Origin of the sequence: Actinoplanes sp. NPDC026670 (assembly GCF_040638175.1) — a bacterium.
GTDB lineage: Bacteria > Actinomycetota > Actinomycetes > Mycobacteriales > Micromonosporaceae > Actinoplanes.
This window is the reverse complement of the sequence record NZ_JBEZXU010000038.1, coordinates 1-103,594: the sequence shown is the minus strand read 5'-3', so window position 1 is coordinate 103,594 and position 103,594 is coordinate 1. Positions and strand designations below refer to the sequence as shown.

Sequence of the window (103,594 nt, the reverse complement as noted above, 5' to 3'; positions counted from 1 at the left end):
CGCCGCCCGTCGCCGCCCGTCGCCGTCACCCGCCGCCGCCGCACGCCCGCCGCCGCCCGCCCCTCGGCGATCTTGTTGACTTCGGGTACACCTGGACGCTTCTTCAAGGCTTTCGCCGCTTCTGGGGTCACCCTCTGCTGTGCGATGTTTCCCGCCAGGCCTTCGGGCTATTGCACCGGTCACGCAGGCGACTGGGACACCGGCCCGAGGCAGGAATGCCGCATTCGCAGACGATTCGCCCCGGCCGACCTTGAGATCTTGCACGGTTCTCCTTGTTGGCGGCGATCTTGCACGGTTCTCCACGTTGGCAGCGATCTTGCATGGTTCTTCGTGTCTGGGTGTGGTTTGTCGTGCAAGATCCACTGCGCCGGGGAGACCTTGCAGCTTTCTTCCTGTTGGGAGATGGAAAGGGCTGCAAGATCGGCGCAAGCATGGAAAGTCGTGCAAGATCCGCAGCCGGCCGAGGCGCAACCGGCCGAGGCGCAGCCGGCCGAGGCGCAGCCAGCCGGCCGAGGAGACGTCATCCGCCTTGGGGCTGCCCTTCCGAAGGTGAGGTGGCTGCGCAGAAGACTGCCTGTCTCGCCGAACTCCACAAGATCGACGGGGGCGGCCGGGGATTGCGGTCAGTACCTGGCCGCATTCGGCGGGAGGATGGGGGCATGACCGCAACGTGGAAGATTGAGCTCATCCCGGTTCCGGTGACCGACGTCGACCGGGCCAAGGCGTTCTACGAGAAGATCGGCTTCAACGCCGACCATGATCACCGGGTGTCCGAGGGGCTGCGGTTCGTGCAGCTCACGCCGCCCGGTTCGGCTTGCTCGATCGTGATCGGCGAGGGCATCACCGAGAAGACGCCCGGCACGCAGGAGATCCAGGTGGTGGTGGCGGACGCGGACGCCGCGCGCGAGCAGGTGCTGGCTGCCGGCGTCGAGACGGGCGCCGTGGACGAGCAGCCGTGGGGCCGGTTCGTGTACTTTCGGGACCCGGACGGCAACAGCTGGTCTCTGCAAGCGATCGAGTACCGGCCCCAGGGGTAGCCGTTGACGCAGCGACTCGCGCGGCATCGCAACCGCCACCGGACCGAAGGGCAACCGTTGACGCAACAACTCGCCCTCGGCATCGCAACCGCCGCCCGGACCGAAGGGCAACCGTTGACGCGGCGCCTCGCCCTCGGCATCACAGCCTCCACCCGGATCGGAAGGCAATCGTTGACGCCGCAACTCTCCCGCGACAACGCAACCGGCACCGGACCGGAAGGTAACCGTTGACGCGGCGGCTCGCCTGGGAGATCGCGACGAAGGTGCTCGGGCGTGACCCGGGGCCGATGGCTGGGGCCGACAGTCTCTCTCATCAGGTGTTCGTCGGTGCGGACGTGGTCGTGAAGGTGATCGAGGCGGGTCGGCATCCGCGTCTGGAACGGGAGATCGCGCTGGCCCCGCACCTGCCGGCCGGGGTGGCGGCGCCACTGCTCGCCAGCGGCGTCCACCCGGCCGGTGCGGGTGAGGTGCGGTTCGCCTGCTATGCCCGGATGCCCGGCGAGACACCCGGCATGGGGCTGCCACGAGCCGGCCCGGCGACCGCGCGGGCGCTGGCCGAGCAGGCGGTGCGGCGTCTCCGGGCCCTGCATGAGTGGACTCCGCCTGCGGACGCCCGCCCGATCCTCCGGCAACCGCTGGACCACGGCGGCTTCACCGGCCGTACCGCATTGATCGAAGAAATCGACGCGATCGCCGGCGCCGCGCCGACCGCCTTGATCGACGGGCTCCTCGCGCTCGCCGAAGGCGCGCCGGAAAACGTCGCCGCGACGGTTCCGGTGCACGCCGATTGTCACTGGGGCAACTGGCTCGCCGACGGCAGCACGATCACCGCGTTGCTGGATTTCGAGTGGGCCCGGTTCGGCGACCCGATGGACGACTGGTTCTTCGTGATCGCGGACAGCGGACCGCACCGGCTGATCACCCTGGACGTGGTCGCCGAGGTGACCGGATCGACGCCTGGCGAACTGCGCGCCGCCTGCGAGATCAGGCACGCGAACCACCTCGCGGCCGATGTGCGCCTGGCGGTGACCGACCCGGCGGCGTACGGCCATCTGCTGGCGGACCGGCTGGCCGGGCTGGACGAGGTAATCGGGCAACGGACCTGGTGGAAGTCCTCTGTCGACTGACCGGCGCCGGGCGGAATGTCGGGAATAAACCTGTTGAGCCGTGCTCTATGGGCCGAGCAGGATGGGTGCACCGCCTTCCCCTTCGCGCCCTGAGGATTCTTCATGCGTTTGCTTCGCGACCTGTGGGCCACGAGCCGAAGTCGCACCGCGCTCGTCGCGTTCCTGATAGTCATCGGCGCGTCCGGTTCAGCCGGATCCTTAGCACTGGCCGGACCGGTGCTGGTCGATCGGTCGGCCTCACTGTTCACCCTGCTCGCCGTGGGCCTGGTCGCCTCGGTGATCAGCGACGTGGTGGTCGGCCTGGTGGTGGCGAAACTGACCGCCGACTGGGCGGCCCGCACCCGCCGCGACCTCAACCGGACGGCCTTCGGACAGGACATCCCGACCCTGGAGAACACCCCGGTCGGCGAGCTGCTCGACCGGATCGACTCCGACGTCTACCAGGTCGGCGCCGAGGTGCGCGGCAGCGGTGTACGCCTGGCCCAGTCGCTGGCGGTGGCCACCCTGTCGGTGGTCACCACGTTCTTCGTCTGGTGGCCGGCCGCGCTCGCGATGATCGCGGTGGCGGTGCTGCTGTTCGTGGTGATGAACAAACCGGTCCAGCGGATCGGCCCGGTCCGCATCGCCGAGGAGGAGGCCTGGTCCGACCTGGCCGCGGTGATGGAGGAGGCGATCCACGGGCAGGACGACGTGCGTACGAGCCTGGCCGCGCCGTACGTCCGCCGGCTCTATGCCCTTCGCTCCTCGGAGGTCCTGCGCCGTGGCCGCCGGGTGTGGCGGATGTCGGCGAAGGTCACCATGACCGCCGGCGGCATCACCCGCGCGCTGATCGCGTCGCTCGTGGTCGCCGGCGCCTGGGCGCTGACGACCGGCCACATCGACGCGGCCCGGCTGACCGCGGTGTGGCTGCTGGCGCTCGGTTTCGGCGGCACCCTGGAGCACCTGACCCGGATGGTCCCGGAGATGCAGAACGCGCTGGGCGCCTGGGGCCGGGTGCGGATGCTGGCCGAGGTGCCGCAGGAGCCCGTCGACGGGGTCGACCCGGTCAACGGCGACCTGGTGGTCCGCGACCTGACGTTCCGCTACGGCGAGTCGGACAGCACCCGCCCACCGGCCCTGCGCAACGTCAGTGTGACCTTCGCGCGCGGCCGGTCGTACGCCCTGATCGGCCGGACCGGATCCGGCAAGTCCACTCTGGCGAAGATCCTGACCCGGGCCGTGGACGTGCCGCGCGGCACGGTCTTCCTGGGTGGCATCGACATCAACGACATCGGTGTCGAAGCGCTCCGCCGGCGCACCGCGATCGTCCCGCAGCGGACCGAGATCCTGGCCGGCACGCTCGCCGAGAACATCGCGCTGTTCGACCGTGACCTGCAACCGCGGGCCGGGCAGGCGCTCGACGAGCTGGGCCTGACCGCCTGGGTCGCCGGCCTGCCGGACGGCCTGGAGACGAAGCTCGGCGAGGGCGGCTACAAGCTGTCGGCCGGGCAGGAGCAGCTGGTGGCGTTCGCCCGCATCCTGGTCCGGGACCCGCAGGTGGTGATCCTCGACGAGGCGACCGCCCGGATGGACCCGGTCACCGAGTCGTGGGTGCAGCGGGCCACCGACCGGCTCCTGGAGGGCCGGATCGGTGTGATCGTGGCGCACCGGCTGTCGTCGGTGCAGCGCTGCGACGAGGTTGTGGTGATGGCCGACGGCGAGGTCCTGGAGCAGGGGCCGCTGCGCGAGTCACGGCGGTTCGCCGAGCTGATGGCGAGCAGCAACCTGGCTGTTCCGGCGGCGCCCGCCTCCGGCGGCGGGGTGCTGGTGGCCGAACACGACTGGGACGCCGGGATGCAGGAGGAACTCGGCCCGGACGCCCTGTCCAACCCGCTGCCCACGGTGGAGCCGCCGGCCCTGCCGCAGGCGCCGCGGGCCCGCACGATGCGCGAGATCCTGCGACTGGCCACGAACGACAAGCGGTACGGCCTGGCCGCCTGTGCCTGGTTCCTGCTGCTCGTGCTGCTCGGTTTCGACGGCGCGATCCTGCCGCTGCTGTGGGCGAACGTGGTCGACGGCCTTGGCGACCCGATGCTGCCCGCGCTCGGTATCGCGGTCGCGCTGCTGGCGCTGGTGCCGTCGCTCTACTTCACCGGAGCCTGGTTCCCGGAGTGGTGGGTCCGGCAGATGCTGCGGATCAGCCTGCGCCTGCTGCACGGCCAGATCGGCCCGCGCCGGGTCAGCAAGCACACCCCGGCCGAGGTGGTGGCGCACGGCGGCGACACCGAACGGGTGGTGCAGCTGGCCGACAACGTCATCGACAACACGGTGGCGATCTTCGCGCTGGCGTCGATGACGCTGTTCGCCCAGTCGATCGTGCCGGGCCTGTTCTTCGCCGGGACGATGCTGCTGTCCGGGCTGGCTGCGACCCTGTTCGGGCCGCGGCTGGAGAGAGCGGCCCGCCGGACCGTGGCGGCGCGGGCGGCGTTCGCGACGTCGCTGGTGTCGTCGCTGTCGGCGGTGCGCACGGTGAAACTGGCCGGCGCGACCGATCCGGTGCTGCAGCACCTGGGCGACCTCGACGCGACCCGCAGCGAGCTGCAACGACGGGAGATCGCGATCCAGGTGTGGGCGCGGTCGACACCGTCGATCGCCAGCGGTCTGCTGCCGATCGCGGTGTGGGCGCTCTACCTGGGCGGTCAGCTGTCGGCGGCGGCGACCCTGATCGCGGTGTCGGTGCTCGGCGCGGCCCGCTGGTTCGCGTGGACGACGGCGTCGCTGGTGTCGCACTTCCCGTCGGCGAAGGTGTGGACCAACCGGACGGCCGCGATGACCGGCACGTCGGAGTACTCGGCGGACATCACGGGCGTGGACATCTCGGCCGGGACCGCGCCGGCGCCGCCTACGGCGCCGCGCGAGCCGCTGCGCACGCTGCAGCTGTCCGGCTTCAGCGCGGTGCACGAGAACGGAGCATTGGGGGTACGCGACGTCGACCTCACCGTCGAACGCGGCGAACTGGTGCTGGTCCTCGGCCCGGTCGGCTCCGGCAAGTCGTCGCTGCTGCGGGCGCTGGCCGGGATCGTCCACCACACCGGCGAGCTGCGCTGGAACGGCGACCCGGTCAACGAGCCGGAGGTGTTCCTGCGCCCGAACCAGGTGGGCTACGTGGCCCAGCTGCCGCGGGTGCTGTCCGGGACGGTGGCCGACAACATCCAGCTCGGGCACGAGCTGGACGCGGCCGACGCGGTGTCGGTGGCGCAGCTGGAACACGACCTGGCCGCCGCCGGCGGTGGTCTCCAGCTGCTGATCGGGCACAAGGGCACCCGGCTCTCCGGCGGGCAGTTGCAGCGGCTGGCGCTGGCCCGGGCGCTGGCGCCGCGTACCGAGCTGCTGATCGCCGACGACGTCTCGTCCGCGCTGGACGTGACGACGGAGCTCTCGCTCTGGCAGGCGCTCCGTTCGCACGGGGTGACGGTGGTCGGTTCGACCTCGAAACGGGCCGCCCTGGCCCAGGCCGACCGGGTGGTAGTGCTGATCGGCGGCCGCGCCGAGGACCAGGGCACCTGGGCCGAGCTGGCCGACCGCTGGGGCCACCTGGCCGGCTGACCCGCCCCAGTTCGCGTGGTGATGTGTGGTGCGGATCGCGCCACACGTCACCACGCTACGGTTGGCGGCGTGCTTGCGTTCGTCCTCCTCAAACCGGACTGCCTGCGGCGCGGGCTGGGCGGTGAGGTGGAACGGGCCGTCAAGACGGCCGGGCTGACCATCGACGGACGGCGGCCGGTCGCTCTCTCCCCCGCCGACGTCCGCTATCTGTGGTCGGAGTACTCGGAGGCCGGGAACGGCCTGACGCTCGGCTTCCTGGACCGCTATCTCACCACCGGGCCGTCCGAGATCCTGCTGGTCAGCGGCCCGGACGCGTTCGAGGCCGCCCGCCGGGTCAAGCGGGAGATCCGGTCACGGCACGCGGACGGGCCGTTCGCCAACGTCGTGCACGCCGCCGAACGGCCCGGTGAACTGGCCCGGCAGCGTGACCACCTGCTCGGGCTGGAGAACTCTGACCCGCCGGTCAGCCCGCCACGCCCGCCGGGCCTCGACTTCCACCAGCTGTTCGACGTGCCCGCCCTGGTCAGCGAGTTGTGGCCGCGGATCCAGGGCACGCCCGACTTTCCGGGGCCGCACCGGCTCGACGACGGCGCCGGGGCGGTCGTACTGGGGCCGGACCGCGACCACACCCTCGATTCGACGGTCACCGCGCTGTGGCATGCGCTGCCCGGTGTCGAACCGGCCCGTGCAGTCCTGCTGGCCCTGCACAGCGGCTGGTCGGGCGGCACACCGGTCGCCGCCGGCAGCCGGGCCGCCCGTCAGCGCTGTCTGCGGACCCTGCGGGAACACGGCATCCGCAACTGCTCCGATCAGCGCTGAAGCCGCTTGGCCAGCCACTCGACGGCCAGTGGGTAACGCCAGTCGATGCCGCCGTGCTTGGCCGGGAACAACTCGAACGCGATCTTCTCCTCCGGCACCCCGATCCGCAGCAGCCCGGCCCGGAACGCCTCCGCCCCCAGGTCGAGGAACCACTCGTCCCGGGTGCCGGCGTCGATCCACACCGCCCGCAGCGAGCGCAGCTCGTCGGCGTACCGGTCGATCATCCGGATCGGATCCCAGTGCAGCCACCGCTGCCACACCTCGGGCAGCAACTCGCCGGTGCGCGCGTCGAACGGCAGCCGCGGCGTGCCGTCCGGGTCGGCCGAGAACGCCGCCGTGCAGCCCAGGACGAGGACCAGCAGCATGTCCTCCTCCTTGGTGAACGCCACCCGGGACTGGAAGTCCTTCCAGTACGCCTGGATGTCGTGGTCGTAGTCGCGCAGCGCCCGGGTGGCCTTCGCGAACTCGTTGAGGTAGCAGTACTCGTAGAGCGCGTCCCCGGCGTGCGTGGCGAGCGCCCCGAACAGGTCCGGCCGCAGCATCGGGGTGATCATCGCCCCGAACCCGCCCGACGACTTGCCGGTGATCGCCCGCGACTCCCGGTCGGCGATCGTGCGGTAGTTGGCGTCGACGTACGGCACCACCTCGTCACAGAGGTAGGTGTGATAGTTGCCGGTGCCCGGCGAGTCGACGAACTGCGAGCCGCCGTAGGCCGTCCACGCGTCCACGTACACGAGGATGCAGCCGGGCGCCCGGCCCTGCGCGAACACCTGGTCGGCGGTCTCCACGAACGGCTGCCGGAACGGGGTCCGGTTGGCCCACATGGTGACCTGGCCGGAGTAGCCCTGGATGACGTAGACGGCCGGGTAGCGATCGGTGCCGCCGGCCTCGTAGCCGGGCGGTGTGTACACCCACAGCGGCCGCTCGTGCGGGTCACCGAGAACGTTGCCGCGGAGCGCCTGCGAATCGATCGTGTCGTGATGCAGGGTCCCCGCGAGCTCACTGGTCCATATCGACATGCCTTCGAGTCAACTATGTTTCACCGATGACCGCACCCAGGTTGGCGTGGCTCGACGGGCTCCGCGCCGTAGCCGTCCTGCTGGTGGTCTATGCGCATCTGACCCGGTTCGTCTTCACCGATCTGCGGGCTTTCACAGGTGAATGGCTGCACGCGGGCACCGCCGGAGTGATGCTGTTCTTCCTGGTCAGCGGCTACATCATCCCGGCCTCGCTGGAACGGCACGGCGATCTGCGGGCCTTCTGGCGCAGCCGGATCCGGCGGCTCTTCCCGCTCTACCTCGCGGTGATCGCGGTCCTCGTCGTGGCCCACCCACCGGCGGATCCGCTCGCCACGGCGGTGGGACACGCCACCATGCTGCCGTTCCTCGCCGGTGTGCCGCTGATCACTGCGGTGTTCTGGACGCTCTCCTTCGAGATGGCCTTCTACCTTCTCGTCACGACCCTTTTCACGGTACGGGCCACCCGATCCGTTCTCCCCCCGGTCATCCTGGCGCTGGCCGGCGCGGCCACCACCCCGCTGGTCCCGCTCCGGTTCGGCCAGGTGCCGATGATCACCGCCGCGGTTCTCGTGCTCGGGCTGTCCGCGGTCATGTCCGGGCGGCGCTGGGCGCAGGTGTCGGGCGGCCTGCTGCTCGGCGGCCTCGCCCTCACCCTGCTGGTGTTCAACATGGACCCGGCCCACGCCCACGACGGCCTGCCGATCCTCGCCGTGATGTTCACCGGCACCGTCATCCACCGGGCCGACCACGGCCGGACCAGCTGGCGGCGGGCCGGGGCGGTGATCGCCGTGGTCGCGGTATCGCTGCTGGCCACATGGATCGGCGAGCTGGTCGCCCTGGACGCGCTCACCCCGCGTTACGTCACCCGCTCGGTGCTGACCCTGCTGGTCTTCGGCGGCTCCTTCGCCGCCGGCATGCTGCTGCGCCACCGGCACACCCCGGCCTGGCTGGCCCGGATCGGCGTGATCAGCTATTCGATCTACCTGATCCACTACGTGCTGATCGAGCTGGGCCACTCCCTGCTCTCGTCCGGCATCCCGGATCCCCTGCTGGCGGCCGGCTACCTGACCGCGGTGCTGGCCCTGTCCTGGCTCACCCACCGTTACATCGAGCTCCCCGGCCAGCGCCTGGGCACCCGCCGCCCCCGGGAGCGCCCAGCCCTGGCCACCACCCGAACCTGACCGCCAGCCGTCGCTCACCGCGGTTCCGCGGCCGGAATTCCCGCGGTCAGCGACGGCTGACGGTCCGCACCACCGGAACCCACCCGCCAGCCGTCGCTCACCGCGGTTCTGCGGCCGGAATTCCCACGGTCAGCGACGGCTGACGGTCCGCACCACCGCCAGCCGTACGCCAGCGCGGTCACGCGGCCGAAATTCCCACGGTCAGCGACGGCTGACGGTCCGCACCACCGGAACCCACCCGCCAGCCGTCGCTCACGGCGGTCACGCGGCCGGAATTCCCGCGGCCAGCGACGGCTGACGGTCCGCACCACCGCCAGCCGTACGCCAGCGCGGTCACGTGGGCGGGATTCCCACGGTCAGCGACGGCCGGCGGTCATAGGTTCTGGGCCAGCCAGGTGAAGGACTCGTCCTGCATCTCGGCGGTGAAGGTGTGGCCCAGGCCCGGCCAGGTCTTCGTGCGCAGGCGGTGGGCGGCGCGCTGGGAGGACCAGGCGTGGCTGAGTTTGGCGTAGGCGACCGCGGTGCCCTCGGGGGTGAAGAGGGGGTCGAGTTCGCCGCCCATCACGAACATCGGGCGTGGGGCGGCGATGGTGGCCACGTCCGGGATGTCCAGGTGCTGGTACAGGCCCGGGTGCAGCATGTAGAAGGCGGACTGGCCGCGCAGTGTGTTGTTGCCGGGCACCATCATCTCCGTCAAGCCGGTCATCCAGCAGGCCGAGACGGTGGCGGCGATGTGGTCGGAGAGGGCGGCCACCTGCCACGCACGGTATCCGCCCATGGAGAAGCCGACGGCGGCGATCCGGTGCGGGTCGACCTCGGGCACGGTGGCCAGGAACGCGGCGGCCCGGGCGTCCTCACGGGCCATCAGGCCGGCCGGTGACGAACCCAGGTTGAACAGGTTGCTCGCCAGGGCCTGCTGGTTCTCGTAGGTCAGGCCGCCCCGGTCGCCCCAGCCGAGCGCGTCCACGGCCAGGACCGCGTACCCCCGGGCGGCCAGCTGGTCACCGAGGAATCGGCCGCTGAAGTAACGGTCCGCCCAGGCCTGCGCGGAGGCTAGACGCGTTTCGTCGTACCAGGGCTGGATGAGTTTTTCTTTGCCGATGTCGAATTTGGCGCCGTGATCGTGGAGCAGAAGCGCGGCCGGGAACGGTCCGGGGCCGTCGGGCAGGAGCATGGTGGCGCGGACGCGGCTGTGCCGGGTCACGTTGAAGACGATCTGGCGGCGGCGGTAACCGGCGGCGGCCTGCTCGTCGATGGTCTCCGGCTCGAACGGGGTGCGGTCGGCGGGCTGGCAGAGCAGGCTCTCGAACTGGTGCCGGGCGCGGCGCCGCCAGCTGCGGAAGTCGCGTTCCCGGGAGTTCGGCCAGGCCAGCGGGAAGGTCAGTTCGGCTTTGAGGCGCTCGTAGAAGACCGGGAGGTTGCCGGTGAGCACGGACGGGCCCTCGAAACCGGCGGCGGCCAGGGCGTCGGTGAGGTGGGGTGCGGCGAGGGCGGCGGCGGGCAGGGAGATGACCGAGCGGCGCTTCATGGGGATTCCTTGTCATCGATGGAATCCCGACGCTAGAAAGCCCTTTCCTGCATGTCAACAGATTGCCGCTCACCCGGGGGACGGTCCGGGCGAGCGGCAATCCGGTCTGCGGATCAGCGGCCCTGGAGAGCCTTGACGTTGTCGCCGAAGGTCCAGTTCTTCGAACCGTCCCAGTTGATCGACCAGGTCATCAGGCCCTTGATGCCGGGGACGCTGTTGACCGCCTGGCTGACCAGGGCCGGCGTCATGTAGCCGCCGCCGGCACCGACCTGCGCAGGCAGACCGGGGACCTGCTTGTCGTACGGGATCCGGATGGTCACACCCTGGATGGTCAGGCCGTTGTTCAGGCACTGGGTCTGCACGGTGAAGCCCTGGACGGTGCCGGCGCCGTAGGAGTCGCCGGAGCAGCCGTACATGCTGCCGTTGTAGTACTGCATGTTGAGCCACCAGAGGCGGCCGTTGTCCAGGTACTTCTTGATGATCGGCAGGTAGGAGCCCCAGATCGAGCCGTAGGTGACCGAGCCGCCGGTGACGTAGGCGGTCTCCGGCGCCATGGTGAGCCCGAAGTTGGACGGCATGGCGGCGAGGACGCCGTCGATGATGCGGATCAGGTTGGCCTGCGAGGTCGACAGGGTGTTGATGTTGCCGCTGCCGGTCAGGCCGGTCTCGATGTCGATGTCGATGCCGTCGAAGTTGTACGCCTTCAGGATCGGCACGATCGTCGCCACGAACTTGTCGGCGACCGCGCTGGAGCTGAGGTCGACGCCGGCGGTCGCGCCACCGATGGACATCAGGATGGTCGCGCCCTGGGCCTTGGCGGCGCAGATCTCGGCGGCGGTGGGCACCTTGACGCCCGCGTCCATGCCGTTCTCCCAGAGCACCGTGCCGTCCGAGCGGATCACCGGGAAGGCGGCCATCAGCACGTTGTAGCCGTGCTGGGTGATCCGGCTGTCGTTGATCGGGATCCAGCCCATGCCCGGGTGCACGCCGTTGGACGCGCCGTCCCAGTTCTCCCAGTAGCCCTGGAGCACCTTGCCGGCCGGGCGGCCCTTGACCCCGCAGCCGGTCGGGTTGCTGGGACTCGGGCTCGTCGACGGGCTGGTCGAGGGACTGGGGCTGGCCGACGGGGAGGACGAGGGCGAGGACGGCGAGGGCGACGGGTTGGTCCCGCCGGTGCAGGCGCCGAGGCTCTTCCACAGGGTCGGGGTGGCGGCCGGGTTCCAGCCGGTGCCGGCCCAGGCGGTGTGCGTGACCAGGGCCTGGTAGAGGGTGGACTGGTAGGTGACCTGCTGGCCGGCGGTGTAGGTGACGCCCTCCGCCCAGACCGTCGAGGAGCAGGCCACGGCCGCGTTACCGGTCGTGGCGAAGGCGACGGCCGAACCCAGCACCACCCCCACTCCGGCGATCAGGGCCAGCATCTTGTGGCGAACCCTCATGACGAACTCCTCGACGAAGATGTGACGCGTGTGACCACATCCTGAAGTTCACATACGTAAATATCAAGGCTTCTTAACAGTTATTTTCGGTACGGCGGTGGCTGCTCCCGACGTACGCGCTGTGGCTCGTCGACGTCACGCTCTACGCGGTCATGCCCGGTCAGCGCTTCCCCAGCCTGCCCGAGGTCGGCCAGTTGCTGATCCCGCCGGTGACGCTGGCCGGGATCCTGGCCTTCACCCGCCTGCCGGAGTCCCGCGCCGAGCGGATGAAACTCTGGCTGGACGCCGGCGTGGTGGCCGTCGGGTCGGCGATGGTCCTGTGGTTCCTGGTGCTCAGCCCGGCGCTGGCCGGCGCGGCCGCCGCCACCTGGCAGGAGCTCACCCCGAGCATCGCGCGCCCACTGCTGGACGCGGCGCTGCTCTTCGGGGTCGGTGTGGTGCTGCTCCAGGGCGCCGAGGCCGCCGTGGCCAGGCTGCCACTGATGACCGTGGTGGCCGCGATCCTGCTGATCCTGATCGGTGACACCAGACGCGCCTACGTGGTCAACCACGGCGGGTCACTGTGGCCGTCACCCGACCAGACCACGTTCTGGGCGGCCGGGCTGTTCATGCTGATGCTCGCGCCCTACCTCCAGGTGTGGCGGTCCCGGCTTCCGGCGCCGCCGGACGCGGCACGGCCCTCCGGCCCGCCGCGGTGGCCCTATCTCACCGCCATTCCGGGGTACGTGCTACTCATGATCACGGTCGGGCGGGAGCATCCGTACCCCGCCAGCGGCCTGATCGCCGGCGCCTTCCTGGTCTCCACTCTCGTGTTCGGCAGGCAGATGGTGGCCGCCCGGGAGAGTCGCCGGATGGCCGTCACTGATCAGTTGACCGGACTGGCCAACCGGGTGCAGATGTACGAGGTGTTGCCCCGGACGCTGGCTCGCGCGCATCGCAACCAAACGCTCGTCGCCGTCCTGGTCATCGACATGAACGGGTTCAAGCAGATCAACGACGAGTTCGGGCACCGGGCCGGCGACGAGTTGCTCGTCGGCTTCGCCAGGCTCCTGCGCAGCTGTGTGCTCGGCTCCGATCTCGTGGTCCGGCTCGGCGGCGACGAGTTCGCTGTCGTCCTGTCGAATCTGACCGAAATCGATCACGCGCAGGCGGTCGTGCAGCGGATCCGGGCGGCGATGGCCGAGCCGATCCGGGTCGGCGCCACCGTGGTCCAGCCGAGCGCCAGCATCGGCGTGGCCTTCGCCCACCCCGGCGAAGGCCACCCCGGCGACGTCTCGATCGACGACCTGCTGCATCGCGCCGACGTCGCGATGTACGACGTCAAGAAGAAGGCGAAGGCCACCGATTAGGGCAAACGGCGACAGAACAAGGCATCCGGGGTACGCGACGAGAAGATCCGCCCGGTCCAGGCGACCCCGGCCACGTACTCGTCGTCGGCGCACTGCCCCTTGTAATGGCCACTGGCGAACTCGCCGCCCGGGCCGCCGGACGGACGGTTGTCGCCACGGTCGAACCACACGGTCCGGCCCGAGTCGGTCGCCGCCGGGATCGCGGCGCCGCACAGCACGCTCGACACCGCCGCGCCCCGCACCGCGTAGCCGACCACCACCGACGTGGCCGGGCACTGGAACTTGGTGTAGCCCGACGCCCAGTCCCGGGACACGTACCGTTCGTCCTTCACCACCTGGTAGGCACTCCAGCTGACGGCCCGGGTGAAGTCGGTGCACAGGCCCCGGTTACCGGTGTGGCTCAGGCCGATCAGCCGCTGGCCGTCCGGGCAGGCGGCCTTACGGGCGCCGCTGTCCCAGTCGGGCTGGGCGCGCATCGTGGCGGACGCGATGAAGTCGCCGTTGTCCGGGCTCAGCATGTTCCGGGACGGGACCGGGGCCACGTACCCCAGCCTCGAAGTCGCGGTGACCAGCCGCTGCCAGACGGCGGACCGCCAATCCGGGCCGTCGAGGACGCCTGATCGCCGCCCTGCGGCGTCGAAGAACAGCAGCCCCCACTCGTTGCCGCTCTCCGCCCAGCCGACCGTCGGCCAGTAGGCGAAATCGGCGTCCGCGCTGATCAGGAGGTTCACGAAGTTCTCGAACCAGGACCGCTGCTTACTGCCGTCGGCCGCGTTGGCGTCGACGCCGAACTCGCTGATCCAGACCGGCGCGGTGAAATGGCTGCCCGGCTCGGCGGCGACGAACAGCGCGTCCCGGTTGACCACGGCGACCAGATCGGCCGGGCTCAGATCGCGGTAGCGGGGGTCGGTGGTCTCACCGGTACCGGTGGCGCCGCTGTGGTTGGGGCCGGTGTAGTCGTAGAAATGTGCCGAATACACCAGCTTGCCGGAGCGGATCAACGTGTGCGAAAGGGTACGGGCCGGGCGCAGCGTGGGCCGCTCGTGCGCGAAACCGTCGACCGGGATGCCCGTCCAGTTGATGCCCTCGACGATGATCAGCAGGTTCGGGTTCGCCTCGGCCAGAATCCGGTCACCGGTGCGCTGCGAGGCGGTGAACCAGTCATGGTCGTTGCCCCAGCCCCAGTTCGGGTCGTCCAGGATGGTGCGGCGCACCTCGTTGTACAGGTCGGCGCCGACGACCCGCGGATTGTCCCGATAGCGGCGGGCCATGAACAGCCAGTCGGCCTCCCACTGCTGGACGCTCTGTGAGGTGTTCCAGCGCTCGTTGCCGTCGACGGCACAGCACCAGCGGGTGGTGTTGGTGTGGTTGTTGAGGATCACGGCGAGGCCGGCGCCGGTGAGTTCGGCGACCACCTTGTCGTACACCTGAAGGGGCGTCGATCCCCTCAGCTGCGGATTGGCCGCGACCGCGGAATCGGCGACCGGAACGGTGTCGCGGACCATCTCGTTGGAGAACGGCAGGCGCACACTGTTGAGCCCCAGATCCCGGAACCCGGCGACGATCGTGGCCAGCGGCGCCCGGTCGAGGCCGAGCGGTGTCCGGCCGGAGTTCTCGCCGGCGTGGTGGTTGGCGTTGTCGGAGGTGTCGCCGGAGCCGTTCCAGGTGCCGCTGGCGCCATGCCAGTTCCCGGACTTCAGCTTGAACCGCGCCCCTGAGGCGTCGACGATCCACCGGCCCCGGGTCGACAGCGGCCCCGTCCAGCCGGGCTCCGCCACCAGGACGCCGGCGGCGGTCGCCGCGGTTCCGGTTGCGGTCGCCGGCGCGCCCGGCAGCAGGCCTGCGAGGAGCAGAGGAGCCAGGAGCAGGCGTATACCCAGCCGCACGGTGACCACCAACCTTCGTCGACGAGTCCGGTGGATCACATTGAAGAGCATCAGCCCCCTTTAGGGAACACGCCTAACAAAGAAATGCGAATGACTTTCAGAAAAGACTGCGAGACCTCTCGTCTAGGCTCCGCTACATGCCGATCACCAACGCCCGGTTCGTCTGGAGCATCGGGGACGACATCGTCCTGATTCCGCGGACGGTGGCAATCGCTACGGCGTACCACGAGCTGTTCGTCGCCAACCATGCTCGTCTGGCGGTCTGGTCGCCGACCCGGATGGATCCCTCGCCGGAGGCGACGCTCGCGGGTCTGGAGAGTTCCGGACGGGATTGGCTTGCCGGCAGCCGCCTTCCGCTGGCCATCGGCATCGCCGCAGATGACGGATATCGCCTGGTCGGGGCGATGAACCTGGCCATCGACGGCGCCGCGGGAAACGCCGAAGTGGGGTTCTGGATCGATGCCGCCGCCGAAGGGCGAGGGGTGGTCCGGCGGGCGCTCGGCGCGGTGCTCGATCACGCTTTCGACGAGCTCGGCCTGTATCGGGTCGAGATGCGGACCCTGACGACCAACGACCGCAGCCGGCGGTTGGCGGAACGGCTCGGTTTCGCCCTCGAAGGCGTCCTGCGCGGCGGGATCCGGTTCCCCGACGGTTACCGCGACGTGGCGGTGTACGCCCTGCTCGCCGGGGATGGCGCCCGGCCGGAGGCGTGACCGGGTGGCGCACGAGCCGGAGACCCGTGCGCCACCCGGACAGGCTGAACCCTCAGCCGATGGCGAAGCTGGGGTGGGGCGGCTGGTTGTAGGCGGTGTTCTGCCAGGCGACCGCCTCGCGGTACATCCGGTCCTGCATCAGCGACGGCCGGGAGATGCTCGTGGCGTCCGTCGTGGAGTAGATCCGTAGCGCGTTGTTGCTGGTCGTCGGCCAGATCACCTCCTCGCGCCAGTCTCCGAGGATGTCGGCCTGCAACGACGGCGTGGCCTTCGTGCCGTTGTTGGAGTGCACTCCGTCCGCGGTCAGCAGGCGGGTGTCGGCGCTGGTGCCGTACTTGTCGATGTGGGTGCCGTCGAGGAGTTCCCGCTGGGCGTCACCGTCCCACCAGATGACGAAGTTGGCGCTCGACGGTTTGCGGCCGATGTTCTGCCCCGAGGTGTTGTAGATGCCGGAGACCGCGGACGACCACGATTCGGCGCCGGGGCTGCCCGCGTAGACGTCGGCGGAGACCCCACGGCCGTTGTCGCAGCCGCAGGACGCGTTCGACCAGATGATCGATCCGGTACGGGCGTCGGCCATCCAGGCGGCGAGCTTGGTGGTGCTCTCGTCGACCTTGAAGACCTCCAGCCCGGCACGGCTCGGGATGAGATCACCGACGTGGTACGCGTCCCCGTGCCCCTGCCCGTTGGTCCACAGTCCGTAGCCGTTGTCGTCGACGGCCATCGCCCCGTACATGATCTCGTCCTTGCCGTCGCTGTCGACGTCGGCGATGGAGAGCTGATGGTTGCCCTGCCCGGCCCAGGCCGAACCGTTGGTCGACGAGTTGCTGTCGAAGGTCCAGCGGCGGGTCAGCGCGCCGTTGCGGAAGTCCCAGGCCACGATCACCGAGCGGGTGTAGTAGCCGCGGGCCATGATGATGCTCGGGTAGGACCCGGTCACGTAGGCGGTGCCGGCGAGGAACCGGTCGACGCGGTTGCCGTAGCTGTCGCCCCACGAGGAGACGGTGCCGCGGGCCGGCACGTAGTCGGCGGTGGCCATGGCCCGGCCGGTCTGCCCGTTGAAGACGGTCAGGAACTCGGGACCGGTCAGGATGTAGCCGGACGAGTTGCGGTAGTCGGCACTGGAGCTGCCGATCGTCGTGCCGCCGCCGTCGACCGTACCGTCGGCGGTCTTCATGGCGACTTCGGCCTTGCCGTCGCCGTCGTAGTCGAAGACCTGGAACTGGGTGTAGTGGGCGCCGGCCCGGATGTTGCGGCCCAGGTTGATCCGCCAGAGCCGGGTGCCGTTCAGTTTGTACGCGTCGATGTAGACCGGCCCGGTGTAGCCGGACTGCGAGTTGTCCTTGGCGTTGGACGGGTCCCATTTCAGGACGATCTCGTAGGCGCCGTCACCGTCGAGGTCGCCGACCGAGGCGTCGTTGGCGCTGTAGGTGTAGGCGACACCGTCCGGGGTGGTGCCGCCGGCCGGGATCTGGATGGGAACGTCCTGGTAGGCGGCGGCGAGCGCGGCGACCGGGGTGGCCGCGGCCAGGGTCGAGACGCCGGCGGGCCGGACCGTGTAGGTGGCGCCGACCGGGGCGCCGGCGTCGGTGAAGTTGGTGTCGGCGGCGGTCGCGATCCGGGCGCCGTCGCGGTAGACGTCGAAGGTGACGCCGGCCGGGTCGGAGTCGAGGAGGCGCCACGAGAGGAAGTTGCCGCTGCCGGCGCGGAGGCTGATCAGGGCGCGGTTCTCGGTGGGGGCGGCGGCCTGGGCACTGACAGGCACGCCGGGGACGGCCAGTGTCACGGCGGTTACCACCGCGGCGACACCGGTGAGCAGTTTGAACATGGGGGATCCAAACCTTTTTCCGGGGGTACGGGGATGTCCGGCGCCGTTTTCCGGGCAGCCGGTGACGCGTGGCCCGCCTTTCTCCGAGGCGACCGGCGCATGCGGGGATCATGGCAGGTCAACCGTTGTTGAAAGCTTTCACTAAGCCTGCATGCTATAGACGCTGACCAATGCCTGCAAGGGTTCGCCGGGAGAGCGCCAACAGGACCACCGTCCACCCCAGCGCATAGACGATCGCGATCGGCGGGGCATTTCCGGCCGTCCACAGCAGCGCCATGACCACCAGGTAGACCGCACCGGCGACGGGCGCGTAGAGATCCGGTCGCAGCGCAGCGCCGCTCTTGTCCTGGCGCAACGCCGTGACCGCCACGGCCACCAGGGCCGCCAGTTCGAGCCACAGCACCACGGTCCGCCCGGCCGGGCCGAACGGCAGCGTCGGAATCGAGAACACCATCATCGCGAGCGGAGTGAGCACCCCCACGGCGGCGACCCGCCACGCCCGCAGCGGATGGCCGGCCAGCAGCAGCCGGGTCAGCAGCGCGGTCCCGAACGGGGCGGCCGCCGCGAAGATGACGGCGCTGGTCAGCGGGGCGTCACCGAGCATCGGCGTGTTCGACGGCGCGGCCGGGTTCCACACCCACCAGCGCAGGTCCGGCCCCAGCTGGTCGAAGATCTCGTAGCCGACGTGGAAGACCACCGCGACGCAGGCCGCGCCGGCCAGGGGGCTGCGGCGGTCCAGCATGCCGGCCCGCTGGACCAGGGCATAGGCGAGGTACGTCATCGCGGGGTAGAACGCCACGATGTACAACGGCAGCCGGTCGTAGAGGAACTGCACCGTGAAGACGTTGTGCACGAAGATCAGGCCGACCTGCTCGTCCAGCCCGAAGCGGTCCGGGAAGTACAGGGGCGGCTCCAGGATCAGCACGTAGACGACCGTCGCGAGCCACAATCCCAGGTTGGACGGGTCGTTACGCTGTCGCCACCAGCGGATCGCGTGGACGAGGGCGGCGATCGCGCCGGCCAGCACCAGCAGTTCCAGCACCGGTTGCGTCCAGCTCTCCAGGGCGCTCGGGTTCCGTACCGTGACCAGGGGGTTTGCGGTTTTGCAATTGATCTGGCCGAGAGTGTCGGCAAGCGTCGCGAAATCCGGATGACAGGGGCCCATGACGGCTATTTCGCGGTCGCGGAGTAGTAGAGGCTCAGGTCGAGGCCGCGGTCGTAGGCCTCGAACCAGCCGGCGGCGAAGCCGGGGAGCGGCTCGTTCGCCGGGCGGTGGTGTGGCACCTGCGACAGCAGCAGGCGGTAGACCAGGACCATCATCTCGGCGTTGCCGGCCGGCGCGAACGGTGACGGCGGCGCGATGCCGAACCGTTTACGCAGGCCACCGGCGAGCGGAAGCCGGGTCAGGGCCTCCTCGCGGCGGACGCCGTCGGGTGAGATGTTGTCGTATCCGGCGCGGCGGTCGGCCTCCGGCACGTGCCTGTCGAAGCCGCGCAGGATGTTGCGGTAGACGGTCATCACGTGGCTGAAGGTCGCCTTGGTGACCCGGCTGCGGTACCAGCGGTTGTGCACGACCGCGTCGAAGACGACGAGCGCCGAGCTGCGGTGCTCGACCTCCTCGCAGAAGTGCCACAGGAACAGCGACGCCACCCGCTCGTCACCGGGCCGGAACAGGACGTCCTCGTGATCCAGCATGATCTTGAAGAGCGGCGTGAAGGTCGCCTCCAGATCGGCGGTGTACGCCAGCTGCCACTCCAGCGGCCGGGTCCGCAGCAGCTCGTCGTAGCTGGCCACCGCCTCGTCGACGACCTCTTGCAGGCCCGGGTACTTCGCGACGAGCACCGCCACGTGCCGGCGGTGGTTCTTGGCGTGCTGCGCCTCCTGCCGCAGGAACGACTCGGCCTCCTCGGCCGCCGCCGGATCGGTGATCAGCGGAATGGCTTTCCTGGTCGACGCGACGATGAACTTCTCGAACGCGACGGCGATGATGCTGATCGCGTTGCACATGAGCCCGAACTTCGGATGGCTGGGCAGCCACTGAAACGGAATGCTCTCGTCCAGCCTGAAATCGATCCGGCGGATAGGCAGATCCGTCATCGCACACCTCGCAGACACCGGGCCCTCAAACTAGAACACGTTCTAGGTACATGTCCAGGTGTCTTGTAGCATGGGGACATGCTCTATGCGGTGCCCCCGCTGGACACCGCAGACCTCCGGGTCCTGGACGAGCTCACCGCGATGCGCACTGAACTCCAGACCCTGATGCGATCCAAGCCGCGGTGGGAAAGGCCATTGCGCCGGTGCCTGTTCGCTGCGGCGATCCAAGGCTCCAACACGATCGAACACATCACGATCAGCAACCGGGACGCGCGGGCACTCGTGGAGAACGCACCCATGTCGGGCGCGGTCGCCGACGGCATTAAGCAGGCGGTCATCGGATATCGCGACGCCATGACCTACGTCCAGCAGACGCCGCTCATGGAGTTCTTCGACTATTCCGAGACAGCGTTGTCCCTCCTCCACTTCATGATCACTCGTTATCAGCCGACGAAACGGCCCGGTCGCTACCGTGCGGGTGGGATCTTCGTTTCGAGCGCCGACCCTCTGGATCCGATGTACACGGGGCCCGATGCCGACTCTGTTCCCGGACTCATGGGCGAACTCGTCGACTGGCTGCGCGACGGAGACATCGACGCGCCGTCGTACGCCCGCGCGGCGATGGCCCATTTGAACCTGGTCGCCATTCATCCCTGGCGTGATGGCAACGGCCGGACCGCCCGCGCGCTGCACGCTCTGGTGCTGGCTCGAACGGGGGAACTGGCCCCGGAATTCTCCTCGATCGAGGAGTGGCTGGGCGAGCAGATCAACACACTCCACTACTACGACGCGCTGCGATCCGTGCAGGGTGGAAGCTTTCAACCGGAACGCGACACCCGCTCCTGGCTCAAGTTCGTGTTCGCGGCACATCACCGGCAGGCCCAGCGGGTCCAGCGCCGATACGAGTGGACGGTCCGCCTGTGGAACGACCTCGCCCACCTCGCCGACGAACGTGGCCTTCCCGAACGCGCCGTGTCCGCTCTCTATGCGGCCGCAATCGGCGAACTGCGGCGAACCACCTACCAGCATGACGAGAACCTCAGCCGCGACCAGGCCATTCGCGACATCCAGGCGATGGGACGCGCCGAGCTCCTGGCCGCCCACGGCCACGCCACCAGCCGAATCTATGTCCTGGCGGGAACAGCCGCCGAAATCGCCGAAGCGGCCTCCGCCGCAGTGCGCGGCTCTGGCCGCGATCCCTACGCATAGCGGCCGCCCACCGGCCCTCGCCGATGCCCGATCCCAGGTCGATCAGAGGGATTTCACGGCCAGGGGCAAGCCGACGAAGGCGGCGAACGGCTCCAGGGCCGGGATGGCGTCGGCCAGGTCGAAGTCGGCCAGCGGCTGGACGGTGACGGTCACCGCCTTCTTGCCCAGGGTCCGTTTCCAGGTGGCCATCACCCGGCCGTCGCGGACCAGGGTGGACTGGAAGATGCCGTTGCCACCGGGGATGATCTTGGCGACCTGCTCCTTCGTCGCCATCATTGAGCGGTCCTTGTAGCCCAGCATGTACTCGTCGAAACCGGGTAGCGCCCGCCAGCCGGTCACCGGGCCGGCGTCGAGGACCTCCGGGTCGGCCCACATCTCGACGCCGTCGACGTCGACCGCGGTCAGGCCGGCGGCGGCCACTCCCTTACGGCAGTCGGTGACGGTCAGGCCGGTCCAGCCGGAGAGATCCTTCACCGTCGTCGGGCCGTGCGAGCGGAAGTAACGCTTCGCGAAGAGGGCCAGGCCCTCCTCGCGGGACGGGCTGTTGCGCACCGTCGCCCACTCGTCGAGCAGGACGAACGTCTGCTCACTGCCCCGGTTGGGCGCGATCGCCGTCACGCCGCGCTGGCTCACATACCAGAGAAGGTGGTAACCACGCTGGCCCTCGACCGAGATGCCGCCGTCGGTCAGCGCGGCCAGGCACTCGGATCGGGTGAGACGGCCGCCGCCGGCCGCGACCGCCGCGCCGAGGACATCCATCGCCTGGTGTGCGGTCTTCTCGTCGAGCCCGAGGAACTCCCAGCGCTTCGCCACACCGCTGAGGCTGCGGACGCCGGCCAGCTCCAGCATCCAGTGCGCGTCGGCGGACGGAATCAGATGAACGGTGCCGCGCATCGGCCACGTGCGAACCACATCGCCGCGCTCGGTGGCGGCGACCACCTCCGGCAGGGTCGCCCCGGGCAGCCGGGCGCCGAGCGACCAGAGCACGCTGTTGAGGTCTTGAGCCTGCATGGCGCCGAACCACTCAACGATCCCGGCAACGCCGTCACCCACCACACGGCTGCCGCCCGCGCCGTCACCCTGCGCACCGCCGCCCCCGACGCCGACGGCCGGCGTGCCGCTGCGAGCAGCGCCGTCACCCTGCGCACCGCTACCCCCGGCACCGGTGGCCGGCATGCCGCTGCGAGCAGCGCCGTCGCCCGCCGCATCGCTGCCGCCTGCTGCACCCGGGCCGGCCGCGGATGGGTGAGGCCGCGCGCCGAGGAGCAGGCTGGTCATCCGGAGGCTCAGGGCCGTGTTGGTGTCCACGGCCCTGAGCCTAGAGAACGGGTACGACAGAATCAGCGGCCGCGCTGCGACCGGTATCGCTTGATCAGCGCGTTGGTCGACGAGTCGCCGTCGTCGGCCGGGGTCTCGCGGGACGTCAGTTTCGGCGCGAGCTGGTTGGCCATCACCTTGCCGAGCTCCACGCCCCACTGGTCGAACGAGTTGATCTCCCAGATCACGCCCTGGGTGAACGTGATGTGCTCGTAGAGGGCCACCAGCTGCCCGAACGTGGCGGGGGTGAGCCGCTCGGCGAGGATCGTGGTGGTCGGGTGGTTGCCCTGCATGACCCGGTGCGGCGCGATCTTCGGGTCGGTGCCCTCGGCCTCGACCTGCTCCAGCGTGCGGCCGAAGGCGAGCGCGCCGGTCTGGGCCAGGAAGTTGGACATGAACAGGTCGTGCATCTCGCCGATGTCGTGGTTAGGCACGCTGAAGCCGATGAAGTCGGCCGGGATCAGCTTGGTGCCCTGGTGGATCAGCTGGTAGAAGGCGTGCTGGCCGTTGGTGCCGGGCTCGCCCCAGAAGACCTCACCGGTCTGGAAGGTGGCCGGCTCGCCGGACAGGCGCACCGACTTGCCGTTGCTCTCCATGGTGAGCTGCTGGAGGTAGGCGGCGAACCGGTGCAGATACTGCGCGTAGGGCAGGACGGCGTGCGACTGGGCGCCGAGGAACGTGTCATACCAGACGTTGACCAGGCCGAGCAGGGCCGGCACGTTGCGCTCGATCGGGGTGCTGCGGAAGTGCTCGTCGACGGCGTGGTAGCCGGAGAGCATCTCGGCGAACCGCTCCTTGCCGATCGCGATCATGACGGAGAGGCCGACCGCGGACGGCAGCGAGTAGCGGCCGCCGACCCAGTCCCAGAAGCCGAACATGTTGGCCGTGTCGATGCCGAAGTCGGCGACCTTGGACGCGTTGGTGCTGACCGCGACGAAGTGCTTGGCGACCGCGGCCGCGTCACCGCCGAGGCCCTCGAGCAGCCAGGACCGCGCCTCCTTGGCGTTGGTCAGCGTCTCCTGGGTGGTGAACGTCTTGGACACCACGATGAACAGGGTGGTGGCCGGGTCGAGGTCGTGTGTCTTCTCGAACAGGTCGGTGGGGTCGATGTTCGAGATGAAGCGGCACTCGATGTCGCGCTGAGTGAAGTCCTTCAGCGCCTCGTAGGCCATCACCGGGCCCAGGTCGGAGCCGCCGATGCCGATGTTGACGACCGTCTTGATGTGCTCGCCGGTGTGGCCTTTCCACTCCCCCGAGCGCACCTTGTCGGCGAAGGCGCCCATCTTGTCGAGGACCTCGTGCACGTCGGCGACCACGTCCTGCCCGTCGACGACGAGCGACGCGTCGCGCGGCAGGCGCAGCGCGGTGTGCAGGACGGCCCGGTCCTCGGTGATGTTGATGTGCTCACCGGAGAACATGCCAGTGATCTTCTCGCTCAGTCTCGCCCGCTGCGCCAGCGCGAACAGGGCGGTCAGCACCTCGTCGGTGATCAGGTTCTTGCTGTAGTCCACATAGAGGCCGGCGACCTCGGCGGCGTAGCGCTCGCCCCGCTGCGGGTCGCTGCCGAACAGGTCACGAAGGTGCACCGCGGCGAATTTCTCGGCCAGCCCCTGGAGGGTCTGCCACTCGGTGCTGTCGGAAACGTGTTCGCTCATCTCTCCCACTCCGAACCTGGACGACGCCCAAATCGTGGCACGATCCACGGCCCGGCACCCGCGAACCGGCCGCACTGTCGTGTCCTGTCCGCGAGGTTAGTCCTCCCGACCACCCGATGCGGCCTCGGTGTCCTTCTTCTCACTTCCGTGAACCGGATACCCGTGGCCGGTTGATTTACACTCCGCCGATGATCTTCAGGTGGTCGATGGCGATCGGCCGTCAGCGCCGGAAACTGCTGGTGACGACGGCAGTCCTGGTCGGGATGGTGCTGCTGGCCCGGCTGTTCGGCGCGAACCCCGACGACCTGGCGCCCTATCTGGCGATTCCGGCGTTCGGGGTGCTCGTCACGGCCCTGGTGATCATGTTCGCGCCGTCGTCGCGCCGCCCGCCCGCCTCTTTCGTGATCACCGAGGGCGAGTTCCGTACACCATTGATGGGAATAATCCCGCTGGCCGGAATCGCCCACCTGGCGTGCCTCGGGGTTTTCGTCCTTTATCCGGTTGAATCACCGACCGCGGCGGTGGCCGTCCTGCTGTATGTCTGCTACCTGCGTGCCCAATGGCACGGGGTTGGCCTGACACTGACGCCGGAGGGGCTGCGTGCGGACAAGTACGCGGGCTCGATGACCGTGCCCTGGACCGCGCTGGAGCCCGGGCAGCCCGGCTACGAGGAGGGTGGTGTCCGGCTCGTTCTCGCCCATCCTGAGCTGGCCGGATACACGGGTGTGGTGCTCCGCAGGACGGTGCCGGCGGACGCGGTGGGCGTGCCGGCGGCGTTCCTCGCGGCGGCGATCCGCCACTATGCCGCCCATCCCGGCGAGCGGGCCGGCATCGGCACCCCGGAGGGCCACGAGCGTCTGCTCGCCGCGATCGCCCGCCGAGGCGCCGCATGATCCAGCCCTGCGCTGGTCGGACGGTTGTCGGCGGCTTGGATCCGGACGGCCGGTCGAAAATGTCGTACCCCGGCTCTAGGTTCTGCGCATGGTTTCCGCGGCGTACTCGTACCTCGGCTCGTCGGCCCTCGACGACGGCCTCACCCTCCAGACCTCAGGCGGTCCGGCGGCGCACCCCCGCTTCTACACCGGTTTCCTCACCGACCCCGGCGCCGCGGCCACCGGCCTCTTAGCCGTGGCCGAGGTGGCCCGGACCCGATATTTCCGGCCCCTGCCACCCGCCAGCCTCGATCCGGTGGTCACCGCGGGCTCCGACCGGCTGCGCTTCGAGTCGTTCTCCGGCTGCTGCGGCGTCTACGCCCGGATGGACGTGTTGCCCGCCGGGCTGGACGGCGACATCATCGCGCACGGCACCACCAACGTCGACGTCAACGTGCCATTGCAGCGGGCGCTGACCCGCGTCGGCCGGGCTGATCCGATGCACGTCGCGGTCGGCCCCGACGACCTGACCGTCACCACCTTCGACGGCAAGCTGGTGGAGCGAAAGGTGCCGTTGCCGTCGCGCTGGCTGCGCGGCTTCGCCGAGGCGCAGGTGCTCACCGCCCGTTTCGACGCGCGCGCCGAGATCGGCGTCGCCGAGGCCCGCATCCTGCTCAATCGGCTTCCCGCCACCGACAAGTCGATTCTCTGGGCGGTTCCGGCCGGGCGTTCGCTTCGCTTCACGTCCCGGCCGGTGCCGGGCGCGGTCTGCCTGCCGGGCGCCGGCCGGCTGGCGGCTCTAAAACCCTTCCTTCGGTACGCGAGTTCGCTGCGCGTCTACGGCCCGGCTGTCGTCGCGGGCAGTGGCCCGGTGGCCTCGACGTGGGAGCTGGTCATGCCGTCGCTCCGGCTCTCGCTGACCCTCTCCCCGGAGCCGTACCGCGGGTTCTCCGGTGAGGGCGCCGTCCTCGGCGCCCTGGCCAGCGACGAGGCCGCCGACGACGCCGACCTGGTCAGCGCCCTGCTCTCGTGGGATCCGACGATCGACGTGGACGCGCTGGCCACCGCCTCCGGGCTGGACGCGGGCCGGGTGCGCGACGCGCTGACCCAGCTCGGCACGGCCGGGCGGGTCGGCTACGACGTGGCCGAGGCCGGCTACTTCCATCGCACCCTGCCCTACTCGGCCGACGTGGTGGAGCGGATGAACCCACGGCTGGCCGGCGCCCGCGCCCTGGTCACGGCCGGTGCGGTGACCGCCGGGCCGGAGGTGTCGGTGGTGCGCAGCGGCGAGGAGACCTACCACGTCCGTGACGCGACCTCCTGCACCTGCCCGTGGTGGGCCAGGCACCGTGGTGAGCGCGGGCCGTGCAAGCACGCCCTCGCCGTGCGCATGGTCCAGGCCGGTGTGGTCGCTGAGGACGCCGAGGAGGTCCTGGCGTGAGTCTCGACTGGGAGATCGTCGACAGGCGGGCCCGCAGCGGCGACCAGCCAGGTGTGGCCCGGCTGATCCTGGAGGCGACCGAGGCCGAGCGGCTGGCGTTCGCCAAGGCGGTCGAGGCAGGTGTCAAGGGCGCCGACCCGGACCTGCGCTGGAGCGCCCCCGTCGACCCGGGGCCCGGCTACGCGCTGGCCGTCCTCGGCACGGCGCCGAGTGCGGCCCGCGCAGCGACGATGTTCCTGCGCCGGCAGTTGCGTGACTCGTGGCCGCAGATCCAGTTCGCCCGGTTCCAGCAGATCGCCGACGCCCGGCAACTGGACTGGCTCGGTGAGCTGGGCGAGCGGCTGTGCGCCCGGCTGCCGGTCCGTGACGTGTGGTTCGGTGCGGAGTGGGCGTTCACCGCCCAGGTGCTCCAGGCCGCCGGGGCGCAGCCGCCGGTCACCGAGGGTGTGGTGCGGGGCTGGCTGACCCGGCTGATCCGGCCGCAGGGCGAGCGGAGGCCGCCGTTGAGCATGCGGCTGCGCGACGATCCCTATCTTGATCTGCTCCTGCCCGGGGTGTTCGAGATCGACGGCATGGGCGCCGACATCTACAACGCCACCTGGGGTGAGGGCTCGGCGCTGCCCAAGTCCGGGATCCGGTTCCACGACGCGGTCGCCGCGCTGGTCGCGGAGGGCCGGCTGGAGCGCAAGACGATCCTGGCCGCGATCGTGGACCGGCTGGCCCGCGGCGACAAGCCGAACGCGTTGCGCCCGTTCGTGCTGCTGCACGACGAGCTGGCGCCGACGGTCGACGAGATCGCCGCGCACGCTCTCGACTACGCGCGGCTCCTCGCCGAGGGGCCGGGCCCGGTCGCCACCGTGGCGCAGCGCTGCCTGCGCACCCTCGACGACACCGGCCGCCTCGATCTGGACACGCTGCTGGAGACCAGCGTGCCGGCCCTGCTCCGCAAGGAGAAGACCCTGGTCAAGGCCCAGATCTCCGCACTGGAGAAAGCGGCCAGGCGGGAGCCGGAACGGGCCGGTGAGGTGTTCGAGACGATCGCGGCCGCGTTCGGGCACCCGGCGCTCGACATCCAGGAGCGCGCCCTCGGCCTGATCACCAGGCACCTGGCCGCCCTGCCGGCGGACAGTGTCGCCCGGATCGCCGACGCCTCCACGGTCCTCGCCGGTGATCTGCCGGCCCGCGCGGCCGCCGTGTTCGGCACGACGGTCGTCGCCGAGGTCGCGCCGGAGCTGCCGCCGTATCTGGGGCCGGCCCCGATGCCGGCGCCGATCACCAGCGCGGCCGAGCTCGCCGAGGAGATCTCGGTGCTCGTGCACGAGGAGACCGGGGTCCGGTGGGAGCAGGTCCTGGCCGGGCTCGTCGCGCTGCACGCCGACGGCCGGCGCGACGAGCTGGCCGCCGCGCTGCCGCCGGTGCTCGACAGGTATTCGGGCGACCTGTCCGAGCACCTGTGGAACCAGGGGACGGCTCTGGGCTGCCTCGGCGCCGCGATCACCGCGGCGACCGGTCTGCCCCGTGACCACGGCACCCACCAGCGGCTGTACGGCGCGGTGCGGATCGCCTGGCAGGAGGGCCGGCGGGGTGGCAGCGGCTCAGACCTGTCCGGCGGCCCCGACGGAGTGCTGGCGCTGCGTGTCGCCGAGATCGCGGTGCACCTCAACGGCTCGATGATGCCGATGCTGGTGGCCACACCCACCCAGGTGAACGGCAACCTCGACCCGGAGGTCCTGCTGGACCGGCTGGCCCGGGCCGAGGCCGAGGGCTGGCAGCCGTGGTCGTTCGACCTGGAGCAGGCGCTGCTGCGGCTGCCCCGGGGGCCGGTGCCCGCCGAGGTGACGGCACGGGCCGCGGCGCTCACCTCGCCGGCCGGGCGGCAGTTCGCCCAGTGGCTGGCCGGTGGTGGCCTGCCCGACCCGGTCAGCGAGCTGTTCGTGCAGAAACCGGTGATCAACGAGGGCGGTTTCGTGTGGGGCCTCGACGTGCCCCGGCGGATGGCGGCGACGCTGCGGCCGTCTCGTGACGGCGGGCTCCGGCTGGAGCGGCAGTTGCTCACTCTCGACCCGCCGGAGCACCCGCAGTGGGCGCCGGACGAGTTCGAGGATCTGCCGGGTGTGCTGGCCATGGTGCTGCCACACCATCGGGAGGTGGCCGCGGCGTGGGCGATCGGCGAACTGGCCGCCCTGGCCGACCAGGACCAGCGCGGCAGCGGCCGGCTGTTGCCGCTGCTCGCCGAGTGCACCGGCCCGGCCGGCCCGGCACTGGTCTACGGCATGGCGTACACGTTCGGCGCCAAACAGGAGGCCGACCGCGCCGCCGCGGTCGACGCGTTCCTGGTCATGGCGGCAGGCGCCGAGCCGTTCGCCGGGGCGGTGGGCGCGGCGCTGGCCGACATGGCGTCGGACGGTTCGGTGAAACTCAACCGGGCGCTGCCCGCGCTGACCGACGTCCACCGTTCCGGGGCGTCCGCCGCGATCTGGGAGTTGCTGACGGCGGCCCTGCCACCGCTGCTGGCGGCCGGCCATCGGGCCACACCCGACCTGCTGGAACTCGCCACCCAGGTCGCCGTGGCCCTCGGCGTCCGGGCCGAGATCCCCGGCCTGGCCGAGGTGGCGGCCCGACCAGGCTCGTCCCGCCTGGTCCAGGAGGCGAAGCGCCTGCACTCGGCTCTCACCAGCTGATTTCTGTGCGGTTCATGGGCGCCGCTCCCCCGGCGCCATGGCCGGGACGGCCGGTAGGCGGGACGGCCGGGAGATGGGACGGCCGGGAGATGGGACGGCCGGGAGATGGGGAGGCCGCGGGCCCAGGGTGGGCTCGCGGCCGTCCGGGAACGGGTCGGTCAGGTGGCCAGGAAGGATCTGATCTGGGTGAGGACGCCGGTGTCGGTCAGGAAGCCGAGGTGCGTCTGGCAGGCCACGTAGTTGTTGGTGGCGCCGCTCAGCGTGGTGCTGGTGTAGGGGATGATGATGCCGTCGCACGGCGAGTACCAGGTCCCGTAACGGGTGCTGCCGGGAGTCTCGTCACCCGCGCTGATCGTGTTGATGAACGATGAACCCGGGTACATCTGCTGGCAGGTCACGAAGATCAAGCAGGCGCTCGCGTAGGTGGTGCCGTGATTGGCGCCCGCGATCGACGCGAGGTGGCGGACGTACTGGGCGCCGCCGAGCTGCTTCAGGTACCACTGGCTGACCAGGCCGCCCATCGAGTGGTTCACGATGTCGACCTGGGCGGCGCCGGTGCGCGACCGTACCTGGCTGACGTAGCTGGCCAGGCCCTGCGCGTTGGTGATGTTGTTGCCGTAGGAGTTGTATTCGTAGGCGAAGAGCTGGCTGCTCGGATAGCCGCCGGACCGGAACACCGACATCGCGGTGGTCCAGTTCGAGGCGCTGCCGGTGTAACCGTGCACGAAGATCACCGGAGTGCCGGGGGCGGCGGCCGCCGGCAGGGCCGGGCTCAAGGCGAGCGCGGCCAGCACGGCGGTGAGGAGTACGACGAGACGGCGCATGAGACCTCCAGGGGAAATCGGGGGTTTCTGCATCGTCAGTGCAATAGATGTGACAAGGCATCGGCGAAATTGCCAGCGATCAATGTTTCGGCAGGTGGGTGCGACCCGGCCGGCGCGAGGCCAGGCCGCCCCAGCGGCCGGGTGCGAGCCGAGCAGCGAAGGGCTATGCCTGTCCGGCGGCCGACTGCGAGCCAAGCGACGATGGGCTATGCCGTTCCAACGGCCGGGCGCGAGCCGAGCGGCGAAGGGTTATGCCGTTCCAGCGGCCGGGTGGGATCCGAGCGGCGAAGGGCTATGCCTTTCCGGCGGCCGGGGCGAGGATCCACTCGACGGTGACGGTGATCGACAGGCGCTGGCGGCCCGGTTCGATCGGGACGGAGGCGTCCATGGCGGCCATCGCGGTGCTCATCTTGTCCCGGTGGACGGGCTCCCCGTAACCGTAGGTCGGCTCACTGATCTTGACGACGCGGCCCAGTGGGCGGCCGGCTTCGCGGGCGTACAGTTCGGCCTTCGCCTTGGCGTCGGCGAACGCCTTCCTCCGGGCCTCGGCGATCAGGTCGGTGTTCTTCTCGATCGCGAAGGACACCCCGTTCAGCCGGGCCGCGTCGCCGCCGGCCTTGATGGCCGCGGTCATCAGCGATCCGGCCTTCGACAGGTTCCGGATCGTCACGGTGAGGCCCTGGTTCACGGTGTAGCCGGTGATCTTGCCGTTCTCGTCCTGGGTCGAGCTGATGCTGACGTTCGTCGTCTGGAGATCGACTCGGGCGACCCCGGCGCGGATCAGCGCGTCGCGGGTCCGGGTCGCCGCCGTGACCGCCTGGTCCAGGGCCGCACCGACGGTGGGCGCGGTGGTCTCGACCGCAAGATCGGCGGTGAGCGTGTCGGGCTCGCCGAACACCTCGCCCGTCCCGGTGACCAGCACGCTCTCCCAGGCCGGGTCAGCAGAGCCCGGCCGGACGAGGACGGACGGCCGGACAAGAGCAGACGGCCGAGCGAAAGCAGACGGCCGAGCGGCGGACGAGACGCCGGAGGTGAACGAATTGCCGACAGCATACGTAGGACGTGAAGCGGCGAAGGCTTGTGAAGGGGCGGCCAGCGCGGATGACAGCACGCCGGAGGCGGTCAGGGCGACGAGTGCGGGAACAGTGGCACGTGAACGGATCATTTTTCCACCTTTTCAGCCGGAATGCCGAGACCACCGGCTATTCGCTGCATCTCGACACGTCAGGGCGAAGAGGCCGAAGCACATTCCGGCACGCCGGACCGAGGGACCGAGGCGCGATCCGGCACGCCGGACCAAGAGGCCGAGGCGCATTCCCGCACACCCGACCGAGAGGCCGAGGCACATTCCGGCACGCCGGGCCGAGGGGCCGAGGCACGACACGGGACCCGTGGCTGCGTACTGTATGTCGGTCCTTGTCCAAAGACGTCGATGGGCCTGATCGATGAAGAGTCCGCTGCGCCCCGGCGACCCGCACTCCCTGGGCGGGTATGAGCTGCTGGCCCGGCTCGGCGAAGGCGGCATGGGGTCGGTCTTCCTGGGACGGCGCGACAACGGGCCGCTGGTCGCGATCAAGATCATCAAGGCTGAGTACGCGCACGAGGAGGAGTTCCGGGGCCGGTTCCGCAGTGAGGTGAAACGGGCCCGGCAGGTGCCGCCGTTCTGCACCGCCGCCGTGCTCGACGCCGACCCGGAGCACCGGACGCCGTACCTCGTGGTCGAGTATGTCGACGGCCCGAGCCTGGACGAGGTGGTGACCCGGGAGGGTCCGCTGGCCGACAGCCGCCTGCACGGTGTCGCGGTCGGCGTGGCCACGGCGCTGACCGCGATCCACGGCGCGGGCGTGATCCACCGTGACCTGAAACCGCGCAACGTGCTGTTCGCGCTCGGCTCGCCCAAGGTGATCGACTTCGGGATCGCCCGGGCGCTGGAGGTGACCAGCCAGCACACCCATCCGGACCAGATGGTCGGCACCGTCGCCTACATGGCGCCGGAACGGTTCGACGGCATCCACCGCGACATCACCCCGGCCGCCGACGTGTTCGCGTGGGGCGCCGTCATCGCCTACGCCGGCACCGGCCGCACCCCGTTCCGGGCCGACTCGCCGGTCGCCACGGCCGCCCGCATCCTGACCCAGCCGCCCGAGCTGACCGGTTTGTCCGGGTCGCTCGCCGACCTGGTGGCGCTGGCCCTGTCGAAGGATCCGGAGGACCGGCCGACCGCGCACGAGCTGCTCAACCTGCTGCTGGCGCAGAACACCGACCCGCGCGCGATCAGCCGTCCGCCGACGCTCGACCCGCGGCTGCGGGAGGCCGCCGAGGCGGCCCAGCTTTCCGGGCGGCACGAATCCGGCGGCCGGAAACGGTTCGGCCTTCCGGTGGCCGAGGTCAAGGCCAGACCCAGACGACGCAGGCGTACGGTCATCGCCGTCACCGCCGCCGCGACCGTGCTGATGGCCGGTGTCGGCCTGTTCAGCCGCGGGTTCGACGCGGACCCCGCACCGTCCGACACCTACGACGCCCTCGCCGACCAGGCGTCGATGCCGGTGCCCGGCGCGGTCCGCGGCCCGTGGGTGGTCGACGCCCTCGACCGGCGCGGGCAGTGGAAGGCCGGCACCGACGGCTACGACGGCCGCTGCTCGTTCAAGGACGGCCTGGTCATGAGCACCCCGGCGTCCTCGATGCTGTGCCCGGGCACCACCGAGACGTTCGCCGGCAACCAGTCGATCTCGGCCACGATCACCCTGACCACTCCCGAGTCCTGCGCCGAGATCCAGTTCCGGGCCACCGGCGACGGCTCGTACTGGCTGGACCTGTGCCCGCAGATCGTCCGGATCCGGCACCAGGGCGCGGTCCAGACCACCACCCTGGGTTCCACCGAGTCCGAGGTGTTCACGCCGGGCCGGCGGCACGCCGTGGTGCTCCTGCTCAGCGACGAGGAGGCGTCGGTGCGGATCGACGACGAGATCCTGCTCGACACGTCACTGACCGATCCGAGCCTGGTGGCCGGCAAGGTGGCCTTCGGGGTCGCCGCGACCGACGCGACACGCGACGACGAGGTGGTGGTCAGCGCGGTCGTCGCGCGCGCCGAGATCCGGCCGATCGGCGACGCCTACGCCGAGACCGACCCGTCGGCCCCGGTCTTCACCGACGTCCGCAAAGGCAAGACCAAATCCATCGTGAAGGTACGGGGATACTTCCCGAAGACACGCTCGATCGTCGTGGAGCCGGTGCTGTTCATGACCGGTGACGAGTACTGCAGGACGTTCGCGCTCGAACCGTCCCCGGACGCGCCCTGTGAGCAGGCCTGGGTCACCGAGGACAGCCGGATGCTGGTCACCCTGCCGACGACCGCCGCCCCGAAGCTGACCAGCACGTTCGACGATCCGGAGAAATGCGCCGGCGACCCGGTGACCGTGGGGACCTGCACGATCACCGCGGACAGGTTCGCCACCCGGCTCGGCACCGACGGGCTGGCGCAGGTGACCACCGTGGACGGGGTGCTCACCGGGCTGGCCGAGGTCTACACGCCCTGACAGTCTCCGGCCCACACATGGGGGACGGGGCGGAACGGGGTGGATAACACTTTCCCGTTCGGGGCCGGCTGATTGCGTACCAAAGGACGGTCTTTTCTTTTCTTTGTTTTAAGAGCCTGTCCGGTGTGCGCGGCGCCTGCCTAGCATTTCGGCGGCCGATCGGTCCGGCCGTTCCGTCGCGCACCTCATGTCAGGGAGTCACCTGTGCCGTCTTCCACGTTCCCCGAACCGGCGCCGTCGGGGTCCGGCCGTCACACCCGCCGCCCGCGAGGCGCGGCGGTCGCCGCGGTCGCGGTGGCCGTCGCCCTGGTCGCCGGAGCGGCCGTGTGGGTGAGCCGGCCCGGGGCCGCTGCGGAACAGCCGGCCCGGAACGCGGCCGCTGTCCTGCCTCCCGCATCGACACCGGCGACCGCCTCCACGGGGACCTCCCCGGCCGTCGCGGCATCGTCCGGCGCCGCATCGGCGACCGCCCCGGCCAGCCGTAAACCCGCTGCTCAGGTCGTTGCCAAGGGTGGCTGGATCCCGGTCGACCAGGCCGTCTGGGGCGAGCAGCTGGCCGCCTACAAACGCACCAAGGCCGACCCGCCGGTCAACGCCGGGAACCTGCCGGAGTTCCGGGCCGATTGCAAGTACAGCCACCGCAAGCCCGACGATCCGATCGTCGCGCCGGGGCTGCCGGGGGCCTCACACATGCACTCGTTCGTCGGCAACAAGGCCGTCGACGCCGGCACCACGGCCGCTGATCTGATGAAATTCACGGCCACCACCTGTAAACCGACCGTCGACCATTCCGCCTACTGGGTGCCGACGCTTTACGAAGCGGCCACCAAGAAACCGGTCGAGACCTCCGGGTTCCGGGTCTACTACCGGTCGCTGCGCAACAATTCGACGGGAATCGTGCCCATTCCCAACGGGCTGCGGATGATCGCCGGGGACGCCAAGAAGAAGGTGCCGACACCGCGCGGCGCGCAGGGGCAGTTCTACTGCGCCTTCTACGGGCCCGGCGACATCGACGGGTACGCGCGCAGCGAGAACGGCAACTGGCCGATCTGCGGTGAACCGGCCAGTCTGCATTTCATGCTCCAGTTCCCGGACTGCTGGGACGGCAAGCACCTGGACAGCCCCAACCACAAGGACCACGTCGCCTTCGGTGACGACAAGGGCTGCCCGGCCGCTCATCCGGTCCGCATTCCGGCGCTCACGTTCGACATCGCGTACGCCGCCAAAGGTTCCAAAGCCGGCTACTACCTGTCGTCCGACCCGACCGGGCGGAGCGCCTCGTCCATGCACGGCGACGCGTTCCTGATGTGGGACGCCAAAGCCATGAACCAGCGGGTACGCAACTGCATCGCCCAGCGCCGGACCTGCAACAACGACGGGTACGACCCGTTCTCGTACTGAATCGCTCTGCCCTGGGCCGGCGGGTGCCCGCACCCGCCGGTCAGCGGCGCACCGGATAACGCAGGTGCAGCACCCGCTCGCCCTGGATCACCACGTCCGGGTCGTCCAGCAGGTGCTGCGCGTCGACCGACCCGAAGTACCTCTTACCCGACCCGAACACCACGGGCACGACGTCCATGCGCACCTCGTCGACCAGTCCCGCGGCGAGAACCTGGCCACCGACGTCACCGGCGGCGACCTCGACCAACCGGTCACCGGCCAGCTTCTGCGCCAGGGCCACGGCCGTCTCGACACCGTCGACGAAATGGAACGGCGCCTCCGGGTCCCAGCCCTCGGGCGCCGGCCGGTGCGTCACGACGACCACGTGGTCGACCCCGCTCGGCGGCGTGCCGTCCCAGCCGTCGGTCATGTCGAAGACGTGCCGGCCACAGATCGTCACCGCGACCTGGTCCCAGTACGGCCGGATGTAGTCGTACGACGTCTGCGACACCTTCACCATGCCGCTGTCGTCCAGCGGAACGTCACCGCTGGTCAGCCAGTCGAACAGCGGGCCGGGCTGGTCGTTCTCGTCGGCGAGGAAGCCGTCGACCGACACCGAGCTGTACATGACCACCTTGCCCACGGGGCACTCCTCTGCTCTGGGATGCCCCCAAGCTAACGGGTCCTGGGCTGCGATTCTTGTAAGAAATCAATCGGCCGGCAGCGGCCAGTTGTCCAGCACGTGGCCCGGATGTTCACGCAGGAAACGCCGCCGGACCTCGAGATACCGGGTCGGGGTGAGCCCGGTGAACGCCCGGAACTCGTGACCGAAATGGGCCTGATCGAAATAGCCCGCCGCACCGGCGACGTCACCCCAGTCGATCGGCCTGGACGGGTCGAGCGCGAGCACCGTGGTGGCGAACCGGTGAGTGCGGGCCAGCCGCTTCGGCGTGACCCCGACGAGCTCCTTGAAACGCTGGGCCAGATGGGTGCTGCTGACACCGGCCGCCACGCTCAGGTCGCCGATCGCGACCGCACCACCGGTCGCCGCGATGACGCTGCTCAGGTGGCGGACCAGGCCCAGGCCGGGAGTCTCGCACAGGCGGCGGATCAGCTCCGCTTCGAGCAGCGTCAGCATCTCCCGCGGTCCGGGCGCGGTGGCCAGCCGGTCGCGCAGCGCCTCGGTGGCGGGCCGGCCCCAGATCTGCTCCACCGTCACCGGGCGGTCGGACAACTCGGCCGCCGGCATCGGCAGGAACGGCGCCAGGCCCCACGGCTTGAAATGCACGCCGACGGACCTGGTCCAGGCCGGATAGCCGAACTCCCACACGCGGGTGGGCATGGTGACCACGCAGCCGTCGGCGAACTCGGCCATCCCGGTGTCGGCGCCGCCGCGGACCCGGAACGGCGCGCCGAGGTTGACTATCAGCAACACGCCGGGTGGCGGCAGCATCAGACGGGCGTACGGCGGCGCGCCCTCGAGGTAGTAGAGGTCGTCGATCAGTCCGTCCAGCGGCGGTCGCGGCACCCGGGACACATACTCCACGCCCACAGCATCGCCGACGCCCAACCGCCACCGCCACCGCGATGGTCCAGCCTCACCTCACCTGTGCCCCGCCCCGACTGCCAGCGCCATCGTTTGGCCGCACCGCCGCCATCATTGAATTCGGGTAATTCTTGCAAGGCAACGGTTGCGGTTTCACCCGAGATCGGCGAGCCTGGCCGGAATTATGGCGACCGGCGGCCCTTGGCCACGGTCAAGGCGGACGAAAATGCTGCCATCCGCCGCGTTTCCTGCCGGACGATTGTCGGAGTTGGCCGGGGCGTCTTCCTAACCGGCTGCCGTTGCCCCTTTGTTTGCGGCCAGCATGGCGCAGAAGAGGTTTCCCTGTTCGATGGCGTCGTCCAGGGCCACGTGGGTGTGGGGAGACTTCTCGAACCAGGATCGGGGCATCGTGCGCTTCACCGTCGCGCGGTACTCGGTTCCCAGGAGGGCCATCGCGTAGGACTTCATGTCCAGGGCCGAATGGGAGAACGGGCTGGCGCCGGTGAAACGGATCAGATACCAGTAGACGAACATGAAGTCGAAAGCCGCGGGATAGCCGACGAAGACCGGGCGGCCGGGCAGGTTCTCCAGCCAGGTCCGGTAGGCGGCCATAGCGGTCGCCGGGTCCTGCTGGTCCATCCGGGAGGCCGCCCAGGCCTGCGGCTGGGTCGCCCACCAGGCCATCGTCTCGGGGTGCCCCTGCGCTTCGGGGAGCGTGGTCAGGTTCGCGGTGAACGTGCCCAGCAGGGTCTTGTCGGCGGTGAACGCCGCGGAGGCGAAACTGAGCATCGAATGCGGGCCGGGGATCGGGCCGTCGGATTCGATGTCGGTGCTCACATAGATCTCAGGTCGTGCCACCTCGGCACCATAGGGGCGCGGAACACACGACGTCGACCGTATTCCGCAGCCGGACCACCCCGCGGACGGCCGAATGCCGAGGTGGGAACCCTGCGGAGCGGTGACGCGTCACAGGGTCATGTGTGTGCGAGTGACTACTGCGGCCGCAGCCCTGTTCCTTCTGCTCGTGGGTGGGTGCGCCCGCCCTGACGCCGGATCTCCCGCGCCGGGCCGCAGTGGTCCGCCCGCACCGGGCCGCAGTGGTCCGCCGGCGCCGGAGGTGCATCAGCGGTGGGAGTCCTGCGAGGTCGCGGCACCGGCTTCGGCGGACGACTGGTTCGGCGCCGGGCGGGATGCGCTCGGGCTGCCGCTTCTCGATGACCGGTTCCAGGCGGTCGCCGCGGTCGTCTGCCGGGTCGAACCACGGGAGAAACCGGGCGTGGGCACCGAGATCACCGCTGAGGAACTTCGCGCCGACGATGTCACCGCGCTGCTGACCACGCTGCGGCTGCCCGACGAGGCGGCCACCGCGGAGGCCTGCACCGAGGAGTTGCCGCTGGTGCCGTGGCTCGCGCTGATCGACCGGGACGGGCGGTGGATCCGGCCCGGCATCCCGGTCGACTCCTGCCACAAGCCGCGCACCGAATTCCGGCAGGCGTTCGGAAACCTGACGACGACACTCGTGACCAGCCGTGTGCTGCCGGGCTCCTGATTCCGAAAGCTCGCCGGAGCCGGCGTGACCGAACGCGCGCACCCCGCCCAGCACCGGCCGTCGCCCAGCACGGCCAAACCGGCCGCATTCCCGCACTCAGCGACGGCCCACGGTCCCAGCCGTCGCCCAGCACGGCCAAACCGCCCGCAATCCCGCGCCCAGCGACGGCCCACGGTCCCAGCCGTCGCCCAGCACGGCCAAACCGCCCGCAATCCCGCGCCCAGCGACGGCCCACGGTCCCAGCCGTCGCCCACCACGGCCAAACCGCCCGCAATCCCGCGCCCAGCGACGGCCCACGGTCCCAGCCGTCGCCCAGCACGGCCAAACCGCCCACATTCCCGCACTCAGCGACGGCTCACCGTCCCGGCCGTCGCTCAGCACGGTCAAACCGGCCGCATTCCCGCGCTGAGCGACGGCTCACGGTCTTGACGCTGCCGGCCAGCCCGGCGGGCGCGTTTCGGCCTGGGCGGGCCGCCTAGCTTGCGTGGTGGGCCGGGACTGGGGTGGTGCGGTTGGGGTGCTCTGTTCCGTACCGCTGAGGGTCAATGGTTTTGTGATTCTGACCAGCCATCGGCGGGCCGGCTCTTCGATGTACTGGTGGGCGCCTTCGGCGATCAGCAGCAGCAACGCGACCGTGAGGAACAGGGCCGCGTAGGGGATCAGGCCCTGGCCGGTCTTGATGTATTCGCTGGTGGGCATGGGGTGGATCAGCCAGCGATGGGTGATGTAGAGGGCGTAGCTGGCCACCCCGAGACGGACCATCGGGGTGGTGGACAGCCAGCCCGCCATCCAGCCGCGGCCGGAGGCGAGGCTGATCAGTGCCAGGGTGAACGGCACCACGAAGAGCAAGCCGAACGACGCCGTGCCCCAGCCGGGGCCGGTGCCGCGGAAGGCCGCCAGGCCGAAGACGTAGCAGAAGACGAACGTCTGGATCGCGTGGTGGCGACGGGTGGACCAACCGGTGGTGTGCGGGATCAGGAACGCGATCGCCATGCCGCAGACGAACAGTGGCAGGTAGCACAGCGGGTTGCGGTAGAGCCAGCGGTGCGCGGAACCCGGATCGGCAGCGGGCAGGTCGGCCCGGCCGGTCAGGTAGAACGCCAGCCACAGCGCGAAGACGATCACCGTCATGGCGCCGATCAGGAGGATCAGGCCGCGCGGGCCGTGCCGGCGGGCCAGCCGGGCGACGGCCGGAATCAGGAACGGGAACAGCAGGTAGAAGAACATCTCGACGCCGATGGACCAGCCGGGGCCGTTGTAGTGGCCCTGCGCCACCGCGAGGTCGCCGCTCCACGTCTGGACGGCGAAGATGTTCTGCAGAAGAGCCCATTCGTGCTGCTCACGGCCGAGGATCCAGTAGTAGGCGGCGCAGTAGGCGATCATCACCCAGTACAGGGGCATGACCCGGGCTATCCGGGCGAGGTAGAACCGGACGGTGCGGCGGCCCTCCCAGCCGTCCAGCGCCGGATAGTTGTAGGCGAGCACGACGCCGGAGAGCATGAAGAACATCGGGACGCCGATGTAACCCCATTTGGCGATCTTGGTGAGGTGTTCCGGCAGGCTGGCCGGCACCCCGCTGTGCGAGATGACCACACCGATCGCGGCGACCGCCCGCAACCCCGTCAACGCCCTGATCTGTTCTGCCACTTACCCGGTCCCTCGTGCGCGTGGAGCTGACTCGGCATTGCAGCAGCACCGCGCGAACGCAACGTGTCCGGATCGGAAATGGACAGCGAAAAGCGCCGCCCGGCGGGGGACCGGGCGGCGCTTCTCGTTCGGGGTGAGTCGATGGGGGAGGTCAGCCGAGCTTCACCTTGAAGATCGGGTTGGCGGCCAGCTTCTTGAACGAGGCGAGGCCGGCCTTGGTGCTGTCGATGCTGATGTCGCGGTCGCCCTGGTCGTCCTTCTTGGTGTCGAAGTGCACGATCGCCTTGATGGCGGGGCGCTTCTGGAGCTCCGGGACGACACTGTTGTAGACGGCGGACTTGTCGGTGTTGCGGCCGACGCGGTGGTAGGCGCCCCACTCGGCGACCATCATCGGCTTGCCCTTGTGCTTGGTGACGGCCCAGTCGTAGAAGCCGAGGCCGCCGCCCTTGGGCTTGCGGTCCAGCAGGTCGCCGAAGTCACCGAAGTGGTAGTAGCCCTTCTCGACCGAGACGTACGAGTCCAGGCCGATCCAGTCCACCACGTCGTCGCCGGGGTAGAGGTCGGCCCACCAGCTCTGGGCCATCCACTTCTCGTTGCCCATGTAGGCGACCACGTTGACCACATTGGTCACGCCCTGCGAGCGCAGGCGCTTGATGGTGTGCCGGTACATGGCCGCGAAGTCCTTGGCCTCGTAGCCGGAACCCTTCTTCGCGACGACGTCGTTCTCCGGCTCGTGGTTGAGGACCAGGAAGAACTTCTTGCCGTACGCCTTGGCGCGCGCCGCGAAGGCGTCGATCCGCTTGTTCTGCTCGCCCTTGGCGACCTTGGCCCACGACGAGCCGTAGGCGATCTTCCAGTTGAGCAGCAGGACACGCGGGTTGGCCGGGTCGTTGGTCATGGCGATCTCGGCCTTGGTCGGGAAGACCTCGTCACCCTTGTGGTACTGGTGGAACAGGCTGGCGGTCCGGCCGCTGGCCGCCTCCCAGGACTTGAGCGCCTGGTCACGCGGGGTGCTGGTGAATCCGCCGGCCGCGCCGCCCCAGAGGACGCCGCAGGACGGGACGAGCTTGGCGTCGGTGACGCAGTTCGCCGCGGGGGCGGCGGTGGCGGCGGTGGTCGGAGCCAGGGCGGCTCCGGCGCCGGCGAGAACGGCGGTCAGAGCTGTCAGGAACTTCGGCAGCTTGGCCAGGCGCATTCAGTTACTCCCCCAGTTTGTCCGGCGCGTTGTCGGCCGGGCATGTGAAAGAGATTCCAGGTCGTGAGGTGCGGGCCGAGTGCCCGTGCCGGTGCCGGCCGGTTGCGGTGAAACCAGCCCCCGAACGGGCGGATCCGCTTGCACGGGCGGACCGCGGGCGGTAGCCAGAGGGGATGAACTTGATCATCGACGGCCACAACGACCTGCCGATGCGCCTGCGGGAGTGGCACGGGTCGGCGATTCCCTCTCTGGATTCCCTCGCTGGACTGCACACTGATCTGCCGCGGCTGCGCAAGGGCGGCGTGGGCGGGCAGTTCTGGTCGGTCTACGTGCCGTCGGACCTGCCCGAGCCGGTCGCGGTGACCAGCACCCTCGAACAGATCGACCTGGTGCACCGGCTGGTCGCCGCCTACCCGGACGACCTGGCGATGGCCTACACCTCGGCCGACGTGGAACGGGCGATGGCCGGCGGCCGGATCGCGTCGCTGATCGGCGTCGAGGGCGGGCACTGCCTCGCGAGCTCACCGGCGGTGCTGCGCTGCCTGGCGCGTCTCGGCATCCGTTATGTCACCCTCACCCACAATCATCACACCGGGTGGGCGGATTCGGCGACGCAGGACCCGGCGCACGGTGGCCTGACGGCCGAGGGGCGGGCGATGGTACGGGAGATGCAGCGCCTGGGAGTGCTGGCCGACCTGTCCCACGTGTCCGCCGCGACGATGCACCATGCCCTGGACGAGGCCGCCGCGCCGGTGATCTTCAGCCACTCGGGCGCCCGGGCGGTGACCGACCATCCGCGTAACGTGCCCGACGACGTGCTGTCCCGGCTGCCCGGCAACGGCGGGGTGATCCAGTTGACGTTCGTGTCGTTCTTCGTGTCGCCGCAGGTCCGCGACTGGATGCAGGCAGCCGACGACGAGTGGGAGCGGCTCGGGTTGCCGGCGTACGGCGAGGACTGGCCGCGTGCCCCGCGCCCGGGTGAGGATTCCGCGCATGTCCCGGCCGGGGTGCCGCACGACTGGGCGGCGGAGCCGGCGTTCGGCCCGTGGCTGGCGGCGAACCCGAAACCGTCGGCCACCGTGGCGCAGGTGGCCGACCACGTGGAGCACGCCCGTGCGGTGGCCGGCGTCGACCACGTCGGCATCGGCGGTGACTTCGACGGCACACCCGAGGTGCCGGACGGGCTGGCCGACGTGTCCGCCTACCCGCGGCTGTTCGCGGAACTGACCGACCGCAACTGGTCCGGGGCTGACCTGGAGAAACTCGCGAACCGGAACATTCTTCGCGTTCTTCGGGACGCCGAGGAACACGCGGAGGAGCCGCTCTGGCCCCGTTGATCCGGGTCACCATCACCCCGGCCAGGGGAATCGACTGAGATGTATCGACAGTCGTCACTTTCTTGTAACTTCGGCCGCGGGCACCAGCCCGTTCCCCCGAAGGCACGAAGGGACGTACACATGCGCATCCCAGCCCGGATCCTCCTGGCCGCCGCCGTGGCGGTGGTCGGCATGTTCGCGCCGGCCGCCGCCCAGGCCGCACCGGTCGACCCCGGCCCGGCCACCCAGGTCGTCGGCGGCGTCACGGCGAGCGAGAACTACTCGTTCATGGTCTACGTGTCAGGCTGCACCGGCTCGCTGATCAAGGCGAACTGGGCGGTCACCGCCGCACACTGCCCGACCCCCAGCACCGTCCGGGTCGGCAGCGTCAACCGGTCCAGCGGCGGCGTCGTGGTCTCGGTGCGCCGCGCCGTCACCCACTCCCGGATCGACGTCAAGCTGCTGGAACTGGCCAGCTCGGTGACCTACGCCCCGGCGCCGATCCCGACCTCGTCGGGCGCGGTCGGCACCGCCACCCGGATCATCGGATGGGGCCAGACCTGCCCGACCCGGGGCTGCGGCTCCACCCCGGTGGTGGCCAACCAGCTCGACACCTCGATCGTCGCGGACAGCCGCTGCCTGGGCATCGACTCGGCGTACGAGATCTGCACCAACAACACCAACGGCAACGCCGGCGCCTGCTACGGCGACTCCGGCGGGCCGCAGGTCCGGCTGGTCAGCGGCCGGTGGGCGCTGATCGGCGTCACCAGCCGGGCCGGCAACAACAGCTCGGTCTGCGCCACCGCCCCGTCGATCTACGGCGACCTGCCGTCGATCCGCGCGTGGGTGAACACCCAGGTCGGCGGCCTCCCCGCCTGATCCGGTGAGCCGGGCGGGCGGTCAGGCCGCCGCCCGCCCGTGCACCACCGCGAGCACGCCGGGCATCGGCGACACCTCGTCCTCCAGCGCCGGGAACACCCCCGGACTGCTCAGGCCGACCTCCCAGAAGTACGGCACCCGCATCCCGGAGTCACCGGTGAGCGGCCCGCCGTCGCAGTAGGCGTGCCGGTACTCCTCGTCGGTCGGGTCGTAGTGGAACGAGAACGACCTGGTCCCCCACACCCGGGCGATCGCCGCCTGCGCGTAGTTGCGCTGCTCGTCGGTGGAGTCCTGGGCGATGTAGACCCGGGCCACCCGGCTGAGCGTGACCTGGTCGGGCGGCGAGTCGTCGGGCGGGCCGGACGGGGTGCACGCCGCGGCCGCCGCCGACTGCCAGCCGGAGATCACCACCACCCCGGTCAGCAGGACCGCGGCCGGAATCGCCGTGCGCAACCGGACCACCGCGAAGGCGACCACCGCCATGGCCAGGATCAGCGCGCCCGCCCCGCCGGTCAGCGATCGCAGGCTCAGCCAGACGAACTCGTCGGCGGGCCGGTCGAGGTCCAGGTTCCACAGGCCGCCGAGCAGCGCCGATCCGAGCGTCCAGACGGCAGCGGTCCAGCCGAGCCCGGCGGCGATCGTGGTCCGCGCCGCGTCGCCCTCGCTGCGGCGGCTGGCCCAGCCGAACAGCAGCCAGCCGGCGAACGCGCCCAGCGCTCCCCCGGTCACCGCGACCCCGGTCAGCCAGACCGGCGCCGACCGGCTGAGCTCGAAACTGGCCGCGCCGTCGGAGTCCCACGGCGCCCGGTCGCCCCACAGGACACCCGTGTAACTGAGCACCAGGCCGTCGCGGGACGCCCAGAACGTGGCGGTGCCGATCGGGGTCTCGGACGCGACCTCCTCCTCGAACGTGACGTCGCCGTGCACGTCCCAGCCGGCCGCGGCCAGCCGGTCCCGGGCGCCTTCGGCGTAGGCGCGGACGTCGCGGGTCGTGTCGTTGTGCTTCACCCAGTAGTCGGCGAACCCGTAGATGGTCTGCTCGCCGTCGCCGCTGCGCACGAACGGCTCGGCGTCGCCGCCGCCCCACACCTTCTGGCCGGGGAAGACCGTCGTGGCCAGGTCCTGCGACTCGGCCGTGGACGCCAGCGACGGCGCGAACTCCCAGCCGAGACGGGCGGCGGCCGCGGCGCCGAGCAGGCCCGAGGCGAGCGCGGCCAGGGTGGCCAGGACCACCACCGCGGTGCTCGCGGGGCGGCCCAGGCGGGCGCGTAGTCCGTACCCGATGAGGTTGAGAATCTCCCGGCCGGTCGGCCGGGTGCGCTCCGGCGGAGCGCATTCGAGGAGGGTGGCGAGCATTTCGGCGCGGCGTTCGCCGGGGGGATAGAACCTCAGCCAGTATGCGTAACGCCGCGCGAGCCGATCGCTCATGACGACACCGGTCCCAGGCCGAAGCGGCGGCGGGCGGCCAACTGGGCGGTGGCCGCCTCGACGCTGGCGCGCAAACGCTCGGTCTCGGCGTCGAGCGCGGTCGCGCCGTCGCTGGTCAGCCGGTAGTAGCGGCGGGGCCGGCCGTCGACCGTCTCCGCCCGGTCCGGCTCGACCAGCCCGAGCGCGACCAGGCGGTCCAGGGCGGCGTAGAGGGTGCCGGCCTGGAGTGTGATCCGGCCCTCGGAGAGGCGGGTGACCTCCTGGATCACCCCATACCCGTAGCGGGGCTCGGGAGCGAGCGCGGTGAGGATCCAGAAGGTGGGTTCACGCATCGGCCCAATATAAAGATGATCTGACTATGGGGTCAACGATGTTCGTCTGTGGGTGTTTGTGAACGAGTTGGCTCGAACGATCGCGTGAGCGTTCACATCATTACCAAGGTGTTGCCTAGCACGTTCCCCGCATGCGTTCCCGGCGTGCGTTCCCCGCGTGGAAGGACGAGACCTTGCGAACCACCCTCCTGCGAGCCCTCACCGCGCTGGCGCTGATCCCCGTCGGCGTCGTCACCGGGGCTTCACCGGCCGCCGCCGTCACCAACCAGTTCCGCGGCATGAACTGGGCCGTCCTCGGCGACAACTTCAGCACCGGCCCACTCGTCGTGCAGGGCCTGAGCCAGTCCGACAGCAACGCCACCGTACGGGCCAAGGCCAACGCCCTCTACGACGACATGGCGGCCGTCGGCGTCAACACGGTCCGGCTGCCGATCAACACGCACACCGTCGGCACCACCTGGTGGAGCGCCTACCGGGGCGCGATCGACGCCGCCACCGCCCGCGGGTTCAAGGTCATCCTCGCCTACTGGGAGGACGGCGCCGCATCGGGCGGCCGGATCACCAACATCGCCGCCTGGAACACCATGTGGTCCAACGTCACGTACCTGTACGGGGCGAACACCAACGTCTACTTCGAGCCGATGAACGAGCCGCACGGCTACACCTCGGCCGAGTGGCGCAACGTGGCCGCGAACTGGATGAGCTACCACTACTCGGCGGTGCCCGCCCGGACCCTCATCGGCGGCACCGGCTACAGCCAGGACCTGCGCGACGTCTGCAACGACAGCCGGTTCAACGGCACCCTGCTCTCCTTCCACCACTACGCGTTCTTCTACAGCGCGATGACGTACGACGCGTTCCGCACCCACGTGCAGACCCGCCTCGGCAACTGCGCGTCCCGGGCGGTCGTCACCGAGTACGGCGCGCCGATGTCGACCGGCCTCAACTACGCCGACGCGAACAGCACCGACAACTTCGTCCGGCACATCCGGGCCGTCACCCAGGTGATGCGGGACAACCAGATGGGCGGCGTCTACTGGCCGGCCCTCGGCGGCAAACCCACCGGGACCTCCGGCTTCGACTACTACTCGATGTTCGCCTTCAGCGGCAGCGGCACGAACCTCAACCTCGCCGTCCGCAACACCTCAGGACGGGACCGCATCCGGTACGGCTGGGGCCTCTGAACCCAGCCGGCCGCTCTCTAACCTGGGAGCATGGTCCGGGACGAGTTGCTGCGGCTGAAGGCGGAATTCACCGCCTCGGCCGCCGCGCTCGCCTCGGACCTCTCGTCGTTGTTCGAGGCGTCGCGGGATGCCAACGGCGACGACGAACACGATCCGGAAGGCGCCACCGTCGGGTTCGAGCGGGCCCAGCTGACCGCCCTCCTCGCCACCACCCGGCAGCGGATCGCCGAGGTCGACGACGCGCTGTCACGGATGGATGCCGGGACCTATGGCGTCTGCGAGGGGTGCGGGCAGTCGATCGATGCGGCGCGGCTGCTCGCCCGGCCGTTCGCCCGCACCTGCCTGACCTGCGCCTGAGGCGTTTCTGTCGTACCCCTGTGGGAAGGTCCCGGGTGTGTACCAGGAATGGACGTCACCGCTGCCGCACGTCGTCGCGTGGCGAAGTGTCACGCCAACCGGCGAGCGCCGGGGGAAACGGATCCTGCCCGACGGCTGCCTCGACCTCATCTGGCACGACGGCCATGTCTTCGTCGCCGGGCCGGACACCACCGCCCAGATCGGGCCGCCCACACCCGGCAGCCACTATGCGGCGCTGCGCTTCGGCGCCGGCACCGGGCCCGGGGTGCTCGGGGTGCCCGCCTGCGAGCTGGTCGACCGGCAGGTGCCGCTGGACGCTCTGTGGCCGGCGGCCGAGGTGCGGGCCATCGCCTCGTCGGAGGATCCGGTCGCCGCGCTCACCGCCGCCGCCCGCCGGCGCTGGCAGGGGGCCGATCCGGTGATGGTCGCCCTGGCCGGGGCCGTGCCGGCCGGCGCGGTCGCCGAGCGTTGCGGCCTCAGCCCACGGCAGTTGCAGAGGCGGAGCAACACCGCATTCGGGTATGGGCCGAAGACCCTCCACCGGATCCTGCGGATGCAGCGGGCGGTCGCGATGGCCCGGGCGGGCCGGCCGTTCGCCGCGGTGTCGGCCGACGCGGGTTACGCCGACCAGGCCCACCTCGCGCGTGAGGTGCGGGCGATGGCCGGCGTGCCGTTGAGCGAGCTGCTCCGTTGACGTCTCCCACGCCGCTCGTGCTGCCCCCGCCGCCCGCGCCGCCGCTCCGCTCGCCCCCATCCGCAATCTTGTGGAGTTCGGGCACACCTGGCCCGCCGAACTCCACGAGATCGACTTGGGCTGCGTCTACTTTGTCCAGGCGAACAGGTCAACGACGTTGCCGTCCGGGTCCTGGATCTGTGCGTAGCGCTGGCCCCACGGCGCGTCCCAGGGGGCGTTCACCGACGGGTGTCCGGCGGCAGTCAGGTCCGCGTGGACGCTGTCCACCTCGGCCGGGTCGGCGCAGAGGAACGCCCAGCCGCCCGACGGCGGGGCGGGCTGGTATTCCGGGTCGAAGGTGCGCAGGGAGGCGTGCGTGTCCCACATGAGGCGGATACCACCGGCGACCACCGCCTCGGTGTGCGGCTCCCGCTCGGCGCCGTCCGGGAACTCCAGGCCAAGCCGCCGGTAGAAGGACAGGGACGCTGCCATGTCGGCCACAGCCAGGCCGATCGCGTTGAAAGTGGGTGCCATGGGTTCGACGCTACGAGACGTCGTGCCGCCGGGTCTTGAACGAATCAGACATCGGCGTCATAGGTCCGGCGGGCCGCGAGCACCGACTCCTGGTGCCGGACCGACCAGTGCAGCAGCTCGGTCAGCGGGCCGGCCAGGGCACGGCCGGAGCCGGTCAGCTCGTACTCGACCTTCGGCGGGACGCACGCGTGCACCGTGCGGGTGAGGAGGCCGTCGCGTTCCAGGCCACGCAGGGTGTGCGTCAGCATCCGCTGGCTGACGCCCTCGGCGGCGCGCATCAACTCGGTGAACCGGCGTGGGCCGGGCAGCAGCAGCACCACGACGATCACGGTCCAGCGGTCGCCGATCCGGTCCAGGGTGTCGCGCAGTGGGCACTGCTCCTTCATCGCCGGCGTCACCGTCATGCCCGGTGGCAGCAGTAGTGCGAGTTCCATCGGTTACTCCCGTGCCTGTCGTTCGGTGCCGGGCGGCTTCCACACCTGGTTACTCCCGTGTGCCTGGGGCAGGTTGAAGTGCGTTCTTCCGGGTGGGCGGATGCTCGCCGACGATGGGCGGCGTGAGCAAACGAATTGTGGTCACCGGTGGGGCCGGGGCACTCGGGTCGGCTGTCGTGCGGCGGCTGATCGGCCGGGCCGACGTCATCGTCGTCACGCGACGGCCGGAGGGCGTACCGGATGGGGTCCTTGTTCGTCGTGCCGATTTCGACGACATCGGCCCGGCGGCGTTCCAGGGCGCGGACGCCGCGCTCGTGGTGAGCACCGATCACCGGGACAACGACCGGCGGGCCGCCCAGCATGAGGCGGCGATCGCGGCGGCGGCCGAAGCCGGGGTCGGGCATCTGGTGTACACGTCGCTGGTCGGGTGCGACGGGCCGCCGGACATGCTGAACGCGGCCCACCGCGCTTCGGAGGCGGCGCTGCGGTCGGCTGGGATGCCGTGGACGGCACTGCGCAACAACCTCTATCTGGAGGGCCTCGACGGTCTTCAGGCTGCCGCGGCGGCGACCGGACGGCACGTCAGCAATGCGGGCGGCGGCACGGTGTCCTACGTCAGCCGGGAACGCTGCGCGGAGGTCGCCGCGGAGACGCTGCTCGGGGCGGCGCGGGGGGTGGTCGGCGTGCACGGCCCGCAGCCGCTGGACACGGTCGCGGTGGCGGCTTTCTTCAGCTCGCGGCTGGGGCGGCTGATCGAGCCGGTTCTGCTGGACGACCGGGACTACTCGGAACATCTGCTGTCCGTAGGCACCCCCGCGCCGCTGGTCGCCGCCCTGGTCGCCCTCGGCCAGGCGGTCCGGGCCGGCGTCTACACCGGCCGGTGAGCCCAAGCCGGGCCTGCTCGGCGGCCGGGCCGCGTCCGCCCAATCAGGCCTGGCCGGTCCGGGCGGCATCCGCCCAGCCGGCCTGGCCGGTCCGGGCCGCCTCCGCTCAGTCGGCCCGACCGGTCCGGGCCGCGCCCGCTCAGTCGGCCCGGCCGGTCCGGGCCGCGTCCGCTCAGTCGCTGGTGGCCTGGACAGCTGCGGCGATCGGCTCGAGGACGGCGATCAGCTCGTCGAGTTCCCCGGCGGTGAGCGTGTCGTAAGGCGGCGCCGCCAGCTCGTCGGTCAGGGCCTCGATCCGCTCGCGGAGCTGCCGGCCGGCGTCGGTGAATCCGCCGTCCGCGGTCACCAGACCGCGGGCACGCAAGCCGTCGACGACCGCGTCCAGCTGCGGCCGGGGCAGATGGTGGACCCGGCCGAACTCCTCGGCCCGCATACCGAGGGAGAGGGCGAGCAGGACGTGGGCCTCGGTTCCGCCGATGCCGTGGGCGACCAGCGAAGTGTTGTGGCCGTCGCCGCGGTGTTCCCGCAGCAGTGTCGCCGCGTGCCAGAGGCGGGCGACCGGTTCGGCCGGCACGGCGAGGGCGCGCAGCCCGGCGTACAGCGGGCGGCCCACCGTCGGTGCGCTGACCGCCGCGCGGGTGGCGAGGTCGGCCGCCCGCACCAGGCCGGGCGTGTCGGCAAGCTCCCCGATGCACTGCCGCAGGGCGGTGGCGCTGCCCCGTTCGCGCACGGCGATCGCCTCTTGCGGGGTGGTCTTGCCCCACACCCACGGGATGTGGCGGGCCACCTCACCGTCGGCGAAGTTGTAGAAGACCGCGTGCACCACCTCGGGCGGCGCGAGGCCGAGCGGCGCGGCCCGGCCGGCGAAGTAGCCGTCCCAGTAGTTGCGCATGCCGATGGCGAGGAACGCCTCGTTCGGCACCTCGGAGAAGGTGATCGCGCCGATCGGCTCGACCAGCTCGAACATCCGGTGGATCTTGACCATTGGGTGCGGCATCGCTCGGCGTCTCCTGTGATCGTGACGGCGCCCGGCCGGGTGGCCGTTCAACCTCACCACGAACGGCGCGGCCCGGATCCGACACCACCGCCGGCTACCGTTCCACTGCGAGGCGGACGCCGAGGGCGATCAGGAGGCCGCCGGTCGCGGCGTCGATGCGCCGCCGCAGGCTGCGGCGATGCCGCAGCCAGGCCCCGATGCGGCCGGCGAGGACACCGACACCGCCGTCGATCAGGAACTCCAGAGCAATCAAAATCATCCCGAGTACGGCGAACTGCGCCCACATCGAGCCGAGCGCCGGATCGACGAACTGCGGCAGGAACGCCACCGAGAACGCGATCATCTTCGGGTTGGACAGGTTGGTCAGAAACCCGCTGAGGTACGCCCGCGAGTCGCCGCCCGCGGCCACGACGACCTCCCCGCGCCGGCGGATCATCTGCACACCCAGATAGGCGAGGTACCCGGCCCCGGCGATCCGCAGCACGGTGAACGCGCCGGGCACCGCGGTGAACAGCGCGCTGAGCCCGGCCGCCGCGACGAGGACGTGGATCGCCTCGCTGGTGGCGATGCCGGCGGTGGCCAGCAGCCCGGCCCGTGGACCGCCACGCATCCCGGCGCTCAGCACGAACAGCATGTCCGGGCCGGGCGCGAGCGTGGCGATGATCGTGGTGACCGTGAAGGCGGCGAGCAGTTGCGGATCGAGGGGCACCCGGCCAACCTGTCACGGCCCCGGATGCGGGGACAATGCGTACTCGCGTCGCTGAGCATAGGGTTTCCTTATGCTCGATCCCCGTCGACTGACGCTGCTACGGGACGTCGCGGCCACCGGTTCCATCGCCGGGGCGGCGGCTCGCGCCGGGTGCACGGCCGCCGCGGCGTCGCAACAGCTGTCCGCGCTCGAACGCGACGTCGGCGCCGCCCTGCTCGAACGTTCGGCCCGCAGCGTCCGGCTCACCGAGGCCGGCCGGGTTCTCGCCGAGCACACCGAACCGGTGCTGGCCTCCCTCGCCGAGGCGGAACGCGCGGTTCGGGACGTGGCCGGGCTGCGCGGCGGCACGATCCGGGTGGCGGCCTTCGCCACGGCCGCGGCCGGCTTCGTCATCACGGCGCTGACCGCGTTCCGGCGGCAGTTCCCGGAGGTCGAACTGCACTTCACCGAACTCGAGTCGGACGAGGCCCTGCCCCGGCTCCGGGCCGGTGAGCTCGACCTGGCGGTCACGCACGACTACGCGCCGCTGTCCGGGCCGGACCTGCGCGGGCTCACCCAGCGGGCGCTCTACCGGGAGCCGATGCTGCTCGCCGTACCCCGTCGTCTCGTCCCGGCGAAGCCGGCGCCGGTGTCGCTGGCCGATTTCGCCGGATCGGATTGGGTGGCCGCGCTGACCAGCACCGGTTTCCAGGCGGCGACCGAGATGGCCGGGCGGGCCGCCGGGTTCGAACCGCGGATCAACGTGCGTGTGCACAGCTATCCGATGGTGCTGGCCACGGTCGCCGCCGGGTTCGGGGTGTCGCTGGTGCCGCAGCTGGCCGCGACCGTCCACCGTGGTGTCGGTTACCTGCCGATCGGCCACCCCGAGGGCCTGTCCCGGCAGATCCACGCCACCACCCGGACCGGCGGCCGGTCCGCCGCCGTCCAGCATCTGCTGCGCTGCGTCACCGACGCCCTGGGCCGTCGAACCGATCGATAGTCCGGTGTCCACCAACGTTCACCAGCCCCCGATCTTGACCGTTTGGCCGCCGTTTCAGAAGCTTCGTCAAGCTTCGCGGTATCTGCGGTCAATCTCTCCACCGTGCGATGATTCCGCGCCCGGCCGGGCCTTCCCCCGCGTCTGCCCCGCCTTCGGACTGCCGCACCGGTCACGCATGCAACCGGGACACCAGCCCGAAATGTCACGCCCGCAGGTAATTCGTCCCCCGCTAGCCTCGTAGATCTTGCACGGTTCTCCACCTTCGCGGCGATCTTGCACGGTTCTTCCCGTCTGGGCATGGTTTATCGTGCAAGGTCTGCTACGCCGGGGAGACCTTGCAGCCTTCTTCCTGTCGAGAGGTGGAAAGGGCTGCAAGATCAGCGCGAGGGTGAAGAACCGTGCAAGATCCGCGAGCGGCATCATCGAGACCGTGGCGACAGGTGCCCGTCGATGTCGAGCAGGAGTTCCTCGTCGTCCGGGCCGATGACCCACGGGTCGCGTTCGGGGCGGGTGAGTTCGGCGCGGATCTCCGCCAGGGCCGGTGCGGCGAATGTGCCCATGCGCAGCAGGCAGGGCACGACGTGCCGTTTCGTCGCCTGGTTGGCCCGCCATGCCTGCATCAGCGTCTCCAGCACGACCGGCCCCTCCGGCTCGCCGCCGATGTCCCAGATGGCCGCGACGGCGTGCACCCGGTTCCAGTCGTAGCCATCGGTCAGCATGGTCCGCAGGCGGGGCAGCGCCTCAGCCGCGGCCGGGCCGATCGCTCCGAGCACGTCGGCGGCATCGCTCAGCGCGAACGTGTCGAGCAGCGCCAGGGCGAGCGGCAGAACCTCGGCACGGTCGCCGCCGACCTCCCACAGCGTGGTGATCACCGCCGAGCGGGTCCAGATGTCGTCCACCGCGACCAACCGCCTGACCTCGGCCAGCGCCGGCGCCGCAGCCGAACCGAACACCCGGAGCGCCGCCAGCGCGGACTTCGCCAGATCCCAGTTCTCCCGTTCGGCGGCGGTGGCGAGGGTGTCGCTGATCAACGGCAGGGCCGTGGTGTCGCCGAGTCTCGCCAGCGTGGCGAGGATGCCGCTCGCGGCCGACCATGTCGCCCCGGACAGGTCGGCGCGCCGCAGCCGATCGTGCAGGCGTGGCACTACCAGGTCCGCTACCTGCGGAAACCCGCCCAGCGCGGGAACCGCGAGCCAGACGTCGACGTCGCCGTCGAGCGCCCCGACCAGACTCGGAACCGCCCGCTCGTCACCGAGACGGGCCAGGGTCAGGACCGCTTTCTGGTACGCCCGGCGCAGGTGCCGCCGCGGGGACGACCATCCGTCCGGCCCGTGGGTGGCGATCAGCGCGGCCAGGTCGGCTCGGGCCGGCTCGGCGTGCCGGTGATGGTCCTCCAGCAGTGACGCCGCCTGCGCGGCCACTTCCAGATTGGCCGCGCCGACCTGGACGGCGACCAGCCGGATCAGCGCGCTGTGGTCACCACGCCAGGACCGGAGGAGATCGCCGGTCATCCGGATCGCGTCCAGCCGGGTGCCGGGATCGGGGCTGCTCAGCTGCTCGGTCAGCACCAGGTGACGCTCGGGAAGCCGCGCGCCGAGCAGCTCGTGCAGCGTCTTCAGCAGGTCTGTGGTGATCGAGTGGCGCAGGCTGATGCGGTCGAGCTCCTCGAACGCGGCGGCGACGAACGGCGGCACGCCCTCGGCAGGCGGCGCGACCGGCGGCGGCTCGGGCCAGGGCTGCTCCGGTGGCATGGCGGCGGCGACCTCCCGCAGCAGCCCGACCACAGCCGACACAAGATCATCACCGATCGCCTCCGGCTCACACTGAGCCCGATGGATCAGAGCGGCCAGCCGAAACTCCGGCTCGACCGCAGGCACCGCAGACGACGTCGTCAACATGGCAGGCACCGCCGGCACGGCAGGCACCGCCGAGACGGCAGGCGACACCTGCGGCACGGTAGGCGACACCTGCGGGCTCGTCGGCGAGGTGGTCACTCCCTCCGGTCGAACAACCGAGCCGACGGGTGCGGCGGCCAGGGCGGCGAGCCAGGACGCTACGGCCGGTCTGATCGCCGGGTGCCGGCGAGCCAGGACGGCTGCCGTCTTCGTCGCGAGGAGGCGCTCGCGCAGGCAGAAGTCCATCGCCGCACGCTCCTGGAGCAGGCCGAGGGCCCGGTCGGCGTCGTCGAGGAACAGGCCGAGAGCCGGGATGGCCGCCTGCCGGACCAGACAGACCGGATCCGCGGCGAAGCCGGCGAACGCCCCGGCATGCGCCCGCACGAACGCCCGGGCGCCCCCGAAGTCGCTGCCCTCATAGTCGAACCCGTCCTCGCGATCGACCGCCTCCTCGCCGATGCTGACCAGCAGCCGGACGGCCTGATGACGGTCCGGGGTAGCCGGGTCGGCGGCCAGCTCGAGCAGGAACGGCAGGCTCGCGGTGGTGCTGGCGTAGACGTCACCCTGGTGGTGCACCTTGCCGTAGAAGTCGTCGAGAGCCCGGCCGCGCTCACCGGCATCCGGCGATCGCAGCGCCTCCAGGAGCGTCGGCACCTCCTCGGCCGAACCGTAGGCATGGTGCATCGACGCCCAGTCGACGTCGTGAAGTCCACTGAACATGGCCCGCATGATGCACCCACCCTCCGACATTTTTCCGGCCGTCGCCGGTTCCGTAAGGTCTCGGCATGCGGATCGACCTGGTTGCCCTGATCGTCGACGACTACGACCCGGCCATCATCTTCTTCACCGAAGTGCTCGGGTTCGACCTCATCGAGGACTCGCCATCCCGCACCACCGACGGGCGGCCGAAACGCTGGGTGGTCGTCCGTCCGCCAGGCGGTCAGACCGGTCTGCTGCTGGCCCGCGCCGACGGAGACGAGCAGTCCGCGGCCGTCGGCAACCAGACCGCCGGGCGGGTCGGGTTCTTTCTCCAGGTCGACGACTTCCCGGCGGCCTTCGCGCGGATGACGGCGGCCGGTGTCACGTTCGTCCGGGCGCCGCGCACGGAGGCGTACGGTCAGGTCGCCGTTTTTCTGGACATCGCCGGTAACCGCTGGGATCTGCTCGGGCCGGCCTGAGATTCCCGGGGACCGGCGGTCCTCGCGGAAAGCGTGAAGATCAACATCGCGAACGCCCAATCAGGAGGGACACCGGGCTACGAGAGGCAACGATGGGTGGACACACGACCACAGAGGCGGACGTCACGGTGCTGCTGCGGTCCCGGGCCGAGCCGGACTGCTTTGCGGAACTGTTCGAGCGGTATTTCGCCGGCCTGCACGGGTACGCGTCACGGCGGCTGGACGGGCCGGGCGGTGACGACGTGGCAGCCGAGACGTTCCTGATCGCGTTCCGGCAGCGGGACCGGTTCGATCCGGAGCGAGGTTCGGTCCGTGCATGGCTGTACGGGATCGCCACCAACCTGATCCGGGCGCGCCGGCGTGAGGAGGCACAGGGGTACCTGGCGTATGCGCGGGCCGCCGCCCGGCCGCCGGACGATCCGGTGCACGAGGAACGTACGACTGATCGGATCGCGGCCGAGGCCGCCCGCAATGGCATCGTCGCGGCGCTCGCCGGCCTGTCCGCCGGGGACCGGGACGCGTTGCTGCTCGTGGTGTGGGGCGAGTTGTCGCACGAGGAGACCGCGGCCGCTCTCGGCATCCCGGTCGGAACGGTCGGCTCCCGCCTGCACCGGGCCCGCCGGAAGATCCGCGCCGCACTCGACGACGTCAACCCGACCGGAGGGACCCGCCATGGATGAGCTCGATCTGCTGGCCACCGCGCGGCCGGCGACGCCACCGACCACCGAGACGACAGCCGCCGCCCGCAACCGGCTGTTCGACCTGATCCACGCGGAGTCGGCGACCGCCGCAACCCAGCATCGCGCCGACACGACGGCCACCGCACCGCAACACCGTGCCGGACCCACGACCAGCGCACCACGCCATCACACCGAGACAGCGGCCAACGCTCCCCACCATCGCGCCGAGACGACGGCCAACGCACCGCAACACCGCTCCGAGGCAGCGGCCACCGCGCCGCAGCATCGGTTTCGGATGTTCGGTCCGATGTTCGCCAAGCAGGTCACGGCGCGGAGCCGGTTCCGGCTGCACGCTGGAAGGGCCACGGCGCACGGCCGGTTGTGGGGCTGGGGCCTCCTGCCGCTGGCGGCCGCGGCCGTGGCGCTGCTGCTGGTCCTGACGAGCACGTGGGCTCCGCCGGACGGTCCGGGCCGCACCGTGGACATCGCCGACGCGGGCCCGCGCCCCCCGCAGGAGCTGCGGAATCTGCTGCTGGCCGCGGCCGAGCGAACCTCCGGCGCCGCCCCGGCCGAGGGCCGCTACTGGGTCTCCGAGGTGGAGTCGGGGACGCTGCTCCAGGTCGGATCCGCCACCGGCAGGTACGCGATCATGGGCCGGACACTGGAGACCAGCTGGTACACGACCCGCCCCGGCGACCGGGCCGTGCACCTGTTCCAGTGGGCCGGTGGCGCGCCCGCCTCGGACGCCGACCGGGCCGCCTGGCAGCGGGCCGGCTCACCGTCGAGCTGGCCGGTCGACGAGGCCTGTCCCGCGTCCGGCGACTGGACCGCCGGGCCGGGCGCGACCCGCACGGTGGTGAGCGAGCCGGGGGCGAGCACGTTCCTGATCGGCGGTGATCATCTGACCGCGGCCGAGGTGCGGGAACTGCCCACCGAGCCCGGCCGGTTGCAGGTGACGCTGATCGGCTCGTTGCTGCGCAACAGCCCGGAGATGACCGCGGGCGAGTTGTCGGAGGGCATCTTCAACTCGATGATCAACCTGCTCTATCAGGCGCCGGGCACGCCGGAGCTGCGGGCCGCCGCCTACCGGGTGCTGGCCGACCTGCCCGGCTTGCGTGACCTGGGGACGGTCACCGACCCGAAGGGCCGTACCGGCAACGCTGTCACGCTGCTCACGAACGAGGAGACCGAGGGGGTCCGGCAGGCGGACACCGGCGGCGCGCGTGAGGTCCGGTTGATCTTCGACCCGGGTTCGGGGCAGCCGCTGGCCTGGGAGACCCGGATCGTCCGGCCGGCCGACTATCTGTCCTGGGTGCCGGCCCGCGCGGTGTTCGATTACGAGGCCGTGCTGCGGACCGGGTGGACCGACGGCGCCCCACCGCCGACCGCCGGGGCGCTGCCGGAGAACGTCCTGGAGACACCCGCCTGCTAGACGGCCACCGGAAAGCGGTCCAGGCGTACGTGTACCTGCTCCGGTAGCAGCGTCCGGCGGTGGTCGAGCACACCATCGCCGGGCTGCAGGCACAGGGCGTCGGAGCCGACTGTCACCCACCGTGGCGGTCGGCGACCGCCCGTAGCCGCCGGACCTCGTCGACGATGGCCTCGTCGGTGGGATCCGAGAGCCGCAGCACAGCGCCGAGCGCCTCACGGAAGAGGTCCGGCGGAGCCTCCGCCAGCGCCGTCAGCAGCCGCTGCACGTGCCGGTCAACCTGATCCCGGTCGTATCCGCGCAGCGCCATATCGAACTCGGCGGTGCGCAGCGCCTCCCGTGCCACGGCCTGCTGCACGCGGTCACCGACGGCCTCGAGCGACGCGATCGCCTGTCCGAGCACAGCGTCGACCTGAGTCCTGTGATAGCCCCGCAGCACGATGGTGAAGTCCGGATTCATGCCCGGCATCGTAGAAACCGCACGCACCCGCCCAGGTCACCGAGACGCCTCAGCGCCCGATCTTGACCGGTTCACCACCGTTTAGGTGGTCGATCAGGCACGACGGAGTGCCAGGTGGACGCCACCGTTCAGAAACGACGGAGTGACAGGTGGGCGCCACCGCTCAGAAACGACGGAGTGACAGGTGGACGCCACCGCTCAGAAACGACGGAGTGACAGGTGAACGCCGCGCTAACCGGGCCCGGCGTCGGCGTCCTCGGTGGCCAGCCACAAGTCGTCGGTGGCCAGCCACAACCAGCCGAAGAAGGCGATCGCCACGATCGCCGCGATGCCGGCCGCGCCGGTCACGAAAGTCAGCCGGCTGGGTTCCGGGGAGGCGGCCGTCATGGCGTCGGCGGATTTGCCCAGCAGCAGCCCGATCACCGTGACAGGCACGCCGATGGCCGCCGTGACCAGCAGCGGCAGGGTGCCGATCCGGCTCGGCCGGCCGGGCGCCGCCGCCCGTCGCGCCCGCAGCAGCCGGACCCCGAAGACGGCGAGCGCGCCCCACGCGAGCACGACCAGGAGCGCCGCGATGATGTCGCTGGGCCGGTGCCAGCGGGCCCACACGGTCCCGATCGCGATGGCCGCGGTGTAGCCCGCGCCGACCAGCGCAGCCGGCCCGCGCAAGGCCGCCGGCAAGACGATGACCAGGGCGAACGCCACCGAAGCGGCAGCCGTGGTGTGGCCGCTGGGCAGCGAGTTCGGGTAGGTCAACCCGTCCAGGGTGGGCCGGGGCAGCCAGTCCTTGAGCACCTGGGTGGTGGCGTTGCCGGCCAGCACCAGGACCGCGGCGGCGATCGCCAGGTCGATGCGCTTGCGGACCACGCCGACGGTGGCGGCGATCAGGCAGACCAGGACGAGGCTGGTCAGGGTGGTCGCGTTCAGCGTCTGGCGGAGCAGCTCCTCCAGCCGGGCGTGGTGCACCTCGGTGCCGAGCATCGCCGCGGTGTCCAGCCACTGCCCGGAGATGGTCCGCACGAAGACGTGGTAGGTCGCGACCAGGCCCAGACCGGCGATCACGCTGACGAGCAGCGGCGCCGCGAGGTAGGCCGCGCCGGGACGCCGGCTGGTCTGCGCCCGCACACGGTCGGAACTCAGCGTGGTCATCGTGCGAGCCTACGGCCCCCCGTCAAACGCGCCGACGACGGCGAGCAGCTCCAGCTTCTCGTGACTCTCGGTGCCGGGCACGGCGGTGTACACCAGCAGGGCGTGCGCCTGGTCGGGGTCGAGCAGCGCCTGGCAGGTGAGTTCGAGAGCGCCGACCTGCGGGTGGAGGAAGCGCTTGAGGTGCGCGTACCCGATCCCGATCTCGTGTTCGTTCCAGACCTCCCGGAATTCCGCGCTGCTCTCCAGCAGCAGACTCTGCAGGTGGGCGGCCCGCGAGCGGGGACCGCGGAGGGTGACCACCCGGCGCAGCCCGGAGACGAAGACGCGGGCGTGCAGCGGGTGGTCGTCGGGGTGATAGAGGGCACGGCACTCCGGATCGGTGAACCACCGGTAGCCGATGCTGCGGGCCGGTCCGGTGAACCGGGTGAGGTCGCCGTTGAGTGCCGCGCCGAGACGGTTCTGCCGCAGGGTCTCGCCCAGTTCGGTGACGATCTCGGCGGGCGTGTCGGCGAGCCGGTCGAAGATGCGCAGCAGGCCGGGGCTGATGTGCTCGCTGCTGGATCCGCGGGCCGGCGGGTTGTGCCCGGCGAGCCGGAACAGATGATCGCGTTCGTCGAGGGACAGGTGCAGGCCCTGGGCGATCGAGGCGATCATCTGCTCGGACGGGTGCGGGCCACGCTCGCGTTCGAGCCGACTGTAGTAGTCGGCCGAGATGTGGCAGATCGTGGCCACCTCCTCCCGGCGCAGGCCGGAGGTCCGGCGGCGTGGCCCGCGAGGCAGGCCGACGTCCTCCGGTTGCAGCGACTCACGACGCCGGCGCAGGAATTCGGCGAGCCCGGCGCGATCGATCTGCATCACGTCACCGTAGCTGCGCGAAAGACGTCGAGGTCAACTCCTCGGAGGTACGCCACACCCGCGCGGCCTCGTCCTCGGGCCGAAGCCGGGAGTACAGCTTCTGCTCAGCCGGTGACCCGCCCAGATGTCCCGGACCGCTCGGCCCGTAGAAGCCGCCGTCCTCACCGAGAGTGGCCGCGAGGACGGCGGGCAGCGCGGCCGAGGCTGCGGTGCCGAACAGGACGCCCCGTGCGGACAGCGCGCCGATCAGCCGGCGGCCGACGGTCTCGCGGGACCGGCCGACCTCGGGACGGGCCGCCAGCAGGCTGGTCGGGGCGACTCCGGGATGCGCCAGGTTGCTGGTGATGCCCCAGCCGTGCTGCTGGCTGCGCCGGGCCAGTTCCAGACCGAAAAGACCAAAAGCGATCTTCGATTGGTTGTACGCGCGCATGCCGTCATAGGAACGTTCCCAGTTGAGGTCGTCCCAGTTGATCGCGCCGGAGTCGGCCGCGACGCTGATCTGTGAGGTGACCCGGGCCCGGCCCGCCCGGAGCAGCGGCATCAGGTGCGCGACCAGGGCGAAGTGACCGAGGTGGTTGGTGCCCCACTGGAGCTCGAAGCCGTCCGTGGTGACCTGCCGGTCCGGTGGTGTCATCACGCCGGCGTTGTTGATCAGCAGGTGGATCGGCGCGCCGTCGCGGCGCAGTCCGGCGCCGAACGTGGCCACCGACTCCAGCGACGACAGGTCCAGGCTGCCCAGGGACAGCGTCGCGGACGGGGTGCGCCGCCGGATCTCGGCGATCGCCGCGGATCCCTTGGCGGGGTTGCGGACCGGGAGGACGATCTCGGCGCCGGCGGCGGCGAGACGGGCGGCGATCTCGAGGCCGATCCCGTCGCTGGCGCCGGTGACGACGGCCCGCTTGCCGGTCAGATCGGGGACGGTGACGGTGGGTTGTCTGCGTGGCATGTGACCAGGATGCGGCCGCTCGCCGACCGTATCCACGGCCTGACGATCCCAGGCTCCGCCACCGCCCGGAGACCACCAGCCGTCGCTCACCGCGGTAAAAGCACACCCGAAACCACCGTGAACGACGGCCGACAGCACCAGCCGTCGCCCACCGCGGCAAGAGCGCCCGCGAAACCACCGTGAACGACGGCCGACAGCACCAGCCGTCGCCCACCGCGGTAAAAGCGCACCCGAAACCACCGTGAACGACGGCCGACGGTCCTGGGGTCAGCCGGTGCGGCTGTTGAGGTAGCCGAGAACCAGGGCCGTCCACCAGCCCGCCTGCGAGATCAGGGTTGCGACGCCTGATCGGATCAGCAGGGAGGTAGGCGGGGTGGCGTGGCGGGAGAGCTCACGCAGCAGCACCGCGGCGTACACCCCGTTGACGCCGATGACCAGCACCGCGAAGGCTTTCGGGCCGGCCGGCAGGCCGAGCAGCGCACCGGAGGCCAGCAACCCGGCGAAACCGGCCCAGATCGGCACGTGGGTGCCGCGGGCGGTGTTGAGGACGTCGGTGAGGGTTCGGCGGCCGGCCAGCCACAGCAGCCCGAACCAGTCGACGGTCAGCACGGCCCCGAACCCGATCACCATCGAACCCAGGTGCACCAGCAGCGCCATGTCGTGCACCCGGGGGGACACGTGCCGGTAGGGGCTGACGGCGAGCACCGCCAGCCAGCAGACCGCGACCAGCACGGCCCGCCCCATCGGCGAGGCGGGCCGCCGGTGCCGGCCGGTTTCGACAACCACATACGGGAGACGGTCACCGGCCGGGCCGACAACACAAAATGCCGGCAAGACAAGATCTCAGAGCGAAACCCATGCTCCGGTACGGACGGAGTCGAGCATCGCGTCCAGGACGACGGCGGCCGCGACCGCGTCGTCGAGGGTCGGGCCGAACGGCGTACCCTCGGCCACCGACCGCAGGAAGCCGGCCGCCTCGATGACCTTGGTGTCGTCGTAGCTCATCGCGATCCCGGCGCCGGGCTGGAAGGCCCCGAAGTCACCGTTTCCGGGACCGGCGAAGACGGTTCGGTAGCTCTGCGACTGGTAGTCGGCGCCGGTGCTCACCGACAGCTCCCCCATCCGCCGGAAGTCCCAGGCCAGCGCCCCGATGGTGCCGTGGATCTCGAAGCCGTACGTGTTCTGCTCACCGACCGCGACCCGGCTGGCCTCCAGGACCGCCCGGGCGCCGCCGGTGAACCGGAGCAGGGCGTTGAGATGGTCCTCGTTCTCGACCGGTCCGGGCGGCCCGTCGGCGCGGGAGAAGTGGCTGGCCGCGCCGGTGACCGTGGGCCGTTCCGGGATGACCGTGACGGTGTCGGCGACCAGTGACTCGATGTCGCCGAGCAGGTGCCGGGCCAGGTCGACGGCGTGTGAGGCCAGGTCGCCGAGCACTCCGCTGCCGCCGTGTGAGCGGGTGAACCGCCAGGACAGCGCGCCGTCCGGGTGGGCCGCATAGTCGCTGAAGAACCGGAACCGGGCGTTGGTGACCCGGCCGATCGCACCGTTCGCGATCAGCGCGCGAGCTTCGGCGACGGCGGGCGCGGCCCGGTAGTTGAACCCGACCGTGGTGCGCACCCCGGCTTTGGTGGCGGCGTCGGCCACCGCGCGGGCGTCATCGCCGGTCAGGCCGACCGGTTTCTCGATCCACAGATGCCGCCCGGATTCGGCGACGGCCATGCCGATCTCGCGGTGCAGGAAGTTCGGCGCGGTGACACTGACCGCCTCGACCCGCGGGTCGGTGAGCACCTCGCGCCAGTCGGTGGCAGCGCCGGCGAAGCCGTACTGTTCGGCGGCTGCGGCGGCCCGGCCCGGCTCCGGGTCGGCCACGGTGACCAGGTGGGCGGCGATCGGCAGGTGCGGGTAGTGGTGGCGGGTCCGCAGATAGGCGCGGGTGTGCGCGTGGCCCATCCACCCGAACCCGACGACCGCCACACCGAGCGACCGACGACCTGTCTGAGGTCCGGCTAGCCGGAACTCAGACAGGTCAGACGGGTCCTGACGTCCGGCTAGCCGGACATCAGACAGGTCATCAGGCAGGTTTGGCGGCCGGGTCATGACGGGTCGCGTTCCAGCTCGTGGGCCAGCTGGTCGAGTTCGGCGCCACCGGCCATCATCTTCGTCAGCTCGGCCAGCGACAGCTCGTCCTTGGCGAAGTCACCGAGGCTCTTCCCCCGGTTGAGCAGCAGGAACCGGTCCCCCACCGGGTACGCGTGGTGTGGGTTGTGGGTGATGAAGACGACCCCGAGCCCCCGGTCCCGGGCGCGTGCGATGTAGCGCAGCACCACCCCGGCCTGTTTGACGCCGAGCGCGGAGGTCGGTTCGTCGAGGATCAGCAGCCGTGCCCCGAAGTGCACGGCCCGGGCGATGGCGACCGACTGCCGTTCGCCGCCGGAGAGGGTGCCGACCGGCTGGTCCGGGTCGCGGATGTCGATGCCCATGTCGGCGAGTTCGCGCCGGGTGGTCTCGATCGCGGTGGCCCGGTCGAAGCGGCGGAACGGCCCCCATCCCTTGGTCGGTTCGGAGCCGAGGAAGAAGTTGCGCCAGATCGCCATCAACGGAACCATCGCAAGGTCCTGGTAGACGGTGGCGATCCCGGCGTCCAGCGCCTCTCGTGGGCTGCCGAGCCGGATCGGCTTGCCGTCGAGCAGCAGCTCACCGCCGTCCGGCTGGTGCACCCCGGAGAGGATCTTGATGAAGGTCGACTTGCCGGCGCCGTTGTCGCCGAGCACGCAGGTGACCTGACCGGCGCGCACGGTCGTGGAGACGCCGCTGAGCGAGATCACGCTGCCGAACGTCTTGCTGACGTCCCGGATCTCCAGCAGTGGCTCGTCAGCCATCGTTACCTCCTCGACAGTTCGGCGAAACGGCGGATGTACTGGTTGGCCAGCACCGCGAGCAGCAGCATCGCGCCCAGGAAGAACTTGAACCAGTCGGCGTCCCAGCCGGCGTAGACGATGCCCTGCGACGTCATGCCGAAGATCAGCGCGCCGATCGACGCGCCGATCGCGGAGCCGAACCCGCCGGTGAGCAGGCAGCCGCCGATCACCGCGGCGACGATGTAGATCAGCTCCTGCCCGAAACCGGCCTGGGCCTGGATCGAGGTGAGACGCACGATCTGGGTGGTGCCGACGAACCAGGCAGCGAGTGAAGTGATCATGAAAAGCGTGATCGTGGTACGGGCGACCGGCACCCCGACGTTGCGGCCGGCGTTCGGGTCCCCGCCGGTGGCGAAGATCCAGTTGCCGAACCGGGTACGCAGCAGCAGCCACGACCCCAGGATGGTGGCCACGATCCACCACACGATCGCGATCTGGAAACTGGCCCCGGCGATCGTGAACTCACTCGCGAAGACGGCGTGCAGCACGTCGTACCCGATGATCTTGTTGAAGTTGTTGACCTGCACGGTGTTGGTCACGAGCTTGGTGATGCCCAGGTTGAGGCCCTGGAGCATGAGGAACGTGCCGAGCGTGATGATGAAGCTCGGCAGCCCGGTCCGCACCACCAGGTACCCGTTGACGAACCCGATCGCCAGGACCACGGCCAGCGAGATCACCAGCGCCGCCCACGTGTTGACGCCGTAGTAGGTGGTCAGCAGCCCGCTGGTGATCGCCGCGGTGCCGGTCTGCACACCCGCCGACAGGTCGAAGTGGCCGCCGATCATCAGCAGCGCGACCGCGACGGCCATGATGCCGAGCGTGGAGGCCGGGTCCAGCCAGTTCGCGATGCCGCTGGCCGACCGGAACACGTCGGAGAGCACGGCGAAGAACACGAAGACCAGCACGGCGCCGAGCGAGGCGCCGAGCTCGGGTTTCAGCAGTATCCGTTTGAGCAGGCCGACCCGGGCGAGACGCTCGTCCGGGCCGGCCTGCACGGCGGTGCCGGCGGTCATGTCAGCGGGTTCCGGCCGCGGCGAGCTGGGCGATCTGGGCCGCGTTGTCCTTGGTGACCAGGGCCGGGCCGGTCAGCACCTGCTGGCCGCCGCCGAGGACGTTGAGGTTCGACTTGTACTGGGTCAGCATGACAACCGCCTGGTAGCCCTGGAGGTAGGGCTGCTGGTCGACGGCGAAGAGGATGCTGCCGTCCTGGACTGCCTTGGCCACGTCGGCGTTCAGGTCGAAGGTGGCCAGTTTCGCGGCGGAGCCGGCCTCCTTGATCCCGGCGGCGGCGACGCTCGCGACCGGCCCGCCGAGGGTGACGACGCCGTCGACGGCGGTGTCCGCCTGGAGCTTCGCCTTGATGGTGGCCTGCGAGGACTGGAGGTTGTTGATGTCCACCTGGAGGTTCTCGATCGGGGCGCCGAGGGTGCTGGCGACCGCGGCGCAGCGCTCCTCCAGGCCCACGTTGCCGGCCTCGTGGATGACGCAGATCGCCTTCTTGATGCCCTGGTTCTTCAGCTCGGCGCCGACCGCCTCACCGGCGACCTTCTCGTCCTGGCCGATGTGGGTCAGCGCGCCGAACTCCTTGGAGCGGGAGGCGCCGGAGTTGATGGTGATCACCGGGATGCCGGCGGCGACCGCCTTCTCGACGCTGGCCTTGAGCGCGTCCGGGTTGGCCATCGAGACGACCAGGCCGTCGACCTTCTGGTTCACCGCGGCGTCGATCAGCTGGGCCTGCTTCTGCGGGTCGCCGTCGCTGGAGTAGGTGATGGTGTCGCCCATGTCCGAGCCGGCCTTCTCGACACCGTTCTTCACGATGCTCCAGAACGCGTCGCCGGCCGCGCCGTGCGTGACGACGGCGATCTTGTATCCGTAGCCGCCCTTGCCACCGCTGGCGTCGGTGGTCTTCTCGGCGTTGACAGCGTTGTCGCTGCTGCACGCGGCGAGGGCGAGCACGGCAGCGGAGAGGGCGGCAACCGACGCCCACCTGCGAGACCTGCGCATCATCGGGGATCCCTTCTATATGTTTCCGCCGTGTTTCGCGGCGGCGTTGTGTGGAGCCTGTGACGGACCGCGACCAAGGTCAATACATTGTTCTGACAATATTCGGAAGTAGGTGACAATGCGCCACGATTGTCACCCCACGACGAGGCAGGCCCGGCACGGGGTGCCGGGCCTGCCGATGATCGGAGCGTGTTACTCGCCGGGGGTGAGGACCACCTGGGCCGAGCCGGTCTGGCCGTCGGCGTCGGTGTACTCGGCGACGAACACCGCCGTCAGGTTGTCGGCTCCGGCGTGGCCGGCGTCGACGAACGTGGTGATCGAGCCGCTGCAGCCGCTGCTGGTGGAGAGCGGGTGGCCGTGCTGGTCGTGGCCGAGGATGTAGGTGACCTCGACGTTCGCGCAGTTGACCGGGCTGTCGTCGACGACGTCGACCTCGAAGTCCACCGTGTCGCCGAACTCGAAGGGCTGGCCCTCGGCGGGCGTCACGAACGAGACGGTGGGCGCCACCGGGCCGACGTGCAGCAGGAACTCGGCCGACGCGGACCGGCCGGTGGAGTCGGTGACCTTCAGGGTGGCCCGGTAGTCGCCGTTCACGGTGTACGTGTACGACGGGTTGGCCTGGCGGGAGTCGACGTCACCGTCGGCGTCGAAGTCCCACGCGTACCGGAGCCGATCGCCGTCCGGGTCGACGGTTCCGGCGCTGGAGAAGTTCACCGTGAACGGGGCCGAGCCGACCGTGGGCGTCGCGTTGATCTTCACGATCGGGGTCTTCTCCCGCGGCGCGTAGTCGACCCGGGCGAGCTGCGCCTCCGGGTTCTCGGAGAAGTAGCCGTCACCGTACTCCAGGACGTAGAGCGCGCCGTCCGGGCCGAACTCGAGGTCCATCGGGTTGTCGAAGATGATCGACGGCAGCACCGAGTCGATCGCGGTGACCTGGTTGCCGGCGCCGAGCGTGAACGCCTTGACGTAGTCGCGGGTCCACTCGTAGAAGAGCGGCTTGCCGCTGAAGCCGGCCGGCCACTTCGTCTCCGACCTGCTGCGCTTGTCGTACTGGTAGGCGGGGCCGCCCATCGGGCCGATGCCGCCGGTGCCGAGCTGTGGGAACTGGGCGCTCGCGCCGTACGAGTAGACGACCTCGGCCTTCTCCACCGGCGGCAGGTTGCGCAGCCCGGTGTTGTGCGGCGACTCGTTGACCGGTTGCGCGCAGTTGAACGGCTGGCCGGACGTGCCGGTGGCGAAGTCGTAGTCGACGTAGGGCAGGTCCGGGCCCACGCAGTACGGCCAGCCGTAGTTGGCCGGTTTGTCGACGGCCATCCAGCGGCCGTGGCCGGCCGGCCCGCGGGTGGCGTTCGGCTGGTTGGCGTCGGGCGAGTAGTCGGCCAGGTAGGCGACACCGGTGCGCTCGTCGACGTCGAAGCGGAACGGGTTGCGCAGGCCCATCGCGTAGATCTCCGGGCGGGTCTTCGGGGTGCCCTTCTTGAAGAGGTTCCCGCGCGGGATCGAGTAGCTGCCGTCGGCGTTCACCGTGATCCGCAGAAGTTTGCCGCGCAGGTCGTTGGTGTTGGCCGAGCTGCGCTGGGCGTCGAAGGCCGGGTTGCGGTCCGGGCGCTCGTCGATCGGCGTGAAGCCGGACGAGGCGAACGGGTTGGTGTCGTCGCCGGTGGACAGGAACAGGTTGCCGTGCCCGTCGAAGTCGATCTTGCCGCCGACGTGGCAGCAGATGCCGCGGTCCACCGGGACCTGCAGGATCTTCTGCTCGGTGCCCAGCTGGAGGGTGTTGCCACGCAGCTTGAACCGGGACAGCTGGAGGTGCCCCTTGAACGGGGCGAAGTCGGCTGCGGTGCCGGTCTCCGGGGCGTTGCCCTCGTTGACGCTGGGTGTGGCCGGGTCGTCCTCCGGGGTGTTCAGCACCGGGGAGTAGTAGACGTACACCCAGTGGTTGCGGCTGAAGTCCGGGTCGATGGCGATGCCCTGCACGCCCTCCTCGTCGTGCAGGTAGACCGGGAGGGTGGCGGCCAGGACGTTGCGGCCGGTGCTCGGCTCGTGGATGCGGATCTGCCCCTTGCGGGCGGTGTGCAGCACCCGCTTGTCGGGCAGGACGGCCAGGGCGATCGGCTCGCCCGGGAAGTCGTTCAGGGTCACCTTCTGGAAGTCGGAGTCCGGTGGCACGGCGGCCTGGACGGGGTTCCCGAAACCGGTGACCAGCGTGGTGGCGAGCAGGGCGGCGGCCGCGGCGGTGAGCAGTCGTCGCATGTCAGTACCTCAGCCCGGTCAGGTACTGGTAGCCGACGCGGGCGGTGTCCAGGGCCTGCGCCGGGGTACGGGGTGGGCTGCCGGCGTCGTCGCGTTCCACGATGTACTCGACGAGCCCCGCTTCACCGGCCCGGCGGAAGACCCGCTCGAAGTCGATCAGCCCGTCGCCGGGGTCGGCGAAGCCACTGCCCACGTTCATGTCCTTCACGTGGACCTGCTTGATCCGGTGGCGGTTCTTCTCGATCAGATCGACCGGGTCGGCAGCGCCGCGCCACGCCCAGTAGATGTCCACTTCGAGGTGGACCAGGCGTGGGTCGGTCTCCTGGGTGAGTATGTCGAAGCCGGTGCGCTCACCACCGTCCTGGCGCAGGAACTCGTTGTGGTGGTTGTGGTATCCGAAGCTGAGCCCGGCCCGGCGGGCGAGCTCGCCCGCCTTGTTCAGGTCGGCGGCGAAAGCGCGGTAGACGGCGCCGTTGCGGATCGGGCCGTTGGCGTCGGTGCCGAAGTACGGGTGGACGATGTACTTGTTGCCGATGATCGCGGCGTCCTCGAGGGTGCGCTTCCAGGTCTCGGCGTTCCACGGCTGCGGGATGCCGGCGTGCCCGGAGGTGGCGCGCAGGCCCGCGTTGTTCAGGGCGGCGCGGAACTGGGCGGCGGTGCGGCCGACGAACCCGGCGTGCTCGATGCGGGTGTAGCCGATCGCGGCCAGCTGGGTGAAGCTGCCCTCCAGATCGACGGCCAGCTGATTGCGCAGCGTGTAGAGCTGCACGCTGATCTGGTCGCGGGGCACACGATGACTGGACTTGCCACCACCGGCGGCGGCCGGCGAGCCGAGCGCGGTGGACGCTCCGATGGCGGCGGCGCCCACGGCCGCGGCGCCCAGCAGGTTACGGCGGCTCAGGGCGGACTGGCGGGACTGTGACTCGTGCATGCGGTGGTGCCTCCGGTTTCGGCGGGGAACACGGATGGCATGCGGGCGATGACGGAGCCCACATGCGGCAACTTTTGTGCAGAGTGGCTTCCGTACCGCACGCTACCGCCAATTTACGTTCGTCACTAGAGAAACATCTGAATGAAACAATGTAACTTTCGTTGGCAGCGACAAAAGGGCAGGGAGGAGTGGCCGGGCGCGATCACGCCCGGCCCCCGAGGGACAGCGACCGGCTACTGGTTGGAGGAGAAGGCCGCGTCGAACGCCGCCGACGGGGCGTCGAACGCCAGCCGGCGCACGAACTGCAACGCCTCCGGCGCGCCGACCAGGCGGTCCATGCCGGCGTCCTCCCACTCGATGGAGATCGGGCCGTCGTAGCCGATCGCGTTCAGCGCCCGGAAGCAGTCCTCCCACGGCACGTCGCCGTGACCGGTGGAGACGAAGTCCCAGCCGCGCCGCAGGTCGGCCCAGGGCAGGTGGGAGCTGAGCCGGCCGCGCCGGCCGTCGCCGGTGCGCACCTTGGCGTCCTTGCAGTCCACGTGGTAGATGCGATCGGCGAAGTCGAAGATGAAGTTGACCGGGTCGAGCTCCTGCCACACGAAGTGCGACGGGTCCCAGTTGAGGCCGAAGGCGGGCCGGTGCCCGATCGCCTCCAGGGCACGCTTGGTGGTCCAGTAGTCGTAGGCGATCTCACTGGGGTGCACCTCGTGCGCGAACCGCACGCCCACCTCGTCGAAGACGTCGAGGATCGGGTTCCACCGGTCCGCGAAGTCCTGGTAGCCACGCTCGATCATCGACGGCGGGACCGGCGGGAACATCGCCAGCGTGTGCCAGATCGACGATCCGGTGAAGCCGACGACGGTACGCACCCCGAGCGCCGCCGCGGCCCGGGCGGTGTCCTTGATCTCCTCGGCGGCCCGGCGGCGCACACCCTCGGGTTCGCCGTCGCCCCAGATCCGGGCGGGCAGGATGTCCTGGTGCCGTTCGTCGATCGGGTGGTCGCAGACGGCCTGCCCGACCAGGTGGTTGGAGATCGCGAAGACCTGGAGGTTGTGCTTGGCCAGGGTCTCGCGTTTACGTTCGATGTAGCCGTCGTCGGCGAGCGCCTTGTCGACCTCGAAGTGGTCGCCCCAGCAGGCGATCTCCAGGCCGTCGTAGCCCCAGCCGGAGGCCAGCCGGCACACCTCGTCGAACGGCAGATCGGCCCACTGGCCGGTGAACAGCGTGATCGGTCGCGCCATGTTCTCACTTCCTCGCAGCGGCGTCCCAGGAGCGGTACACGGGATTCAAACCCGGCGCGAGGAGCCGGCGAGGGTGAACACGGTCAGGACAGGTCGCGGCGGGCATGCCGGGGTGGGTTGCGCCTCCCGCTCCCGGACACCGCTGTGTCCACGGTCACCGCAACCCACCCTAATCGCGGTGGTACGTCTAGGGAAGACGCCACTGTTGGTTGGCGCCGGTGTGACAGTCCCAGATGTGGATCTGCTGGCCGTCGGCCGAGCTGTTCTGCGACACGTCCAGGCACTTTCCGGACTGCGGGTTACGGACCGTGCCGTTGGACTGGGCCACCCAGTTCTGCGCCCCGCTGCCGTTGCAGGTCCAGAGTTGCGCCTTGGTGCCGTTGGCGGTGCCGCCGCCGGCTACGTCCAGGCACTTGCCGGACTGCGGGTTGCGCCAGACCTGGCCGCTGATCTGCCAGCGCTGGGCGCCGGAGCCGTTGCAGGTCCAGAGCTGGATCTTGGTGCCGTCGGCCGAGCCGCCGTTGCTGATGTCGAGGCACTTGCCGGCCAGCCCGACGACCGGGCCGCCGGTCGGGACGGGCCCGCCCAGTTCCTTGATCCGGATGTTGCGGAACGACGCGTCGTCGCCGTCACCGTGGTTCTGGATGCCGATGTGGCCGGCGAGCGACCGTACCGGATCGGTGTTGGTGAAGTCGTTGATCTTGACGCTGTTGAGGAAGACCTGGAGACGCTCGCCCTCGACCAGGAGCTCGTAGGTGTTCCACTCCCCCGGCGGGTTGAGCGCGGCGTCGCGCGCGGCGATGTCGGCCGCCTTGAACGTGTAGACCGAACCGGTGGTGCGATCGGCCGCGTCGGTGGCGTCGATCTGGATCTCGTAGCCGTTGCCGACCGCCGACCAGGGATCGGCCGACGGCGGGAACCCGATGAAGACACCTGTGTTGTCGTCCCCGGCCAGCTTCCAGTCGAGCTTGAGCGAGTAGCTGGTGAACTGCTTCGCCGAGTGCCAGAACAGGCCCATGCCGCCGGTCGACGTCAAGGTGGCGTCGGTGTTGGTGAAGGCGCCCGGCCCGGCCTGCGACCAGCCGGTCGTGGATCCGTTGTAGAGGGTGGTGTAGCCGGTCTCCGGGCGGCAGTCGGCGTTCGTGCGCTTGGCCGTGTACCGGATGCCGCCGAGCAGGTAGGCCCGGAAGGCGGTCTCGCCGTACGCCGACTGGGTGTGCCCGCCCCCGGTGTAGAAGGAGCGGCCCGCGTCGACCGTCTTGCACCAGGCGTGCGGGTGGTCGGAGCCCATCGTGCCGCCCGAGTAGGAGCCCTCGTCGAGGGTGGCCAGCACGTGCGCGGTGGTGCGGGCGTTGGTGCGGTAGTCGTACCACTCGTCGGTACGCGGCCAGGACTGCGGCAGGTGCGCGGTGGCCGCGTGCGCCCGGTCCTCGACCTTGACCGTGGCCTGCTGGACGGCCGGGTGGGAGGCGAAGTACGCGCCGACGAGCTGCCCGTAGAAGGGCCAGTCGTACTCGGTGTCGGCCGCCGCGTGCACCCCGGTGTAGCCGCCACCGGCGCGGATGTAGGACTCGAACGCGGTCTGCTGGGTGGCGTCCAGGACGTCGCCGGTGGTGTTGAGGAAGACGACGGTCTCGAACCGGGCCAGGTTGGCGGCGTTGAACGCGGTCGCGTCCTCGGTGGCGGTGACCGTGAAGTTGTTCGCCGCGCCCAGGTCCCGGATGGCCTGGACACCGGCGGCGATCGAGTCGTGCCGGAATCCGGCGGTCTTGGAGAAGACGAGGACGTCGTAGGCGGGGTCGGCGGCGACGGCGGGCGTCGCCGCGGCGGTGCAGGCCACGGTGGTCAACACGGCCGTGAGTACACGTTTGAGCATGGTCTCTCTCCTCACTGAGGCAGGGTCCACTGCTGGTTGGCGGCGCCGAGGCAGTCCCAGATGTGGATCTGCTGGCCGTCGGCGGAGTTGTTCTGGGACACGTCCAGGCACCGGCCGGACACCGGGTTGCGCAGCGTCCGGTCGGCCTGGGCGGTCCAGTTCTGGGCGGCGGTGCCGTTGCAGGTCCACAGCTGCGCCTTGGTGCCGTTGGCGGTGTTGCCGCCGGCTACGTCCAGGCACTTGCCGGACTGCGGGTTGCGCAGCACCTGCCCGTTGACCGACCACGCCTGCGCGCCGGAGCCGTTGCAGGTGTAGAGCTGGATCTTGGTGCCGTCGGCGCTGCCGCCACCACTGATGTCCAGGCACTTTCCGGCGAGGCCGACGACCGGGCCGGTACGGGCGGTGGCGAACGTGAACGCGTCGACGTCGAACAGCGCGCCGGCGCCGCCGCTGAACGTCAGGTACAGCGTGGTGGTTCCGGCCGGCGGGCCGGTGATCGTGGCGCTGACGTCGGTGAAGACGTTCCAGCCGCCGGTCACCGGCACGGTCGCCGAGCCGAGCACGGTCCCGGTGGCCGAGCCGGCCCGGACCTGGAGCGTGCCACCGGCCCCGGCCGACGACACCCGGGCGGTGACCCTGGTGACGTTGCCCAGCTGGTACGGCTCGAACGCGATCCAGTCGCCGTTGTGGATGTCGCCGACGGTCTTGCCGCCCTCGGCCTCCGGCTTGCTGAACACGCCCACTCCGGCCGACGTCCGGTAGTGCTCGGCCTGCCGGTGCGCGGGCTGGAGGGTGTGCTGGGTGTGGGTGGTGAGGCCACCCGCGTCGGTGTACTCGGCGTCGAAGACCGCGAAGATGTTGGCCGCGGTGTCGTGCTCGCCGTCGACCGGGATGGTCAATGAGCCGGTGCAGCCGGTCTTCGAGGTGATCTGGTGCCCGTGCTGGTCGTGGCCGAGCACGTAGGTCATCTTGACCCGGGCGCAGTCGATCGACGGGTCCTCCGGGTCGGTCACGGTCACCGAGTAGGCGATGGTGTCGCCGAAGTTGAAGACCTGACCGTTGCCGGGGGCGTTGATCCGTACCGCCGGGGCGGTGTTGCCGACGCCGATCTGGACGCTGTCGCTGCCCGACGCGCCCTGCGGGTCGGTCACGGTGAGGGTGACGTTGTAGGCGCCGTTGCCGGTGAACGTGTGCGACGGGTTGGCCGCCGTGGAGGTGCCGCCGTCGCCGAAGTTCCAGGCGTAGGTGAGCGCCGAGCCCTCCGGGTCGGTCGAGCCGGCCGACGAGAACTGGACCGTCAGCGGGGCCTGGCCGGACGTCCGGTCGCTTGTCGCGTTCGCAGTCGGGGCCTTGTTGCCGCCGCCGACGTGGTCGTAGCGGTACAGCGCCGAGTTCTCGTCTCCGCTGAAGTAGCCGGTGCCGTAGTCGAGCACGTAGAGCGCGCCGTCGGGACCGAACGCGAGGTCCATGACCTGCTTGCCGTTCCAGGTGAAGTTCGAGATCTCGCCGGCCGCGCCGTCGCTGCCGACGTGGATCGGCTTGATCCAGCCCCGGCCGAACTCGGCGGCGAAGAAGTGGCCGTCCAGTGACTGCGGGAACTTCGTGGTGGACGGGTTCGCGGCGTCGTAGCGGTAGACCGGGCCGCCCATCGGGGATTCCGAGCCGCCGCCGAACTCGGCCGGGGTGCCGGCGTCTCCGCCGTACCGGATCCAGGAGGTCTTGGCGGCCGGCAGCGTGCCGAGGCCGGTGTTGCGCGGTGAGTTGTTGACCGGCCCGGCCGCGCAGTTGAACTTGGCGCCGACGGCGCCGGTGGCGAAGTTGAAGTCGGCGTAGGTCTCGGCCGCGGTGTTGGTGCCGGTGCAGTACGGCCAGCCGTAGAAACCGGGACCGGTGACCCGGTCGAACTCGACCTGGCCGCTGGGCCCACGGGCCGACGACGAGCCGGCGTCCGGGCCGTAGTCACCGACGTAGACCACGCCGGTGGCCTTGTCGACGGTCATCCGGAACGGGTTGCGGAAGCCCATCGCGTAGATCTCGGGCCGGGTCCCGGCCGTCCCGGGGGCGAACATGTTGCCGGCCGGCGAGGTGTACGTGCCGTCCGCGGCGACCTTGATGCGCAGGATCTTGCCGCGCAGGTCGTTGGTGTTGCCGGCGGTCCGCTGGGCGTCGAAGGCCGGGTTGCGGTTGGTGCGCTCGTCCAGGGGCGCGTAGCCGTCGGACTGGAACGGATTGCTGTCGTCGCCTGTCGACAGGTAGAGGTTGCCGGCCGCGTCGAAGTCGATGTCGCCGCCGACGTGGCAGCAGATGCCGCGGGAGGCGGGCACGTCGAGGACGGTCCGCTCGGCGCTGAGCTTCCAGTCCGCGGTCAGGGTGAACCGGGAGAGCCGGTTGACGCCGTTCCAGGCCGAGAAGTCGGTGCCGGTGTCCGGGGCGTCGCCGGCCGGGGTGCTCAGCGGCGGCGCGTAGTAGAGGTAGATGAACCGGTTGGCCGCGAAGCCGGGGTCGACGCCGACACCCTGGAGGCCCTCCTCGTCGTGGGCGTAGACGGCGAGGGTGCCGACGACCGCGGTGTTGCCGGCCGCGTCGGTGCGGCGCAGGGTGCCGTTGCGGGAGGTGTGCAGGACGGACCGGTCCGGCAGCACGGCGAGGCTCATCGGCTCGCCCACCTCGGGTTCGCCCTTGGCCAGGGTGACCTGCTGGAAGTCGGCCGGGTCGACCGGATGGGCCTGAGCCGGGGCGGCGGCGAACACGGACAACAGGATCACGACGGCCCACCATGGTCGGCGCGACGAAACGGGCATAGCTCTGCCATCCCTTCGAAACAAGGATTTGCGTCGCCGCGCCGCCGGCGTTCTGAAACACTATTGAAACCATCGACTTTTGTCACTACGTGCGGAACTTTTCAACGCTGGCGGTGAACCGTCTCGTAGGCCAGGGCGGTCAGCGCCGCCTCCACCTCGGCCGGGATCCCGGCCCCGGCCAGCGCCGACATCGCCGCGCCTACCCGCAGCTCGATCAGCCGCTCGACACCGTCCAGGGCGCCCGTCCCGACGATGATCCGGCGCAGCTCGTCCGCGCCGTCCTCGTCCAGCCCCGGGCTGCCGAGCAGCTTCCGGATCCGGGCCGCCTGGTGGAAGTCGGCCGCCTCCCGGGCCAGCGCGATCATCACGGTGCGTTTGCCCTCACGCAGGTCGTCCACTATCGACTTGCCGGTCACCGCCGGGTCGCCGAAGACCCCCAGCACGTCGTCACGCAGCTGGAACGCGTCACCGAGCGGGTCACCGAACGCGGCGTACGTCTCCAGCAGCTTGTCGTCGGCGCCGGCCAGGGCGGCGCCGATCTGCAGCGGCCGGGTCACCGTGTACCGGGCCGCCTTGAGCCGGATCACGGTCAGCGCGCTGGCCGCCGAGCCGTCGCCGACCCCGGAGACCAGATCCAGGTACTGGCCGGCGATCACCTCGGTACGCATCGCGGCGAACACCGCATACCCCCGGCTGATCTGCTCGTCGCTGAGCCCGCAGCCGTGGAACATCTGGTCCGCCCAGGCCGCGCACAGGTCGCCGCAGAGCAGCGCGGTGTTGCGCCCGTAACGTTCCGGGTCACCCCGCCACGCCGACCTGGTGTGCAGGTCGGCGAAGAGGGCGTGCATCGACGGCTCGCCCCGGCGGCGTTCGCTGCCGTCCATGATGTCGTCGTGGATCAGCGCGAACGCGTGGAAGATCTCCAGCGCGGCGGCGGCGGTGACGATCCCGGGGCCGTCCTCGCCGCCGGCGCTGCGCCAGCCCCAGTAGCAGAACTTCGGGCGCAGCCGTTTGCCGCCGGCCAGCACGAACCGCTGGATCGTGCTGAACAGGCCGCGCGGGGTGCCCTCGGGCCACTGCGGGCCCTGATCGGTCAGGAAGTCGGCGAGCCGGGCGTCGAATCGGGCCCGCAGTGTCACGGCCCCTCCCCTACCGGCCGGCCAGGCGCAACAGCAGGCTCTTCACCTCGGTCGCGGCGATCCGGTCGACGGCCACCGACGGATCCGAGCACAGCAGCACCGGCGCGTCCTCGGCCCGGTCGGGCAGCCGGCCGTGCGAGCCGCGGACCGCCCGGGCGCCCGCGTCCAGGCCGACGACCTGCATCAGGTAGCGCATGCCGAGCTTCTTGCGGGCCAGCGCCACCGCGGCCCGCCGTTTCGCGCCGCCTGGATCGGCCGGATCGAAGAACAGCTCGGCCGGGTCGTAACCGGGCTTGCGGTGGATGTCGACCAGGCGGGCGAAGTCCGGAGCCAGGTCGTCGTCGAGCCAGTAGTAGTAGGTGAACCACGCGTCCGGGTCGGCGACCAGCACCAGCTCGCCGGACCGCTCGTGACCCAGGCCGTCGTGCACCTCGGCCACCCCCGGCAGGTCACCGAGCAGGGCCGCCACCTTCGGCACGTCGGCCGGGTCACGTACGTACACGTGGGCGATCTGGTGGTCGGCGACGGCGAACGCCCGGGACGTCCACGGGTCCAGGTACTCCATGCCTGCCTGGGTGTGCACCCGGAGCAGGCCGTTCTCCCGCAGCAGCCGGTTCACGTCGACCGGCCGCCGGACCGGGGTGATGCCGTACTCGGAGAGCGCCACGATCGTCGCCCCACGGGCCTCAGCGGCGTCCAGCAGCGGGCTGAGCACCACGTCGAGCTCGGCCGCCGCGGCCGCCGCACGGATGTCGTCCGGGCCGTGACGTTGCAGGTCGTAGTCGAGGTGTGGGACGTAGACCAGGGTCAGGTCGGGGTCGTGGGCGGCCATCACCCGCTCTGCGGCCCGGCAGATCCAGCGCGACGACTCCAGGCCCGCGCCCGGACCCCAGTAGGAGAAGAGCGGGAACGTGCCGAGCGCCGCCGTCAGGTCGTCGTGCAACTCGGGCGGGTCGGTGTAGCAGTCCGGGTCCTTGCGCCCGTCGGCGTGATAGACCGGGCGGGGCGTGACGGTCCAGTCGACGTCCGCGCCCATGGCGTACCACCAGCAGATGTTGGCGACCGTGTAACCGGGATCGGTGCGGCGCGCGGCCTGCCAGACCTTCTCCCCGCCGACCAGGGCGTTGTGCTGGCGCCAGAGGAACACCTCGCCCAGGTCGCGGAAGTACCAGCCGTTGCCGACGATGCCGTGCCCGGCCGGGGTCTCGCCGGTCAGCAGGGTGGCCTGCACGCTGCAGGTGACCGCCGGGAGCACCGGGTCGAGCCGGGCGGCGGCGCCGATCGACCGCAGCCGGGGCATGTGTTCGAGCAGGCGCGGGGTCAGTCCGACCACGTCGAGGACCACGAGTTTCGTCATCACTGCACCCCGGTCAGCTGGTCGCGGGTCCAGGCCAGTTCACCGGCGATGCCGTCGGCCAGTTCCGCGGGCGAGGTGGGACGCTGCCCGGCCGGCAGGACGTCCCAGGTGTAGGTCTCCACATCGAAGTGATCGCAGTCGACGACGGTCAGCTGTGGTGTGGTGGCGGTCAGCGGTGGCGCCGGTGGCACGTGCAGCGGGACGTGGAAATGGATCCGCCACGGCCCCGGCGGGTTCTCGGTCAGGGCGATGTCCAGGTCGTCGCAGGCGTGCCCGGCGGCGCTGCGGGTCTGGTGCAGGAACCGCGGCTCGGCATACTGCTCCAGCACCGGCCGGGCGGCGACCGGATCGGCCACCTCCAGCGCGGCCGACACCTGCACCTTCACCACCGGGATCCCGGCCGTGGCCAGCCTCTTCACAGCTTCGACGGGGTCCTCCCAGGCGCAGGCCAGATGGGCCAGGTCGAGGCAGACGCCGAGCCGGTCGGTGTCGGTTCCGGCGAGCATGTCGACGGCCTGGGCGGTGGTCTCGGCGACACAGCCCGGCTCGGGTTCGAACGCGACCCGTACTACCCGGCCGGTCTGCCAGGCGATCTCGGCCAGCCCGCCGGCGAGCCGGTCGAGCATGTGCCGGGCGGCGTCGCGCTGAGCCTGCGGCCACGGCTCGCGCCAGGCCAGCGGCAGTGTCGACACCGAACCGCGTTCGGCGTCGTCGGGCAGCAGGTCGACCAGGACCCGGGCCAGGTCGAGGGTGTAGTCGAGGCGGGCCGTGGTGGTCCAGTCCGGCCGGTAGACGGCGTGTTTGACCACCGGCGCCTGGAACGCCTCGTAGGGGAAGCCGTTGAGGGTCACCACCTCCAGGCCACGGGCGTCGAGCTCGCGACGCAGCAACCGCCGGGCCGCGCCGTCGTCGGCCAGGGCGGCGGCCACCGGGGCGGCCAGCCACAGACCGAGGCCGAGCACGTCGGCGGCGAGACGTTCACGCACGGGTACGGCGTACGTGTCCAGCTGCCCGATGATCCCGGGCAGGTCCTCGGCCGGATGCACGTTGGTGCAGTAGCTCAGGTGCACCTGGCGGCCGTCCGGTCGGCGCAGCCGCATCAGCTTCCCCCTCGCAGGATCGAGCTGCCCTCGAAGAGCGGTCCGGTGTCGCCGAGATCGCTGAGGTCGAGCCGCCCGGACTGCCCGTAGAACTCGACGGGATTACGCCACAGCACCCGGTCCACGTCGTCGTCGGTGAACCCGGCCGCCAGCATCGCCTCCCCGGTCCGCACGGTGAGCAGCGGATCCGACCTCCCCCAGTCGGCGGCCGAGTTGACCAGCACCCGGTCCAGCCCGTGCTCGCGCAGGATCTCCACCATCCGGGACGGCGACATCTTGGTGTCCGGGTAGATGGAGAACCCCATCCAGCAGCCGGAGTCGTGCACGGCGGCGACGGTCACCTCGTTGAGATGGTCGACGACCACCCGGCCCGGGTCGATGCCGCTCTCCCGGACCACGTCCAGGGTCCGTTTCACACCGTGCGCCTTGTCCCGGTGCGGGGTGTGCACCAGCGCCGGCAGTTCGTGCTCGACGGCCATCGCCAGCTGCCTGGTGAACGCCTCGTCCTCCTCGGGGGTCATCGAGTCGTACCCGATCTCCCCGACCGCGACCACCGCGTCCTTGTCCAGGTAGCGCGGCACCAGGTCGAGCACCGGACGGCAGCGCGGGTCGTTCGCCTCCTTCGGGTTGAGGGCGATGGTGGCGTGGTGGCGGATGCCGAACTGGGCGGCCCGGAACGGCTCCCACCCGACCAGCGAGTCGAAGTAGTCGGCGAACGAGCCCGGGTTCGTCCGCGGCTGGCCCAGCCAGAACGCGGGTTCGACGACGGCCCGGACACCGGCGGCGGCCATCCGCTGGTAGTCGTCGGTGGTGCGTGAGGTCATGTGGATATGCGGGTCGAGGATGCGCACGGGACCTCCAGGGCGTTCAGGGGATGGGGTCGAGCAGGCGATACGCGTCGTCCGGCAGCCGCCGTCCGGCCGCTTCGCGCTCCGCGCGCAGAGCGGCGACCATCGCGGTCAGCTCACGGTCGGCCCGTCGGTCCAGGTCGGACACGACCTCGAGGGGTACGGCCAGAAAAACGCACTTGAGTACGGCGTGCCGCCACGCGTGCTGGTCGAGGCGCCCGGCGTACGGGCCGAGGGCGGCCGCGAGGAGCCGGGTGTCGTTGGTGCGGATCGCGTCGTGCAGCAGCGGGACGGCCTCGGCGCCGAGCGGCAGGCCGGGCAGCGCGGTGAGGATCGCGAGCTTCTCGTTGGTGTCGCCGTGCCGGTAGAGGTCGTCGATCCAGTAGGGCAGCACGTCCGGTGGCAGGGCCCGCAGCAGCCGGGCGCGGGCGGCGGCCGCGTCGTCGCAGTGGCGGCCCGCCGCGGCGAACGCCCGCACGATCGCGGCCGGGTCGGCTCCGACTCGCGCGACAGCGTCGGCCAGCCAGGCATTGTCTTCCACAACGTCTCCTCCCATCGAATCTCGATCCTGTGGAGTTCCGCGACGACGGTGCGCCGGAACTCAACAAGATCGCAGGAAGTCCAGAGAAGCTGCCGCCACCGCGGGGGCGGCATGGGAATGGCGAGGCAGCTCCACGGCTACCAGGCCGGTGTATCCGGCGGCGGACAGGGCGGCCAGCACCGGCGGGAAGTCGATCTCCCCGGTGCCGAACTCGAGGTGCTCGTGGGTGCCCCGCCGCATGTCGTCGATCTGCACGTTGACCAGGTGGCCGGCGACCGCGGTGACACAGTCGGGGACCGGGTCGGGCTCCAGGCAGCGGCAGTGCCCGATGTCGAGGGTGATGCCGAACCCGGCGGGCGACCCCAGCGCGGCGTGCAGTTTCCGCCAGGCCGCGATGTCGTCGACGAGCATGCCCGGTTCCGGTTCGAAGCCGAGCGTCACATCCTTGCGCCGCGCCCGGTCCAGGGTCTCCGCGCAGCCGTCGACGAGCCGGTCCCAGGCGGTCGACCCGTCGACGTCCGCCGGTTTGACGCCGGCCCAGAACGACACCGCCTCGGCGCCCAGGTCGGCGCCGATGTCGATGGCCCGGCGCAGGAAGTCGAGCCGCAGCTCACGGCCCTCCTCCAGCAGGGTCGGCGAGTGCTTGCGCCACGGGTCGAGCAGGTAGCGGGCACCGGTCTCGATCACCACGCCGAGGCCCAGCTGCTCCAGCCGTCGGCCGACCGCGGCGACCCGGCGGGGCAGCTCGTCCGCGAACGGGTCGAGGTGATCGGTGTCGAGCGTGAGCGCCACCCCGTCGTAGCCGAGGTCGGCGATCACCGAAAGCGCGTCATCGAGCCGATGGTTGGCGAACCCGTTCGTCCCGTAACCGAACCGCAGCCCTTGACCTCCTTGCCCGATTTTTCTGGATTTATCAGCCGAAGTGCCAGCGTCGGGCTTATTCCGGTCGGGCTCCCCCACGGGAATCATGTCGGACTCACCACCTTCGCCAGGTGTTTCGCGGCGACTGCGGCGCCCGCGACCGCGACTCCCGCGACCGGGGCCCCGGCCCGGGCGGTCAGGGCGCCCTGCAACGCCGGGAACGCGGTGATCCCGGCGGCCACCGCGTTCTGCAGCGCCGCCGCGTCCGGCCGGGCCAGCGCACGCTGCTGGGCCGCACCGAACCGAGCCGCATACCAGGCCGAGAGCAGCCCGGCCGCCGGCGCCTGCCGCGACGCGGCCAGTCCGGCGACGACCGCGGTGCCGGCGAGGGTCACCGAGGGCAGCGCGGCATCGGCGCCGGTCGTCTCGCGGCGGGACAACATCGTGATCAGGTACGTGTGAGCCGCCACCGTGAGCGCCGCCGGCAGCGCTGCCCGATGCCGCCCGTGGCCGACACCGAGCAGCACGTCGAGGCCACGGCAGGCCGCCATCACGGCCGGTCCCGCCACGGTGTTCTTGGCTGCCAGGTCATAGGTCCAGACCGCCCCGGCCAGGGGCGCCGCGACGGCGAGCGCCCGCCGGCCCCCGGCGGCCGCGGCCAGGGCCAGGCCCGCGCCGGTCAGTCCGGCGGCGATGCCGAGCGCGGTGTTCGGGCTGACCCGCCCGGACGGGATGGGCCGTCCCGGGCGCTCGACCGCGTCGATGTGCCGGTCGGCCCAGTCGTTGGCGGCCATCCCGGCCCAGTAGAGACAGACCGACGCCCCGGCCAGCCCCAGCGTCCGCGGCCGCAACGTGCCCGCGGCCGCGGCGCCGGCAACGACGTCTCCCGGCACCGACAGGGCGGCCGGCGCGCGGACCAGCCGGGCGATGTCCCGCCAGCGGGTCATGCCGCGCCGTCCGCGGCTTCCGGCGTCTCGCCCGCCGCCGGGCCTTGGCTCGGCGCGGCCGGGGCCTCGTCGGCCGGGGTGAGAGCGGCGGCGAAGTCGACCAGCAGCCGCCACTGGTCGGCGAGGCCGTGCGGGACGTCGCCGAGTGGGTCCTTGAAGAAGAAGGCCAGCTCGGTGAGCGGCCCGGACCGTCCGGCGGCGTGGGCGGCCGCGGTCAGCCGGGCCAGGTCCAGCACGAGCGGGGCAGCCAGCGCCGAGTCACAGCCGTGCCAGGTGAACTCCAGGCGCATCCGGGTGCCCAGGAACCCGGCGAACGTGACCAGATCCCAGGCGGTCTTGAAGTTGCCGATGTCCTCGACGTACTCGATCCGGACCGTGCCCTGCGGCTGCTGCCCGAGCGTCTCCTGGAGCACCCGCTGTTTGCTGGCGCTCTTGGCGCTGTTGGCCGCCGGGTCGGCGAGGTTGGCCCCGTCACCGCCGCCGAGCAGGTTGATCCCGGTCCAGGTGCGCACGTCGAGGTGCCGCTGGGCGAACATCGGCGCGAGCACCGACTTGAGCAGGGTCTCGCCGGTCTTGCCGTCCCGGCCGCCGTAGGGCAGCCGCTGCCGGCGGGCGAGTTCGTCCAGCGCGGGCAGGCGGGCGCCGGTGGACGGCGTGAAGTCGACGTAGGGGCAGCCGGCTCGCAGGGCGGCGTAGGCGTAGAGGGCACTGGGCGGCAGCACCGGCCGCTCGCCGGTCATCGCCGCTTCGAGCCGGGCGAGACTCGCGTACGCCGGATCGTCGTCCGGGACCGGCTCGGTGGAGGCGACGTTGATGACGACGACCCGGTCCAGGCCGTGCCGTTCCCGGAACTCCACCAGGTCGGCGACGATCAGCCCGGCGGTCGCCGCCTGGGTGGCGGCGTGCGGCAGCGACCGGACGTCGGCGTCCACCGCGGTGAGGTCGGTGTGCACGGCCGCCACCAGCGACGCCGGGACCACTCCGGCGTCGGCGAGGGCCTCGGCCTTCTTGGTCAGCGGCACCGCCGACGGGTCGTGGCCACCGAAGACGAGGTCGCCGAACCCGGGCAGGGCGGCGCTGTTCAGATCGGGTAGTTCGGTGACGCAGCCGGTCGGCGCGGCCAGGCCGGCGCGCAGGGCGAGAGCTCCGACGATGCTGGTGACCGCGACACTTCCGCGGCCGCCGACCAGCCAGACACCCAGGGACATGACTCCTCCGATTCGTGGCGACGATTCGTTGGCGGCTCGTGCGGCGACAGGCGGAGCCGGTGCGGCGTTCCGGCTCCGCCCGCCGGTCATCGGCCACCCGGCCCGGGTACGGGAATCCCCTCCGTACCGTCGCCGGGTGGTGGTTTTCTCCTCGCCGCCCGTCCGGTCACGGGGCGCACCGTGGCCGGACCCTCGCGGGCGGCGGGGAGGTTCATGCGGCATCGATCAGGCAGCAGTGGTCAGGCGGCCACCTCCGCGAGGATCGGCTCCACGTCGGTCCAGCCGGAGCCGTGGCCGGCGGAGCGGATGACCGCGTCCAGCACCAGTTGCACCTGAAGCGCGTCGGTGAACGACGGGGTCGGCTCGCCTCCGGTGGCAATCGCTTCGACGAGGTCGCGGGCCTGGTGGGTGAAGGCGTGCTCGTAGCCGATGCCGTGGCCGGGCGGCCACCACGCCGACAGGTACGGGTGATCGGGTTCGGTCACCAGGATGCGGGTGAAGCCCTGTTCGCCGGACGGTTCGGTGGCGTCGTAGAACTCCAGCTCGTTCATCCGCTCGAAGTCGAACGCCACCGACCCGCGCGAGCCGTTGATCTCCACGCGCAGCCCGTTCTTGCGGCCGGTGGCGAACCGGGTGGCCTCGTAGGTGGCGATCGCGCCGCCGTCCAGCCGGGCCAGGAACAGCGCGGCGTCGTCGACGGTGACGGGGCCGGTGGCCGTACCGCTGCCGCCGTTCTCCTCGGTGGAGGCGCTGAGCCCGCTGGAGGCCTGCGGCAGCGGCCGTTCCTTGACGAACGTCTCGGTCAGCGCGGTCACCCCGGTGATGCGCTGACCGGAGACGAACTGGGTGAGATCGATGATGTGCGCCCCGATGTCGCCGAGGGCGCCGGAGCCCGCCTTGTCCTTCTGCAACCGCCAGACCAGCGGGAACTGTGGATCGGTGATCCAGTCCTGGAGGTAGACGGCCCGGATGTGCCGGATGTCGCCGATCCGCCCGTCGGCGACCATCCGCCGCATCAGGGTGACCGCGGGAACCCGGCGGTAGTTGAAGCCGCACATCGACCGGACGCCGTTCGCCTCGGCGCGGGCGGCCGCGGCGGCCATCTCCCGGGCCTCGGTGATGGTGTTCGCCAGTGGCTTCTCGCAGAGGACGTGTTTGCCCGCTGCGAGGGCCGCGATCGCGATCTCGGCGTGGCTGTCACCAGGTGTGCAGACGTCGATCAGGTCGATGTCGTCCCTGGTCACCAGTGACCGCCAGTCGGTGGTGTGTTCCTGCCAGCCGAGCCGGGCCGCGGCCGCGGCGACGTTCGCCTCGTCCCGGCCGCAGACCGCCGTCATCCGGACGTGCAGCGGCAGCTCGAACACGCGGTTCACGGTGCGCCACGCCTGGGAGTGCGCGGCGCCCATGAACGCGTAGCCGACCATGCCGACCCGCAAGAGTGATTGCGTGGACAAGTTGGGTCTCCCCCCGTACGCGGTCAGAACCCGAGCTGGATGTAGCTGCTCGCGTTCTCCTTCGTGATGGTTTCCGAGGCCAGCACGATCTCCTTGGGCACCTGGAGTTCCACCAGGTCGGCCAGGCCCTTCTTCTGGCCGATCAGCCGGGCCAGGGAGATCGCGGAGGAGGCCATCGACGGGCTGTACGTGACAGTCGCCTTGAGCACCGTGTTGTCGGCCTGGATCGTCTCGATCGCCTTCTTCGAGCCGGCACCGCCGACCATGATGAACTCGCTGCGGCCGGCCTGGTTGATCGCGGCCAGCACGCCGACGCCCTGGTCGTCGTCGTGGTTCCACAGGGCGTCCATCTTCGGCAGCGCCTGGAGCAGCTGGGATGCCTCCTGCTGTCCGGAGTCGACGGTGAACCGGGCGGCCCGCCGGTTGGCGACGGTGAACCCGGCCGCCTTGAGCGTGTCGGAGAAGCCCTTGGACCGGGTCTGGGTCAGCTCCAGCTCGTCCATGCCGGCGATCTCACCGATGATCGGGCTGGCCACGCCCTTGGCCTTCATCTGGGTGATGATGAAGTCCGCGGCGGCCACCCCCATGCCGTAGTTGTCGCCCATGATCTGGGTGCGGTAGGCGCGTGCGTCCGGGAACGCCCGGTCCAGGTTGACCACCGGGATGCCGGCCGCCATCGCCTCCAGGCCGAACGAGTTGAGCTCCTTGCCGTCGTGCGGCAGCAGCACGATCACCGTCGGCTTCTGCCCGATCAGGGTGGACAGGGCGGCCCGCTGGGCGGCGGCGTCGGCGCCCGCCTCGACCGACTTGAACTCGACGTCGGTGTAGGTGGCGGCCTGGGCCTTGGCGTTGTTGGTGATGGCCGCGATCCAGCCGTGGTCGGCGGCCGGCGCGGAGAACCCGATGGTGACCTTGGTGCCGGGCGCCGCGTTGCCGCCGCCGCTGGTGTCGGCGGCCTTGGTCTGTGCGGCGGTCGGGGCGGCCTCGTTGCTGGTGCACGCGGTGAGGAGGGCCCCCGCACCCACCGCGGCGCCGCCGAGAAGCAGCCGGCGTCGTGACAGGTCGGAATTGATCTTGGACATGACCATCTCCTATGTCTTCATGAGAACGGGCGTTTCAGGGTGTACGGATCCCGGCGACCGTTCTTTTCGAACGGTCACCGCGCCTTTTTCAGTGCTTTAGTTGCGGGCGAAGAATCGTGTGAGGGATTTGAACCGGAACTGCTGAACCAGCACTGCGGCGACGATGATGCCGCCCTTCACCATGTTCTGGGCCTCGGTGGAGAGGCCGTTGATGGCGAACAGATTCGTGATCGTCGCGAAGATCAGGACGCCCAGGATGGAGCCGACGATCGTGCCCCGTCCGCCGCTGAGCAGAGTGCCACCGATGATCGCGGCGGCGATGGCGTCCAGCTCGTACAGGTTGCCCATGGCCGCCTGCGCAGAGGTCGCCTGCGAGGTGAGCATGATCGCCGCGATGCCGCAGCAGAGCCCGGACAACCCGTACAGCAGCATGGTGTGGCGTTTGACGTTGATGCCGGCCAGGCGGGCGGCCTCCGGGTTGCCGCCGACGGCGACCGTGCGCCGGCCGAACGTGGTGCGGTTGAGCAGGATCCAGCCGGCCACCGCCACCGCGGCCAGGATGTAGACCAGCCACGGGATGCCGAACAGCTTCGAACTGGCGATGCTGTTGATGAAGGTGTTCGAGGAGATCTGCGTCTGCTTGCCGGAGATCGCCGCGGCCAGGCCGCGGGCCGACACCAGCATCGCCAGGGTCGCGATGAAGGGCACGAGACGGCCGTACGAGATGAGCACCCCGTTGATCAGCCCGACCGCCACGCCGACCACGATCGCCGTGAAGATCATGCCGGCCGCGCCGTACGCCTGGGTGGCCAGCGTCGTGCACCACACCCCGGCCAGGGCCACGATCGCGCCCACCGAAAGGTCGATGCCCCCGCCGATGATCACGAAGGTCATTCCCACCGTGACCACGCCGACCACCGACGCCAGCTGGAGGATGGACAGGATGTTGGTCCACACCCAGCTGGAGTTGCCGTACAGCTCCGGCTGGGTGATCGCGCCGATCACGATCAGCGCGACCAGCACCCCGACCAGGACCAGGTTGCGGGTCACCGACTCACCCGACTCGCCGGCCCACGAACGTTTACGTCCACCCGGCAGGGCGGGCTCGGGGCCGGTCTGCGCCGGCGCCTGAAGCCCGGTGCCGTCGCTGAGGGTCACGCTGGCGCTCCTTCCATGAGCGACCCCGCCATGACGAGGTCGAGGACCGTGTCTTCGTCGATTTCGGTGGACGGCGCCTGATGGACGACCCGGCCCTCCCGCATCACCAGCACCCGGTCGGACAGGCCGAGCACCTCGGGCACCTCACTGGAGACCAGCAGCACGCCCACCCCCTCGGCGGCGAGGCGGCGGATCACCCGGTACAGCTCGGCGCGGGCGCCGACGTCGACACCGCGTGTCGGTTCGTCGAGCAGCAGCAGACGGGTGTCGCCGAGCAGCCAGCGGCCGACCACCACCTTCTGCTGATTGCCGCCGGACAGGGTGCCGACCGGGCGGCGCACGTCGAGCGGGCGCAGATCCAGGGAACCGGCGATCCGGTCCGACTCGGCGCGCTCCCGGCGGGCGTTGGTGAACCCGAGCCGGGCCAGGCCGGTGAAGGTGGCCAGGGTCATGTTGCGGTAGATCGGCTCGCCGAGCAGCAGCGCCTGGCTCTTGCGCTCCTCCGGGGCCATGCCCATGCCGGCCCGGACCGCGGCGCCGACACTGCCGGCCCGCAGCGGTTTCCCGCCGACCTCGACGGTTCCGGTGTCCGGGCGGCGGGCGCCGTAGATGGTCTCCAGCAGCTCCGAACGGCCCGAACCGACCAAGCCGGCGATGCCGACGATCTCGCCCGCGCCGACACTGAGCGAGACGTCCCGGAACTCACCCTCACGGCTCAGATCCCGTACGGTCAGCAGCTCCTCGTGTTGAGCCGGCTCCGGGCGGGGCGGGAAGACGTACTCGATGGTCCGTCCGGTCATCCGGCTGACCAGCTCGCTGGTCGGCGTCTCGGCGGCGGACAGGTTCGCGGCGGTGGTCCGGCCGTCCTTGAGGACGGTGACCCGGTCGCCGATCTCGCGGATCTCCTCCAGCCGGTGCGAGATGTAGATGACGGCGATGCCCTGGGCGGTCAGCCGGCGGATGATCCGGAACAGGTTCTCCACCTCGTCGTGGGCGAGCACCGCGCTGGGCTCGTCCATGATCAGCAGCCGGGCCTCCTGGGACAGCGCGCGGGCCATGCTGACCACCTGCTTCCCGGCGGCCTGGAGAGCGTGCACCATCCGGCGGGCCGGGATCTCCTCATGGCCGAGAGAGCCGAGAATCTTGCGGGTACGGTCGGCCATCGCACCGCGGCGCACGAAACCCAGCCGGCGCGGCTCGTGGCCGAGGAACACGTTCTCGGCCACCGACAGGTCGTCGACCAGGTCGAGTTCCTGGTAGATGGTGGCGATACCGGCCTTCATCGCGGCCTGCGGGTTGCCGAACGTCACCGGCTCGCCGAGCCATTCGACGGTTCCCGAGTCCGGGCGGTGCACGCCGGAGAGCACCTTGATCAGGGTGGACTTGCCGGCGCCGTTCTGGCCGAGCAGGCAGTGCACCTCACCGGCCCGCACCTCGAGCTGCACGCCGTCCAGCGCCTTCACACCCGGGAACGTCTTGACCAGGTCGGTGAGCCGCAGAACCACTTCTTGAGCTTTGTCGTCGGTCATGTCGCCTCCCCCTTGCTCTTCGGCGGTCACGTCTCTCGTCGCCTTTCGGCGGTCACTTTCTTCTTCGCCCTTCGGCGGTCAGTTCTTTTCTCCGCCCGTCGGCGGTCAGTTCTCGTCTCCGCCGTTCGGCGGTCAGTTCTTTTCTTCGCCGCCCGGCTTTCATGACGCCTGTTCGAAGGCCACGTCGCTGGCCAGCACCGCGGCCCCGGTCACTCCGGCGCGGGAGCCCAGCTCGGACAGGACGATCGGCAGGTTGCCGGTGGCCAGCGGCAGCGACCGGCGGTAGACGGCGCTACGGATCTCGGCGAGCAGGATGTGCCCCAGCTGGGCGAGCCCGCCGCCGATCACGATCATCGACGGGTTGACGAAACTGACCAGCGACGCCAGCACCGAACCGATCCGGTGGCCGCCCTCGCGGATCAGCTTGATGCAGGCCACGTCCCCCTCGGTGGCGCCCTCGGCGACGTCACGGGCGGTCAGCGTGCCGTTGGCGGCGAGCCGGTCGGCGAGCGCCTGGGACGCGCCGGAGCGGGCCGCGACCAGGGCTTCCCGGGCCAGCGCGGTGCCGCTGAACAGCGCTTCCAGACAGCCGACGTTGCCACAGGAGCACATCGGACCGTGCGGGTCGACCTGGATGTGGCCGATGTCGCCGGCGCACCCGTCCGTACCGCGATAGACCTCGTCGTTGAGGTAGATGCCGCAGCCGATGCCGGTGCCGACCTTGACGAACAGGAAATCCTGCACGCTGTGCGCGACCCCGCCGTGCTGCTCGCCGACGGCCATGATGTTCACGTCGTTGTCGACGACCGCGGGACATCCGTGCTCGCGGGTGAGCAGCTCCCGCACGCCGAACCGGTCCCAGCCCGGCATGATCGGCGGCGACACCGGCACCCCGTCCCGGAAGCTGACCGGCCCCGGAACCCCGATCCCGATCGCGTCGAGCCGTTCATAGGCGCCGTCGACCCGGGCCTTGGCGAGCAGCTCGTTGACCCGGTGCAGGGTGGCCTTCGGCCCGGACCGGATGTCCGCCTCCTCGGTGTAGGCGGCGACCGGTTCGAGCCGCCCGTTGGTGACCTCGACGTCGATCGAGCTGGCCCCCAGATCGACCGCGGCGAACCGCAGCCGGGGATGCAACTCGACGAGAGTGGACCGGCGGCCGCCCCGGGACGCGGCCATCCCGGCCTCGACCACGTAGCCCTGAGCGACCAGACGCTCGACCTCGGCAAGCAGCCGGGGCCGGGGAAGTTGCAGGCGATCGGCCAGCTCGGCTCGCGAGATGGCGCCCTCGTTACGCAGCAGGCGCAGCAGCTGCAAGTAGGGGGGATCGATCGTCATACGCACGGTTGACCTCATATCCGCACGCCACGGCGTGCCCGAGCCTGTCGGCTGTGACATCCAGGTTTCGGAGTGTTACATGCGCCACAGTAGAAGCCTTTGCTCTCACTGTCCACAGCTTCTTCATGATCTACAACGAACTTTCGCCAAATCCTGCAAAAGCCCCCGGCTAGCCGTAGCTCAGCCATGTTTCACGACCGTCCGTCACCCTCCCCAACAGGGACCAGCGCACACGATCGCCGATCGTGGGCTTACGTCATCGTCGGAGCGTGGTCAGGCGCACACGTTGGGCCGATCGTGGACGTTCATCCACGCCGGGGCGACGACCGGAGCACGCACAACGCCAACGTGTGCTCCTGTCACCGCTCGACCCAGCCGGCTCCGACGTAGCTCTGGATCATCGGCGGTTAGGGTCACGGGATGCCGGACTCCATTGACCTGCCGTTCGACGCCGTGCTCTTCGACTGTGACGGGGTGCTCGTCGACTCCGAGGCCATCACCAACGCCGTGCTCCGGACGATGCTGCACGAACTCGGCTGGGCGATCTCCGCGGAGGACTGCTTCCGGCTCTTCGTCGGCCGGGCGCTGCGCGACGAAGCCCCGGTCATCGAGGCGCACACCGGCTTCACGGTGACCGACGAGTGGCTGGGCGGTTTCCGCAAACGCCGCAACGACGCGCTCGCCCTGGACCTGCTGCCGATCCCGGGCGCGGTCGCCGCCGCCCGCGAGATCGACCGGCTCTACGCCGGCCGGCTGGCCTGTGCCAGCGGCGCCGACCGGCACAAGGTCGAGTTGCAGCTGACCAAAGTCGGTCTCGACACGGTCTTCGCCGGCAAGATCTTCAGCGGGATGGAGACTCCGCGCAGCAAGCCGGCCCCCGACGTCTACCTGGCCGCCGCGGCCGCTCTCGGCGTCGACCCGGCCCGCACCGCGGTCGTCGAGGACACCCCCACCGGGGTCCGGGCCGGGGTGGCCGCCGGCGCGACGGTGTTCGGTTACTGCCCGCCGGACAGCCCGTCCCACAACCCGCCGCAGACCCTGCTGGCCGCCGGCGCCACCCACATCTTCACCGACATGGCGGCGCTGCCGGCGCTCCTGACCACGGGATGAACACCGGCCCATCGTGGGGTGGCGCACGAGTTCACCGTCATCTCCGGGCACATCCCACCGGCGATCCCGGCCGATTCGCCACCGGAACCGGTGGCCGATCGATCACGATCGCCTCGGTGCTCACCGGTGCTCGGTGTCGCGGGAGTGCTCGATCAGGGCCTCGACGTGTTCGGCGGGCATCGGGCGGCCCAGCAGGTCGCCCTGCCCGAGGCGGCAGCCGGTGGCGTACACCGTCTCCAGATCGTCGTCGGTGGCCAGGCCGTCGGCGATGACGTCCAGGCCGAGGCGGCGGCCCAGGGTCACGGCGACGTCCATGATCGCGCCGACTTCGGACGAGGCGCCGGCCGGGCGGCTGAAGACGGCACGGTCGACTTTGAGCACGTCCACCGGGAGGACCCGCAGGCGGCTCAGTGAGGTCGGGCCGGCGCCGAAGTGGCCGACCGCCGTACGCACGTCGCTCATCCGCAGCCGCCGCAGCTGTTCGGCGAGCCGTTCCCCGGATTCCGGCCCCTGGTGCAGGTCGTCCTCGCTGACCTCGACGACGAGCGCCGACCGTGGCAGCCGGTGGGCCGACAGCACCTCGTCGAGCCCCGAGTGGAACACCTCGTCACCCAGTTCGCCGGGGCGGACGCCGATCGAGAACCACAGCGGTTGATACTGCCGCCGCCACGCCGCGACCTGCCGGCACGTCCGCTGCAACGCCCATCGCCGCAGGTCACCGAGCACGCCGAGGTCCTCGGCGAGGGCCAGCAGTTCGTCGGCGGGCAGCCGCCCCAGCGTCGGATGCCGCCAGCTGAGCACCGCGTCGACCCCGACCGGATGGCGCCCGGCGAGCTCGAACACCGGCTGGAACAGCAGCTCCACCTCGTTGCGGTCGACGGCGGTGGGCAGGTCCTGTTCGAGTGTGGACCGGCGGACCAGCCGCTCCTCGATGACCTCGTCGTACCACTCGACGCCGCCCGGTGGCTGGGGCCGGGCCATCCGCAGGCCGAGGCCGGCGCGGCGCAGCACCTCGTCGACGTCGGTGTCCGGGCAGAGGTCGCTGAGCCCGGCCCAGACCTGGAGGTGCGCGCTGGCCCCGTCCAGCTCGTAGGGCGCGGTCAGCGCGGTGACCAGCTGGTTGGCGAGCAGGTGGGCGCGGACCGCGCCGTTGCGGGTCACCACCGCGAGGCGGGCGTCGCCGACACGGGCCGGGACGTCGGTGTCGCCGATGCGGGTACGGACCCGGCGCGCCGCCTCGACGAGGACCGTGTCCGACCGCTCCGGACCGTGCACGTCGTTGATCGCGGTCAGGCCGCCGAGCTCCAGCAGGATCAGCGCGCCACCGTCGACGGCGCCCGGCCCGGCCCGGCGCAGCCCGCGGAGGTTGGCGAGCCCGGTCAGCGGGTCCTGGTGGGATGCCTGCTGGAGGGCCTGTTCGAGTTCGCGCTGGTCGGTGACGTCGCGGATGTGCAGCACGAGACTGCGGCCGGGCATCGCCGGGTCGGCGCCGCCCACGGTCCATTCGGTGTCCCGCCAGCGGCCGAACCCGTCCCGGAACCGGGCGGTGACCGACCGCGCGTCGGCGAGGTCGAACCGGTCGGAGTTGAGACACTCGACCAGGAACGCGCCGACCGTGCCGGCCTGCTCCTGGTGCACATGCGCGGTGATCGGGCGGCCGAGGACGTCCTGGTCGGAGAGGCCGAAGAGCCGGGCCGCGGCCGGGGACTGCCAGCACACGGCCAGACCGGTGTCGACCACCACCGCCACGTCGGAGGAGCCGAACATCAGGCTGCGCAGCCGGTTGCCGTGGTGGGTGAGCAGTTCGGCGTGGCGGCGCAGCGCGATCGCCGAGACGAACTCCCGGGTCGCCACCGCGAGCAGCGCGATCACCGCCAGGGCGATCGAGGTCGCGTCCAGGCTGCCGCCATGCAGCAGCTTGGCCACCACCGCCACCGACGAGCCCAGCACCGGCAGCGCGAACAGCGGGAAGCCGGCGGCCGGCTCGCCACCGGCGGGGACCGGCGGCCCGGCGTCCGGGTCGACCCGGACGCTGCCCCACCACATCACCCAGGCCGCGACGTTGACGGCGGCGCCGGACGCGACCGCGGCGAGCGCCGAGTTGGGGTTGGCCGGGTTGTCGGCGGCGATCACCTGCGCGGTGACGCAGACCAGGGCGAGGGCGACGCCGGGGCCGGCCCAGCGCAGGGACGCCCGGTGCCTGGTCGCGTGCACGCCGGCGACCGCCGCGGTGGCGGTCGCGATGGCGCCGAGGAAGGCTGCGATCGCCGACGCGCCGCGCAGGTAGCCGTCGCTGAAGATCAGCACCCAGGTGGGCAGGATGAGGCAGGCCGAGACGCCGGTGATGTCCAGGCAGACCCGCAGCCGGCCGAGCGGGTCGCGGTGCTGGTGGGGGCGCAGCAGGCCGGGCATCATCACGAGCACGACCACGACCAGGCAGACCAGGTAGAGGCGCGCGGACAGGGTGACCCCGTCGGCGGTGGCCTCCGGCTCGACGAGGCTGATGGCCCCGCAGGCCAGCCCGGTGGCGCCGGTGAGGAGCAGCCCGGCGCCGAGCACCTGGGCGCGGAACCGTGGCCCGGCAGTCGTCGCGTGATGGGCGGCCCACAGCATCGCCACGGCCGGGAGCAGCACGCCTCCACTCAGCACCCCGCCCGCGACCGGCAGCGGGAGCAGCACCACGACGGCGAGAGCCAAGACCGATCCACCGACGACGTACGTGGATGGACGCACCGACCGCAGCGCATTCATGCGGCACATCCTACGGAGCCCGGGTCGATCTATTAACAGGCCGTGACCGATCGATGACTCGACACTCGGCGAAGTAATCCTTCAGTGGGTGGGCCACCGGCCGATGGTGGGGTCTATGGCTCTGGGCGATGAGGAGACGGATGAACGGCGAAGCTGAGGCTCGGCGTGTCGGCGCCGGCGCCCTGGTGGGTGTGTCGGTTCTGCTGGCCGGGTTCGCCGTGACGGTGTTCGCACTGAACGTCGCGGGTATCCGTACCCCATCGTTGTTGCTCTGGTCTGCCATGCCGTTGGCGTCGGCCGTCGCGGTGATCTCGCTGGCCGGGGTCGCCCGCAACCCCGCCCTGCCGCCGGCCACCAGGCATTTCTGGCGGGACCTGGCGATCAGCACCGGTTTTGTGGTCGCCGGGTCGCTGGCGCACGCCTTCGACGGGTTGCGTGGCCTGCCCGCGATGACCCTGTCGACCGCCGCGGCCCTGGGTTACGGCGGCTCGGTGGTGGTCAACATGTGGGCGATGGTCCGGTTGCCGCTGCGGTTCGGCAGCCGCGGCGACGTGCTGCGGGCTGCTCTCGACGGGCTCACCGTGCTGCTGGCGGCGGGCGCGTTCTCCTGGCATTTCGTGACCCGGCCGATGATGGACGGCGCCGGGTTCGCGGCGACCGCGGTGCTGGCCGCGTCCCTGACGATGGCCCTCAACCTGCTCAGTCTCTTCGCGGTGGGCAAGGTGGCGCTGGCCGGCCGGGGTCACCTGGCGCCCGGGGTGCTGCCGATGCTGACGCTCGCGCTGGTCGGCGGCACGACGATCGCCGCCGGTCAGCGGTTCGTCGACGAGCCGTGGCTGAGCTCGGCGCAGGTGGCCGTCCCGGTGGTCATGCTGTGCACCGTGCTGGCCGCCCGCAACCAGGCCCGCGCGGCCGCCGGACGCCGGCGTGTCCGGGCCGGCCGGCGGTTGCCGTCGTGGCTGCCGTACGTGGCCATCGCCGCCGTCGACACGCTGCTTCTGGCACTGATCGCAACCGGACACGACGACGCGCTGCCGATCGGCGCGGTCGCGGTCGTGCTGACCGGTCTCGTGGTGGCCCGGCAGCAGACCGTGTTCCGGGAGAACGCGAGCCTGGTCGCCCGCCTCGACCACGGCGCCACCCACGACACGCTGACCGGCCTGCCGAACCGGGCGCTGTTCACCGAACGCCTCGACGCGGCGCTGGCCGCCGACGACCAGGACACGCCGGTCAGCGTCGCGCTGATCGACCTGGACGACTTCAAGACCGTCAACGACACGCTCGGCCACGGCGTCGGTGACGCGCTGCTGGTCGCGGTGGCCGACCGCCTCAACGGAGCGGTCCGCGCCGGTGACACGGTGGCGCGGCTCGGCGGCGACGAGTTCGTGGTGGTGCTGGCCGACATCGACGAGGACGCGGCCGAGGCGGCCGGTCACCGGATCATCGCGGCTCTGGCCGAGCCGGTCGTCGCCCAAGGCCACGAGCTGCTGGTACGGGCGAGCGTCGGCCTCGCCAACGGGCACAGTGGACAGGATGCCGCGGACCTGCTGCGGCGCGCCGACATCGCGATGTACGCGGCCAAACACGACGGCGGCGGTGGCGTGCGGTGCTACAGCGACGTGATGGCCGTGTCGATCGCGGACATCGCGGCCCTGGGCGCGCAGTTGCGCCACGCGATCAATGACGGTCAGCTGTTTCTCCAGTACCAGCCGATCGTCGCGCTCGACACCGGCCGGCTGCGCGGGGTGGAGGCGCTGGTCCGGTGGGCCCATCCGGAACGGGGCATCGTGCCTCCGGTCGAGTTCATCCCGGTCGCGGAACGTACCGGCCTGATCGTCCCGCTCGGTGACTGGGTGCTGCGTGAGGCGTGCGCCCAGCTGGCCGCGTGGCGTTCGGAGCACGGCGACCGCGCGCCCCGGATGCTGAACGTCAACGTGAGCGCCCGCCAGCTGCGCGAAACGGGTTTCGTGGAGCGGGTCGCCGCGATCCTGAACGAGACGGGCGTGCCCGCGCACCGCCTGACCCTGGAGATCACCGAGAGCACGGCGGTGGCGCTGGGCGAGGCGGTGACCCGCCTGGACGACCTGCGCCGGATGGGCATCCGGATCGCGCTGGACGACTTCGGCACCGGCGCGTCGACGTTGACGCTGCTGCACGAGCTGCCGGTGGACCAGCTGAAGCTGGACCGCTCGTTCACGCAGGGCACCGACACGAGCCGCCGGGACACCATGCCGGCCGCGGTGATCGCCCTGGCCGACGCGGTCGGCCTGGACCTGGTGGCCGAGGGCGTCGAGACCGGCGACCAGGCGGCCCGCCTGGCCGAGCTGGGCTACCAGCACGCGCAGGGCTACCACTTCGCCCGCCCGCTGCCGGCCGCCGCCGTGCAGGCCCTGATGGCCGAGCACCCACCGACCCTGGCCACCGCGGATGCCTAGCCGACCACCAGCCGCTCCCCGCCGAAGTCAGCGACGATCTCCATCCGCCCGCCGAGCGCAGCGATGTAAGCAGCGAGGGTTCTCAACTCGCTCGCATCGACCTTGGCGCGTTCGATGGCCGAGACCCGTTCCTGGCGTACGTTCATCCGCTCAGCGACCTCAGCCTGAGTCAGCCCGAGGCGCTTACGCATCTCGGCAAGCCGATGAGCTCGGCTGACGTTGATGAGAGCCTGCGCCCCGGCCTCGACCTCGGCGCGGTCCTCAGAGTCGGGAAAGAACTCGGCGAGGAAACCATCACGGCCATACCCATGGGTGCTGCTCATGACTCCTCCTTCTCCTTCAGATAGGTCGCATACCTCGCCTCAGCGAGTGGGATCGACTGCCGGTACCAGGCGCTCCACTGCCCGGCCTTGTCCCCTGCGACAAGGAGGACCGCGTTACGCGCAGGATCGAAAACGAAGAGGACCCGGATCTCCGTAGTCCCGGCCGAGCCTGGCCGAAGCTCTTTGAGGTTGTGCAGGTTCGAGCCTTTGATCCGGTCGACCAGCGGTCTACCGAGACTCGGACCTTCTTCGATCAGGGCTGTGATCGCCTGGCCAATCAGGATGGCGCTGGCGCGATCAGTGCGGCGAAGTTGATGTAACCACTCCCGCACCTCCGTGACGATTCCAGACGATAGGTCACGCGGCAATGCTACCCGGGCGCAGTACTTGTGTGTACTGAGATGCCTGGCGGTACGACAACCGGCGGATTCGTGGGGCAGACAGTTAAGAAGCTGGTCGGAAGTGTCGATTCTCGGGCTGGGACCGGATCGGTCCGACCTTCAGTGAAACGGGGAGAGATCGGTGCTGGCACGACGGTGGGTGGCATGTACGGCTGTGGCGGCAGTGCTGATCACCACGAGCGGCTGTGACGACGGCGCCGAGACCGCGGCGGCCGCCGTGTCCGAGAAGGGCACCGTCGGGCTGGCGATGCCGACGACGAAGTCCGAGCGCTGGATCGGCGACGGCGACAACATGAAGCGGCAGTTCGAGCTGCTCGGCTACCGGACCGACATGCAGTACGCCGACGACGACATCCAGAAGCAGATCGAGCAGATCGACGACATGGTCGAGAACAAGGTCCGTGCCCTGATCATCGGCGCGATCGACGGCACCGCGCTGAAGGGTGTGCTGGCGAAGGCGGCCGCCGCGGACATCCCGGTGATCGCCTACGACCGGCTGATCCGCGACAGCGGCGACGTCGACTTCTACGCCACATTCGACAACTACAAGGTCGGTGTGCAGCAGGCGACCTCGATCGTCGACGCGCTGAAGCTGAAGAGCGGCGGCGGCTCGTACAACCTGGAGCTGTTCGCGGGTTCTCCGGACGACAACAACGCCACCTTCTTCTTCAACGGCGCCATGAGCGTGCTCAAGCCGTACATCTCCTCGGGTCGTTTGAAGGTTCGCAGTGGTGAGACGAAGTTCGCCGACGTGGCCACGATGCGGTGGGATGCCGCCGTGGCGCAGAAGCGGATGGAACGACTGCTGAGCAGCGACTACGGGTCGGCCCGGGTGGACGCGATCCTGTCGCCCTACGACGGGATCAGCCGCGGCATCCTGACCGCGCTGGAGGCCGGCGGATACGGCTCGAAGGGCAAGAAGCTGCCGGTGCTGACCGGTCAGGACGCCGAACTGGACTCGGTGAAGCTGATCGCGGCCGGCAAGCAGACCGAGACCGTCTACAAGGACACCCGTGAGCTGGCGAAGGTGGCCGTGCAGATGACGAACGCGCTGCTGATCGACGAGAAGCCGATGATCAACGACACCGAGCAGTACCACAACGGGGTCGAGGTCGTGCCGACGTTCCTGCTCCAGCCGGTGAACGTGGACAAATCCAACTACGAACGCGTCCTCGTCGACGGTGGCTACTACACCGCCGCCCAGGTCGCCTCCTGACGCCCGGCCGAGACGAAGGAGGCCCTGAGATGTCCTACAAAACCCTGCTCGCCGACGCCTCGGTCAGCACGAAACTGACCGCGCTCGTCGCATCCGGCCTGCTGGCCGTCGGCACCTGTGTCGGTGTGACGCTCTACAACAACCAGGTCGCGGACCGTACCGCCGCCGAGCTCGCCGACCTCAACACTGCCAGCGCCCTGGTGCTGCGGCTGGACCGGGCGGCCAGCGACGTCAAGACGCATGGTCTGCAGGCGATCGCCCGCCGGACCCCGCAGGAGCAGATCGCCCTGCTGAAGGAGGAACTGGCCAAGGCCCAGAAGCTGCTGGACGAGCTGGAGGGGATCGAGCTGCCCGGCGAGCTGTCCGCCGCGGTGGGCCGGATCCGGACCGTCTACAACGACTACGGCCAGGTGATCGAGCAGTTCGTGGCCGGGGCGGTGGCCGAGCAGAGCCAGGCCCGCCTGTCCTGGGAACAGATCGACGTCGACAACTATCTGATCAGCGCGGTGCTGGAGAACGAGCGCGCCCTGTTCGCCGCCACCACCGACAAGGCCAGCGCGGACGCGACGGCCAGCCGTAACCAGGCGCAGATGATCCTGCTGGCCACCGCGCTCGCCGCGATCGTCGTGCTGTGTGTGCTGGCCCGGATCATCGTCACCTCGATCACCCGGCCGTTGCAGCGGGTGCGTACCGCGTTGAAGGCGATGGCCGAAGGCGACCTGACGGTCACCACCGAGGTCACCTCGGGTGACGAGATGGGCCAGATGGCCCGCGCCCTGGACGAGGCGCAGGGCAACATGCGTACGGTCGTCGCACAGGCCGCGGCCTCGGCGAAGGCCCTGTCGACGGCGGCCGACGACATGACCGCCACCGCCGGCAGCATCGCGGACGCGGCGGTCGGCTCGTCACAGCAGGCCCGGACCGTCTCCGGCACCGCCGAGTCGGTGTCGTCGAACGTCGGCGCGGTCGCCGCCGGCGCGGCCGAGATGGCCGAGTCGATCCGGGAGATCGCGCAGAGCACCGCCCGCGCGGCCGAGGTGGCCGGCCAGGCCGTTGACGTGGCCCGTTCGACGAGCTCGCACATCGACAAGCTGGGCACCTCGTCGGCCGAGATCGCGGCCGTGGTCGGCGCGATCACCAGCATCGCCGAGCAGACGAACCTGCTGGCCCTGAACGCGACGATCGAGGCGGCCCGGGCCGGGGAGTCCGGCAAGGGCTTCGCGGTGGTCGCCAGCGAGGTGAAGGACCTGGCTCAGGAGACGGCTCGGGCCACCGAGGACATCACCCGGCGGGTCGCGGCGATCCAGCAGGACACGGCCGGCGCGGTCGAGGCGATCAGCCAGATCACCTCGGTGATCGAGCAGATCAACGACTTCCAGGCGACGATCGCGGCGGCCGTGGAGGAGCAGACCGCGACCACCGCCGAGATGAACCGGGGCATCTCCGCGGTCGCCGACGGCGCCGGGCACATCGCGGCCGGGGTGGCCGGGCTGGCGTCGGCGTCGGAGGTCACCACAGCGGGCGCCGCGCAGTCGAAGCAGGCGATCACCGAACTCAGCTCGATGGCACGCGAACTGCAAGGCCTGGTCGCCCGCTTCCGGGCGTAAATCCTGCGGAGATAGGGTCCACCCGGTGGAGATAATCGACATCATCGGGTGGGCCGGCTCAGTTCTTCTCGTCTGGTCCCTGTTACAGAGCCGGCTGCTGCGCCTGCGCGCGCTGAACCTCGTCGGCTGTCTCGTGCTCATCGGCTTCAACGCGGCGGTCGGCGTCTGGCCGATGGTCGGCCTCAACGTGGTCCTCGCGGTGATCAACGTCTGGTACCTGTGGCGGATGCTGGCGACCCGCCACGACGACAACGTCTACCAGGTGGTCGAGGTCCGCGCCGACGATGCGTTCCTGCTGCACGTGCTGCGCAACAACCACGACGACATCAAGAGATTCAACCCCGGCTTCGGTACGGAGACGCTGACGCGCCCGGGTGCCGCGGCTTTCCTGGTGGTGAACGCCGACGAGGTCGCCGGGGTGGTGGTGTTCCACACCGCCGGTGACGGGGTGGCGCAGGTCGACCTGGACTATGTGATCGAGCGGTACCGCGATCTCACGCCCGGCGAGTTCGTGTTCCGGCGCAGCGGCTACTTCACCGACCGCGGCTGCCTCGCGGTGCTCACCCCGCCGGGGATGCGGGCCCCGTACTACGACCGGCTCGGGTTCGAGCGCAGCGGTGACTCGTACCGTCTCGAATTGAATTGAATTAAGCGGCCTCGTGCCGGAAGGTGCGCCGGTAGCTGTGCGGGCCGACGCCGGTGACCGACCGCAGGTGCATCCGGAAGGATGCCGCGGTGCCGAACCCGGACCGTTCGGCGACCCGCTCGACCGGCAGGTCGGTGCTCTCCAGCAGGTGCCGGGCCAGGTCGACCCGCCGGCTGATCAGCCACGAACCGGGCGTGACCCCGGTCTCCTGACGGAACCGTCTGGTGAACGTGCGGACGCTCATCCGGGCGTGGCCGGCCAGCGCCGCCAGGTTGAGCGGCTCCTCCAGATGCTGCAACGCCCACTCGCGGGTCGGGGCGGTCGACGTCTCGGCCCGTTCCGGCAGGTGCTGCTCGATGTACTGGGCCTGGCCACCGTCGCGCCACGGCGGCACCACGCAGCGACGGGCGACCGCGTTGGCGATCTCGCTGCCGTGGTCACGGCGCACCACGTGCAGGCACACGTCGACACCGGCGGCCGCGCCGGCCGAGGTGAGCACGTCGCCGTCGTCCACGAACAGCACCGCCGGGTCGACGGTGATCTGCGGGAACAGCCGCTGGAAATGATCGGCGCAATACCAGTGGTTGGTGGCCGGGCGGCCGTCCAGCAGCCCGGCCGCGGCCAGCACATACGCCCCGGTGCAGATCGACACCAGCCGGGTGCCGGGCCGGAGGTGCGCGAGCGCGGCCCGGACCGGCTCGCTGAGGGTGCCCTCGGTGAACATCGGCGCGAGCGGGGCCAGCGCCGGCACCACGACGGTGTCGGCGCTGGCCAGGACCTCCGGCCCGTGCTCGACGGTGATGCTGAAATCGGCGTCGGTCGGCACCGGGTCGGCGCTGAGACCGGCGGTGACCACCTCGTACAGCCGCGCGCCGGTGCTGTCGACGACACTTCCGAACACCCGCCGGGGGATGCCCATCTCGAACGGGTAGACGCCGGGCAGGGCGAGGACGACGACTCGATGCATGGCCAGATCTTTGCACATCTCGTCATTCAGGCCACTGTTTCGGTACGGCCATGGCCGCGACGCTGTATCCCATGCGCGTCATCACTCAAGATCAGCTGGGCGGTCCCGAGGTTCTCCACGAGAGCACCGCGGACCGGCCCTCCCCCGGACCGACCGAGATCCTGGTCCGGGTGCACGCCGCCGGCCTCAACCCGGTGGACGCCAAGTCCCGTGCCCACGGCGGTTTCCTCGGGCAGCCGCCGTTCGTCCTCGGCTGGGACGTGTCGGGCGTCGTCGAAGAGGTGGGCGTCGGCGTGACCCTGTTCGCGCCGGGCGACGAGGTGTTCGGGATGCCGCGGTTCCCGCGCCCGGCCGGCGCCTACGCCGACTACGTGACCGGCCCGGCCCGGCACTTCGCCGCCAAACCGGCCGAGCTCGACCACGTTCAGGCCGGTGGACTGCCGTTGACCGGGCTCACCGCGTGGCAGGCGCTCGTCGACCGGGCCCGGGTGCGGCCGGGTCAGCGGGTTCTCGTTCATGCGGCGGCCGGCGGGGTCGGTCATCTCGCGGTTCAGATCGCCAAAGCCCAGGGCGCGTACGTGATCGGCACCGCCCGTGCGGCCAAGCACGACCTGCTGCGTGAACTGGGCGCGGACGAGGTCGTCGACTACACCGCGGTCGACTTCACCGAGGCGGTCGAACCCGTCGACGTGGTGATCGACCCGATCGGCGGCGACGACGGTCCGCGCTGCCTGCGGGTGCTCAAGCCCGGTGGGGTAATGGTGTCGCTCAACTCGCCGGCCGAGCAGCGTCTGGTGGCGGAGGCGGAGCAGCTCGGGGTGCGGGCCGGGTTCCTGCTGGTCGAACCGGACCGGGCCGGCCTGCTGGCACTGGCCGACCTGGTCCGGGCCGGGCGGTTGCGGGTCCTCGTCGAGGCTTCGCTGCCGCTGGCCGAGGCAGCGAAGGCCCACGAGCTGAGCGAGACCGGCCGGGCGACCGGCAAGATCGTGCTAACCACCGACGCTCGCTGAGTCGCCAGCCTGCGACGACCAGCGCGCACAATGCGGCAACGTGCGATTTCACCCTCGCCGGGACGACGACGGGCGCACACGGACGGCACAACGTGTGCGCCCGTCCCCGTCAGAGCGAAGCAGGCGCACACGATCGGCGAACGTGTGCGCTGAACATCGCTGCGCCCAGGCAACGTGTGCGCTGAACATCGCCGAGGGCGGGCCCGCCCTCGGCATCGTCTCTGGACGGCCGTCCAAGGCCGTAGGACCTCGCGGTGATCTTGCGGGGTTCGTTGGGGATGACGCCGAACAGGGGGGATGCAAGATTCACTTCGGCTGCCGCCCCGACCTGCAATGTCGCTTCACAAATGGCGAACTCGAGGGCGGGACAGGTGTGGCCGGATTCAACAAGATCGCGAGAGGGCGGGGCGTGCCAGCGCGCGGGTGGCGGCGCCGGCCGCCACGAACACGCCGCCGAGCAGGAGCCAGCCGGGCAGGCCGAACGCGACCGCGGTCGACGTGACCACCACCGGGGCGACGGCCCGGCCGATGGCGACGCCGGCCTGGCTGACGCCCTGGTAGGCACCGGACGCGGCCGGGTCGGCCCATTCGAAGGCCAGTTCCCAGCCGCCGGTCTCGGTGACGATCTCGCCGAGGCTGTGCGCCACCACCGCGGCCACCAGCAGCGCTGTGGTGAGTCCGGCGCCGCCCGGATACCCGGCCGCCGCGTAACCGAGGCACGCCACCAGGAGCAGAACCGTGCCGAGCAGGACCGCCCGGCCCGCCGACGGCACGTCGGTGACCAGCCGGGTCGACCAGACCTGGAGGAACGAGACCAGGGCGGTGTTGAGCAGCAACAGCAGCGCCACGGTCACGTCGGGCGCGGACGTGTGCCCGGTCACCCACAGTGGCATCCCCACCGTGAGCAGCAGGAACTGCATGCTCACCACGGCATGCAGCGCGGTCGCGGTCAGGTAGCGGCGATCGCCCAGCGGTGACCGGCCGACCTCGGCGGGCCGGTCACCGCCGCCCCCGGAAAGAGCGGGCAGAGCCCGCAACGGCACCAGAGCGAGCAGGATGAGTACGGCCGCCAGCAGCACCGCCGTCACATAGGCGGTCCGGGTACCCACCACGAGAACGACAGCCGCCAGCCCGGAGCCGGCCGCGATGGACACGTTGTCCACCACCCGCAGCCAGGCACGGACACCGACCCGGTCCGGACCGGTGAACGCCCGTGCCAGCAGCGCGACATGAGCCGTCCGCTGCACGCTCTCGGCACCGACGGCCACGGAGGCGACCAGCACGAACGTGGCGGCGTCGCCGGTCAGGCAGTAGGCCGCGAGCGCCCCGGCCTGTGCTGTGGCCGCGACCAGCAGCACCCGCCGTGGCCCGAACCGGTCACAGAGCCGCCCGGCTGCGAAGGCGGTCACCACTCCCCCGGCGCCGGCCACGGTCAGGCCCACCCCGACGGTGGCCGGGCTCAACCCGGCGACGGTGGTGAAGAACAGCGCGCTGACGCTGAACATCACGCCCTTGGCGGTCGAGGTGGCCACGGTGGCCCAGGTCAGGACTTGTTTCACAGGCACGGGCACCAGTTGACCGGGCCGGACCGGACCGAGCCATTGATGTAGCATTCTGCTTCATGCCGGTGCGATACAGGCTGGTCGGCCCCGATCTGGCGAGCGTCCGGTTCGCTGTGTCGCCGCTCAACGAGCTCGTGCTGTCCCTGCGCAGCTGGCGTGATCCCGGCCGGTTCCCGGTCCACCTGCCGTGGATCCGGCGCATGCAGCAGGCCCGCGACCGCCTCGACACCGAGATGCTGCTGGCGCTCGTCGACGAACGACTGTCGACCCCCGATTTCCTGACGCCGCCGCCACGCTCCCCGCTGACCCGCCTCGACGACGAACTGGCCGCGCTGGCCGCCACCCCGCCCGAGGTCGTCAGGCGGAATCTGCGCTCGCTGTACCGCGCCGACGAGAACGTCCCGCCACCGCTACGCGCGCCGGATCCGCTGCCCCGCCTGGTCGCTGCCCTGACCCGCTACTGGGACCTGTGTTTCGCCGGCGACTGGCCGCGGATGCGGGCGCTGCTGGAGGCCGACGTCACCTACCGTGGACGCGAGATCGCCCAGCACGGCCTGGCCCGGATGTTCGCCGGCCTGTCCGAGCGGGTCACGATGACAGGCGACACCGTCGAGGTGCGCCTGCACTCGGACGTCCACTACACCCGCCCGACATCCGGCGGCCTGACCCTGGTCCCGACGATGTGGACCCCGGCGGTGGCGGCCCCGATCTCCGCCGGCGAACCCCCACTGATCATCTACCTGGCCCGCGGCTCCGGAACCCTGTGGGAGCCCGAGCCGCTGCCCGCTCCGGGCGCGCTGGCCGCCCTGCTCGGCGCTCACCGGGCGGGCTTGCTGGCCCGCCTGGACACGCCGGCCTCGTCCACCGAACTGGCCACCCGCCTCGGCGTCACGACGACCGCGGTCAACCAGCACCTGCGGGCACTGCGTGCCGGCGGCCTGCTGGTGAGCGCCAGACACGGCCGCTCAGTCCTCTATCGTCGCTCCGACCTGGGCGACCGGCTCCTGGCCGGCCCGACCTTGTGAAGTTCCACGCCCCCACCGTCGATCTTGTGGAGTTCGGCAAGGCAGAGGTGTGCCCGAACTCCACAAGATCGCCGAGGGGGTGGCGCGACGGCCGCGATCTTGTGGAGTTTCGCCGGGGGGGCGGCTCACCACAACAAAAGCGGGGGCAGGGGGGTGTAGGGGGGGGAGCGCGGGGGGTGTGGGCGGCGGACCCGGACCCGAGA

General features: G+C 70.6%; 86 protein-coding genes. 31 read left to right on the top strand and 55 right to left on the bottom strand.

Features of this window, described 5'->3' with window-relative positions:
• Nucleotides 1-659 precede the first annotated feature (659 nt).
• The 4 genes from AB0E94_RS32110 (at nucleotide 660) to AB0E94_RS32095 (ending at nucleotide 6,568) form a co-directional block, all read left to right on the top strand.
• Nucleotides 660-1,037 carry a VOC family protein gene (locus tag AB0E94_RS32110; protein ID WP_360333966.1) on the top strand — a complete coding sequence of 126 codons (378 nt, stop codon included), beginning with the start codon at nucleotides 660-662 and terminating at the stop codon, nucleotides 1,035-1,037.
• 227 nt (nucleotides 1,038-1,264) lie between these two features.
• On the top strand, nucleotides 1,265-2,164 hold the full coding sequence (locus AB0E94_RS32105; protein WP_360333963.1) for a phosphotransferase: 900 nt from the start codon (nucleotides 1,265-1,267) through the stop codon (nucleotides 2,162-2,164).
• 102 nt (nucleotides 2,165-2,266) lie between these two features.
• Nucleotides 2,267-5,749 carry an ABC transporter ATP-binding protein/permease gene (locus AB0E94_RS32100; protein ID WP_360333960.1) on the top strand — a complete coding sequence of 1,161 codons (3,483 nt, stop codon included), beginning with the start codon at nucleotides 2,267-2,269 and terminating at the stop codon, nucleotides 5,747-5,749.
• A gap of 69 nt (nucleotides 5,750-5,818) precedes the next feature.
• Entirely contained in the window at nucleotides 5,819-6,568 is a 750-nt protein-coding gene (locus AB0E94_RS32095) for a nucleoside-diphosphate kinase (protein WP_360333957.1), read from the top strand.
• Here AB0E94_RS32095 and AB0E94_RS32090 read toward each other — a convergent pair.
• Nucleotides 6,559-7,587, bottom strand: coding sequence for an alpha/beta hydrolase-fold protein (locus AB0E94_RS32090; RefSeq protein ID WP_360333954.1), 1,029 nt, complete (start codon nucleotides 7,585-7,587; stop codon nucleotides 6,559-6,561). The two genes, AB0E94_RS32095 and AB0E94_RS32090, sit on opposite strands and share 10 nt — an antisense overlap.
• A 26-nt stretch (nucleotides 7,588-7,613) precedes the next feature.
• Here AB0E94_RS32090 and AB0E94_RS32085 point away from each other — a divergent pair, with 26 nt between their 5' ends.
• On the top strand, nucleotides 7,614-8,768 hold the full coding sequence (locus tag AB0E94_RS32085) for an acyltransferase (protein ID WP_360333951.1): 1,155 nt from the start codon (nucleotides 7,614-7,616) through the stop codon (nucleotides 8,766-8,768).
• Between the two features lie 373 nt (nucleotides 8,769-9,141).
• On the opposite strand, the gene AB0E94_RS32080 is transcribed toward AB0E94_RS32085, so the two are convergent.
• Nucleotides 9,142-10,296, bottom strand: a complete 1,155-nt coding sequence (locus AB0E94_RS32080; RefSeq protein WP_360333948.1) for an alpha/beta fold hydrolase — start codon at nucleotides 10,294-10,296, stop codon at nucleotides 9,142-9,144.
• Nucleotides 10,297-10,409: 113 nt separating this feature from the next.
• Entirely contained in the window at nucleotides 10,410-11,732 is a 1,323-nt protein-coding gene (locus AB0E94_RS32075) for a glycosyl hydrolase family 18 protein (RefSeq protein WP_360333945.1), read from the bottom strand.
• A 152-nt stretch (nucleotides 11,733-11,884) separates the two neighbouring features.
• Between AB0E94_RS32075 and AB0E94_RS32070 the strand changes: the two genes are divergently transcribed.
• Nucleotides 11,885-13,081: a GGDEF domain-containing protein gene (locus AB0E94_RS32070; protein ID WP_360333942.1), complete on the top strand. Its 1,197-nt coding sequence runs from the start codon at nucleotides 11,885-11,887 to the stop codon at nucleotides 13,079-13,081.
• On the opposite strand, the gene AB0E94_RS32065 is transcribed toward AB0E94_RS32070, so the two are convergent.
• Nucleotides 13,078-14,967 carry a cellulase family glycosylhydrolase gene (locus AB0E94_RS32065; protein WP_360333939.1) on the bottom strand — a complete coding sequence of 630 codons (1,890 nt, stop codon included), beginning with the start codon at nucleotides 14,965-14,967 and terminating at the stop codon, nucleotides 13,078-13,080. The genes AB0E94_RS32070 and AB0E94_RS32065 overlap by 4 nt on opposite strands.
• A gap of 137 nt (nucleotides 14,968-15,104) precedes the next feature.
• Between AB0E94_RS32065 and AB0E94_RS32060 the strand changes: the two genes are divergently transcribed.
• Nucleotides 15,105-15,680, top strand: coding sequence for a GNAT family protein (locus AB0E94_RS32060; protein ID WP_360333936.1), 576 nt, complete (start codon nucleotides 15,105-15,107; stop codon nucleotides 15,678-15,680).
• A gap of 52 nt (nucleotides 15,681-15,732) precedes the next feature.
• On the opposite strand, the gene AB0E94_RS32055 is transcribed toward AB0E94_RS32060, so the two are convergent.
• The 3 genes from AB0E94_RS32055 to AB0E94_RS32045 form a co-directional block, all read right to left on the bottom strand.
• Nucleotides 15,733-17,508: a rhamnogalacturonan lyase gene (locus tag AB0E94_RS32055; protein ID WP_360333933.1), complete on the bottom strand. Its 1,776-nt coding sequence runs from the start codon at nucleotides 17,506-17,508 to the stop codon at nucleotides 15,733-15,735.
• Between the two features lie 154 nt (nucleotides 17,509-17,662).
• On the bottom strand, nucleotides 17,663-18,673 hold the full coding sequence (locus AB0E94_RS32050) for a hypothetical protein (RefSeq protein WP_360333930.1): 1,011 nt from the start codon (nucleotides 18,671-18,673) through the stop codon (nucleotides 17,663-17,665).
• Nucleotides 18,674-18,678: 5 nt separating this feature from the next.
• Nucleotides 18,679-19,605, bottom strand: a complete 927-nt coding sequence (locus AB0E94_RS32045; protein ID WP_360333927.1) for a metal-dependent hydrolase — start codon at nucleotides 19,603-19,605, stop codon at nucleotides 18,679-18,681.
• 78 nt (nucleotides 19,606-19,683) lie between these two features.
• Here AB0E94_RS32045 and AB0E94_RS32040 point away from each other — a divergent pair, with 78 nt between their 5' ends.
• Nucleotides 19,684-20,814: a Fic family protein gene (locus tag AB0E94_RS32040; RefSeq protein WP_360333924.1), complete on the top strand. Its 1,131-nt coding sequence runs from the start codon at nucleotides 19,684-19,686 to the stop codon at nucleotides 20,812-20,814.
• Between the two features lie 42 nt (nucleotides 20,815-20,856).
• On the opposite strand, the gene AB0E94_RS32035 is transcribed toward AB0E94_RS32040, so the two are convergent.
• Both AB0E94_RS32035 and pgi read right to left on the bottom strand, forming a co-directional pair.
• Entirely contained in the window at nucleotides 20,857-22,122 is a 1,266-nt protein-coding gene (locus tag AB0E94_RS32035; RefSeq protein ID WP_360333921.1) for a winged helix DNA-binding domain-containing protein, read from the bottom strand.
• A gap of 32 nt (nucleotides 22,123-22,154) precedes the next feature.
• A complete protein-coding gene (gene pgi, locus AB0E94_RS32030; RefSeq protein WP_360333918.1) occupies nucleotides 22,155-23,786 on the bottom strand; it encodes a glucose-6-phosphate isomerase in 1,632 nt (543 codons plus the stop codon).
• A 188-nt stretch (nucleotides 23,787-23,974) separates the two neighbouring features.
• Between pgi and AB0E94_RS32025 the strand changes: the two genes are divergently transcribed.
• From AB0E94_RS32025 to AB0E94_RS32015, 3 genes are all read left to right on the top strand, one after another.
• Nucleotides 23,975-24,679 (top strand): hypothetical protein, encoded by a 705-nt coding sequence (locus AB0E94_RS32025; RefSeq protein WP_360333915.1) that lies wholly within the window; start codon nucleotides 23,975-23,977, stop codon nucleotides 24,677-24,679.
• Between the two features lie 88 nt (nucleotides 24,680-24,767).
• Nucleotides 24,768-26,099, top strand: a complete 1,332-nt coding sequence (locus AB0E94_RS32020; protein ID WP_360333912.1) for an SWIM zinc finger family protein — start codon at nucleotides 24,768-24,770, stop codon at nucleotides 26,097-26,099.
• Entirely contained in the window at nucleotides 26,096-28,780 is a 2,685-nt protein-coding gene (locus AB0E94_RS32015) for a DUF6493 family protein (protein WP_360333909.1), read from the top strand. Before AB0E94_RS32020 ends, AB0E94_RS32015 begins: the two co-directional genes overlap by 4 nt.
• A 158-nt stretch (nucleotides 28,781-28,938) precedes the next feature.
• Here the strand turns inward: AB0E94_RS32015 and AB0E94_RS32010 are convergent, their stop codons facing one another.
• The gene (locus AB0E94_RS32010) at nucleotides 28,939-29,604 is read right to left on the bottom strand and encodes an alpha/beta fold hydrolase (RefSeq protein ID WP_360333906.1); all 666 of its coding nucleotides are present in this window, start codon (nucleotides 29,602-29,604) and stop codon (nucleotides 28,939-28,941) included.
• 292 nt (nucleotides 29,605-29,896) lie between these two features.
• Complete coding sequence (locus AB0E94_RS32005; RefSeq protein WP_360333903.1) at nucleotides 29,897-30,769, bottom strand: SIMPL domain-containing protein; 873 nt, start codon at nucleotides 30,767-30,769, stop codon at nucleotides 29,897-29,899.
• A 280-nt stretch (nucleotides 30,770-31,049) separates the two neighbouring features.
• On the opposite strand from AB0E94_RS32005, the gene AB0E94_RS32000 reads away from it, so the two are divergent.
• Nucleotides 31,050-33,140, top strand: coding sequence for a serine/threonine-protein kinase (locus AB0E94_RS32000; protein WP_360333900.1), 2,091 nt, complete (start codon nucleotides 31,050-31,052; stop codon nucleotides 33,138-33,140).
• A 204-nt stretch (nucleotides 33,141-33,344) separates the two neighbouring features.
• On the top strand, nucleotides 33,345-34,541 hold the full coding sequence (locus AB0E94_RS31995; protein WP_360333897.1) for a DUF1996 domain-containing protein: 1,197 nt from the start codon (nucleotides 33,345-33,347) through the stop codon (nucleotides 34,539-34,541).
• A 40-nt stretch (nucleotides 34,542-34,581) separates the two neighbouring features.
• Here the strand turns inward: AB0E94_RS31995 and AB0E94_RS31990 are convergent, their stop codons facing one another.
• From AB0E94_RS31990 to AB0E94_RS31980, 3 genes are all read right to left on the bottom strand, one after another.
• Complete coding sequence (locus AB0E94_RS31990) at nucleotides 34,582-35,163, bottom strand: dihydrofolate reductase family protein (protein ID WP_360333894.1); 582 nt, start codon at nucleotides 35,161-35,163, stop codon at nucleotides 34,582-34,584.
• Between the two features lie 66 nt (nucleotides 35,164-35,229).
• Nucleotides 35,230-36,066, bottom strand: coding sequence for a helix-turn-helix domain-containing protein (locus tag AB0E94_RS31985; RefSeq protein WP_360333891.1), 837 nt, complete (start codon nucleotides 36,064-36,066; stop codon nucleotides 35,230-35,232).
• Between the two features lie 285 nt (nucleotides 36,067-36,351).
• Nucleotides 36,352-36,924, bottom strand: a complete 573-nt coding sequence (locus AB0E94_RS31980; RefSeq protein ID WP_360333889.1) for a 3'-5' exoribonuclease — start codon at nucleotides 36,922-36,924, stop codon at nucleotides 36,352-36,354.
• A 124-nt stretch (nucleotides 36,925-37,048) separates the two neighbouring features.
• On the opposite strand from AB0E94_RS31980, the gene AB0E94_RS31975 reads away from it, so the two are divergent.
• Nucleotides 37,049-37,615 carry a hypothetical protein gene (locus AB0E94_RS31975; RefSeq protein WP_360333886.1) on the top strand — a complete coding sequence of 189 codons (567 nt, stop codon included), beginning with the start codon at nucleotides 37,049-37,051 and terminating at the stop codon, nucleotides 37,613-37,615.
• A 417-nt stretch (nucleotides 37,616-38,032) separates the two neighbouring features.
• Here AB0E94_RS31975 and AB0E94_RS31970 read toward each other — a convergent pair whose 3' ends face one another.
• Nucleotides 38,033-39,262, bottom strand: coding sequence for an acyltransferase (locus tag AB0E94_RS31970; protein WP_360333883.1), 1,230 nt, complete (start codon nucleotides 39,260-39,262; stop codon nucleotides 38,033-38,035).
• A 151-nt stretch (nucleotides 39,263-39,413) separates the two neighbouring features.
• Complete coding sequence (locus AB0E94_RS31965; protein WP_360333880.1) at nucleotides 39,414-40,457, bottom strand: glycosyl hydrolase; 1,044 nt, start codon at nucleotides 40,455-40,457, stop codon at nucleotides 39,414-39,416.
• 173 nt (nucleotides 40,458-40,630) lie between these two features.
• Here AB0E94_RS31965 and AB0E94_RS31960 point away from each other — a divergent pair, with 173 nt between their 5' ends.
• Together AB0E94_RS31960 and AB0E94_RS31955 are read left to right on the top strand one after the other, a co-directional pair.
• On the top strand, nucleotides 40,631-41,794 hold the full coding sequence (locus AB0E94_RS31960; RefSeq protein WP_360333877.1) for a dipeptidase: 1,164 nt from the start codon (nucleotides 40,631-40,633) through the stop codon (nucleotides 41,792-41,794).
• Between the two features lie 120 nt (nucleotides 41,795-41,914).
• The gene (locus tag AB0E94_RS31955) at nucleotides 41,915-42,652 is read left to right on the top strand and encodes a trypsin-like serine protease (protein WP_360333875.1); all 738 of its coding nucleotides are present in this window, start codon (nucleotides 41,915-41,917) and stop codon (nucleotides 42,650-42,652) included.
• 21 nt (nucleotides 42,653-42,673) lie between these two features.
• Here AB0E94_RS31955 and AB0E94_RS31950 read toward each other — a convergent pair whose 3' ends face one another.
• On the bottom strand, nucleotides 42,674-44,080 hold the full coding sequence (locus tag AB0E94_RS31950; protein WP_360333872.1) for a hypothetical protein: 1,407 nt from the start codon (nucleotides 44,078-44,080) through the stop codon (nucleotides 42,674-42,676).
• A complete protein-coding gene (locus AB0E94_RS31945; RefSeq protein ID WP_317792476.1) occupies nucleotides 44,077-44,412 on the bottom strand; it encodes a PadR family transcriptional regulator in 336 nt (111 codons plus the stop codon). Before AB0E94_RS31945 ends, AB0E94_RS31950 begins: the two co-directional genes overlap by 4 nt.
• Before the next feature lie 173 nt (nucleotides 44,413-44,585).
• Between AB0E94_RS31945 and AB0E94_RS31940 the strand changes: the two genes are divergently transcribed.
• The 3 genes from AB0E94_RS31940 to AB0E94_RS31930 are packed head-to-tail and all read left to right on the top strand — an operon-like array spanning nucleotide 44,586 to nucleotide 46,647.
• The gene (locus AB0E94_RS31940; RefSeq protein ID WP_360333869.1) at nucleotides 44,586-45,596 is read left to right on the top strand and encodes a cellulase family glycosylhydrolase; all 1,011 of its coding nucleotides are present in this window, start codon (nucleotides 44,586-44,588) and stop codon (nucleotides 45,594-45,596) included.
• A gap of 30 nt (nucleotides 45,597-45,626) precedes the next feature.
• Nucleotides 45,627-45,953, top strand: coding sequence for a TraR/DksA C4-type zinc finger protein (locus AB0E94_RS31935; protein ID WP_360333867.1), 327 nt, complete (start codon nucleotides 45,627-45,629; stop codon nucleotides 45,951-45,953).
• 37 nt (nucleotides 45,954-45,990) lie between these two features.
• A complete protein-coding gene (locus AB0E94_RS31930) occupies nucleotides 45,991-46,647 on the top strand; it encodes a helix-turn-helix domain-containing protein (RefSeq protein ID WP_360333864.1) in 657 nt (218 codons plus the stop codon).
• 126 nt (nucleotides 46,648-46,773) lie between these two features.
• On the opposite strand, the gene AB0E94_RS31925 is transcribed toward AB0E94_RS31930, so the two are convergent.
• Nucleotides 46,774-47,160 (bottom strand): VOC family protein, encoded by a 387-nt coding sequence (locus AB0E94_RS31925; RefSeq protein WP_360333861.1) that lies wholly within the window; start codon nucleotides 47,158-47,160, stop codon nucleotides 46,774-46,776.
• 44 nt (nucleotides 47,161-47,204) lie between these two features.
• Nucleotides 47,205-47,594 (bottom strand): helix-turn-helix domain-containing protein, encoded by a 390-nt coding sequence (locus tag AB0E94_RS31920; RefSeq protein ID WP_360333859.1) that lies wholly within the window; start codon nucleotides 47,592-47,594, stop codon nucleotides 47,205-47,207.
• Between the two features lie 122 nt (nucleotides 47,595-47,716).
• Here AB0E94_RS31920 and AB0E94_RS31915 point away from each other — a divergent pair, with 122 nt between their 5' ends.
• Complete coding sequence (locus tag AB0E94_RS31915) at nucleotides 47,717-48,478, top strand: NAD(P)H-binding protein (protein ID WP_360333856.1); 762 nt, start codon at nucleotides 47,717-47,719, stop codon at nucleotides 48,476-48,478.
• A gap of 172 nt (nucleotides 48,479-48,650) precedes the next feature.
• On the opposite strand, the gene AB0E94_RS31910 is transcribed toward AB0E94_RS31915, so the two are convergent.
• Complete coding sequence (locus AB0E94_RS31910; protein WP_360333854.1) at nucleotides 48,651-49,475, bottom strand: MarR family transcriptional regulator; 825 nt, start codon at nucleotides 49,473-49,475, stop codon at nucleotides 48,651-48,653.
• 94 nt (nucleotides 49,476-49,569) lie between these two features.
• Nucleotides 49,570-50,184, bottom strand: a complete 615-nt coding sequence (locus AB0E94_RS31905) for a LysE family translocator (protein WP_360333851.1) — start codon at nucleotides 50,182-50,184, stop codon at nucleotides 49,570-49,572.
• Between the two features lie 70 nt (nucleotides 50,185-50,254).
• On the opposite strand from AB0E94_RS31905, the gene AB0E94_RS31900 reads away from it, so the two are divergent.
• Entirely contained in the window at nucleotides 50,255-51,163 is a 909-nt protein-coding gene (locus AB0E94_RS31900; protein WP_360333849.1) for a LysR substrate-binding domain-containing protein, read from the top strand.
• A 419-nt stretch (nucleotides 51,164-51,582) separates the two neighbouring features.
• On the opposite strand, the gene AB0E94_RS31895 is transcribed toward AB0E94_RS31900, so the two are convergent.
• A complete protein-coding gene (locus AB0E94_RS31895; RefSeq protein WP_360333847.1) occupies nucleotides 51,583-53,778 on the bottom strand; it encodes a hypothetical protein in 2,196 nt (731 codons plus the stop codon).
• A 65-nt stretch (nucleotides 53,779-53,843) separates the two neighbouring features.
• Here AB0E94_RS31895 and AB0E94_RS31890 point away from each other — a divergent pair, with 65 nt between their 5' ends.
• The 3 genes from AB0E94_RS31890 (at nucleotide 53,844) to AB0E94_RS31880 (ending at nucleotide 56,348) form a co-directional block, all read left to right on the top strand.
• A complete protein-coding gene (locus tag AB0E94_RS31890) occupies nucleotides 53,844-54,236 on the top strand; it encodes a VOC family protein (protein ID WP_360333845.1) in 393 nt (130 codons plus the stop codon).
• A 92-nt stretch (nucleotides 54,237-54,328) separates the two neighbouring features.
• Nucleotides 54,329-54,916, top strand: coding sequence for an RNA polymerase sigma factor (locus AB0E94_RS31885; RefSeq protein ID WP_360333842.1), 588 nt, complete (start codon nucleotides 54,329-54,331; stop codon nucleotides 54,914-54,916).
• On the top strand, nucleotides 54,909-56,348 hold the full coding sequence (locus AB0E94_RS31880) for a CU044_5270 family protein (RefSeq protein WP_360333839.1): 1,440 nt from the start codon (nucleotides 54,909-54,911) through the stop codon (nucleotides 56,346-56,348). Before AB0E94_RS31885 ends, AB0E94_RS31880 begins: the two co-directional genes overlap by 8 nt.
• Before the next feature lie 112 nt (nucleotides 56,349-56,460).
• Here the strand turns inward: AB0E94_RS31880 and AB0E94_RS31875 are convergent, their stop codons facing one another.
• From AB0E94_RS31875 to AB0E94_RS31745, 27 genes are all read right to left on the bottom strand, one after another.
• Entirely contained in the window at nucleotides 56,461-56,805 is a 345-nt protein-coding gene (locus AB0E94_RS31875) for a DivIVA domain-containing protein (RefSeq protein WP_360333836.1), read from the bottom strand.
• A gap of 231 nt (nucleotides 56,806-57,036) precedes the next feature.
• A complete protein-coding gene (locus AB0E94_RS31870) occupies nucleotides 57,037-57,954 on the bottom strand; it encodes a phosphatase PAP2 family protein (protein ID WP_360333833.1) in 918 nt (305 codons plus the stop codon).
• A 9-nt stretch (nucleotides 57,955-57,963) separates the two neighbouring features.
• Nucleotides 57,964-58,809: a helix-turn-helix transcriptional regulator gene (locus tag AB0E94_RS31865; RefSeq protein ID WP_360333830.1), complete on the bottom strand. Its 846-nt coding sequence runs from the start codon at nucleotides 58,807-58,809 to the stop codon at nucleotides 57,964-57,966.
• Nucleotides 58,810-58,813: 4 nt separating this feature from the next.
• Nucleotides 58,814-59,755, bottom strand: a complete 942-nt coding sequence (locus tag AB0E94_RS31860; protein WP_360333828.1) for an SDR family oxidoreductase — start codon at nucleotides 59,753-59,755, stop codon at nucleotides 58,814-58,816.
• A gap of 267 nt (nucleotides 59,756-60,022) precedes the next feature.
• Nucleotides 60,023-60,541: a hypothetical protein gene (locus AB0E94_RS31855; protein ID WP_360333826.1), complete on the bottom strand. Its 519-nt coding sequence runs from the start codon at nucleotides 60,539-60,541 to the stop codon at nucleotides 60,023-60,025.
• A gap of 57 nt (nucleotides 60,542-60,598) precedes the next feature.
• A complete protein-coding gene (locus tag AB0E94_RS31850) occupies nucleotides 60,599-61,729 on the bottom strand; it encodes a Gfo/Idh/MocA family oxidoreductase (RefSeq protein ID WP_360333824.1) in 1,131 nt (376 codons plus the stop codon).
• A 119-nt stretch (nucleotides 61,730-61,848) separates the two neighbouring features.
• Nucleotides 61,849-62,634 (bottom strand): ATP-binding cassette domain-containing protein, encoded by a 786-nt coding sequence (locus AB0E94_RS31845; RefSeq protein ID WP_360333821.1) that lies wholly within the window; start codon nucleotides 62,632-62,634, stop codon nucleotides 61,849-61,851.
• Between the two features lie 2 nt (nucleotides 62,635-62,636).
• Nucleotides 62,637-63,686, bottom strand: coding sequence for an ABC transporter permease (locus AB0E94_RS31840; protein ID WP_360333819.1), 1,050 nt, complete (start codon nucleotides 63,684-63,686; stop codon nucleotides 62,637-62,639).
• A 1-nt stretch (nucleotide 63,687) separates the two neighbouring features.
• Nucleotides 63,688-64,680 (bottom strand): sugar ABC transporter substrate-binding protein, encoded by a 993-nt coding sequence (locus tag AB0E94_RS31835; RefSeq protein WP_360333817.1) that lies wholly within the window; start codon nucleotides 64,678-64,680, stop codon nucleotides 63,688-63,690.
• 189 nt (nucleotides 64,681-64,869) lie between these two features.
• Nucleotides 64,870-66,930 (bottom strand): PQQ-dependent sugar dehydrogenase, encoded by a 2,061-nt coding sequence (locus AB0E94_RS31830; RefSeq protein WP_360333814.1) that lies wholly within the window; start codon nucleotides 66,928-66,930, stop codon nucleotides 64,870-64,872.
• A 1-nt stretch (nucleotide 66,931) separates the two neighbouring features.
• Nucleotides 66,932-67,861, bottom strand: coding sequence for a sugar phosphate isomerase/epimerase (locus tag AB0E94_RS31825; RefSeq protein ID WP_360333811.1), 930 nt, complete (start codon nucleotides 67,859-67,861; stop codon nucleotides 66,932-66,934).
• A 233-nt stretch (nucleotides 67,862-68,094) separates the two neighbouring features.
• Nucleotides 68,095-69,102, bottom strand: coding sequence for a sugar phosphate isomerase/epimerase family protein (locus AB0E94_RS31820; protein ID WP_360333808.1), 1,008 nt, complete (start codon nucleotides 69,100-69,102; stop codon nucleotides 68,095-68,097).
• Nucleotides 69,103-69,289: 187 nt separating this feature from the next.
• Nucleotides 69,290-70,978: a ThuA domain-containing protein gene (locus AB0E94_RS31815; protein WP_360333805.1), complete on the bottom strand. Its 1,689-nt coding sequence runs from the start codon at nucleotides 70,976-70,978 to the stop codon at nucleotides 69,290-69,292.
• An 11-nt stretch (nucleotides 70,979-70,989) separates the two neighbouring features.
• Nucleotides 70,990-73,779, bottom strand: coding sequence for an RICIN domain-containing protein (locus AB0E94_RS31810; RefSeq protein ID WP_360333803.1), 2,790 nt, complete (start codon nucleotides 73,777-73,779; stop codon nucleotides 70,990-70,992).
• Between the two features lie 101 nt (nucleotides 73,780-73,880).
• Nucleotides 73,881-74,918 (bottom strand): polyprenyl synthetase family protein, encoded by a 1,038-nt coding sequence (locus tag AB0E94_RS31805; RefSeq protein ID WP_360333800.1) that lies wholly within the window; start codon nucleotides 74,916-74,918, stop codon nucleotides 73,881-73,883.
• Nucleotides 74,919-74,928: 10 nt separating this feature from the next.
• On the bottom strand, nucleotides 74,929-76,278 hold the full coding sequence (locus tag AB0E94_RS31800; RefSeq protein ID WP_360333798.1) for a nucleotide pyrophosphatase/phosphodiesterase family protein: 1,350 nt from the start codon (nucleotides 76,276-76,278) through the stop codon (nucleotides 74,929-74,931).
• The gene (gene eboE / locus AB0E94_RS31795) at nucleotides 76,275-77,375 is read right to left on the bottom strand and encodes a metabolite traffic protein EboE (protein ID WP_360333795.1); all 1,101 of its coding nucleotides are present in this window, start codon (nucleotides 77,373-77,375) and stop codon (nucleotides 76,275-76,277) included. Before eboE ends, AB0E94_RS31800 begins: the two co-directional genes overlap by 4 nt.
• Nucleotides 77,375-78,226: a TatD family hydrolase gene (locus AB0E94_RS31790; protein ID WP_360333793.1), complete on the bottom strand. Its 852-nt coding sequence runs from the start codon at nucleotides 78,224-78,226 to the stop codon at nucleotides 77,375-77,377. The genes eboE and AB0E94_RS31790 overlap by 1 nt, the downstream gene beginning before the upstream one ends.
• A gap of 16 nt (nucleotides 78,227-78,242) precedes the next feature.
• Nucleotides 78,243-78,764, bottom strand: a complete 522-nt coding sequence (locus AB0E94_RS31785) for an EboA domain-containing protein (protein ID WP_360333790.1) — start codon at nucleotides 78,762-78,764, stop codon at nucleotides 78,243-78,245.
• A 60-nt stretch (nucleotides 78,765-78,824) separates the two neighbouring features.
• A complete protein-coding gene (locus AB0E94_RS31780) occupies nucleotides 78,825-79,583 on the bottom strand; it encodes a sugar phosphate isomerase/epimerase family protein (RefSeq protein ID WP_360333787.1) in 759 nt (252 codons plus the stop codon).
• A gap of 146 nt (nucleotides 79,584-79,729) precedes the next feature.
• Nucleotides 79,730-80,572 (bottom strand): SCO3242 family prenyltransferase, encoded by an 843-nt coding sequence (locus AB0E94_RS31775; RefSeq protein WP_360333784.1) that lies wholly within the window; start codon nucleotides 80,570-80,572, stop codon nucleotides 79,730-79,732.
• Nucleotides 80,569-81,780 (bottom strand): inositol-3-phosphate synthase, encoded by a 1,212-nt coding sequence (locus AB0E94_RS31770; RefSeq protein WP_360333781.1) that lies wholly within the window; start codon nucleotides 81,778-81,780, stop codon nucleotides 80,569-80,571. Before AB0E94_RS31770 ends, AB0E94_RS31775 begins: the two co-directional genes overlap by 4 nt.
• Before the next feature lie 239 nt (nucleotides 81,781-82,019).
• Nucleotides 82,020-83,204 (bottom strand): Gfo/Idh/MocA family oxidoreductase, encoded by a 1,185-nt coding sequence (locus tag AB0E94_RS31765; protein WP_360333972.1) that lies wholly within the window; start codon nucleotides 83,202-83,204, stop codon nucleotides 82,020-82,022.
• A 53-nt stretch (nucleotides 83,205-83,257) separates the two neighbouring features.
• Nucleotides 83,258-84,316: a substrate-binding domain-containing protein gene (locus AB0E94_RS31760; protein ID WP_360333778.1), complete on the bottom strand. Its 1,059-nt coding sequence runs from the start codon at nucleotides 84,314-84,316 to the stop codon at nucleotides 83,258-83,260.
• 96 nt (nucleotides 84,317-84,412) lie between these two features.
• Nucleotides 84,413-85,414, bottom strand: a complete 1,002-nt coding sequence (locus AB0E94_RS31755) for an ABC transporter permease (protein ID WP_360333969.1) — start codon at nucleotides 85,412-85,414, stop codon at nucleotides 84,413-84,415.
• Nucleotides 85,415-85,470: 56 nt separating this feature from the next.
• On the bottom strand, nucleotides 85,471-87,003 hold the full coding sequence (locus tag AB0E94_RS31750) for a sugar ABC transporter ATP-binding protein (RefSeq protein ID WP_360333775.1): 1,533 nt from the start codon (nucleotides 87,001-87,003) through the stop codon (nucleotides 85,471-85,473).
• Nucleotides 87,004-87,162: 159 nt separating this feature from the next.
• On the bottom strand, nucleotides 87,163-88,338 hold the full coding sequence (locus AB0E94_RS31745; RefSeq protein ID WP_360333772.1) for an ROK family transcriptional regulator: 1,176 nt from the start codon (nucleotides 88,336-88,338) through the stop codon (nucleotides 87,163-87,165).
• A gap of 420 nt (nucleotides 88,339-88,758) precedes the next feature.
• Here AB0E94_RS31745 and AB0E94_RS31740 point away from each other — a divergent pair, with 420 nt between their 5' ends.
• Nucleotides 88,759-89,448: an HAD family phosphatase gene (locus tag AB0E94_RS31740; RefSeq protein ID WP_360333770.1), complete on the top strand. Its 690-nt coding sequence runs from the start codon at nucleotides 88,759-88,761 to the stop codon at nucleotides 89,446-89,448.
• A 120-nt stretch (nucleotides 89,449-89,568) separates the two neighbouring features.
• Here AB0E94_RS31740 and AB0E94_RS31735 read toward each other — a convergent pair whose 3' ends face one another.
• Nucleotides 89,569-92,199: an EAL domain-containing protein gene (locus tag AB0E94_RS31735; RefSeq protein WP_360333767.1), complete on the bottom strand. Its 2,631-nt coding sequence runs from the start codon at nucleotides 92,197-92,199 to the stop codon at nucleotides 89,569-89,571.
• A 140-nt stretch (nucleotides 92,200-92,339) separates the two neighbouring features.
• On the opposite strand from AB0E94_RS31735, the gene AB0E94_RS31730 reads away from it, so the two are divergent.
• A complete protein-coding gene (locus AB0E94_RS31730; protein WP_360333764.1) occupies nucleotides 92,340-94,634 on the top strand; it encodes an EAL domain-containing protein in 2,295 nt (764 codons plus the stop codon).
• On the opposite strand, the gene AB0E94_RS31725 is transcribed toward AB0E94_RS31730, so the two are convergent.
• Nucleotides 94,631-94,957, bottom strand: coding sequence for an XRE family transcriptional regulator (locus AB0E94_RS31725; protein ID WP_360333761.1), 327 nt, complete (start codon nucleotides 94,955-94,957; stop codon nucleotides 94,631-94,633). The genes AB0E94_RS31730 and AB0E94_RS31725 overlap by 4 nt on opposite strands.
• A complete protein-coding gene (locus tag AB0E94_RS31720) occupies nucleotides 94,954-95,289 on the bottom strand; it encodes a type II toxin-antitoxin system RelE/ParE family toxin (RefSeq protein WP_360333759.1) in 336 nt (111 codons plus the stop codon). Before AB0E94_RS31720 ends, AB0E94_RS31725 begins: the two co-directional genes overlap by 4 nt.
• 190 nt (nucleotides 95,290-95,479) lie before the next feature.
• Here AB0E94_RS31720 and chvE point away from each other — a divergent pair, with 190 nt between their 5' ends.
• The 3 genes from chvE to AB0E94_RS31705 are packed head-to-tail and all read left to right on the top strand — an operon-like array spanning nucleotide 95,480 to nucleotide 98,827.
• The gene (gene chvE, locus AB0E94_RS31715; protein WP_360333756.1) at nucleotides 95,480-96,574 is read left to right on the top strand and encodes a multiple monosaccharide ABC transporter substrate-binding protein; all 1,095 of its coding nucleotides are present in this window, start codon (nucleotides 95,480-95,482) and stop codon (nucleotides 96,572-96,574) included.
• Nucleotides 96,575-96,603: 29 nt separating this feature from the next.
• The gene (locus AB0E94_RS31710) at nucleotides 96,604-98,181 is read left to right on the top strand and encodes a methyl-accepting chemotaxis protein (RefSeq protein ID WP_360333753.1); all 1,578 of its coding nucleotides are present in this window, start codon (nucleotides 96,604-96,606) and stop codon (nucleotides 98,179-98,181) included.
• 25 nt (nucleotides 98,182-98,206) lie between these two features.
• A complete protein-coding gene (locus tag AB0E94_RS31705) occupies nucleotides 98,207-98,827 on the top strand; it encodes a hypothetical protein (RefSeq protein ID WP_360333750.1) in 621 nt (206 codons plus the stop codon).
• A gap of 1 nt (nucleotide 98,828) precedes the next feature.
• Here AB0E94_RS31705 and AB0E94_RS31700 read toward each other — a convergent pair whose 3' ends face one another.
• Nucleotides 98,829-99,794 carry a helix-turn-helix domain-containing protein gene (locus tag AB0E94_RS31700; protein ID WP_360333747.1) on the bottom strand — a complete coding sequence of 322 codons (966 nt, stop codon included), beginning with the start codon at nucleotides 99,792-99,794 and terminating at the stop codon, nucleotides 98,829-98,831.
• Nucleotides 99,795-99,865: 71 nt separating this feature from the next.
• Here AB0E94_RS31700 and AB0E94_RS31695 point away from each other — a divergent pair, with 71 nt between their 5' ends.
• Nucleotides 99,866-100,804, top strand: a complete 939-nt coding sequence (locus AB0E94_RS31695; RefSeq protein WP_360333744.1) for an NADP-dependent oxidoreductase — start codon at nucleotides 99,866-99,868, stop codon at nucleotides 100,802-100,804.
• Nucleotides 100,805-101,187: 383 nt separating this feature from the next.
• Here the strand turns inward: AB0E94_RS31695 and AB0E94_RS31690 are convergent, their stop codons facing one another.
• A complete protein-coding gene (locus AB0E94_RS31690; RefSeq protein ID WP_360333741.1) occupies nucleotides 101,188-102,369 on the bottom strand; it encodes an MFS transporter in 1,182 nt (393 codons plus the stop codon).
• A gap of 56 nt (nucleotides 102,370-102,425) precedes the next feature.
• Here AB0E94_RS31690 and AB0E94_RS31685 point away from each other — a divergent pair, with 56 nt between their 5' ends.
• Entirely contained in the window at nucleotides 102,426-103,391 is a 966-nt protein-coding gene (locus tag AB0E94_RS31685) for a helix-turn-helix domain-containing protein (RefSeq protein ID WP_360333738.1), read from the top strand.
• Nucleotides 103,392-103,594 lie beyond the last annotated feature (203 nt).

Excerpts from the sequence above, each read along its gene's own strand:
- AB0E94_RS32110 (WP_360333966.1), top strand. The coding sequence starts at position 660 with ATGACCGCAACGTGGAAGATTGAGCTCATCCCGGTTCCGGTGACCGAC.
- AB0E94_RS32100 (WP_360333960.1), top strand. The coding sequence starts at position 2,267 with ATGCGTTTGCTTCGCGACCTGTGGGCCACGAGCCGAAGTCGCACCGCG.
- AB0E94_RS32090 (WP_360333954.1), bottom strand. The coding sequence starts at position 7,587 with ATGTCGATATGGACCAGTGAGCTCGCGGGGACCCTGCATCACGACACG.
- AB0E94_RS32085 (WP_360333951.1), top strand. The coding sequence starts at position 7,614 with ATGACCGCACCCAGGTTGGCGTGGCTCGACGGGCTCCGCGCCGTAGCC.
- AB0E94_RS32080 (WP_360333948.1), bottom strand. The coding sequence starts at position 10,296 with ATGAAGCGCCGCTCGGTCATCTCCCTGCCCGCCGCCGCCCTCGCCGCA.
- AB0E94_RS32075 (WP_360333945.1), bottom strand. The coding sequence starts at position 11,732 with ATGAGGGTTCGCCACAAGATGCTGGCCCTGATCGCCGGAGTGGGGGTG.
- AB0E94_RS32070 (WP_360333942.1), top strand. The coding sequence starts at position 11,885 with ATGCCCGGTCAGCGCTTCCCCAGCCTGCCCGAGGTCGGCCAGTTGCTG.
- AB0E94_RS32060 (WP_360333936.1), top strand. The coding sequence starts at position 15,105 with ATGCCGATCACCAACGCCCGGTTCGTCTGGAGCATCGGGGACGACATC.
- AB0E94_RS32055 (WP_360333933.1), bottom strand. The coding sequence starts at position 17,508 with ATGTTCAAACTGCTCACCGGTGTCGCCGCGGTGGTAACCGCCGTGACA.
- AB0E94_RS32050 (WP_360333930.1), bottom strand. The coding sequence starts at position 18,673 with ATGGGCCCCTGTCATCCGGATTTCGCGACGCTTGCCGACACTCTCGGC.
- AB0E94_RS32045 (WP_360333927.1), bottom strand. The coding sequence starts at position 19,605 with ATGACGGATCTGCCTATCCGCCGGATCGATTTCAGGCTGGACGAGAGC.
- AB0E94_RS32040 (WP_360333924.1), top strand. The coding sequence starts at position 19,684 with ATGCTCTATGCGGTGCCCCCGCTGGACACCGCAGACCTCCGGGTCCTG.
- pgi (WP_360333918.1), bottom strand. The coding sequence starts at position 23,786 with ATGAGCGAACACGTTTCCGACAGCACCGAGTGGCAGACCCTCCAGGGG.
- AB0E94_RS32025 (WP_360333915.1), top strand. The coding sequence starts at position 23,975 with ATGATCTTCAGGTGGTCGATGGCGATCGGCCGTCAGCGCCGGAAACTG.
- AB0E94_RS32020 (WP_360333912.1), top strand. The coding sequence starts at position 24,768 with ATGGTTTCCGCGGCGTACTCGTACCTCGGCTCGTCGGCCCTCGACGAC.
- AB0E94_RS32010 (WP_360333906.1), bottom strand. The coding sequence starts at position 29,604 with ATGCGCCGTCTCGTCGTACTCCTCACCGCCGTGCTGGCCGCGCTCGCC.
- AB0E94_RS32005 (WP_360333903.1), bottom strand. The coding sequence starts at position 30,769 with ATGATCCGTTCACGTGCCACTGTTCCCGCACTCGTCGCCCTGACCGCC.
- AB0E94_RS32000 (WP_360333900.1), top strand. The coding sequence starts at position 31,050 with ATGAAGAGTCCGCTGCGCCCCGGCGACCCGCACTCCCTGGGCGGGTAT.
- AB0E94_RS31965 (WP_360333880.1), bottom strand. The coding sequence starts at position 40,457 with ATGCGCCTGGCCAAGCTGCCGAAGTTCCTGACAGCTCTGACCGCCGTT.
- AB0E94_RS31960 (WP_360333877.1), top strand. The coding sequence starts at position 40,631 with ATGAACTTGATCATCGACGGCCACAACGACCTGCCGATGCGCCTGCGG.
- AB0E94_RS31955 (WP_360333875.1), top strand. The coding sequence starts at position 41,915 with ATGCGCATCCCAGCCCGGATCCTCCTGGCCGCCGCCGTGGCGGTGGTC.
- AB0E94_RS31950 (WP_360333872.1), bottom strand. The coding sequence starts at position 44,080 with ATGAGCGATCGGCTCGCGCGGCGTTACGCATACTGGCTGAGGTTCTAT.
- AB0E94_RS31945 (WP_317792476.1), bottom strand. The coding sequence starts at position 44,412 with ATGCGTGAACCCACCTTCTGGATCCTCACCGCGCTCGCTCCCGAGCCC.
- AB0E94_RS31935 (WP_360333867.1), top strand. The coding sequence starts at position 45,627 with ATGGTCCGGGACGAGTTGCTGCGGCTGAAGGCGGAATTCACCGCCTCG.
- AB0E94_RS31925 (WP_360333861.1), bottom strand. The coding sequence starts at position 47,160 with ATGGCACCCACTTTCAACGCGATCGGCCTGGCTGTGGCCGACATGGCA.
- AB0E94_RS31920 (WP_360333859.1), bottom strand. The coding sequence starts at position 47,594 with ATGGAACTCGCACTACTGCTGCCACCGGGCATGACGGTGACGCCGGCG.
- AB0E94_RS31910 (WP_360333854.1), bottom strand. The coding sequence starts at position 49,475 with ATGCCGCACCCAATGGTCAAGATCCACCGGATGTTCGAGCTGGTCGAG.
- AB0E94_RS31900 (WP_360333849.1), top strand. The coding sequence starts at position 50,255 with ATGCTCGATCCCCGTCGACTGACGCTGCTACGGGACGTCGCGGCCACC.
- AB0E94_RS31895 (WP_360333847.1), bottom strand. The coding sequence starts at position 53,778 with ATGTTCAGTGGACTTCACGACGTCGACTGGGCGTCGATGCACCATGCC.
- AB0E94_RS31890 (WP_360333845.1), top strand. The coding sequence starts at position 53,844 with ATGCGGATCGACCTGGTTGCCCTGATCGTCGACGACTACGACCCGGCC.
- AB0E94_RS31885 (WP_360333842.1), top strand. The coding sequence starts at position 54,329 with ATGGGTGGACACACGACCACAGAGGCGGACGTCACGGTGCTGCTGCGG.
- AB0E94_RS31880 (WP_360333839.1), top strand. The coding sequence starts at position 54,909 with ATGGATGAGCTCGATCTGCTGGCCACCGCGCGGCCGGCGACGCCACCG.
- AB0E94_RS31875 (WP_360333836.1), bottom strand. The coding sequence starts at position 56,805 with ATGAATCCGGACTTCACCATCGTGCTGCGGGGCTATCACAGGACTCAG.
- AB0E94_RS31870 (WP_360333833.1), bottom strand. The coding sequence starts at position 57,954 with ATGACCACGCTGAGTTCCGACCGTGTGCGGGCGCAGACCAGCCGGCGT.
- AB0E94_RS31865 (WP_360333830.1), bottom strand. The coding sequence starts at position 58,809 with ATGCAGATCGATCGCGCCGGGCTCGCCGAATTCCTGCGCCGGCGTCGT.
- AB0E94_RS31860 (WP_360333828.1), bottom strand. The coding sequence starts at position 59,755 with ATGCCACGCAGACAACCCACCGTCACCGTCCCCGATCTGACCGGCAAG.
- AB0E94_RS31845 (WP_360333821.1), bottom strand. The coding sequence starts at position 62,634 with ATGGCTGACGAGCCACTGCTGGAGATCCGGGACGTCAGCAAGACGTTC.
- AB0E94_RS31840 (WP_360333819.1), bottom strand. The coding sequence starts at position 63,686 with ATGACCGCCGGCACCGCCGTGCAGGCCGGCCCGGACGAGCGTCTCGCC.
- AB0E94_RS31835 (WP_360333817.1), bottom strand. The coding sequence starts at position 64,680 with ATGATGCGCAGGTCTCGCAGGTGGGCGTCGGTTGCCGCCCTCTCCGCT.
- AB0E94_RS31830 (WP_360333814.1), bottom strand. The coding sequence starts at position 66,930 with ATGCGACGACTGCTCACCGCCGCGGCCGCCGCCCTGCTCGCCACCACG.
- AB0E94_RS31825 (WP_360333811.1), bottom strand. The coding sequence starts at position 67,861 with ATGCACGAGTCACAGTCCCGCCAGTCCGCCCTGAGCCGCCGTAACCTG.
- AB0E94_RS31820 (WP_360333808.1), bottom strand. The coding sequence starts at position 69,102 with ATGGCGCGACCGATCACGCTGTTCACCGGCCAGTGGGCCGATCTGCCG.
- AB0E94_RS31815 (WP_360333805.1), bottom strand. The coding sequence starts at position 70,978 with ATGCTCAAACGTGTACTCACGGCCGTGTTGACCACCGTGGCCTGCACC.
- AB0E94_RS31810 (WP_360333803.1), bottom strand. The coding sequence starts at position 73,779 with ATGCCCGTTTCGTCGCGCCGACCATGGTGGGCCGTCGTGATCCTGTTG.
- eboE (WP_360333795.1), bottom strand. The coding sequence starts at position 77,375 with ATGCGGCTGCGCCGACCGGACGGCCGCCAGGTGCACCTGAGCTACTGC.
- AB0E94_RS31775 (WP_360333784.1), bottom strand. The coding sequence starts at position 80,572 with ATGACCCGCTGGCGGGACATCGCCCGGCTGGTCCGCGCGCCGGCCGCC.
- AB0E94_RS31770 (WP_360333781.1), bottom strand. The coding sequence starts at position 81,780 with ATGTCCCTGGGTGTCTGGCTGGTCGGCGGCCGCGGAAGTGTCGCGGTC.
- AB0E94_RS31765 (WP_360333972.1), bottom strand. The coding sequence starts at position 83,204 with ATGGTCGGCTACGCGTTCATGGGCGCCGCGCACTCCCAGGCGTGGCGC.
- AB0E94_RS31760 (WP_360333778.1), bottom strand. The coding sequence starts at position 84,316 with ATGTCCAAGATCAATTCCGACCTGTCACGACGCCGGCTGCTTCTCGGC.
- AB0E94_RS31750 (WP_360333775.1), bottom strand. The coding sequence starts at position 87,003 with ATGACCGACGACAAAGCTCAAGAAGTGGTTCTGCGGCTCACCGACCTG.
- AB0E94_RS31745 (WP_360333772.1), bottom strand. The coding sequence starts at position 88,338 with ATGACGATCGATCCCCCCTACTTGCAGCTGCTGCGCCTGCTGCGTAAC.
- AB0E94_RS31740 (WP_360333770.1), top strand. The coding sequence starts at position 88,759 with ATGCCGGACTCCATTGACCTGCCGTTCGACGCCGTGCTCTTCGACTGT.
- AB0E94_RS31735 (WP_360333767.1), bottom strand. The coding sequence starts at position 92,199 with ATGAATGCGCTGCGGTCGGTGCGTCCATCCACGTACGTCGTCGGTGGA.
- AB0E94_RS31730 (WP_360333764.1), top strand. The coding sequence starts at position 92,340 with ATGAACGGCGAAGCTGAGGCTCGGCGTGTCGGCGCCGGCGCCCTGGTG.
- AB0E94_RS31725 (WP_360333761.1), bottom strand. The coding sequence starts at position 94,957 with ATGAGCAGCACCCATGGGTATGGCCGTGATGGTTTCCTCGCCGAGTTC.
- AB0E94_RS31710 (WP_360333753.1), top strand. The coding sequence starts at position 96,604 with ATGTCCTACAAAACCCTGCTCGCCGACGCCTCGGTCAGCACGAAACTG.
- AB0E94_RS31700 (WP_360333747.1), bottom strand. The coding sequence starts at position 99,794 with ATGCATCGAGTCGTCGTCCTCGCCCTGCCCGGCGTCTACCCGTTCGAG.
- AB0E94_RS31695 (WP_360333744.1), top strand. The coding sequence starts at position 99,866 with ATGCGCGTCATCACTCAAGATCAGCTGGGCGGTCCCGAGGTTCTCCAC.
- AB0E94_RS31685 (WP_360333738.1), top strand. The coding sequence starts at position 102,426 with ATGCCGGTGCGATACAGGCTGGTCGGCCCCGATCTGGCGAGCGTCCGG.